Annotated in this window: 92 protein-coding genes and 1 pseudogene (1 of these 93 only partly in view); 32 read left to right on the top strand and 61 right to left on the bottom strand. The window is 73.0% G+C overall.

Annotation, left to right across the window (positions count from 1 at the left end; genetic code table 11):
* Positions 1-1,169: 1,169 nt before the first annotated feature.
* The 3 genes from AB0R04_RS21625 to AB0R04_RS21615 all read right to left on the bottom strand — a co-directional run bounded on the left by AB0R04_RS21625 (position 1,170) and on the right by AB0R04_RS21615 (position 7,079).
* Entirely contained in the window at positions 1,170-3,416 is a 2,247-nt protein-coding gene (locus AB0R04_RS21625; RefSeq protein WP_363373488.1) for a tetratricopeptide repeat protein, read from the bottom strand.
* 138 nt (positions 3,417-3,554) lie between these two features.
* Positions 3,555-5,543, bottom strand: coding sequence for a hypothetical protein (locus AB0R04_RS21620; RefSeq protein ID WP_363373486.1), 1,989 nt, complete (start codon positions 5,541-5,543; stop codon positions 3,555-3,557).
* A gap of 264 nt (positions 5,544-5,807) precedes the next feature.
* The gene (locus tag AB0R04_RS21615; RefSeq protein ID WP_363373483.1) at positions 5,808-7,079 is read right to left on the bottom strand and encodes a hypothetical protein; all 1,272 of its coding nucleotides are present in this window, start codon (positions 7,077-7,079) and stop codon (positions 5,808-5,810) included.
* 333 nt (positions 7,080-7,412) lie between these two features.
* Here AB0R04_RS21615 and AB0R04_RS21610 point away from each other — a divergent pair, with 333 nt between their 5' ends.
* The 7 genes from AB0R04_RS21610 to AB0R04_RS21580 all read left to right on the top strand — a co-directional run bounded on the left by AB0R04_RS21610 (position 7,413) and on the right by AB0R04_RS21580 (position 19,322).
* Positions 7,413-9,149, top strand: a complete 1,737-nt coding sequence (locus tag AB0R04_RS21610) for an acyclic terpene utilization AtuA family protein (RefSeq protein WP_363373482.1) — start codon at positions 7,413-7,415, stop codon at positions 9,147-9,149.
* Positions 9,146-10,744: a carboxyl transferase domain-containing protein gene (locus AB0R04_RS21605; protein ID WP_363373480.1), complete on the top strand. Its 1,599-nt coding sequence runs from the start codon at positions 9,146-9,148 to the stop codon at positions 10,742-10,744. Before AB0R04_RS21610 ends, AB0R04_RS21605 begins: the two co-directional genes overlap by 4 nt.
* A gap of 118 nt (positions 10,745-10,862) precedes the next feature.
* Positions 10,863-12,887: a biotin carboxylase N-terminal domain-containing protein gene (locus AB0R04_RS21600; RefSeq protein ID WP_363373477.1), complete on the top strand. Its 2,025-nt coding sequence runs from the start codon at positions 10,863-10,865 to the stop codon at positions 12,885-12,887.
* A 13-nt stretch (positions 12,888-12,900) separates the two neighbouring features.
* Complete coding sequence (locus AB0R04_RS21595; RefSeq protein ID WP_363373474.1) at positions 12,901-14,073, top strand: acyl-CoA dehydrogenase family protein; 1,173 nt, start codon at positions 12,901-12,903, stop codon at positions 14,071-14,073.
* A 232-nt stretch (positions 14,074-14,305) separates the two neighbouring features.
* Positions 14,306-15,943, top strand: a complete 1,638-nt coding sequence (locus AB0R04_RS21590) for a 4-coumarate--CoA ligase family protein (protein ID WP_363373472.1) — start codon at positions 14,306-14,308, stop codon at positions 15,941-15,943.
* Between the two features lie 143 nt (positions 15,944-16,086).
* The gene (locus AB0R04_RS21585; protein ID WP_363373469.1) at positions 16,087-16,707 is read left to right on the top strand and encodes a TetR/AcrR family transcriptional regulator; all 621 of its coding nucleotides are present in this window, start codon (positions 16,087-16,089) and stop codon (positions 16,705-16,707) included.
* Between the two features lie 146 nt (positions 16,708-16,853).
* The gene (locus tag AB0R04_RS21580; RefSeq protein WP_363373466.1) at positions 16,854-19,322 is read left to right on the top strand and encodes a SpoIIE family protein phosphatase; all 2,469 of its coding nucleotides are present in this window, start codon (positions 16,854-16,856) and stop codon (positions 19,320-19,322) included.
* A gap of 33 nt (positions 19,323-19,355) precedes the next feature.
* Here AB0R04_RS21580 and sph read toward each other — a convergent pair whose 3' ends face one another.
* The 3 genes from sph to AB0R04_RS21565 form a co-directional block, all read right to left on the bottom strand.
* A complete protein-coding gene (gene sph / locus AB0R04_RS21575; RefSeq protein WP_363373463.1) occupies positions 19,356-20,351 on the bottom strand; it encodes a sphingomyelin phosphodiesterase in 996 nt (331 codons plus the stop codon).
* A gap of 188 nt (positions 20,352-20,539) precedes the next feature.
* Positions 20,540-20,752: a DUF397 domain-containing protein gene (locus AB0R04_RS21570; protein WP_363373462.1), complete on the bottom strand. Its 213-nt coding sequence runs from the start codon at positions 20,750-20,752 to the stop codon at positions 20,540-20,542.
* 10 nt (positions 20,753-20,762) lie between these two features.
* Entirely contained in the window at positions 20,763-21,581 is an 819-nt protein-coding gene (locus tag AB0R04_RS21565; RefSeq protein WP_363373460.1) for a helix-turn-helix transcriptional regulator, read from the bottom strand.
* A 134-nt stretch (positions 21,582-21,715) separates the two neighbouring features.
* Here AB0R04_RS21565 and AB0R04_RS21560 point away from each other — a divergent pair, with 134 nt between their 5' ends.
* Together AB0R04_RS21560 and AB0R04_RS21555 are read left to right on the top strand one after the other, a co-directional pair.
* Positions 21,716-21,979, top strand: coding sequence for a hypothetical protein (locus tag AB0R04_RS21560; protein ID WP_063346205.1), 264 nt, complete (start codon positions 21,716-21,718; stop codon positions 21,977-21,979).
* Positions 21,976-22,149 carry a hypothetical protein gene (locus AB0R04_RS21555; protein WP_159398321.1) on the top strand — a complete coding sequence of 58 codons (174 nt, stop codon included), beginning with the start codon at positions 21,976-21,978 and terminating at the stop codon, positions 22,147-22,149. The genes AB0R04_RS21560 and AB0R04_RS21555 overlap by 4 nt, the downstream gene beginning before the upstream one ends.
* 331 nt (positions 22,150-22,480) lie before the next feature.
* Here the strand turns inward: AB0R04_RS21555 and AB0R04_RS21550 are convergent, their stop codons facing one another.
* The 10 genes from AB0R04_RS21550 to AB0R04_RS21505 all read right to left on the bottom strand — a co-directional run bounded on the left by AB0R04_RS21550 (position 22,481) and on the right by AB0R04_RS21505 (position 32,676).
* Positions 22,481-23,185, bottom strand: coding sequence for a thiopeptide-type bacteriocin biosynthesis protein (locus AB0R04_RS21550; protein ID WP_363373458.1), 705 nt, complete (start codon positions 23,183-23,185; stop codon positions 22,481-22,483).
* Positions 23,186-23,208: 23 nt separating this feature from the next.
* Positions 23,209-24,408: a lanthionine synthetase C family protein gene (locus tag AB0R04_RS21545; RefSeq protein ID WP_363373455.1), complete on the bottom strand. Its 1,200-nt coding sequence runs from the start codon at positions 24,406-24,408 to the stop codon at positions 23,209-23,211.
* Positions 24,405-27,473 (bottom strand): lantibiotic dehydratase, encoded by a 3,069-nt coding sequence (locus tag AB0R04_RS21540; RefSeq protein WP_363373453.1) that lies wholly within the window; start codon positions 27,471-27,473, stop codon positions 24,405-24,407. The genes AB0R04_RS21545 and AB0R04_RS21540 overlap by 4 nt, the downstream gene beginning before the upstream one ends.
* Before the next feature lie 82 nt (positions 27,474-27,555).
* Positions 27,556-27,759: an FxLD family lanthipeptide gene (locus AB0R04_RS21535; RefSeq protein ID WP_363373451.1), complete on the bottom strand. Its 204-nt coding sequence runs from the start codon at positions 27,757-27,759 to the stop codon at positions 27,556-27,558.
* A gap of 62 nt (positions 27,760-27,821) precedes the next feature.
* Positions 27,822-29,036 carry a methyltransferase, FxLD system gene (gene fxlM, locus AB0R04_RS21530; RefSeq protein ID WP_363373448.1) on the bottom strand — a complete coding sequence of 405 codons (1,215 nt, stop codon included), beginning with the start codon at positions 29,034-29,036 and terminating at the stop codon, positions 27,822-27,824.
* Between the two features lie 233 nt (positions 29,037-29,269).
* A complete protein-coding gene (locus AB0R04_RS21525; protein ID WP_363373446.1) occupies positions 29,270-30,121 on the bottom strand; it encodes a helix-turn-helix transcriptional regulator in 852 nt (283 codons plus the stop codon).
* A 22-nt stretch (positions 30,122-30,143) separates the two neighbouring features.
* On the bottom strand, positions 30,144-30,650 hold the full coding sequence (locus AB0R04_RS21520; protein ID WP_363373444.1) for a DUF6879 family protein: 507 nt from the start codon (positions 30,648-30,650) through the stop codon (positions 30,144-30,146).
* Positions 30,640-30,897, bottom strand: coding sequence for a hypothetical protein (locus AB0R04_RS21515; protein WP_350879744.1), 258 nt, complete (start codon positions 30,895-30,897; stop codon positions 30,640-30,642). Before AB0R04_RS21515 ends, AB0R04_RS21520 begins: the two co-directional genes overlap by 11 nt.
* A 627-nt stretch (positions 30,898-31,524) precedes the next feature.
* A complete protein-coding gene (locus AB0R04_RS21510) occupies positions 31,525-31,737 on the bottom strand; it encodes a DUF397 domain-containing protein (RefSeq protein WP_363373442.1) in 213 nt (70 codons plus the stop codon).
* 90 nt (positions 31,738-31,827) lie between these two features.
* Positions 31,828-32,676, bottom strand: a complete 849-nt coding sequence (locus tag AB0R04_RS21505; protein WP_363373440.1) for a patatin-like phospholipase family protein — start codon at positions 32,674-32,676, stop codon at positions 31,828-31,830.
* A gap of 84 nt (positions 32,677-32,760) precedes the next feature.
* On the opposite strand from AB0R04_RS21505, the gene AB0R04_RS21500 reads away from it, so the two are divergent.
* Positions 32,761-33,321: a TetR/AcrR family transcriptional regulator gene (locus AB0R04_RS21500; protein ID WP_363373439.1), complete on the top strand. Its 561-nt coding sequence runs from the start codon at positions 32,761-32,763 to the stop codon at positions 33,319-33,321.
* An 80-nt stretch (positions 33,322-33,401) separates the two neighbouring features.
* On the opposite strand, the gene AB0R04_RS21495 is transcribed toward AB0R04_RS21500, so the two are convergent.
* From AB0R04_RS21495 to AB0R04_RS21450, 10 genes are all read right to left on the bottom strand, one after another.
* Entirely contained in the window at positions 33,402-34,646 is a 1,245-nt protein-coding gene (locus AB0R04_RS21495) for an MFS transporter (protein WP_363373438.1), read from the bottom strand.
* Complete coding sequence (locus AB0R04_RS21490; protein WP_363373436.1) at positions 34,643-35,353, bottom strand: FCD domain-containing protein; 711 nt, start codon at positions 35,351-35,353, stop codon at positions 34,643-34,645. Before AB0R04_RS21490 ends, AB0R04_RS21495 begins: the two co-directional genes overlap by 4 nt.
* Before the next feature lie 146 nt (positions 35,354-35,499).
* Positions 35,500-37,080 carry an MFS transporter gene (locus tag AB0R04_RS21485; RefSeq protein WP_363373433.1) on the bottom strand — a complete coding sequence of 527 codons (1,581 nt, stop codon included), beginning with the start codon at positions 37,078-37,080 and terminating at the stop codon, positions 35,500-35,502.
* The gene (locus AB0R04_RS21480; RefSeq protein ID WP_363373430.1) at positions 37,077-37,682 is read right to left on the bottom strand and encodes a helix-turn-helix domain-containing protein; all 606 of its coding nucleotides are present in this window, start codon (positions 37,680-37,682) and stop codon (positions 37,077-37,079) included. The genes AB0R04_RS21485 and AB0R04_RS21480 overlap by 4 nt, the downstream gene beginning before the upstream one ends.
* A 220-nt stretch (positions 37,683-37,902) precedes the next feature.
* Complete coding sequence (locus AB0R04_RS21475; protein WP_063346197.1) at positions 37,903-38,295, bottom strand: cell division protein SepF; 393 nt, start codon at positions 38,293-38,295, stop codon at positions 37,903-37,905.
* Positions 38,296-38,565: 270 nt separating this feature from the next.
* Positions 38,566-39,081 (bottom strand): DinB family protein, encoded by a 516-nt coding sequence (locus tag AB0R04_RS21470; RefSeq protein WP_363373428.1) that lies wholly within the window; start codon positions 39,079-39,081, stop codon positions 38,566-38,568.
* A 137-nt stretch (positions 39,082-39,218) separates the two neighbouring features.
* Positions 39,219-39,947, bottom strand: a complete 729-nt coding sequence (locus tag AB0R04_RS21465; RefSeq protein ID WP_363373426.1) for a VTT domain-containing protein — start codon at positions 39,945-39,947, stop codon at positions 39,219-39,221.
* A gap of 56 nt (positions 39,948-40,003) precedes the next feature.
* On the bottom strand, positions 40,004-40,606 hold the full coding sequence (locus tag AB0R04_RS21460; RefSeq protein WP_363373424.1) for an RICIN domain-containing protein: 603 nt from the start codon (positions 40,604-40,606) through the stop codon (positions 40,004-40,006).
* Positions 40,606-41,403, bottom strand: a complete 798-nt coding sequence (locus tag AB0R04_RS21455) for a dienelactone hydrolase family protein (RefSeq protein WP_363373421.1) — start codon at positions 41,401-41,403, stop codon at positions 40,606-40,608. The genes AB0R04_RS21460 and AB0R04_RS21455 overlap by 1 nt, the downstream gene beginning before the upstream one ends.
* Positions 41,404-41,494: 91 nt before the next feature.
* On the bottom strand, positions 41,495-42,742 hold the full coding sequence (locus AB0R04_RS21450) for an MFS transporter (protein WP_063346193.1): 1,248 nt from the start codon (positions 42,740-42,742) through the stop codon (positions 41,495-41,497).
* A 230-nt stretch (positions 42,743-42,972) separates the two neighbouring features.
* Here AB0R04_RS21450 and AB0R04_RS21445 point away from each other — a divergent pair, with 230 nt between their 5' ends.
* The 5 genes from AB0R04_RS21445 (at position 42,973) to AB0R04_RS21425 (ending at position 47,958) form a co-directional block, all read left to right on the top strand.
* Positions 42,973-44,166, top strand: coding sequence for an ROK family transcriptional regulator (locus AB0R04_RS21445; protein ID WP_363373418.1), 1,194 nt, complete (start codon positions 42,973-42,975; stop codon positions 44,164-44,166).
* Positions 44,167-44,307: 141 nt separating this feature from the next.
* A complete protein-coding gene (locus AB0R04_RS21440; protein WP_363373417.1) occupies positions 44,308-44,724 on the top strand; it encodes a TOBE domain-containing protein in 417 nt (138 codons plus the stop codon).
* 69 nt (positions 44,725-44,793) lie between these two features.
* Positions 44,794-45,555 (top strand): glycerophosphodiester phosphodiesterase, encoded by a 762-nt coding sequence (locus AB0R04_RS21435; RefSeq protein WP_363373414.1) that lies wholly within the window; start codon positions 44,794-44,796, stop codon positions 45,553-45,555.
* Positions 45,556-45,843: 288 nt separating this feature from the next.
* Entirely contained in the window at positions 45,844-46,986 is a 1,143-nt protein-coding gene (locus AB0R04_RS21430; RefSeq protein WP_363373412.1) for an AI-2E family transporter, read from the top strand.
* 78 nt (positions 46,987-47,064) lie between these two features.
* Positions 47,065-47,958: a virginiamycin B lyase gene (locus AB0R04_RS21425; protein ID WP_363373410.1), complete on the top strand. Its 894-nt coding sequence runs from the start codon at positions 47,065-47,067 to the stop codon at positions 47,956-47,958.
* Here AB0R04_RS21425 and AB0R04_RS21420 read toward each other — a convergent pair.
* Genes AB0R04_RS21420 through AB0R04_RS21410 form a run of 3 tightly spaced genes read right to left on the bottom strand, consistent with a single transcriptional unit; the run spans position 47,949 to position 52,526 of the window.
* Complete coding sequence (locus AB0R04_RS21420) at positions 47,949-48,506, bottom strand: GAF domain-containing protein (RefSeq protein ID WP_063346190.1); 558 nt, start codon at positions 48,504-48,506, stop codon at positions 47,949-47,951. The genes AB0R04_RS21425 and AB0R04_RS21420 overlap by 10 nt on opposite strands.
* Positions 48,490-49,419: a S8 family serine peptidase gene (locus tag AB0R04_RS21415; RefSeq protein ID WP_363373407.1), complete on the bottom strand. Its 930-nt coding sequence runs from the start codon at positions 49,417-49,419 to the stop codon at positions 48,490-48,492. Before AB0R04_RS21415 ends, AB0R04_RS21420 begins: the two co-directional genes overlap by 17 nt.
* A complete protein-coding gene (locus AB0R04_RS21410; protein ID WP_363373404.1) occupies positions 49,416-52,526 on the bottom strand; it encodes an adenylate/guanylate cyclase domain-containing protein in 3,111 nt (1,036 codons plus the stop codon). The genes AB0R04_RS21415 and AB0R04_RS21410 overlap by 4 nt, the downstream gene beginning before the upstream one ends.
* 396 nt (positions 52,527-52,922) lie before the next feature.
* Here AB0R04_RS21410 and AB0R04_RS21405 point away from each other — a divergent pair, with 396 nt between their 5' ends.
* From AB0R04_RS21405 to lanKC, 3 genes are all read left to right on the top strand, one after another.
* Complete coding sequence (locus tag AB0R04_RS21405) at positions 52,923-53,096, top strand: hypothetical protein (RefSeq protein ID WP_159398320.1); 174 nt, start codon at positions 52,923-52,925, stop codon at positions 53,094-53,096.
* Between the two features lie 142 nt (positions 53,097-53,238).
* A complete protein-coding gene (locus AB0R04_RS21400) occupies positions 53,239-54,501 on the top strand; it encodes an MFS transporter (protein WP_363373401.1) in 1,263 nt (420 codons plus the stop codon).
* A gap of 90 nt (positions 54,502-54,591) precedes the next feature.
* Positions 54,592-57,252, top strand: coding sequence for a class III lanthionine synthetase LanKC (gene lanKC, locus AB0R04_RS21395; RefSeq protein WP_363373399.1), 2,661 nt, complete (start codon positions 54,592-54,594; stop codon positions 57,250-57,252).
* On the opposite strand, the gene AB0R04_RS21390 is transcribed toward lanKC, so the two are convergent.
* Positions 57,245-59,071, bottom strand: coding sequence for a BTAD domain-containing putative transcriptional regulator (locus AB0R04_RS21390; RefSeq protein ID WP_363373397.1), 1,827 nt, complete (start codon positions 59,069-59,071; stop codon positions 57,245-57,247). The two genes, lanKC and AB0R04_RS21390, sit on opposite strands and share 8 nt — an antisense overlap.
* 648 nt (positions 59,072-59,719) lie before the next feature.
* On the opposite strand from AB0R04_RS21390, the gene ctaD reads away from it, so the two are divergent.
* From ctaD to AB0R04_RS21370, 4 genes are all read left to right on the top strand, one after another.
* A complete protein-coding gene (gene ctaD / locus AB0R04_RS21385; RefSeq protein ID WP_363373394.1) occupies positions 59,720-61,411 on the top strand; it encodes a cytochrome c oxidase subunit I in 1,692 nt (563 codons plus the stop codon).
* Positions 61,412-61,530: 119 nt separating this feature from the next.
* Positions 61,531-62,058, top strand: coding sequence for a hypothetical protein (locus tag AB0R04_RS21380; protein ID WP_363373391.1), 528 nt, complete (start codon positions 61,531-61,533; stop codon positions 62,056-62,058).
* Positions 62,059-62,235: 177 nt separating this feature from the next.
* A complete protein-coding gene (locus tag AB0R04_RS21375; RefSeq protein ID WP_363373390.1) occupies positions 62,236-62,961 on the top strand; it encodes a response regulator transcription factor in 726 nt (241 codons plus the stop codon).
* Positions 62,962-63,040: 79 nt separating this feature from the next.
* Positions 63,041-63,421, top strand: a complete 381-nt coding sequence (locus tag AB0R04_RS21370) for a pyridoxamine 5'-phosphate oxidase family protein (protein ID WP_363373388.1) — start codon at positions 63,041-63,043, stop codon at positions 63,419-63,421.
* A 286-nt stretch (positions 63,422-63,707) separates the two neighbouring features.
* Here AB0R04_RS21370 and AB0R04_RS21365 read toward each other — a convergent pair whose 3' ends face one another.
* The 7 genes from AB0R04_RS21365 to AB0R04_RS21335 form a co-directional block, all read right to left on the bottom strand.
* Positions 63,708-64,673, bottom strand: coding sequence for an MsnO8 family LLM class oxidoreductase (locus AB0R04_RS21365; protein ID WP_363373386.1), 966 nt, complete (start codon positions 64,671-64,673; stop codon positions 63,708-63,710).
* A 35-nt stretch (positions 64,674-64,708) separates the two neighbouring features.
* Complete coding sequence (locus tag AB0R04_RS21360) at positions 64,709-65,473, bottom strand: ABC transporter permease (RefSeq protein ID WP_363373384.1); 765 nt, start codon at positions 65,471-65,473, stop codon at positions 64,709-64,711.
* Positions 65,470-66,177: an ABC transporter ATP-binding protein gene (locus tag AB0R04_RS21355; protein ID WP_363373382.1), complete on the bottom strand. Its 708-nt coding sequence runs from the start codon at positions 66,175-66,177 to the stop codon at positions 65,470-65,472. Before AB0R04_RS21355 ends, AB0R04_RS21360 begins: the two co-directional genes overlap by 4 nt.
* Entirely contained in the window at positions 66,171-67,079 is a 909-nt protein-coding gene (locus AB0R04_RS21350) for a hypothetical protein (protein ID WP_363373381.1), read from the bottom strand. The genes AB0R04_RS21355 and AB0R04_RS21350 overlap by 7 nt, the downstream gene beginning before the upstream one ends.
* 3 nt (positions 67,080-67,082) lie before the next feature.
* Positions 67,083-67,574, bottom strand: a complete 492-nt coding sequence (locus AB0R04_RS21345) for a hypothetical protein (protein WP_363373379.1) — start codon at positions 67,572-67,574, stop codon at positions 67,083-67,085.
* 299 nt (positions 67,575-67,873) lie between these two features.
* Complete coding sequence (locus AB0R04_RS21340; protein WP_363373377.1) at positions 67,874-68,674, bottom strand: SAM-dependent methyltransferase; 801 nt, start codon at positions 68,672-68,674, stop codon at positions 67,874-67,876.
* Positions 68,675-68,768: 94 nt separating this feature from the next.
* Positions 68,769-68,957, bottom strand: coding sequence for a hypothetical protein (locus tag AB0R04_RS21335; RefSeq protein WP_363373374.1), 189 nt, complete (start codon positions 68,955-68,957; stop codon positions 68,769-68,771).
* Between the two features lie 444 nt (positions 68,958-69,401).
* On the opposite strand from AB0R04_RS21335, the pseudogene AB0R04_RS21330 reads away from it, so the two are divergent.
* A pseudogene (locus AB0R04_RS21330) lies at positions 69,402-69,542 on the top strand (IS5/IS1182 family transposase); the annotation flags it as partial.
* Between the two features lie 15 nt (positions 69,543-69,557).
* On the opposite strand, the gene AB0R04_RS21325 reads toward AB0R04_RS21330, so the two are convergent.
* Positions 69,558-70,829: a hypothetical protein gene (locus AB0R04_RS21325; RefSeq protein ID WP_363373371.1), complete on the bottom strand. Its 1,272-nt coding sequence runs from the start codon at positions 70,827-70,829 to the stop codon at positions 69,558-69,560.
* 158 nt (positions 70,830-70,987) lie between these two features.
* Between AB0R04_RS21325 and paaI the strand changes: the two genes are divergently transcribed.
* A complete protein-coding gene (paaI, locus tag AB0R04_RS21320; protein WP_063346181.1) occupies positions 70,988-71,398 on the top strand; it encodes a hydroxyphenylacetyl-CoA thioesterase PaaI in 411 nt (136 codons plus the stop codon).
* A 69-nt stretch (positions 71,399-71,467) separates the two neighbouring features.
* Here the strand turns inward: paaI and AB0R04_RS21315 are convergent, their stop codons facing one another.
* The 11 genes from AB0R04_RS21315 to AB0R04_RS21265 form a co-directional block, all read right to left on the bottom strand.
* Positions 71,468-72,727 (bottom strand): phenylacetate--CoA ligase family protein, encoded by a 1,260-nt coding sequence (locus tag AB0R04_RS21315; protein WP_363373367.1) that lies wholly within the window; start codon positions 72,725-72,727, stop codon positions 71,468-71,470.
* Between the two features lie 18 nt (positions 72,728-72,745).
* Positions 72,746-73,705 (bottom strand): SDR family NAD(P)-dependent oxidoreductase, encoded by a 960-nt coding sequence (locus AB0R04_RS21310; protein WP_363373364.1) that lies wholly within the window; start codon positions 73,703-73,705, stop codon positions 72,746-72,748.
* Positions 73,702-75,036, bottom strand: a complete 1,335-nt coding sequence (locus tag AB0R04_RS21305; protein ID WP_363373361.1) for an MFS transporter — start codon at positions 75,034-75,036, stop codon at positions 73,702-73,704. Before AB0R04_RS21305 ends, AB0R04_RS21310 begins: the two co-directional genes overlap by 4 nt.
* A complete protein-coding gene (locus AB0R04_RS21300; RefSeq protein ID WP_363373359.1) occupies positions 75,033-76,262 on the bottom strand; it encodes an AMP-binding protein in 1,230 nt (409 codons plus the stop codon). The genes AB0R04_RS21305 and AB0R04_RS21300 overlap by 4 nt, the downstream gene beginning before the upstream one ends.
* A complete protein-coding gene (locus AB0R04_RS21295; protein WP_363373357.1) occupies positions 76,259-77,428 on the bottom strand; it encodes a hypothetical protein in 1,170 nt (389 codons plus the stop codon). Before AB0R04_RS21295 ends, AB0R04_RS21300 begins: the two co-directional genes overlap by 4 nt.
* Positions 77,425-78,822 (bottom strand): lysine 2,3-aminomutase, encoded by a 1,398-nt coding sequence (locus tag AB0R04_RS21290; protein WP_363373354.1) that lies wholly within the window; start codon positions 78,820-78,822, stop codon positions 77,425-77,427. Before AB0R04_RS21290 ends, AB0R04_RS21295 begins: the two co-directional genes overlap by 4 nt.
* Positions 78,823-78,828: 6 nt before the next feature.
* Complete coding sequence (locus tag AB0R04_RS21285) at positions 78,829-80,616, bottom strand: class I adenylate-forming enzyme family protein (protein ID WP_363373353.1); 1,788 nt, start codon at positions 80,614-80,616, stop codon at positions 78,829-78,831.
* 106 nt (positions 80,617-80,722) lie between these two features.
* Positions 80,723-82,153: an FAD-dependent oxidoreductase gene (locus AB0R04_RS21280; protein ID WP_363373350.1), complete on the bottom strand. Its 1,431-nt coding sequence runs from the start codon at positions 82,151-82,153 to the stop codon at positions 80,723-80,725.
* A complete protein-coding gene (locus tag AB0R04_RS21275) occupies positions 82,150-82,392 on the bottom strand; it encodes a phosphopantetheine-binding protein (protein ID WP_063346173.1) in 243 nt (80 codons plus the stop codon). Before AB0R04_RS21275 ends, AB0R04_RS21280 begins: the two co-directional genes overlap by 4 nt.
* A complete protein-coding gene (locus AB0R04_RS21270; protein ID WP_363373348.1) occupies positions 82,382-83,995 on the bottom strand; it encodes an amino acid adenylation domain-containing protein in 1,614 nt (537 codons plus the stop codon). Before AB0R04_RS21270 ends, AB0R04_RS21275 begins: the two co-directional genes overlap by 11 nt.
* Positions 83,996-84,218: 223 nt before the next feature.
* Entirely contained in the window at positions 84,219-85,916 is a 1,698-nt protein-coding gene (locus AB0R04_RS21265) for a GAF domain-containing sensor histidine kinase (protein WP_363373498.1), read from the bottom strand.
* A 340-nt stretch (positions 85,917-86,256) separates the two neighbouring features.
* Between AB0R04_RS21265 and AB0R04_RS21260 the strand changes: the two genes are divergently transcribed.
* Complete coding sequence (locus AB0R04_RS21260) at positions 86,257-87,123, top strand: universal stress protein (RefSeq protein ID WP_363373346.1); 867 nt, start codon at positions 86,257-86,259, stop codon at positions 87,121-87,123.
* A gap of 155 nt (positions 87,124-87,278) precedes the next feature.
* Here AB0R04_RS21260 and AB0R04_RS21255 read toward each other — a convergent pair whose 3' ends face one another.
* Both AB0R04_RS21255 and AB0R04_RS21250 read right to left on the bottom strand, forming a co-directional pair.
* Positions 87,279-87,785 (bottom strand): copper chaperone PCu(A)C, encoded by a 507-nt coding sequence (locus tag AB0R04_RS21255; protein WP_363373344.1) that lies wholly within the window; start codon positions 87,783-87,785, stop codon positions 87,279-87,281.
* Between the two features lie 8 nt (positions 87,786-87,793).
* Complete coding sequence (locus AB0R04_RS21250; protein WP_363373342.1) at positions 87,794-90,109, bottom strand: heavy metal translocating P-type ATPase; 2,316 nt, start codon at positions 90,107-90,109, stop codon at positions 87,794-87,796.
* 612 nt (positions 90,110-90,721) lie between these two features.
* Between AB0R04_RS21250 and AB0R04_RS21245 the strand changes: the two genes are divergently transcribed.
* Entirely contained in the window at positions 90,722-91,159 is a 438-nt protein-coding gene (locus AB0R04_RS21245; protein WP_363373341.1) for a hypothetical protein, read from the top strand.
* A gap of 92 nt (positions 91,160-91,251) precedes the next feature.
* Here AB0R04_RS21245 and AB0R04_RS21240 read toward each other — a convergent pair whose 3' ends face one another.
* The 3 genes from AB0R04_RS21240 to AB0R04_RS21230 form a co-directional block, all read right to left on the bottom strand.
* Positions 91,252-91,665, bottom strand: a complete 414-nt coding sequence (locus AB0R04_RS21240; RefSeq protein ID WP_363373496.1) for an NTP pyrophosphohydrolase — start codon at positions 91,663-91,665, stop codon at positions 91,252-91,254.
* 113 nt (positions 91,666-91,778) lie between these two features.
* A complete protein-coding gene (locus AB0R04_RS21235) occupies positions 91,779-92,189 on the bottom strand; it encodes a PPOX class F420-dependent oxidoreductase (protein WP_363373339.1) in 411 nt (136 codons plus the stop codon).
* A gap of 25 nt (positions 92,190-92,214) precedes the next feature.
* The gene (locus AB0R04_RS21230) at positions 92,215-93,459 is read right to left on the bottom strand and encodes a D-alanyl-D-alanine carboxypeptidase (RefSeq protein ID WP_363373494.1); all 1,245 of its coding nucleotides are present in this window, start codon (positions 93,457-93,459) and stop codon (positions 92,215-92,217) included.
* 295 nt (positions 93,460-93,754) lie between these two features.
* Between AB0R04_RS21230 and AB0R04_RS21225 the strand changes: the two genes are divergently transcribed.
* The gene (locus AB0R04_RS21225; RefSeq protein WP_363373336.1) at positions 93,755-93,952 is read left to right on the top strand and encodes a hypothetical protein; all 198 of its coding nucleotides are present in this window, start codon (positions 93,755-93,757) and stop codon (positions 93,950-93,952) included.
* 8 nt (positions 93,953-93,960) lie between these two features.
* Here AB0R04_RS21225 and AB0R04_RS21220 read toward each other — a convergent pair whose 3' ends face one another.
* Positions 93,961-94,776: a TetR/AcrR family transcriptional regulator C-terminal domain-containing protein gene (locus AB0R04_RS21220; protein WP_363373334.1), complete on the bottom strand. Its 816-nt coding sequence runs from the start codon at positions 94,774-94,776 to the stop codon at positions 93,961-93,963.
* Between the two features lie 82 nt (positions 94,777-94,858).
* Here AB0R04_RS21220 and AB0R04_RS21215 point away from each other — a divergent pair, with 82 nt between their 5' ends.
* From AB0R04_RS21215 to AB0R04_RS21205, 3 genes are all read left to right on the top strand, one after another.
* Entirely contained in the window at positions 94,859-95,710 is an 852-nt protein-coding gene (locus AB0R04_RS21215; RefSeq protein ID WP_363373331.1) for a siderophore-interacting protein, read from the top strand.
* Between the two features lie 560 nt (positions 95,711-96,270).
* Positions 96,271-99,651: a S8 family serine peptidase gene (locus AB0R04_RS21210; protein WP_363373329.1), complete on the top strand. Its 3,381-nt coding sequence runs from the start codon at positions 96,271-96,273 to the stop codon at positions 99,649-99,651.
* A 158-nt stretch (positions 99,652-99,809) separates the two neighbouring features.
* Positions 99,810-100,778, top strand: a complete 969-nt coding sequence (locus AB0R04_RS21205) for an alpha/beta hydrolase (RefSeq protein ID WP_363373327.1) — start codon at positions 99,810-99,812, stop codon at positions 100,776-100,778.
* 52 nt (positions 100,779-100,830) lie between these two features.
* Here the strand turns inward: AB0R04_RS21205 and AB0R04_RS21200 are convergent, their stop codons facing one another.
* The 4 genes from AB0R04_RS21200 to AB0R04_RS21185 form a co-directional block, all read right to left on the bottom strand.
* Entirely contained in the window at positions 100,831-101,031 is a 201-nt protein-coding gene (locus AB0R04_RS21200; protein ID WP_063346158.1) for a hypothetical protein, read from the bottom strand.
* Between the two features lie 137 nt (positions 101,032-101,168).
* The gene (locus tag AB0R04_RS21195; RefSeq protein ID WP_363373324.1) at positions 101,169-101,750 is read right to left on the bottom strand and encodes a TetR/AcrR family transcriptional regulator; all 582 of its coding nucleotides are present in this window, start codon (positions 101,748-101,750) and stop codon (positions 101,169-101,171) included.
* 118 nt (positions 101,751-101,868) lie between these two features.
* Positions 101,869-103,260 carry an amidase gene (locus AB0R04_RS21190; protein WP_363373322.1) on the bottom strand — a complete coding sequence of 464 codons (1,392 nt, stop codon included), beginning with the start codon at positions 103,258-103,260 and terminating at the stop codon, positions 101,869-101,871.
* On the bottom strand, positions 103,247-103,504 hold the full coding sequence (locus tag AB0R04_RS21185) for a hypothetical protein (RefSeq protein ID WP_363373320.1): 258 nt from the start codon (positions 103,502-103,504) through the stop codon (positions 103,247-103,249). Before AB0R04_RS21185 ends, AB0R04_RS21190 begins: the two co-directional genes overlap by 14 nt.
* 129 nt (positions 103,505-103,633) lie before the next feature.
* On the opposite strand from AB0R04_RS21185, the gene AB0R04_RS21180 reads away from it, so the two are divergent.
* Both AB0R04_RS21180 and AB0R04_RS21175 read left to right on the top strand, forming a co-directional pair.
* Positions 103,634-104,536, top strand: a complete 903-nt coding sequence (locus tag AB0R04_RS21180; RefSeq protein ID WP_363373317.1) for an MBL fold metallo-hydrolase — start codon at positions 103,634-103,636, stop codon at positions 104,534-104,536.
* 422 nt (positions 104,537-104,958) lie between these two features.
* Positions 104,959-105,648 carry a DUF4328 domain-containing protein gene (locus AB0R04_RS21175; protein ID WP_363373315.1) on the top strand — a complete coding sequence of 230 codons (690 nt, stop codon included), beginning with the start codon at positions 104,959-104,961 and terminating at the stop codon, positions 105,646-105,648.
* A 35-nt stretch (positions 105,649-105,683) separates the two neighbouring features.
* Here AB0R04_RS21175 and AB0R04_RS21170 read toward each other — a convergent pair whose 3' ends face one another.
* Both AB0R04_RS21170 and AB0R04_RS21165 read right to left on the bottom strand, forming a co-directional pair.
* Positions 105,684-107,114, bottom strand: a complete 1,431-nt coding sequence (locus AB0R04_RS21170) for a VWA domain-containing protein (protein WP_363373313.1) — start codon at positions 107,112-107,114, stop codon at positions 105,684-105,686.
* A protein-coding gene (locus AB0R04_RS21165) for a MoxR family ATPase (protein WP_363373310.1) crosses the window boundary here: on the bottom strand, positions 107,111-107,687 show its 3' portion. 302 nt of this gene lie beyond the right edge of the window; only the last 577 of its 879 coding nucleotides appear in the window; its start codon lies beyond the right edge, outside the window; the stop codon is at positions 107,111-107,113. Before AB0R04_RS21165 ends, AB0R04_RS21170 begins: the two co-directional genes overlap by 4 nt.

Below are 107,687 nucleotides of genomic sequence, written 5' to 3'. Positions count from 1 at the left end.
TCAACCACCGACAACAACTAACCAAGACAACCAACGACGCGAGGGTCAGAACTCGACCGGCCAGAGTGGGTCACGGTTCAGCCGTCGCCGACAAGCCGACATGCCCGCCCACCGTCGCCGACCAGTACAGCCCCGGATAGTTCCGCTGCCCCCGGTACGACGGGAACGTCCGTACGGGCCGCGAATCCTCGAACTGAACCCCACGAGCCCGTGCCAGTGGCACACGTCGCTCAATACCGTCCGGATCCACGTAGTTAACCTCGAAGCCTACTGGTTGAGTTGGCTTGCCGTCAGAGGTCATTGGCAGTCTGCTCATCGGATTCCCCGCCAAGGTGCGCGCCGGTCTGGATCACTCTTCGATACCGGGACGGCACGCTATGCCGCAGCTGATTGGCTTAATCTTCGCCATATCGAGTGAGAATTCGCCACGTCCCATCCAGTAACATCCTGAGTCGCAGCGCAATGTGGATGATACTGACGGCTCCTGCGGTGGTCAGGAAGCTCGTGGACTCCTCTCCGCGTTCTGGACTATGCCCTGCGGCGAGCCGCGCCCTCTTCGCGCGTCGGGACGACGACAATCCTGTCGTGCTCCCCGACAGTTCACTCGACTTGCTCCTGCCTCCTCGTCCAAGCAATCAGCCTGCAGATCTCAGTCTCTTCCTGACCCCCGACGAGCTGGCCACGGCGCGGGCCTGCTCACTCCACATCGGCCGCAAACTCACTTCGCAGCTCCGTAAGAGACTTACTCGCCTCACTTGGAGGTTCCCGGACAGGCCCCACCGAGCTGCCCAGGCCAAGCAGTGGCTGGTCGAGCGGCTCAGGCTTTTCGCGGAGCTTTCGGCCTTCGAAGCGGCTGCTCTCGTGATGCCGTCACGTTCGGATAGCGAAATGAACTGGGAGGCCGGCGCCGCGATCATTGACGCGTACCCTGGCGTCATTTCTGATCCGCATGGGCAGTTCGCTAATAAATTGCTGGTTCTGCGTGAAACTGCGATCGAGCGCCGACGACTGGGCGGTTGGACTAAGCGAGAGGCGGCGCCTTTGGCGGACGCTCCATCCGAGGCGGCCAAACACAGACGTGGTCGCCGATATGCGACGAGACCAGTGACCCGCTGTGGCTAGCTCTCTTTCTCGCCGCCCTCGTATTCCACTTCGGGCCGTGCGCGGGTTTAAGCCTGACTGGGTTTGAGTTCCGCATCAAAATCCTGGGCCCGCATAACAACGTCATCGAAGTTGCGATATGAGCCCAGGATGGCAGTAATGCATTCCAGTGCCTCTTTCGGCTTGCCGACCTCTCTTAGATATTCTGCTTTGAGTAGCAAGGCGGACATCTTTTGCTCCACTGCAATATCTCGCGAATCTAGGATTGCTTCGATATCGGCAAAAGCTAGATCTGTCTGCCCGGTTTTCCAGAGCGCCCGGCTGCGGCGATAATGGGCGATGTATCGCCTATTATATGTCGTCTCTTTCAGTGAGAGGACGGAAGATCTATCGGAGATGGCATGAGTGAACTCCTTCTTGCTATCGTGCAGATCGGCACGATTGTTCAAGGAACATGCTCGTGATTCGTCTGAGGCGGCTGCGGAATCGATCACGATCGTGAAGTCCTGGTACGCCCTTGCGGTCTCCCCGAGCTCAGAGTGGACGATGCCGAGATTGTTCAGACTATTAGCGTGCACGGCCCAATCTGGCTTGGCAATCGACAGTGCACGTGAGAATGACTCCTCAGCGCGCTGTAGGTCAGCTTCGTTCAGTAGAAGATTCCCAATTCGAAAATGGGCGGTAGCCAATGCAACCCCAATCCGCAGGGCGCTCATCTCTGATTTTAGCTGAGACAGACCCTGGAGCAGGTATTGGATGAGCGGGTGATCGCTACGGCGGAGATGCGGGATGGTGCTGGCGGCGAGTTCGGCCCATCGCTCTTTCTCCTGTGAATTGGCTAGCTTCAGTTGAAGCAGGCTTCCCAAATGACGGTGTTCCGTGTGATCGGATGCCACTCGCTCGACAAATGCACAATAGGCCTCGGGGTGAGTGCGCCAAGCGGCTTCAATTAGGATCTTGGTGGAAGCTGGCGCTGGCTCTTCTGAATTCAAGCGCTCCAGCACGAAGAGTTCGCCGAGAATGTCCGGTTCAATTCCTGCAAGAAATGCTTCCAGTGGCGCCGCTATTGGGGGATTGAAAGGATCAGGGAGGATTCGTTCTTGAAGATTGCCAAAATCCTGCGCATATGAGTCAAAGGAAATTCCACCGATGCTCGTTGCGTAGCATAGAAGATTCTTTGCCTGTCGCGTGAAGGCAGGTTCGGCGATGGCGTTTGCGAGTTGAGCTTCAGTGCGGACCAGGACCTGTTTTAGTACCTCATCTCTTGTGCCCTGATGTTCAGAGCTGTCCATCCAATCTATCGCAGCGATCACTGCAAACAATGGTCGCCCGTAGCTGTCAATTTTCTTCGAATGCTCCAGAATATCCTCGCGATCGGCCCTGGAGAGGATGCGGCCTCGGCTTCGGGCTACGCCGTCGACTATGCGTTCAATTTCCTCGTCATGTAGTCCGCTCATGGGACGGGCTAGGGCGTACCTGCAGTTCGCAATCTCCAATGATTCCGAATAGCGATGAAGTCGCTGAACATTTTCCCACCAGCTTCCCGAGGCTGCCCGTTCAAGTATCAGAACCCTCACGGGAGGCCCGGCGGGATCCCGTCGAGATAGGCTGAGCAGAGAATCTGAGATCCATTTGCTTCGCTGAGCCGCATAGTCGACAACTATCAATGTTGGCCGAGTGACTCTAGTCTCCAGAAGGTGATCTTGTGACAACTCCCCTAAAAATCCGGCATCCCAATCGCCGGGAACCCTTCTGCAGAGCTCCAGCGCGAGGCGGCTCTTCCCTATGCCGGCTGGTCCGGTCCACAGCCACCAGGAGAAGGTCGCCGGATCTGCGAGGAACTCATTGAGCTCATTAAGTTCGCGTTCCCGACCAATATGATCGATTGTGAGATCTGCGTAGGCAAGCAGTCCACGATCGGCAGCAGTCCCCAAGTTCAATAGACGCCCAAGCGACTGGCTTTCGATGGGTTGGTCTATCGCTCCAGGAATTGCAGTCGCTTCGGACTTGCGTTTCCAGTCGTGAAGCAGTGAAACGGTGAATTGAACGGCATCGGAGTCAATCAACTTGGAACATGTCTGACACAGCCAGATCCCATTTGAGGCAGCGGATCTCTCAGCTGGCAACTGACTTGCGTCGTAGCGTGGCCCGCCGGGTGAGGCTGCAGCGATGTGGGCCGCAACTCCCACATTGACGTACTTCGTGGGATTTTGACTTGGTCCCGAGGTGCGAACTCGACAATTTGGATTGCTGCAGCGCGAGGCAACTCGCAAGTTAAGTGTCCGCTTAACTTCTTCGCTGAAGTCGTCTCTCATGGGAGCATCCGAATGTGTTCGCTAAAGAGGCTGTCGATATGAGGATACTACGAAAGGCCGTCGCATATAAGGATGGAGCTGCATCGGGTGACCGCGGTACGGTCCCTGGATGGAGTTTGAGTTCGGGTGGTGTTGGGTCTAGCGGAGGGTGCTGTTGTAGGTCTGCCACCATGTGGGACCTGTGACAGGCGCGCTGCCCCAAGCTGCGAGTTGAGTCAGCTCTGCTGCTGCGTCGCTGTCGGATCCCAGACGGGTGTATCGAATCGCCCCGGACAGCGTCCAGATCAGCGCGTCGTCTCCGGCGAGCACGGCAAGCTCGCGCAGCATGCGCAACTGTGAGACTGCCATCGCAGGCGTTGTATCCAGAGCCTTGGCGGCTTGCCCGGCCATCCAGCTGCGAACAAGGCTGGTGGGTAGCCATGGAGTTCCGTCGTATGTCCAGCTCAGCTGGGCGCGAAGGAAAGCCACCTGGTGTGCGTCACTGCCCTCCGGTGCGTCCGACAGTTCGCGCCAGGGGGCGACGGGCCCGGCAAGGACGTGGATGCCGTCCGTCTGATGCGCGGTGAGGACCAGCGCTTCCAGGTCTCCCGGCATGGTCGGCTGGAGCATAGCGACCAACATCGGCAAGGGCGTGCCCGAACCTACCTGGGCTTCGATATGCCACTGTTTGCCCCTGGGCGTGATAGTGACGTCCCGGCAGTTCATCGTCCCCAGAACGGTGATGGCTACCTGCTCGGCTGTCAGGCCCAGACTGCGCCACAGGCCGTTGACTGCGAAGCTGGTGAATCCGAGCTCGCCCAGTGCCTGGAGTAGGGCGAGCTGGCAGGCTAGGACGCTCTCGTGCCCCTGGAAGACCCTGTCAAGGACATCGGCCCACGCCACCTGGAGGGTCTTGGACTTGCGCTCGATCACAGCGAAGTCCTGCTCGTAGCGGACCAGGGCATGAGCGCGACCGGTGCGCAGGTCACTGTCCAGGCCGTCGAGGAGTCCCTGCAGGGCGGGTTCCTGTTGGGCTGTACTCACGAGGTCGGTCGCGTTAGCGTGCCGCAGGTTCGCGTACGCGGCCGACTTGCGGCCGCAGGCCAGCAGCAGGACGGTCGCCATGACCTGGCCCGGGCCCTCCACCAGTGCGGCCGCAATACCGAGCAGTGCCCGGCCGGCCTGCCGGGAGTGGACCGCGTTGTCTATGGCGTGGGCAGCTTCCATGGAGCCGTCGAACAGCTCCCAGACCGCCCGCTTGAAGTCCTCCTCGAACGAAGGCGTCGTGGCTAGGGTCCGCAAGACCGTCGGATTGGAGCGGAACACCAGGTAGGCGCGACGCAGAACATCGTGGAACTGGTCGGAGTCGAAGACGCTGCGGGTCTGCAGGTCGTGCACGGCGAACAGGATCCCCGAGCCGGCGACCCCGCGCGAAGACACCAGCTGCTGCAGCGCGTCACGGCCAGCAGTGTCCAAGGCCAGCAGGTCCGGCACTTGGTACGCCTGCAGTGCCCGAGTCAGCAGGTCGGCCTGGATTTGCGCGATATCCCGCTGGCTGGTCATCGCCTCCATCGTGTCTGCGATGGCAGCGGCTCGACCGGCCAGTGCTGCGGTGCGGTCCAGGTGCCGCTGTGCAGCGCGAGCCAGATCCTGGGCCTGCAAGGGAGAGGCCGCGATGAGCGCTGCAAGGTAGGTGTCGACCATCGACTCCAACTCGCCTGCCAGCAAACGCAGGACTGTGACCAGCGCCCGCAACGGGCGCCTATCGTCGGCGCCGAGCACCGTGGCACGCAGCTCGACGAACTCGGACACGCCCTTCTCAAGGTCCTGCGCGCCCTGCATGCTTCCTTCAGCCGTCGCTGCCGCCGCCTGGAGGAAGCCTTCCATCCACGCGCCGAGGCGGGCGAAAATTCCGGCATGCAGGAACTCGACGGCGTCCATACACCCGGAGGTCGGAAGGGAGACGGACCGCGACAGCATCGCCCGCGCCCGGACGGCGGCTTGTCGACGCGCGAGACTGGCCGTGTTCACCTCCCACGGTTCGGGCCGCTGGCCGCAGTCAGCGCACTCGATGCCCCTGATGCGGTTGATGCCGCAGCCCGAGCAGGTGATCTGGGAAAAGGCCAGCCTGAAGGTGTGCACGGTCATGGACTATTTCCGCTCTATCGTTCCTGCAGAGGTGCGCCCGGTCGCGGCTGTGGGGCCGCATGAGCATGGTCCCGCGTAGCGCTGACAACGGGCACCTGGGTTTTGCTCGCCCATAGAGCTCGTAACGGGATCAGCGGGTGGCCTTGTTGAGCCTGCAACAGCAGATGAGTGCAACAGGCGAGCGAGATCAGATCGTCGTGGGAGGTCCAGGTGTCGTTTCCAGCGACTGGCGAGGCGTCTAAGGTGCAGCTCTGGCAGATGAGGTCATTGGGCCGCTCCCGTGCTGGCGGGAGGGGTAAGCCGCTGGCGGGCCCTCTCGTGTAGCCCGGTCGCGAGCGGGTCGGTGCCGAGCGCGTCGAGGCGGGCCCGGGCGGATGCCGTGTCGGGGGCATGGGCGCGGGCGGCTTCCTGGACGTGGGGTTCGCAGTCGTCGAGTCCCTCCTCGGTGAAGCCGTCCGCCACCGCCTCGGGAGCGCAGCCGCGCAGGCCTTCGAGCAGTGCCTCACGGGCATAGGAGTGGATGGTCGACTCCCAGGCGTGCACCAGGGCGTCGGTTGCCCCGGCGACGCGGAGCCGCCCGAGCCCCTTGGCGGGTGACTCGGTCGCGCACCAGGCGCCCTCGGCGGCGGCCGTGGTGAGGGTCTTCAGCAGGTACGGGCCGTCCTCGGCCTCGCCGAACCCGGAGAGGACTTCGACGGCGAGCCATTCGAGGAAGTCATCGCCGCTGCCGGTCCACGCCCGGGCCCGGGGGATGGCCGCGCTGCCCAGGTGCCGCAGGGCCTGGGCGATGCCTGGCGTCCCTCCGGCCGCGTTGCGCAGGCCGGTGTCCTCGGCCATGTCGAGGACACCGAGGTCGCCGCGCCGGCCCAACTCCCGTAGCGCCAGCTGCCTGCCGAGTCCGGGGCGTGCGGCGACTAGCCGGTGCAGGTCTGCGGTGCCGGCGCCGGAGAGGTCGGGGCGGACGGGTGCGGGGCCGCTGTCTGTGTCGCCATCGAGGAAGCGCCGGACTCGTGGCCAAGCTTGGGCCCAGGAAGTCCACGGGGCCGACTTCTCGTCCATCGCGGCCCTGAGTTCGGCGTCGCTGCGCCGCGCGAGGATGTCCGCGTCGAGTCCGGTCCATAGTTTTGGGAGCTGCTCCCAGGCGTCGCTGTACGCGATCGTCTCCAGGCCGTCGGCCCAGTGCAGCCCTTCAACGGCGTAGCGGCGCAGGACCGGTACGGCGTCGAACCGGCCAAGCAGTGGCAGCTCCGTGAGGATCTGGAGGGTCGGCTCGATCCCGTCGGCGTCGTCCCCGTTGTAGTCGAAGACGTACAGCTCGATCGGTTCCAGCGGCAGGTCCAGCCGGTGGATGAGTCGGGCGAGGTAGCCGGAGCGGTGCTCGGTCTGCCGATCCCAGCGGCTGTCGTTGACAGCGCACGCGTACACGAGGTCGGCGGCGACGCCGGGTTCGTCCAGCGCGCGGGCGGCGCCAAGTCCGCGGCCCCGCTGGAGCTGTCCATGGAGGCTGGACGGGTCGGCATAAGTGAAGTCGTTCATCAGCACAGAGCATCCCGTGCTCCTGACCCGGCCAGCAACGGATTTCGCCGGAGGCCGCCCAAGACCCGTGGGCTTCACACGCTCCGGTCAGCTGGACGAGGCGGCAGACGAGCCTTTGCCAGGTCACATGAGAACTCGCCAGATCGGACGCCAGGTCCGCTGAGAACCCGACAGGTCACGCGAGAACGGACACGGGCCGTACGCGACCCTGCCGAGTGCGGGCGCCTTCCTGAAACAAGCAGGCGTGATTGCTTTTTTCTGCGCCCGGTGCCACGCTGCTGCCCGGCGGCGCTCGTGTGGGAGCGTCGCCAACCCGTCGGCAGGGGAGGCGCTTTGGCGCGCGAACGCTCGGTACTGCGGGTCGGCAACGCCTCGGGGTTCTACGGGGACCGCTTCGCGGCGGTGCGGGAGATGCTCACCGGCGGGCCGCTGGATGTGCTCACCGGGGACTACCTGGCGGAGCTGACCATGCTCATCCTGGCCCGGGACCGCCTGAAGGACCCGTCCCTCGGCTACGCCCGGACGTTCCTGCGGCAGATGGAGGAGTGCCTCGGCCTGGCGCAGGAGCGCGGGGTGAGGATCGTGGTGAACGCGGGCGGGCTGAACCCGGCCCGGCTCGCCGCCGAACTGCGGAACCTGGCGCAGCGCCAGGGTCTTGCGGTGGCCGTCGCCCACGTCGAGGGGGACGACCTGCTGCCGCGCCGGAGCGAACTCGGCTTGCCCGAAGGGCTGTTGGCCGCGAACGCCTACCTCGGCGGCTTCGGGGTGGCGGCCTGTCTGGCCGCGGGCGCCGAGGTGGTGGTCACCGGGCGGGTCACGGACGCGGCGCTGGTCGCCGGGCCCGCGATCGCCCACTTCGGCTGGACGGCGGCGGACCTCGACGCCCTCGCCGGGGCGGTGGTCGCCGGGCACGTGCTGGAGTGCGGCGCCCAGGCGACGGGCGGGAACTACGCGTTCTTCCGCGAGCACGACGTGACCCGCCCGGGCTTCCCGATCGCCGAACTGCACGCCGACGGCTCCAGCGTGATCACCAAGCACCCGGGCACCGGCGGCGCCGTCACCGCGGGCACCGTCACCGCCCAACTCCTGTACGAGACGGGCGGAGCGCGCTACCTGGGCCCGGACGTCACCGCCCGGCTGGACACCGTGAGGCTCGCCGAGGAGGGGCCGGACCGGGTCCGGATCGACGGGGTGCGCGGCGAGGCGCCGCCGCCCACGCTGAAGGTGGGCCTGAACCGGCTCGGCGGCCACCGCAACGAGGTGGTGTTCGTCCTCACCGGCCTCGACATCGAGGCCAAGGCCGACCTGGTGCAGCGGCAGTTCCTGGACGCCCTCCCGCCCGCCGCCCGGCCCGCCGAACTGTGCTGGACGCTCGCCCGGACCGACCACCCGGACGCCGGCACCGAGGAGGCCGCCTCCGCCCTGCTCCGGCTCACCGCCCGCGACCCGGACCAGGCCAAGGTCGGGCGCGAACTGGGCAAGGCCGCCGTGGAGTTGGGGTTGGCCGGCTACCCGGGCTTCCACCTCACCGCGCCGCCCGGCCCCGGCGCGCCGTACGGGGTGTTCGCCGCCGCGTACGTCGACGCCAAGGCTGTCGAGCACACCGCCGTACTGCCGGACGGCCGCCGGCTCGCCGTCCCGCCGGCCCCGGTGACGAGCCGGCCGGCCGAGACCTCCGAAGAGCCGACGCTCCCCGACGCACTCCCCGACGCACTCCCCGACGCACCCCCCGCCGGCCCGACCCGCCGCGCCCCGCTCGGCCTGGTGGCCGGCGCCCGCAGCGGCGACAAGGGCGGCGACGCCAACCTCGGCGTCTGGGCCCGCTCCGAGGCGGGCTGGCGCTGGCTCGCCCACACCCTCACCGTCGACAAGCTGCGCGAACTCCTGCCCGAAACCGCCGACTTGCCCGTCACCCGGCACCTGCTCCCGAACCTGCGCGCGGTCAACTTCACCCTCACCGGCCTGCTCGGCGAGGGCGTCGCCGCCCAGCACCGCTTCGACCCGCAGGCCAAGGCGCTCGGGGAGTGGCTGCGCTCCCGCCACCTCGACATCCCGGAGGCCCTGCTGTGACCGTGCTGCCCACCCGCGTCGACCCGGCCGGGCCCGAGTACGCCGAGTACCGGGCCGCGATGCTCGCCAAGCTGGCCGGGCTGGACGCCGAGCACGCCAAGGCGTTGGCCGGTGGCGGCCCCAAGTACGTGGACCGCCACCGGGCCCGCGGCAAGCTGCTGCCGCGCGAGCGGATCGAGCTGCTGGTCGACCCGGACTCGCCGTTCCTGGAGCTGTCGCCGCTGGCCGCCTGGGGCAGCGACTACCCGGTGGGCGCGGCGCTGGTCACCGGCATCGGCGTGATCGAGGGCGTGGAGTGCCTGATCACCGCCAACGACCCGACCGTGCGTGGCGGCGCCAGCAACCCGTGGACGCTGCGCAAGGCCTTGCGCGCCAACGAGATCGCGTTCGACAACCGCCTCCCGGTGGTGAACCTGGTCGAGTCCGGCGGCGCCGACCTGCCCAGCCAGAAGGAGATCTTCATCCCCGGCGGCGCGCTGTTCCGCGACCTCACCCGGCTCTCCGCGGCCGGAATCCCCACCGTGGCCGTGGTGTTCGGCAATTCGACGGCCGGCGGCGCCTACGTGCCCGGCATGTCGGACCACACCGTGCTGGTCAGGGAGCGCGCCAAGGTGTTCCTCGGCGGCCCGCCGCTGGTCAGGATGGCCACCGGTGAGGAGGCCGACGACGAGTCGCTCGGCGGCGCCGAGATGCACGCCCGCACCTCCGGCCTGGCCGACCACTTCGCGGCGGACGAGGCGGACGCGCTGCGGCTGGCCCGCCGGATCGTCGCCCGGCTGGACCACCGCAAGCCGGGCCCGTCGCCGGACCGGCTGGCCGAGCCGCCGAAGTACGACGAGGAGGAGCTGCTGGGCATCGTCCCGGGCGACCTCAAGGTGCCCTTCGACCCGCGCGAGGTGATCGCCCGGATCGTCGACGGCTCCGACTTCGACGAGTTCAAGCCGCTCTACGGCACCAGCCTGGCCACCGGCTGGGCCCGGCTGCACGGCTACCCGGTCGGCGTGCTGGCCAACGCGCAGGGCGTGCTGTTCAGCGCGGAGTCCCAGAAGGCCGCCCAGTTCATCCAGTTGGCGAACCAGCGGGACATCCCGCTGCTGTTCCTGCACAACACCACCGGCTACATGGTCGGCCGGGCGTACGAGCAGGGCGGCATCATCAAGCACGGCGCGATGATGATCAACGCCGTCGCCAACTCCCGGGTGCCGCACCTGTCGGTGCTGATCGGCGCGTCCTACGGCGCCGGCCACTACGGCATGTGCGGGCGGGCGTTCGAGCCGCGCTTCCTGTTCGCCTGGCCGAGCGCCAAGTCCGCGGTGATGGGCCCGCAGCAGCTCGCCGGGGTGCTGTCGATCGTCGCCCGGCAGTCGGCCGCCGCGAAGGGGCAGCCGTACGACGAGGACGCGGACGCGGCGATCCGCGCCATGGTCGAGCAGCAGATCGAGGCCGAGTCGCTGCCGGTCTTCCTGTCCGGGCGGCTGTACGACGACGGCGTGATCGACCCGCGCGACACCCGTACGGTGCTCGGCCTGTGCCTGTCCGCGATCCACAACGCGCCGGTCGAGGGCGCGCGCGGCTACGGCGTCTTCCGGATGTGAGGCCGAGCCGCGAGACCGAGCTGTTCGACGGAGCTGTGAGGCCGAGTTGTGAGACCGAGCTGTGAGACGGAGCTGTGAGACCGAGCTGTTCGACGGAGCTGTGAGGGGCACCCGAGACATGATCACCAACCTGCTGGTCGCCAACCGTGGCGAGATCGCCCGCCGGGTCTTCCGCACCTGCCGGGCCCTGGGCGTCGCGACCACCGCCGTCCACGCCGACCCGGACGCCGGGGCCGCGCACGTCCGTGAGGCCGACGCGGCCGTCCGGCTGCCCGGGGCCGCGCCCGCCGACACCTACCTGCGCGCCGACCTGATCGTCCGCGCCGCGCTGGCGGCGGGCGCGGACGCCGTCCACCCCGGGTACGGATTCCTCTCGGAGGACGCCGAGTTCGCGCAGGCCGTGCTGGACGCCGGGCTGGTCTGGGTCGGCCCGCCGCCGGCCGCGATCGCCGCGATGGGCTCCAAGACGGCCGCCAAGCGGCTGATGGCCGCGGCCGGGGTGCCCGTGCTGGACGCCCTGACCGACCCCACCGAGGCCGACCTGCCGCTCCTGGTCAAGGCGGCGGCGGGCGGCGGCGGACGCGGCATGCGGGTGGTGCGCACGCTCGCGGAGCTCCCCGGCGCACTGGCCGCCGCCCGCGCCGAGGCGGCGAAGGCCTTCGGCTCGGACGAGGTGTTCTGCGAGCGCTACCTGCCCGCCGGGCGGCACGTCGAGGTCCAGCTGCTGGCCGACGCGCACGGCACGGTCTGGGCGGTCGGCGACCGCGACTGCTCGCTCCAGCGCCGGCACCAGAAGGTGATCGAGGAGGCCCCGGCTCCCGGCCTGCCCGAGGCGGTGCGCTCCGGGCTGCACGCGGCGGCCGTCAGCGCCGCCCGGGCGATCGGCTACACCGGTGCCGGTACGGCGGAGTTCATGCTCGGCGAGGACGGCCGGTTCCACTTCCTGGAGATGAACACCCGCCTCCAGGTTGAGCACCCGGTCACCGAGGCGGTCACCGGACTGGACCTGGTGGCGCTCCAACTCGCCGTCGCCGAGGGGGAGCGGCTGCCCGGGCCGGTCCCGCCGCCCGCCACCGGCTGCGCGATCGAGGCCCGGCTGTACGCGGAGGACCCGGCGAAGGACTGGCAGCCCGCCACCGGTACCCTGCACCGCCTCGAACTCACCGTGCCGCACCAGGAGTTCAGCGGGCAGGGCGTCCGGCTGGACTCCGGCGTGGCGGCTGGCGACGAGATCACCCCGCACTACGACGCGATGCTCGCCAAGGTGATCGCCTGGGCGCCGACCCGCGCCGCCGCCGCCCGCCGCCTGGCCGACGCGCTCGCCCGCGCCAGGGTCCACGGGCCCGCCACCAATCGGGAGTTGCTCGTCCGGGCGCTGCGGCACCCGGCCTTCCTGGCCGAACGCCTGCACACCGGCTTCCTGGCCGAGCATGCGGCCGAGCTCACCGTCCCGGACGGCAAGGAGGCCGCGCGCGCCGCCCTGGCCGCCGCCCTCGCCGACGCCGCCGCCCGGCGCGCCGGCCCGCACGGTGCACTGCCGTCGGGCTGGCGCAACCTGCCCTCGCAGCCGCAGTCCAAGCGCTACCGCGCCGACGACGGCGCCGAGTTGGAGGTCCGCTACCGCCTCACCCGGGACGGCCTACGGGCCGACGACCACCCGCAGACGGAGCTCCTGGACGCCTCGCCCGAGCAGGTCACGCTGCGCGAGGGCGCCGTCCGGCGCGGCCACCGCGTCGCGCGCTACGGCGACCGGGTGTACGTCGACACCCCGAACGGGGGCATCGCGCTCACCGCCCTGCCGCGCTTCCCCGACCCCGCCGCCCGGACGGACCCGGGCGCGCTGCTCGCCCCGATGCCCGGCACCGTCGTGCGCACCACCGCCGCCGTCGGCGACACCGTCACCGCCGGTCAGCCGCTGCTCGTCCTGGAGGCGATGAAGATGGAGCACCGCGTCACCGCCCCCGCCGACGGCGTCCTGGTCGAACTCCGCGCCGTCCCCGGCCGGCAGGTCGAGCTCGGCACCCTGCTCGCCGTCGTGCAGCCCGCCCCAGGGCCCGAGGCCGGGCCCGCCGCAGAACCCGAGGCCGGACCCGCCGCCGAGCCCGCCGCAACAGCCGCCGTCCAGCCCGCCGCAGAAGCCTGAGGAAGGACCCCGCATGTCCACCATCGGCAGTCAGCTCATCGAGACCCCCGAACGCCGGGCCCTGCGCCAGGCCGTCGGCGACCTCGGCCGCCGCTACGGCTCCGCCTACTACATGGCCAAGGCCCGGGCCGGCGAGCCCGCCGACGAGCTGTGGGCCGACGCCGGCAAGGCCGGCTACCTCGGCGTGAACCTGCCCGCCGAGTACGGCGGCGGGGGCGGTGGCGTCACCGATCTGTCCATCGTGCTGGAGGAGTTGGGCACGGCCGGCTGCCCCCTGCTGCTGCTCATCGTCTCCCCGGCGATCTGCGGCACCGTGATCGCCCGCTTCGGCACCGAGGAGCAGAAGCAGCGCTGGCTGCCCGGACTCGCCGACGGCAGCCGCAAGATGGCCTTCGGCATCACCGAGCCGGACGCCGGCTCCAACGCGCACCGGATCTCCACCGTCGCCCGCCGGGACGGCGGGGACTGGCTGCTGACCGGCCGCAAGGTGTTCGTCTCCGGCATCGACCACTGCGACGCCGTGCTGTTCGTCGCCCGCACCGAAGACGCCCGCACCGGCAGGCTCAAGCCCTGCCTGTTCATCGTCCCGCGCGACGCCGCCGGCTTCGAGTACCGGGCGATACCGATGGAACTCGTCGCCCCCGAGAAGCAGTTCCAGGTCTTCCTGGACGACGTCCGGCTGCCCGCCGACGCCCTGGTCGGCGACGAGGACGCCGGCCTGCTGCAACTGTTCGCCGGCCTCAACCCCGAGCGCGTGCTGACCGCCGCGTTCTCCCTCGGCCTGGCCCGCCAGGCCCTCGGCAAGGCCGTCGAGTACGCGAAGATCCGCACCGTCTGGTCCACCCCGATCGGCGCCCACCAGGGCCTGGCCCACCCGCTGGCCCAGTGCGCGGTGGAGATCGAGTTGGCCCGGTTGATGACCCAGAAGGCCGGGCTGCTCTACGACGCGGGGGAGGACCTGGCCGCCGGGGAGGCCGCCAACATGGCCAAGTACGCGGCCGGCGAGGCCGCCGCCCGTACCGTCGACCAGGCGGTGCAGACGCTGGGCGGCAACGGCCTCACCCAGGAGTACGGGCTGGGCGCGCTGCTGGCCGCCACCCGGGTCGGCCGGGTCGCCCCGGTCAGCCGCGAGATGGTGCTCAACTACGTCGCCCAGCACACCCTCGGCCTCCCGAAGTCCTATTAGTCCGCAGCGCCGGACGCACCGGACGCACCGGAGGCACCGGAGGCACCGCACCCACCGGGCGCACCGCACCCACCGGACGCACCCGCCGGGCGCGCCCCCGGTGGGTCACCAGAGGGACATCTCGGCGAACTTTGCAGTGGCGGACGTCATGGTCCGTATGCTCCTGTTCGTACCCTCGGTCGACCTTTCGCCGCGCCAGTCGATGCGTCAACTACCTTCCTGGAGGCTTACTTTGGTGTTCCGCAGCGAATTCCCGGACGTGCCGACGGTGGACCTGCCGATCCATGACGCGGTACTCGGCGGCGCGGCGGCGTACGGCGACGGGCCGGCCCTGATCGACGGCGTCACCGGGGAGCGCGTCAGCTACGCGCGGCTCGCCGCCGGCGTCGAGCGGGTGGCCGCCGGGCTGGCCACGGCCGGGGTGCGCCAGGGCGATGTGGTGGCCCTGTTCAGCCCCAACACGCTCGGCTACCCGACGGCCTTCTACGGCGCCACCCGGGCCGGCGCCACCGTGACCACGGTGTCCTCGATGGCCACGCCCGCCGACCTGGCCGGGCAGCTCGGCGACAGCGGCGCCCGCTGGCTGGTGACCGTCTCCCCACTCCTGCCGACCGCCCGCACGGCCGCCGCCCTGCTCGCCGAGCAGGGCGGCCCACTGGCCGAGATCCTCGTCCTGGACGGCGCCGAGGGCCACCGCTCGCTCGCCGACCTGCTGGCCACCACCGGCCCCGCCCCCGGGATCGCCATCGACCCAGGCCGGGACGTCGCCGTGCTGCCCTACTCCAGCGGCACCACCGGACTGCCCAAGGGGGTGATGCTCACCCACCGCTCGATCGCCACCAACCTCGCCCAGTGCGACGCCCTCTACCGGCCCGCCGTGGGCGAACGGGTGCTCGCCGTGCTGCCCTTCTTCCACATCTACGGCCTGACCGCGCTGCTCAACCAGCCGCTGCGCTGCGGCGCCACCGTGGTGGTGCTGCCCCGGTTCGACCTGGAGCAGTTCTGCCGCACCATCGAGGAGCAGCGGGTGCAGGCGCTGGTGGTGGCCCCGCCGATCGCGCTCGCCCTGGCCAGGCACCCGGTCGTGGACCGCTTCGACCTCTCCTCCGTCGAGTACCTGCTGTGCGCGGCCGCCCCGCTGGATCCGGAGCTCGCCGCCGCCTGCGCCCGCCGCCTGGGCCTGCCGCACCTGCTCCAGGGCTACGGCATGACCGAGCTGTCCCCGGTCACCCACGTGGTCTCCCCGCTGGAGCGCGACCCCTCGCCCGGCTCGGTGGGGCGGCTGATCCCGTCCACCGAGCTGCGGGTCGCCGCCCTGGACGGCGCCGGCGAGGACCTCGGGCCCGGCGAGCCGGGCGAGCTGCTGATCCGCGGCCCGCAGGTGATGAAGGGCTACTTCGGCCGCCCCTCCGACACCGCCGCGGTGGTCGACGCCGAGGGCTGGCTGCACACCGGCGACGTCGGCTTCGTCGACGACCGGGGGTACCTGTACATCGTCGACCGGGTGAAGGAGCTGATCAAGTACAAGGGCTACCAGGTGGCCCCGGCCGAGCTGGAGGCCGTGCTGCTCGGCCACCCGCAGATCGTCGACGCCGCCGTGATCGGCGTTCCGGACGCCGACGGCACCGAGTGCCCCAAGGCCTTCGTGGTCCGTGCGCCGGGCAGCGGCCTGAGCGCGGAGGAGGTCACCGGCTTCGTGGCCGGGCTGGTGGCCCCGTACAAGAAGGTCCGCGCGGTGGAGTTCGTCGAGGCCGTCCCCAAGTCCGCGGCCGGCAAGATCCTCCGGCGCGAGCTACGGGCCCGCGAGGCCTCGCGCCGTGCGTCGGCCTCCGTCTCTACTTCCGCCACCGCCCCCGAGGCCTCCCGCTGAGCGGCCGGGCCCCCGGCGGCCGAAGACCGGAGCCCGTCTGTGAGGATCGACCCGCCGAGCACGGCGGGCCCGCCGAGAGCGACGGGCCCGTCGGGCACGACCGGCCCGCCGAGCCCCCACCGGAACAGGACCCGCCGCCAGCCATGACCAGCCACCCCGCCGCCCGCGCCCCCCAGCAGGACCGCAGCCGCGCCACCCGGGCCCGGCTGCTCGCGGCGGCCGTGGACTGCCTGGCCGAGCTCGGCTGGCACGGCTCCACCGTCACCGTGGTCGCCGAGCGCGCCGGAGTGTCCCGGGGCGCAGCCCAGCACCACTTCCCGACCCGCGAGGACCTGTTCACCGCGGCCGTCGAGCACGTCACCGCCGAGCGGCTGGCCGCCGTCCGCGCCCACACGGGCGAGCTGCCGGCCGCCGGCCCCGACCGCACCCGGGCCGTCGTCGACATGATCGTGCGCCTCTACACCGGCCCGCTGTTCCGCGCCGCCCTGCACCTGTGGACGGCCGCCGCCACCGAGGAGCCGCTGCGCGAGCGGATCATCGCCCTGGAGGGGCACGTCGGCCGGGAGGCCCACCGGGCCGCCGTCGAGTTCCTGGACGCCGACGAGACCCGCCCCGGCGTGCGCGAGTCCGTGCAGGCCACCCTCGACCTCGCCCGCGGGCTGGGCCTGGCCAACCTGCTCACCGACGACAGCGTCCGACGATCCGGGGTGATCCGGCAGTGGACCGGCGTTCTGGAGAGTACGCTGCGGCCGGTACGCCCATGACTCCCGTACTACCGGAACGGCCGGACGACCCCTGACCAAGGGGTCGCCGGGCGGCCGATGTCCGTGCAGTCTGGAGAAGAATCCCGGCCGGCACGGACCGTGAGGCCCCCGGCCGGGCACGAGCCGAACCGGGGTGCTGCCTGATCATGCACGGAAACGAGTGGGACGTGACCTCCGCCGCCGGCCCCGCACCGGGCGCCACCCCCGTACGCCCCGAAGGCCACCGACTCGTCCCGCTCGCGACGGCCCTGCTCCAGGGCGACGGCCTGATCCTGCACTGGAGCGAGGACGCCGAGGAGCTGCTCGGCTACTCCGCCGAGGAGGCCGTCGGCAGCTACGCCGCCCAGCTGCTCACCGACGGCACCGACCGCCCCGAGGTGCTGTCCCTGTTCGCCCACATCATGGGCGGCTCCGCCGGCTGGTCCGGCGTCTTCCCGGTCCGCCACCGCGACGGCCACAAGGTCGACCTGGAGTTCCGCACCTACCCGATCGCCGGCCCGGCCGGCACCCTGCTGCTGCTCGCCACCGCCTCCGACATCCGCGCCCTCCAGGCGGTCGAGGCCGACCTCGCCGTCCTGGACGGCGTCTTCGACCGCTCACCGATCGGCATGGCCGTCTACGACACCGAGCTGCGCTACGTCCGGCTCAACGAGGCGCTCGCCCGGATGAACGGCGTCCCCATCGCCGCCCACCTCGGCCGCCGGATACCCGCGGTGCTGCCCGGCATCAACAGCGTCGAGATCGAGCAGACCATGCGGCAGGTGCTCAGGAGCGGCAAGCCCGTGGTGGACGCCCGCTCCCACGGCCGGGTGCCAGGGGACCCGAAGCGCGACCGCGCCTGGTCCGCCTCCTACTTCCGGCTGGAGGACTCCACCGGCCGGGTCTTCGGCGTCTGTTCCTCGATCATCGACGTCACCGAGCGCTTCCAGGCCGAGGCCCGCGCCGCCCGCGCCCAGGAGCGGCTCGCCACCATCGCCGAGGCAACGGCCCGGATCGGCACCACCCTCGACCTCCAGCGCACCGCCGAGGAGCTGATCGAGGCCGTCGTCCCCCGGTTCGCCGACTTCGCCACCGTCGACCTGCTGGAACCGGTGCTGCGCGGCGCCGAACCCACCCCCATCCCCTCCGACCGGACGGTCACCCTGCGTGCCGTCGCAGTCGGCGAGTCGTACGAGTCGGGCCTCGCGCACGCCGTGGACACCGTCGGCGAGACCTCCGAGTACGCCCCCGACCGCAGCTACACCCAGTGCCTGCGCAGCGGCCGCCCCCTGCTGCGCGCCCACGTGGACGCCGAGGTGCTGCGCGGCCTGGTCTCCAGCGAGGACCGGGTCGAGCCCGGCATCGCGGCGGGCATCCACTCGTACCTGATGGTGCCGCTCACCGCCCGGGGCATGGTGCTCGGCGGCTCCGAGTTCATCCGGATGCGCAACTCCGAGCCGTTCAGCGACGCCGACGTGGCGCTCGCCGAGGAACTGGTCGCCCGCACCGCGCTGGCCATCGACAACGCCCGGCTCTACCGGCGCGAGCGGGAAACGGCGCTCACCCTCCAGCGCAGCCTGCTGCCGCAGGAGATCCACCGCACCCTGGGCCTGGAGATCGCCTACCGCTACCTGCCCAGCAGCGTGGTCAGCGAGGTCGGCGGCGACTGGTTCGACGTCGTGCCGCTGTCCTGCGGCCGGGTCGCCCTGGTGGTCGGCGACGTGATGGGCCACGGCATCCGGGCCGCCGCCACCATGGGCCAGCTGCGCACCGTCGCCCGGACGCTCGCCACCCTCGACATGCCGCCCGAGCAGGTCCTCACACGCTTGGACGAGACCGCCTCGGGCATCGGCGAGGGCCAGTTCGCCACCTGCATCTGCGCCGTCTACGACCCGCTGGAGCGCACCGTCCAGATCGCCTCGGCCGGCCACCTGCCGCCGATCTCGGTCGCCCCCGACGGCACCGCCAGCAGGGTCGAGGTGCCGCCTGGCGTGCCGCTGGGCGTCGGCGGGGTGGCCTTCGAGTCGATCGAGTTCACCCTGCCCGAGGGCGGCATGGTCACCCTCTACACCGACGGCCTGGTCGAGCGGCGCGGCCAGGACCTCGACGACGGCATCGACCTGCTGGCCGACACCCTCGCCGGGCCAGGCCGGACCCTGGAGGAGAACTGCGACGCCGTCCTCGGCGCACTGGTCACCGACGGCACCGAGGACGACATCGCGATGATCATGGCGCGGGTGCTGCCGCTGCCCGCCGACCGGATCGCCACCCTCCCGCTCACCGGCGGCGGCCGGCTGCCCGGCAAGGCCCGCCGCTTCACCCGCGCCACCCTCGACGCCTGGGGCCTGACCGCCCTCTCCGACTACGCCGAACTGCTGGTCAGCGAACTGGTCACGAACGCCCTGCTGCACGCCGGGGCCCCGCGGCGGCTGCGGCTGTTCCGCGACCGGGTGCTCACCCTGGAGGTCTCCGACGCCGGCGGGGCGGCCCCGCAGCTGCGCCCCTTCGCCGAACAGGACGAGGGCGGGCGCGGCATGTTCCTGGTCAGCGAGCTGGCCCAGCGCTGGGGCAGCCGGATGACCAGGGACGGCAAGGTGGTCTGGGCGGAGCTGGAACTGCCCTTCGGGGCGGTGTAGTTCCCCGCGGGTCGGTCCCTGGTCAGTCCCTGGTCAGTGCGCGGCGAGCGGGTAGTGGTCGGAGAGGTCGGTGTAGGTGTAGCTCTTGCCCCAACTGCTCACCGTCCACGGCGCGCTGTGCGTGCGCAGGACCTGGTTGGTGTACTGCTGCGGGCGGGCGTGGTCGGCCCGGTAGAGCACGTAGTCCAGGTCCTCCTTGGGCTCGCCCGGGTAGCGGTAGGCGGCGATGGAGTTGTCGGCGGTGTCGAAGGAGTACGGCCAGCCGGTGCGGGCGGAGGCCGGCGCCAGGTTGGCGTTGTCCAGCAGGGCCTGGTACTCGGAGCCGTACGAGTCGATGTTGAGGTCGCCGGCGAGCAGGATCGGCTCGTTCGCCGGGATCTGCTTGGAGTCCAGGAAGCCGCGCATGGCCGTGAGCTGCTTGGCCCGGATGGCGGCCGGCTGGCCGCTGGAGCAGCCCGAGTCGGTGGACTGCAGGTGGGTGCCGACCACGTGGGTGCGCTGGCCGTTCACGTTCAGCACGGCGTAGACGAAGCCCTTGTTGGAGAAGTAGTCCGAGCCGCAGGCGTCCTTGTAGACGTACTGCTCCTTGCGCAGGATCGGCCACTTGCTGAGCAGCGTCACGCCGCCGTCCTCGGGGGCGGCGGCGCTGTAGCTGCCGGAGGTCGCGTCCCAGCCGCTGGTGGAGCGGCCGACGACCGGGGTGTGGTACGGGTAGGCGGCCGAGGCCTTGGCGGTCAGGGCGTCGGAGGCCGCGTTGTCGAAGGTCTCCTCCAGGACCACCACGTCGTGACCCTGGAAGAAGTCCGCCGAGGCGATCGCCTGGGCCCGGTACGCCTGGCCCCAGTTGGGGTAGAGGGTCGTGCTCATCAGGAACGTGTTGTACGTGAGGACGTCCAGCGCGGGCGCGGTGACCGGGGCGCTCTCGGTCGTGGCACCGGTGGCGGCCGTGGCCGGGGCGGCGGCGAGCGTGCCGAGCACGGCGGCGGCAGCGCAGGCGGCGGCGGCCTTGCGGAGGGACGACAGCGGCATTGGGGCTCCGTGAGGGTATGACGTGAACGCGACGGTCAGCGGATGGTGTACATCCAACGTCGCCGCCCGCACGGTGCACAAGACCGCGCACGAGCATTCGGTGAACGCAGTTGAAACACTGTCACCGCCCAGAACGCGCGAGCCCCACCACCCGCCGTGGGCAGTGGGGCTCGCGAGAGTTGTGCGCGTCAGACCTCGCCGAACTCGCCGGCCTGGACAGCGGCGACGAACGACGACCAGGCGTCGGCGGGGAAGACGAGAGCAGGACCCTCGGGGTCCTTGGAGTCACGAACGGGCGTCAGGCCAGGGAAGCCAGGAGCTACCTCAACGCAAGTGCCACCGTTGTTGCTGTAGCTGGACTTGAACCATGTGGCGCCGGATAGGTCTACAGGGGCGATCATGATGTTCCTCTCACGCCTTGCACTTTCGGATCAGCTCCAGTGACGCAGCCTTCGAGAGCGCTTCCACATGGAGCTGGTGGCAGTCCCGCTCCCAAGTTTGAGCAGTCTCGGCGTCCCGCGAGAGGAAGCCGCGCAGCTGGCACTCCGAGTATGCCAGGAGTTTGCGATCCGCCAGGGTCAGCAACGTCACAACCATGGTGAACGGCAGCTCTTCTGCAAGAGAGAACGGTGCCACTTGGATCGTGATGTTCGGACGAGTGGCGAGGTCTTCAAGGTGCGCAAGCTGCCGAGCCATGACCTTGCGCCCGCCCACCGGTCGTAGAAGGGCGCCCTCGTCCAGGACGAAGTGGAGTCGGGGCGCAGGCTGCCGGTCAAGTAGCTTCTGACGCGTGGCAAGGAAGTCGAGCCGATCCGCAGCCTGCTCCTCGGTGACGCTGCCGCGCCGCACGGCGGCGGAGGCGAAGGCCGCGGCGTACTCCATTGTCTGCGCCAGACCAGGCACGATGCCCAGTTCGAAGTGGTTGATGCTCAGGGCCTTCGCTTCTTGCTGGGCGTACTCGGGAAACCCTTCCAGCAACGATGAGCCACTGAGACTCCAGTACGTCAGTTCTAGTGTTCCACCGGCATCCAGGGCCCGGTCGGCTTGTACGACCCAGTCGAGTGTGGGACTGCGTGTCCCTCGTTCGAGGTTGGAGATCTGACTGTCGCTCAAGTTCGTCAGTGCCCCGAGGTCGGTCTGTGTGAGCCCCGCCGCCTTGCGCAACCTGCGGAGTTGTGCGCCGAAGGCCTTGAGCGGTGATGCAGACGGGTCCAGCTCGGTCTCGCGCATGATCAGACCTCCGGTGCCTTCCGTGTCCCACAAGGGATTTCGTCAAGTGGAGAACCCTTCCGATCGTAGGGGATGCCGCGCCACCATGGCTACACCAAGTGACACGCCGAGAGCGAAGCGCTACGGAGACTCCCATGCCCGAAAACCCGAAATCCGCGCTGCCCGACTTCGTCCGCAACGAGGTGGTGCGGGACCTGAAGCACCGAGACGACGACGGCAAGCCGAAGGAGGGGGTCTTCATGGAGATCCTCTGCGGGGCGGCCTTCCTGAGGCCGCTCGGCGGGGGGTGCGAGTGGACGACCAGGCCCGACCAGCTGCGACGGTGCGACCCCAGGGAGATCGCGCCGGGCACGGGGAGCAACTCCCAGCGTCGGCCGATGTTTCCGGAGCCGGCGTGACCTCGGGGGAGATGCTGCTCGCCGGGCTGCACCTCAGCTCGTTGGCGGCCGGCGGCTTCACCGCTGTGGCGGGGACGACGCAACGAAACGCGGTCGAGGCGGGTGACGAGCCGACCACCGAGCCGCCGGTTCAACGCCCGTGCAGATGCGGCACGTTCGTGCCGGACTGACAACACGCTCCCGCCATCGCGCCGCGAGTGCTCATCCCGCGCGGTGGTGGGGTTCAACGCCCGTCCGTGAAGGACAGTCACGGACGGGCGCCGGCAGGCCTACCTCCCCTGCCGGCCGGCTCCGAGGGCACGTTGGCGCCAGACCCTCGCCGAGCCACGCCGCTCCCCGCCGAAATCGCCGCTCCGGCGGGGAGCGGCCGCCCCTCGATCACCGGTCGGTGGAGTCGAGATCACGTTCCTAGAACAACGTCTTTGGCTGCCAGAGCCAGAACGCTCTGGGCTGAGTAAGGGAGCCCGATGCGATTCCAGTGGAATATCACGTGATGGGTAATCACCGCGCGCAGACCTCGGATAAGTCGGCCCGCGGACCACAGTAGGTACAGCGCGTGGCCCGCCTCTTCGGCGGCGTCCAACCAGGTCGTGCTGAGGTCTGCAACTCGTCGGAGGCCGAGATGAGTCCCGACCGGGGATCGGCAACGAGCAACTGGCGCACGGCGTCCCGGAGCTTGCGCATTTGGTCTTCGGTCGCGCCGCCGGTGTTCGGCCGGTTCTCTGCCACGCGGGCCCAGACGTCGCCTTGCTCGTACCAGTCGAGGCCGGCGCCGCGCATCAGCGCCGCGCACAGCAGCACCGACAGCTCCCGGCGGCGGTCGGGGCCGGGGAGCCGTAGGTAGTCCAGGATATGTTGGCTGTCCTGGTGGAAGAACTGGTGGGCGGTGTTCACCGCCTGCCGGCCGCCGAAGGCGTGGACTTCGGGCTCATAGACCTTCACCACCCAGCCTTCGACGGCACCGTGCTCCCGCATGGTTGCCAATGCGCCCATCACCAGTGCCTTGGCTGCGGCGGTGGCGGCCTGGTTCGTGGAGTTGTACCGCAGCCGCCACTCGCCCTTGCGGATGAAGAACCAGGACTCCACCGGCCCGGTGCCCGTCACCCGCAGTGCATCCCCGAGGTGGTCGGCCGCCGCCTGCTCGGCGCGGTGGCGGTCCGCGAACCGGATGTCCACCTGTTGCCACAGCTCGTGTCCGTCGTCCATCGCCATCCCCTTTCGCCGGTCTGTCAGTTGAGCAGGAGACAGCTGTCCCAGCCGGTGGCCGGAGCGGTTCCCGTCGCGGTGTGCAGGGCCAGCGCGAGCCCGGCCGCACCGTCCAGGAACCCAGAGTGGGGGACCTGCGGGCCGTCGACCAGGTACGGCAGCAGAGCGGCCAACCGCTCGGTGATCTCGGGGCCGTCCGCGGCGTCGGCGACGCGGACGGCGGCCTGGAACAGCCCGGCCCAGCCGTGACACAGACCGCTGTCGGTGATCCGTGCCAGCTGGGCCGGGTCGGCGAGGCAGTCGAGCAGTGCGGTCTCGGCGAGCCGCTGGCGGGCAGGGTCGTCGGTGGCCTGTCCGGCGAGCTGTTGGGCCCGGGCCAGCCCCGGGGTGCCGTAGCACCAGGACGGCCGCATGGGTGCCTGTTGGTGGACGACGCCGATTCGATGCTCGTCCAGGGTGATCCACTCCGGCCACCATGCCCCCGTGGTGGTGCGCTGCTGCCACTGGTCGAGCCAGTCGCAGATCCGGCCGATCGCCTGGGCGTGGCCGTCCACCGTGATCCCGCGCTTCATGGCCAGGCTCAGCAACGCGAGGGGCCCGGCGATGCCGTGGGCCATGCCCTGGTTCGCGTGGCCGTCAGGGAACTGCGGCGAGAGTTCGCCGGAGGGAGCCAGGTCGGTCCACCAGCCGGGCAAGCCGTACGGGGGCACATCGATCGGTTCGGTCAGGCGCACCAGATAGGCGAGCACATCGCGGAGCACCTGGCCGTGCGGATCTCGGCGAAGGTGATGGGCTCCGAGCCCGGTCAGGCCGTAGATCAGATCGAACTCGGCGAGGGCGGGCCGCTTGCGGCGGTCGATGCGGGCGTGAGCCGCTTTCAGTCGCTCCCGGGTCACGGCGGTGGTGGCGGAGTCCAGCACCGTGAGCGCCCGGTCGTAGCGACTGGGGTGAGCTGCGCCGTGGAAGGTGAAGGCGAGGGCTGGGGCGCCGTAGAAGAGCGTGGCGTGCTCGCCGGTCTCCGCACCTTCGCGGATCGAGGCGGCAAGCCAGCGGTGCGCGGTATCCCAGCTGCCCCGCCCGGCGGTGGCGCGCTCGACGGCCAGCAACGCGATGGCGGCGGTGCCGCGGATCAGCGACTGCGGATCGAGATCGTCGCCGACGTCGGGGTGCACCACCTCCTCGGCAAGGCGGTCGGCCGCGACTTCGGAGACGCTCGCGGTCACCGTTGACTCCTTCCGATCCGGTTTGTCCAGGAGAGCGCGGCTGCTCGGGCGAGGCGGTTGGCCGCGCGTTCGCCGTCGCGGTCCAGGCCGTGGGTGCGGATGTGGTGCAGGTGCAGCAGGGTCGGCAGTACGTCGCCGGCCTCAAGGCCACCGGTGGCCGCCAGACGGTCGCGGTAGGCCGCGAGCGCCAACTGGCGCTCCTCCCAAAGCTGGAGAAGTCCGGGATCGAGCAGGGTGACGCGGGTGTCCGGGGCGGCCAGCTGGACGGCCTCGGCGAGTACCGCCCGGTCCAGCGGTTCCTTGTGGCCGGTGCTGATGTGGTTGACGAGCCAGTTCATCCCGGCCGGGGCGTCGCCCAGGAAGGCGGTCGCCAGGTCTATGAAGCTTGCGGCCGTCAGCGCGCCGGGGTCGGTGTGGCCGTTCGTGGCGGTGAGCTGGGAGACGGCGGCGGCGGAGTCGGCGACGAACACCCTCTCGGCCGCCGCCATCGCCTCGTTGCCGCCGAAGCGGCCGGACTCCGGAACGTAGGTGTCGAACTGGAGGCGTCCGACCAGGCCCAGCCCGCGTAGGCGCACGGCCCAGGCGCCAACCCGGGCGGCGACGGGCCCGAAGTCCTCGGGGCCGCCGAGTCGCAGCCGCAGCCGCAGGTGGTGCTCGGGGTCGGCGTAGCGCAGGAACCACCATTGGGGCCGCTCGTTGAAGTCGTCCAGCAGCTCGGGCAGATGGGCGGTGAGGATCTGCGCCTGGCGGGCAGGGTGGCTGTACACCTTGGCGTACAGCCACGTTGAGTGGCCGGGCAGGTGACCTCGGACGGTCCCGGCCGCCTGCCGGTGGACGCGCCGCGGGCGACCGGGCGGGGTGGTGGCGCTCAGCGGAAGGACGATCTCGTGCGTCCGGCCGTCCAGCCAGCCGTCGTCGTCCGGCCCGCCGGCCTCGGTCAGCACGGCTGTTCCTCGTTGGTCGAGGTGGGCGCGCAGCAACGCGAGGTGGGCGGGCTCGTCAAGATCCAGCCGCAGCTGGAGGCCGTTGTCGTCCAACTGCACGAGGTCGGGCACGCGCAGCCGCGCTCGCCAGCCATCCACCGCAGCGGCCCAACGCGGCCACGCTTCGCAGTGAACTGGCAGATCGGCAGAGGTGAGGGTCCAGCGAGCGGGGGACAGCACGGTCCGGCCGTACCGGATTCGGGGCAGGAACGGCAGCTCGTCGCCCGCACCCCAGTAGAACGCCTGGAAGGTGGCGGTGTGAGAGCGGACCAATTCGCACAGGAACCGGGCGATGGGCTGAGTGTGGTGGAGGAAGTCCACCGCGTTCATCACGGTGGGCTCGACCGAGCGGCCGGTCGAGAGGGAGGCGAGCCGCAGACGGGAGCCGTCGCTGGTGACCGCCAGGTCGTCCAAGGGGATTGTCCGATCACCCGCTGGGGCGTGCTCGGCGAGCGGGATCACGGTGGGCAGCACGGCGGGGGAGCGATGGACGTTGCCGGTGCGCACGTACATCGGCGGACCGGACACCTGGGCCAGCACCGCGCCCTCGTCCATAGTCGCCAACCGCGCGTAGGCGGCGGCCATGCGGTCCCGGTCCGCCGGGTCGAACAGATGGAGGAAGCGGCCGGCGGTCGCCCCAGCGGCCCGCATCGCGCCGAGCACGACCAGCCGGAACGCTCCGCTGTCCAGAGCCGCTTGTGAGGCAGCCTGAAGACGGAACGACAGCTCGACGTGAGGCGTCGGTTGGGCGTTCCCTTTGTCGGCGGCGAGTTCGGCCACCGCCCGATCGTCCAGTTCCACTTCGCCCCGGCCGTCGATCGCGGCACGCTGCGCCAGGGCCAGGAGCCGGCGGTCACGCCGGGACACATCCGATGCGGGCTTCTTGAGGAGCGAGCCGCGGTAGGTCGCAGGGAAGCCGAGCCCCGTGTCGGCGTGGACCAGGTCGGTTACCGGGATCAGTGCACCGGGCCCGTAGCGCTCCACGAACTGTTGGTGGTAGGCCCCCCACACCGAGCTGCCGAACGGGTACGGCGTCAGCCGGGCCAGTACCCCGGCTGCGGCTGCGGCCTCACGGGCGACTTCCTCCGGTAGCGTGATCGCGCAGTCCAGCCGAAGGTCCGTCATCAACGGCTGAGCCACCGAGCTGCACGAGGCCCGCATGCGGTCGACGGCATGCCGACCGATGCGGCGCCGGTCGGCGCCGGTTGCGGTGTTGTGCGCAGCCAGGGCCTCGCTGATCCCGCGGAGTTCGCCCAGCAGGATCTGCGCCTGGGGCAGATCCTTGGCGCCGGCGCGCTCCAGCTGCTCCACGAGGTGGCTGAGTGGATCGGTGACGGTGGCCGGTGCGTGCAGGGCGGTGATCAGGAACCGCTGCTGGATGAGGCCGGCCAGTACACCGGTGATCGCGGCGGTCGGCGCGTCGGGGAATCCGGCAGCCAGCAGCTCGCCGAGTTCGCGCACCGCCAGCGGGGTGCGGGCAGCGGCCATCACCGATTGGACGGGCCGACTGTGGCGGACGGCGACCTCCGACGGGCTGATGTCGTCGCTGCCATCGGTGCTGGGCTGGAGTGGCAGTACCAGACGCTCGTCTCGGACGAAGCACAGGTTATTCGCCACCACCGGTAACTGCTCGCGCAGTTCGGGTATCGCCTCCAGATGCCGGATCATCTCATCCAGCCACGCCGCGTCCGGCCTCGCCGAGGCGCGGTGCTCACCGCCCCAGCGGGTGGCGCTGTGCGACCCGAGGCCGACGGGTGCCACCCCGGCGAACAGACCGAACGGGGTGGCACGGCCGGTGAGCCTGAGCAGATACCGGACGGTGGACAGTACGGTCCGCCGAAGGTGCCGCTCAGACAGAGGACGACCGTCGCAGACCTGCCCGATGTGCTCGGCCAACCCGGGGCTGGCCACCTCGATAGCCTCGGCGACCGTGGGAAGCTCCCGGACCTGGCACAGCCAGTCCCGCCAGCGCTCGGCCTGGCCGGGCGTCCGGTCCTCGCCCAGATGCGGCCACGACGGCAGCCGCAGACCGGCGGGGTGGGAGACAGCCCGGATCAGGGCCGCATCGACGTGCTCGTACAACGTGCCACCTCGTGATTCTCCGCAGCCCCGGCCCGGTGCTCCAGGCGCACCGGGCCGGACGTGACCACTTGATGCAGGTGGATCAGGCGAGGATCAGACCGCCCTCGCCGCCACCGCCCTCGCCGCCGCCACCACCGCCGCCGTTGCCGCCCCCACCGCCGGCACCGCTGGCGCACGCCGGGCAGGTGCTGCCACAGCCGTCGTCGGTGCTGCGCATGATCGCCGACAGGACGTTGGTGTTGCGGACGATCGACACGTCGAGGTCGAACTCGGTCGTGCTGTCCATGACCTTGTTGGCCACTGTTGATCCCCTCTTTGCGTTAGTGGTGATCAGGAGCACCTGGTCCCTCAGCAGGGCCAGGAGACGGTGAACCGGGTGTGTTTCTTGTCGATGACCAGGCTCCCGGGAAGCTGGTCGTCGAGAGTGCCGACCGGGTAGGCGCTGATGACCGGGGCCGCGCCGTTGCGGTGGCGGCTGTTCCAGGTGTTGATCTGCTCGACCACCCTGGCGGCCAGGCCCTCGGCGTCGGCGCCGTGCCCGTACACGCCGAACTCGTGGCGGTCCGGGCCCAGCTGCCGCAGCACGACGTAGGCGAAGGTGCCGTCGCAGAACACCGCCGAGCTTCCCCAGGGACGGGCTTGGACGATCCCCTCCGCCACGGCAGAGTCGTGTGCCACCAGCAGGCAGAAGCCGGGCAGGGTGGTCGCCAGGAAGATGTCCAGGTCATCGAAGGGTTCCTGGTCGCCGACGGTGACCCCGGTCCACGATTCCACCCGTGGCTGCTTCAGCGCGGCGGCCAGAAGAGCCCAGTTGGCCTGCTGCCCGTCGTCCACCCGGAGAGCCACCGTGTCGTCGTGCAGGTAGACCACCTCTTCACCGAAGGCGCCGGCTCCCTGCATCGCGACGAATCCGGCCCGCTCAATCGACCGGCTGACCAGGTGACCGCCGTCCAGCTGGAAGGCCACCGAGCGGTTGAGGCTGCGGATTCGGATCGGCACGACGATCCGGCCGCCCGGGGCCAGCTGCTCCCACCACGCGGCCGGGATGTCCCACGCTCCGACGGTGACCACGATGCGGTCGAACGGTGCGTGCTTCGGGGCGCCGAACTCGCCGTCGGCGAGCACCACGTTCACTCGCCCGTACCCGGCCTCCGGCAAGAACCGCTTGGCACGGTCGATGACGAACGGGTCGATGTCCATCGTGGTGACCTCGCCGGCCTCGCCGACCAGCTCCGCGATGTACGCGGCGTTCACCCCTCCCGAACCGATCTCCAGAACGCGCATGCCCGGCTGGATGTCGGCCTGCTCCAGCATGAACGCCTGGATGCGGGGCGCGGAGACCGTGCTGATGGCAAGGCCGCGCTCATCGCGCTTGGTCACGATGGGCTGGTTCGAGTAGACCTCCTCCACGGGAGCCTCGGGGGCGAAGACGTGGCGGGGGACGGCTCGAAAAGCGTCCGCCACCCGATCGGTGCGGATCGCGTTGAGGTCGCGCAGCTGGTCGATGAGAGCCGCACTCAGCGACCCGAAGGGAGTGACGATCTTGTCACTGTCGGTGGTCATGCTGGAGAGCTTAGGCACTGCGGTTCCTTCGGTTGGACACGTGCGAGAAATCTCCTGCGATGCAAAGCGCTTGAGGCGTGGCACGGTGCGAGACTGGGCGCCCGCGAGGTCGGCGCGAGCCGATGCGCCTCGTGTGTCGAGTCCTCCACCCAAGTGACCGTGGCCCGAGTGGCACCAACGACGGTAGGGAGTAACCAGTTGACCACTCAACGCACTTGCATCTGATTGCAGATTTAGTCGAGAGAGTCCAGCGCGTTCGTGATCAACTGCCGGGCTTTCGCTCCGTGGACCGCGAGTTCACCAAGTCCCGCGAAGGCGCGGCCGTACATCGCGATCTCGCTGGGCTGGGTAACGGTGAGGTAGCCGGAAACCAGCTCGACGCTGACTTGTGCGGTGTCGTAGATCCAGAACCCTTCGACAGGCCAGGCCCTTTCGCGATCCGACCGGAAGGGGATCACGCCGAGGCTGACCGTCGGGAGCCGGCCGATCGTCAGCAGGTGTCGGAGCTGGAGCGCCATCACCTCGGGCCCGCCGAGTCCGCTCCGAAGCACGCTCTCCTCGATCAGCAGCACGAAGCGATGGTTGCCGTCGTGGAGGACATGCTGCCGGGCCATGCGCTCTTCCACCGCAGCGGGTACGTCGTCCACCAGGCCGCGGCGGTCGCGGATCGCGGACAGGATGGCGGTGGTGTAGCCACGGGTCTGTACAAGTCCTGGAAGAATCCACGGGGCGTAGGCGCGGAAGCGCTGGGTCCGCTCGTAGAGGGGGCGTACCGATTCCTGGGCGGCTCGAAGCCCGGTGCGCTCCATGCGCCGCCACTCCAGGAACATGGAGTCCGCCGCGCGGCTCTTGGCGATCAGATCGGCGGCTTGGTCCTCGGCACCGCAGGCGGCGCACCACGCCCTGATATCGGAGTCGGACGGCGCCGTCTTCGCATTGATGATGCGACTGGTCTTGGCGGCGTTCCAGCCGCACAGGGCCGCCAGCTCTTGCCCTTGAAGCCCAGCGTCCAGCATCAGTTCACGGAGGCGGTCCGCGACAGCCTTCTGGGCGGCCTGAGCGCTGGAGGACGGAGATGTGGGCATTGGCTGACGGCCTGGCGTTAGATCAGATCTCGTACTGCTCGTGGTCGATGGCGCGGCTCCAAACCGAATCGAAGGCGGAGCTGCACAGCTTCACCACAGCGGGATCGGTGGTCGTCTCCATGTCCGGACCGGCCCACTGGCCGTTGCCCGTGAAGTGGTTGAACAGGGCCACTTGGTCATCGAACAGCCAGAAATCCACGCCGGGCAGTGCGAGGTCCGTGGTGTTCCGGCGGGGCAGCCAACGAACCTGCTCGCCGGCAACGATGTTCGGGAACGTCACGTCGTACTCGTACCGGATGTAGTCGTGCACCGGCTCCGAGACGACACGTGCGCGGCGGAACTCCACACCGCGGGCGGCAGCGGTGGCGACGGTGTCACACCACGGGCGCCACCACGAAGCCCGGTCCTCCCGATTGATGCGGTAGCCCTGCTGCCAGCGGATGAACTCGGGGTCGTCCAGCATGTAGGAGTCGCGGAGTTCGAGGTGCAGCGCGGAGCGCCGGGCGCCTGCCAGGGCCTCAAGAAACATCGGGGTCCTCGTCGTCGGGCCGGGGGATGAACTGGATCATGTTCTGTGGAAGGCGAAATACGCCCTCGTGGGGCGGGACATCAGTGGTGTGTCCGGGGATGGAACCCACCTCCTGGGCCCTCTTGATGGTCGCCTCGTCAGCGAACCAGGACTGGATGATCAGGTCCCCCGTCTCCTCCTCCAACCAGATGGTCGGCGAGCCGTTGTCGGGGGTGTTCGGCCAGATCCCCAGAAACCTTAGAGCCACGGTGCCCTCCCGTACCAAGTCGGTTGCGCGTTCTTGCAAGCCAGGTAACCAGTCTGGTTGCCGTCGAAACTCCGGGCGGCAGAACGGCCTGAAGCGGTCGTCCCCGTTCTGGGCTCCAGGTTCGCCCCTGGTCGCACTGAACGCCAGAGGCTTCGAAGCCGCCGGCGACGAGGGTCATCGACAGGTCGGCCAACTTGACCAGGTCTTCGCCGCCAAGGAGGACGCCGTAGACGATGAGCTGGCTATCGGGGTTTGCGTACGTGCCCGGAGAACTTGTCGACATCGGACACCGGCACTCCGCAGACTCGCGGGGCCGTCTTCGTTGAGGGCATTGAGGAGGAGCGTCTTCTTGTCCCAGAGGGCGGGGCCGCAGGCGTCGCCCACCCAGGCGTACGAAACGTGGGCGGCCCGGTCTCTCTACCGTCGGGAGGTCGACCAACTGCGGAAACAGCCCACCGGGGGCGCAGAGTTGGCGTGACAGCAGGGTGTGGGGCACTCATCGATGACGACCGCATACCTATCCCGCGCCAACCGGGGCCCGGCTCAGCCGGACGGGCCTATGCGTCGACCCGATGTGCGAGCCCCACTACCCGCAGCGGGTAGTGGGGCTCGCGCGGTGTGCGTGCGTCAGGCCTCGCCGAGCTCGCCGGTTCGGATCACGGCGATGAACGACGACCAGGCGTCGGCGGGGAAGACGAGGGCAGGGCCCTCGGGGTCCTTGGAGTCGCGGACGGGAGCGAGGTTGGGGAAGTCGGTGGCGACCTCCACGCAGTCACCACCATTGTTGGAATGCGAGGACTTGATCCAGGAAGCGCCGGACAGGTCTGCGCGGTCACTCATGACTGGAATTCCTTTCGGGCCCGATGGTGAACTGTCAGGTGTAGTAGGGCTACCCCGGCGGTAAGACGGACAGGCGTTGGTGATCAGCGGTCAGCCCGCGTCTACTTCCGCCCTCCACATGGTGCGGAGTTGCGCGTCGACGTCGCCGGCCTGGCGAACACCCGCCTGGTAGGCCGGTTCCCAGGCCGTCAGGTCGCCAGCGTCCGAGCCGAAGGCGCGCACCGAGGCCGGGTCGGGGCCGATGGTCACCACGGTGTCCGCCCCCACTGCCGCCAGCTGCTGGTTGAGCGGCTCCCGGGGGAACAGGTGGGCCATCGGCTCGACCACGACCAACGTGCGGGCTCCGGCGGCGAGATCGGCGTTGGGGCCCGCACGCAGGGCGCCGTCCATGTACCGCCGGCCGTCGATGGCGACGGGCGGCGCGGCTCCGGGGAAGGCGCTGCTCGCCGCCACCGCGTGCACCAGCGGTACGCCGCTGTCGCGGTCCCACACCACGGGCTCACCGGTGGTGGCGCAGACGGCGGTGATCAGCAGTCGTCGCTCCGGCCACGTGTCCGCACCGATCAGGGCGGCGCGCCCCGCGATCAGCGCTTCCTCGGCTTGGGGGTTGGCGCCGTCGAGCGCGAGGCGGCCGACGCGGCGCCTCGCCTCGCCGGGTTCCAGGCTGCGGTCGCCGAGTACGGCGAACACCGCGCCCATCCGCTCAGGGTCGGGCTTGACCCGGTGGGCGGCCTGGCGAGCCGAGGAAGCGAGCCGCCCCGGGTCCTGCCCGGTGGCGAGCAGCGCTCCGACGATCGAGCCGGCTGACGTGCCGACGATCAGGTCGGCCTCACTCAGGTCCACGCCGTTGCGGCGCAATCCGTAGGTCAGTCCGGCTGTCCAGGCCGTGCCGACGTGACTTCCGGGGCCCAGGACGAGTGCTCGGTCGAAGGTGTGCATGTGGTCTCCCCTCGTTATTGAAACAGTCGTACCATATACTCGCTAATGCCGTCTCAACTCCGATGCGCCGAAGGGAGATCCACCGTGGGGCGACCCCCTGACCCCGCCCGTCGCGAGCGCACGCTGGCTCGGGCGACCGACTACGTGCTGGCGCACGGCCTGGCCGGACTGAGCCTGCGACCACTGGCCGTGGCCCTCGACACCAGTCCACGGATGCTGCTCTACGACTTCGGCAGCAAGCAGGAGTTGGTCGCGGCGGTCCTCGCCGAGGCCCGCCGCCGAGGCGCGGTGCGTCTGGCCGGGCACCCCGCGCCGATGAAGGGCTCCGTGCAGGAGCGGCTGCGTGGCATTTGGGGGTGGATGAGCGCGGACGAACGTGCGCCGTTCGTCCGGCTGTTCTTCGAGGTGCACGCCGACGGCCTGGTCCACCCCGAGAACTACCCCGACCAGGCCGAGGCGATCACGGACTGGTTCGACACTCTCGGTGCCACCTTCCGGGACGTCTCCACCGGCCCTGACGACACCGTCACGCCCACGTTGGTGATGGCCGTTGTCCGGGGGCTGCTGTTCGATCTCACGACCACCGGCGACCGCCGGCGCACCGATCTCGCGCTGGACCGCTTCGCCGAACTCCTGGGGCGGTGAACGCGCGACAGCGGTGAACGCGCGAGAGGCGTGACGCGCGAGAGGCGTGACGGACGGGGCCGCGTGCGGTGATGGTGGCGTCAGCGAGGCCGAGGAAGGCGCACGTGGCGGTCCTGCCCCGCGCCGTATCCGGCCGCCGCCATGGCGATGCCGAGGACGGCCAGGACGATGAGCGGAAGCGTCCAACTGCCCGTGGCGTCGTGCAGGATGCCGAGGAGGAGCGGGCCGGCCGCCGCCACGAGGTAGCCGATGGACTGCGCCATGCCGGCCAGTGCGGCGGCTTCGCCGGAGCTGCCGGCGCGTTCGCTCTGGAAGGTCAGCGCGAGGACGAGGCACGCGCCGCCGCCCAGCCCGAGCAGGGTGCACGCCACGACGGACAGCGCGGGGGCGGACACCAGCACGGTGAAGCCACCGGCCACGATGACCGAGGCCCCGGCCGCAGTCCACCGCTGGTCGTGACGGCCCCGGGTGAGCAGGGGCAGCAGGCCGCTGGTCGCCAGGGAGATCAGCTGGTAGTAGAAGAGCATCCATCCGGCGGTGGTGCTGCTCGTGCCGTGGTGGATCAGGATGCTGGGCAGCCACGCGACGGCGGTGTAGAAGGCCAGGGACTGCAGGCCCATGAACATGCTGACCTGCCAGGCCAGTCCCGACCGCCAGGGGGCCGGACTGCGGGTCGCGCCGGTGGAGGCCCGGGCCCCGTCGCCCCGCATCCGGGGCAGCCAGACGAGGAGTGCCGCGATGGTGAAGGCGATGCCCCAGGCGAGAGCGGTGTGCCAGGAGCCCGGCAGGGAGTGGGAGAGCGGGGCGGAGATCCCGGAGGAGACGGCGGCCGTGACGCCCATGACGGTGACGTAGAGAGCGCTGACGCCCTGGATGCGGTGTGCGGGCACGCTGCGCCTGATCATGGCGGGCAGCAGCACATTGCCGAACGCGATGGCGGCGGAGAGGATCACCGTCCCGGCGAACAGGCAGATCACGGAGGGCAGCGACCGGACCACCGTTCCGACGGCCAGCGCGCCGAGGGCCGCCACCAGCAGGCGTGCGCTGCCGAACCGGTGGGAGGCCCGGGCCACCAGGGGTGACGTCGCGGCGAACGTCAGCAGGGGGAGGGTGCTCAGCAGCCCGCCCCAGCTCGCTGTCAGGCCGCTGCCCTGCTCGATCGCCGGCAGCAGCGTGCCGACGCCGGTGAGGCTGGTCCGCAGGTTGGCCGCCACGAGGCAGATCGCGAGGACGAGCCCGATCGACACGGCGGGCCGCGTGCTGTCGGTGGCCGCCGGCCCGGAGACGGAGTGCTGACGGGGCGTCGAGGACAGTTGTGGACTCATTGCTCCTCCGTCGCCGGTGGTGCCTGGACCCCGTGGTCGTGGGTGAGCCGGACGATCGCCGCCGCCGCGGTGCGGGCGCCGCTCTCGTCCTGGGCCTCGATCGCGTCGACGAGTCGCCGGTGCAGGTCGGCGTGCTTCTCGGCGGCGGTGGCGTCCCAGGGCAGGCCTCCCAGGGCGGAGGTGAGGGCCGTGCCGAGGTAGTCGTAGACCTCGATCAGGAGGTCGTTCCCGCTCGCCCGGACGACGGCCCGGTGGAACAGCGCGTCGACACTCATGGCCGCGGACCTGTCCTCGCCGGCGCAGGCCGCGTCGGCGTCGGCCAGCAGCTCCCTCAGCTGGTGCAGCTGGTCCTCGCTGCGCCGCAGGGCGGCGGCCCCCGAGGCGTACTCCTCAAGGACGGTGCGCAGTTCGAGGACGTTGTCCCGCCGCGCGGAACTCGCCCGCCGCACCATGACCGACTGGAGCTCACTCGACGCGCGGACGTAGGTGCCGTCCCCGGCCCGGGGTTCCAGCAGGCCGAGGTGCACGAGCGCGCCGATCGCCTCCCGCAGCGTGCTGCGTCCGACCCCGAGCTCCTCGACGAGGACCTGCTCCGGCGGGATCCGCGTCCCCACCGGCCAGCCGCCCGCCTCGATGTGCGAGCGGAGGCTGTCCACGAGCTGTGCGGACAGGCTTGCCGTCCTGCGCGGTGTACTGATGCGTTTCATGGAGGCAGCCTATACAAACATCAGACATTTGAACATCACATGTTTCTGGGCCTGAGCCGCCCCGGTTCCCACCGCCCGGCACGCGATACGCCACCGGCGGGAACGGCCGTGGCCGTTCCCGCCGGTGGCAGGGGAGTCGGGTGTGCCTACGCGTCGACCTTCTCCGGCTGCTCCGGCCGCTCCGGAGCGGGTACCTCGGACACGGCAGCCGCGCTGGTCGGGGTGTCCAGGCCTCGCAGCAGCCGCCAGGCCATCGCGGCCGCGCCGATCAACAGGACGGCGGCGAGCAGGCCGGCGCTGTTCATGCCGTGCGTGAAGGACTCCCGGGCGCTCGCCAGCAGCGGCTCCGCGACGCCCTGCGGCAGTGCGTGCGCCGTCTCGACCGCCGCGCCCAGCGACTCACCGGCCCGCGCCGCGGCCGCCGGGTCCGTCCCGGCCGGGACGACGAGCCCGCCGGCGTAGATCGAACCGACCACCGAGCCGACCAGCGCGATACCGAGCGCGGTGCCCAGCTCGTACGCGGTCTCCGAGACCGCCGAGGCCGCACCGGCCTTGTCGGCGGGCGAGGCGCTCAGCACCAGGTCGGCGCCGAGCGTGTAGACCACGCCCTCGGCCGTCCCGACCAGCAGGAAGGAGGCGGCCAGCAGCAGGTAGGTGGTGTCCTGCTGGAGCCAGCCGAGCACGCCCACGCCGAGGCCCATGGTCAGCAGGCAGCCGGTCAGCGCCGCCCGGGCGCCGGTGCGGCGCACCAGCCGGGCCGTCAGCAGGCCGCCGACGACGGCGCCGACGAAGGCCGGCAGCTCGGCCAGGCCGGCCCGCAGGGGCTCGTAGCCGCGGACCAGCTGGAGGTACTGCGAGGTCACGAAGACCACCCCGGACAGGCCGATCAGGGCGATCAGCGAGGCCAGCACGGCGGCGGTGAACCGCCGGTCGCGGAACAGCCGCACATCCAGCAGCGGGGTCTCCAGCCGCAGCTGGCGGCGGACGAAGACGGTCAGCGCGGTGACGCCCAGCACGAAGGCGACCGGGACGTCCCAGCGCGCCAGGCCGTGCGCGGCGGCCTCCTTGATCGCGTAGACCGTGCCGATCACCCCGGCCATCGACAGGGCGACGCTCAGCACGTCCCAGCGGCCCGGCTTCGGGTCCTTGGACTCCGGCAGCAGCCAGGCGCCGAGCACCAGCAGCAGGAGCAGGATCGGGATGTTCAGCAGGAACACCGAACCCCACCAGAAGTGCTCCAGCAGCACCCCGCCGACCACCGGCCCGAGCGCGGCGCCGGCGGTGGCGGCTGCGCCCCAGATGCCGATCGCGGTCGCCCGCTCCCGGTCGTCCGGGAAGAGGCCGCGGATCAGCGACAGGGTCGAGGGCATGATCGTCGCCCCGGCGACGCCGAGCAGCGCGCGGGCCAGGATCAGCCAGCCGGCGCTGGGCGCGTAGGCGGCGAGCAGCGAGGCCGCGCCGAAGGCGGCCGAGCCGATCAGCAGCAGCTTCTTGCGGCCGATCCGGTCGCTGAGCGAGCCCATGCTGACCAGCAGGCCGGCCAGGACGAAGGAGTAGGAGTCGCCGATCCAGAGCAGCTGGGTGCCGCTGGGCTCCAGCGTCTCGCTGATGGAGGGGATGGCGAGGGAGAGGACGGTCGCGTCGAGGGCGACCACGGTGACGGCCAGGACGAGGACGGCGAGGCCGGTCCAGCGCTGGCGGGGGCTGGCAAGGACGGTACTGCTCATGGGGTATCGGTTTCCGGTGTGCGGGCCGAAGGTGCTGTGGGCGGGGGAGTGGCGGCGTCGGGTCTGCGCAGCGCGCCGCCGAGGAACAGCTCGGCGAGCGAGAAGGCGGCGTCGCGCGGGGCGAGGCGGCCGTCCTGGATGGCCCAGCCGACGCCGGCCACCAGGTCGAAGAAGGCCTCGCTCAGCCAGGCGGCGCTCAGCTCGATGCGGAACGTGCCCTGCTGTTGGCCGCGCAGGAAGAGCGCGTGCAGTCGAACGATCTGGAGCTCCCAGAGGTCGTTGACGCTGTCGTCGTCGTAGAGCTGGTTCTCGCCGGCCAGGAAGGCACAGAGCGTGGCGTCCGGGACGGCGGCGTCGACCAGGCGGCGCAGCGCGGCCTCGGCGTCGCCGTCCTCGACGGCGGCGGTGTCCAGGGCGGCGGCGAACCGGCGCAGGCCGAGCAGGCCGACCTCGCGGATCAGGGCCTCGCGCCCGGGGAAGAGCCGGTGCAGGGTGGCGCGGCTGATCCCGGCGGCGCGCGCGATCTCGTCCAGGTGGGCGGTCGGGCGGCGGGAGAGCACGCCGACAGCGGCTTCCAGGACGGTGTCGCGATCGGTGGCCATGAATCGAGTGTAGGCCACATGAGACATAGATGTCTCAAAATTATAGCTGGCGTCTCGGATGAGGCGTTGACCGCCACGGTCGGGGCGGCAAAAAACCGGGGACGGCGGGTGCCGTCCCCGGTCGGGGTGCCGCTGTCGTGCGGCCGGTTCAGCTCGGCCGGTTCAGCTCGGCTGGTTCAGTTCGGTCGGTTCGGCCCGGTCGGGCCGTGCGCCGCCCGGATCAGCTCTGGTTGTAGAACCCGGTCTCGTCGAGCGGGCGGTCGATCACCATGACCTCGACGTCGGCCGGGGTGAGCAGGAACACCCGGCGGGCGATCCGCTCGATGCCGCCCTGGGTGCCGAAGATCAGCCCGGAGGCGAAGTCCACCATCCGCTTGGCCTCGGCTTCGTTCATCTCGGTGAGGTCCATGACCACCGGGATGCTCGCCCGGATGTGCTCGCCCACCGTGCGGGCCGCCTCGAAACCGGTCGGCCGCAGGGAGACGATCTTCGCGGGCGCGGGGACGGCCGGCATCGTCTCCTGATCGACCCACTCGTCCTCGTACACCGCGGCCGGGTAGTTCCCGGAGGGCATCAGCCACCCGTTGTGGTGCTCGTCGCGAAGTGCTCCCATGCCGCGCCTCCCTGCCTCGTCCCGTCCTGGTCCCCCGGGGCCGCGTGCCCTTTTTGACACGTCATCCACTCGTCGGAACTGTCCGAGTATCGCACTGTTCACCGGTCCCGTGCCCGCTCGCGGCCCCCGTACGAGTCGCGCCGCGACGGAAACCCGGGCGAACCCGGGCAACATCAGCGACGCGGCGGTGAGCCGTACGGTTGCGCGCGTAGACCATATCGGTCGGGGTCACCGCGCAATTGACCATCTGTCAACAATGAGGAAACGATTTCACTCGCCGGTGGTGCCGTCCACCAGTTCGCGCAGAAGATCGGCGTGGCCGTTGTGCCGCGCGTACTCCTCGACCATGTGGACCAGGATCCAGCGCAGCGTCACCTCCTCGCCGCGGCGCAGCCGCTTGCCGACGGTGTCCAGCGACAGGCCGGCGCTCGCGCGGCGGGCGGCCTCGACCTCGGCGCGCCAGGTGGCGAAGTCGGCCGCGACGTCGGCGGTGTCGACGTTGTTGAAGTCGCCGTCCTCGTCGGCCGCGGTCCAGTAGTGGTTCTCGGTGTACTCGTCGCCGCGAAGGACGGCCTGGAACCAGTACTGCTCCACCTCGGCCATGTGCCGGACGAGGCCGAGCAGCGAGAGGGCGGACGGCGGGGCGGAGCGCAGCCGCAGCTGGTCGTCGGTCAGGCCCTCGCATTTGAGCGCGAGGGTGCTGCGGTGGTAGTCGAGCCAGGCGGTGAGCATGGCGGTCTCGTCGGCCGCCATCGGCGGGTCGACCCGCGGGGAGAGTTCGGTCATGCGGGACATCCTGGTGCCCACCGACCGGCGGGCGCGAGCGAATTGTCGAGCGCCCCCCGAGTGCCTCGGAATCTCGGCCGGTCAGGTGGTCAGGTGGTCAGGTGGTCAGGCGCTCAGGCGCTCAGGCGCTCAGGCGCTCAGGCGGCCGGTGCGCGGCGGCGGGCGGCCACGGCCCGCCACAGTCCGACCACGCTGCCCAGCACGAGCAGCGCGATCACCCCGGCCGACACCAGGAAGGCCGCCGAGCCCGGCTCGCCCGCGCTGGCCGCCGCCGTCACGTACACCGCGGTGGTCGGCACCACGCCGATCGCGGTGGCGAACAGGAAGGGCGCGAAGCGCACCCCGGAGAAGGCCGCGCCGTAGTTGGCCGCCTGGAACGGCATGCCCGGCAGCAGCCGCAGTACCAGCACGCTGCGGAAGCCCTGCTCGGTGAAGCGCCGGTCCAGCGTGCCGAGTACCCGCCCGCGCAGGTACGGCTGCAGCGCCTCGCGCCCGAGGCCCCGGCCGAGTCCGAAGGCCATGGCCGCGCCCAGCGTGGTGCCGAGTACCGACAGCAGCACGCCCTGCTGGATGCCCAGCAGCAGCCCGGCGGCGGCGTTCAGCGCGGGCCGGGGGACGAAGGCGAGCGTGCCGACCGCGTACACGGTGGCGAACAGCGGCGCGAACCAGTACCCGGGCATCCGGTCGGCGAGGCCGCCGTTCAGCAGCGCCGTCGGGCTCCACAGCAGCAGCGATCCGGCCGCGGCGCCGAGCAGCACCACCAGCAGCGCGAACCGCCACCACGGCGAACGCGGCGCGGGGCCGGACGGCGGCTGCTCGACGGCGGGTGGGGTTGTTGCGGGCGCAGGCGGCGCGGGTGCGGGCACCGGCCGAGCCTAACCGGTGCCCGGGCGCGACCGTCGAGGGCGGTCGCGGTCAGCGGTCAGCTGTACGGGGGCTTTTCCGGGTTGTAGTGCCAGAACTGGTTGTCGCCGCTGTGGAACTCCCACTGGATCACCGGGGTGCCGTCGGTCAGGGCGCCGCCCGAGACGTCCAGGACGAGGCCGCTGTAGCCGTTCACGATCCGGCGGGGCGTGCCGGGGTGGCTGGCCGGGGGGTCGCTCCAGCTCTGGTTGGCGCCGCCGTCGCAGGTCCACTGGTCGGCCTGGGTGCCCCAGGTGGTGCTGAAGGCCGGGATGTCCAGGCACTTGCCGCTGTTCAAGTTCACCCAGCCGCGGGCGCTCTGGGTCCACTGCTGGTTGGCGCCGCCGGTACAGGTCCAGATCCGGACCGGGGCGCCGTCGTCGGTGCGCCAGTCGGCGACCTCCAGGCACAGGTCGTCCGGGCCCGCGTACATGCCGGTGCGGATCTCGGCGGGCCCGAAGTCGGCGGCGGCCGCGGGGGTGGCCGCGGGGGCGGGCGGGGCGGTGAGCGCCACCGCGGCGGTGGCGAGGGCGGCCGTGGCGGCGGCGAGCCGCGCACGACGGGACGGGCGAGGCAGGCGGGGCAGGCGGGGCAGGCGGGGTAGGCGGGGCAGGCGGGACATCAGGGCGTCCTCCGGGGGGTCGCGGATGCGGAGCGGTCGGCGAGGAATCCCAGCAGACGTCGCCAGGAGTCCTGGGCCGCGTCCGAGTATTCGATGGCGGAGAGCTCGAAGAAGTTGTGCGGCGCGCCCGGGTAGGTGACGAACTCGTGCGGGTTGCCGGCGGCGGTCAGGGCCGCGTCGAAGGCGTCGACGGTGGCGGGCGGGATGTGCTCGTCCGCGCCGCCCCAGAAGGCGAGGATCGGCGCGCTGAGGCCGGCTGCGAGCTGGGTGGGCCCCGGGGAGCCGTTGATCGCGTCGGGGTATCCGTAGAAGCCGACGGCGCCGGCCAGCCCGAACCGGGGCGCGGCGGCGCGGAAGGCCTGCCGGCCGCCGAAGCAGAAGCCGAGCGCGACCACCTCGGCCGGCCCGCTTGCGCGCAGCCGGGAGAGGCCGGCGGCCAGGTCGGCGTCCAGGCCTTCGGGGGTGAGGGCGAGCAGGTGGCGGAGCAGGCCGGGCAGGTCGCCGAATTCCTCCGGGCGGCTTTCCGGATCGGCTCCGGCGGTGCGGCCGTAATAGTCGACGACGAGCGCGGGGTGGCCCTGTTCGGCGAGCCGGGCGGCGGTCTGCCGGTAGAAGCCGGAAAGGCCCTTGTTGTCCGGCAGGACGAGGACGCCGACCCCGGTGGCCACCTCGGGGCGGGCCAGGAAGGCGGCGAACTCGGTGCCGTCCGCCGAGGTCAGGGTGAGCGCTGCCGCCTCGGCCAGGGGCCAGAGTGCGGGGGTGACGGCGGGCGGGGCGGCGTCGGGGTCGTAGCACACGGGGTCCACCTCACGGATCGCGAAACCGCCGGGCGCGGAATGCGCCCGGCGGTCGGTGATATTAGCGAGGAATTCCCTGGAATTTCCTAGATCATATCGCAGAGAGATCTTTTTTCGAAGTGCTTTCCGGTGACGTTGCGGTCACATTCTCGGCGCCGGATCCGGGGGAATTCCGTTCGGCCCGGCGCAGCGCTCCGGCGCTCAGCAGCAGCGCGAAGGCGAGCGCGGTGACCAGGCCGAAGGAGACGGTGAGCGAGGTCGCCTGGGCGAGGGCGCCGATGATCGCGGGCGCGACCAGGCCGGAGGTGTAGGTGACGGTGGCGACGCCCGCGATGGCCTGGCTGGGGTTGCTGCCGATCCGCCCGGCCGCCGCGAAGGCCAGCGGGACGGTGACCGCGATGCCGATGCCGATCAGGGCGAAGCCCGGGATGGCGAGCGCCGGGCTGTCGGCGGCCACCACCAGCAGGCCGCCGACGGTGGCGACGGCGCCGCCGAGACGGGTGGTGCGCACGGCGCCGAGCCGGCGGACCACCGCGTCGCCGCAGAGGCGGCTGACGGCCATGGTGAGCGAGAAGGCGGTGTAGGAGGCGGCCGCGACGGTGGCCGAGGCGCCGGTGACGTCCCGCAGGTAGACGCCGCTCCAGTCCATCGAGGCGCCTTCGGCGAAGACGGCGCAGAAGCCGACCAGTCCGATCACCAGCGAGCTGCGCGGCGGCAGTGCGAACCGCGGCGGCTCCTCCGCCCCCTCCGGCGCCCGCAGGTCGGGCAGGTTGCGGCAGACGGGCTGCGCGAGGGCGAGCAGCACGAGCGCGGTGACGGCCAGCTGGAGCCGGGCGTCGAGGTCGAGGTGGGCGGCCAGGATGCCGAAGCCGGAGGCCAGCAGCCCGCCGGCGCTCCACATCCCGTGCAGTCCGGACATGATCGAGCGGCCGAGCCGCTGTTCGATCTCCACGCCCTGCGCGTTCATCGCGACGTCCGCCATCCCGGCCGAGGCGCCGTACGCGAGCAGCGCCACGCACAGCACCGGCAGCGAGGGGGCGAGCGCGGGCAGGGCGAGGGCCAGGCACCAGAGCGAGATCAGTCCGCGGACGGCCGCCCGCCCGCCGTAGCGGTGGACGAACCGGCCGGCCAGCGGCATCGCGAGGGAGGAGCCGATGGCGGGCATCACCAGGGCCAGGCCGAGCTGGCCGGGGGAGAGGTCGAGGCGGTCCTGGATCCAGGGGATGCGGGTGACGAAGCTGCCGCTGACGGCGCCGTGCACGCCGAAGACCAGGGCGATGCCCGCCCTGGCCCGGCGTGGGGAGGCCAGTGGCTCCAGTGAGTGTGCGGTCGTGCTCATCCGGCGTTCCCTCCCGGGTCGCGCAGGTGGGGCGGCGCGACGGTGCCCTGTGTGGGTGGTTGACGTGCTGGTGGGTGGTCTGACGTGCCCGGCGGTGGTTCTGACGTGCCTGAGGGTGGTCTACGTGCAGGCCGTTCGGTCCGCGCGGCGGCGACGGCCGTCCGGCGGATGGTCCGATAAAATTATCAGGAAGGGACCCTGATAGAAACACTCTGGAAGGATGAGCCGCCATGACCACCGCGCGCACGGCCACGCCGAGCACCGCCCGGGCGATCAACGACCGGCTGGCCCTCAACCTGCTCCTCGAACAGGGCCCCCTGACCGCGACGGAGCTGCGCGACCTCACCGGCCTCTCCCGGCCGACCGTCGCCGACCTGCTCGACCGCCTCCAGCGCACCGGCCTGGTCGCCGTCGTCGGCGAACGGGGCGAGCAGCGGCGCGGCCCCAACGCCCGGCTCTACGCGCTGGTCGCCTCCCGCGCCCACCTCGCCGCCTTCGACGTACGCTCCGGCGGCGTCAGCCTGGTCGTCGCCGACCTCGCCGGGCGCACCCTCGCCAGCGCCGAGGTCCCGGTGCACGGCGACGGGACGCCCGACACCGCCCAGCACCTGGTGCGCACCCTGCTGGACACCGCGCGCGGCGTCGGCGTCGAACGGCTGCACACCGTCGCCGTCGGCGCCCCCGGACTGGTCGACCCCGCCACCGGGCGCCTCAACAGCACCGGGAAACTCCCCGCCTGGCACGCCGAACTGCTCGCCGAACTGCGCGGGCTGCCCGGCACCGAGGTGATCCTGGAGAACGAGGTCAACCTGGCCGGCCGGGCCGAGTACCGGATCGGCGCCGCCCGCGACCGCGACACCTTCGTGCTGCTCTGGCTCGGCCACGGCGTCGGCGCCGCCGTCGTCCTGGACGGCCGGCTGCGCCGGGGCTTCTCCGGCGGCACCGGCGAGATCGGCTTCCTGCCCGTCCCCGGCACCGGCGGCCTGCCCAGCGCCACCGGCTGCGACGGCGGCTTCCACAGCCTGGCCGGCAGCGCCGCCGTCTGCGAGCTCGCCCGCGCCCACGGACTGCCCGCCGGCGCCGCCGGGGACGCCCCCGCCGCCGAGGCGGCCGTCCGCGCCGCGCTGGACTCCCTCGGCCCGGACGGGCCCGGCGGGCCGTTCCTGGACGAGCTGGCCGCGCGGATCGCCGTCGGCGCCGCCAGCATCTGCGTCGTCCTCGACCCGGGCTGCGTGGTGCTCGGCGGCGAGCTCGGCCGGGCCGGCGGCGCCGAGCTGGCCGGCCGGGTCGAACGGCGGCTGGCCGAGCTGTCCCCGCTGCGTACCGAGGTCCGGCCCGGCACGGCGGGCGGCGGCGCGGTGCTGGCCGGGGCCGTCCTCACCGCCGGGGACGCGGTGCGCCGCGACCTCTTCGGCGAGCCCTGACCCGCCTCGCTTGGCGGCCCCGGCCGCCGGTACGGCAGGATGACGGCGACGGCCCGCCGCGCGTGCGGCGTCCCCGTTCCCGTCCCACGTTCCCCGGGCCAGTCCCCGGGGCAGTTCCCGAGTCAGTGTCAGGAGTCGCACATGGGCCAGTCCGAGGCGCCGGTCAACCCGTACCGCATCGGTGAAGCCGCGGCGCTGCTCGGGGTCAGTGCCGACACCATGCGGCGCTGGGTGGACGCGGGGCGGGTCGCGGCCAAGCGGGACGAGCACGGCCACCGGATCATCCCCGGCGTCGACCTCGCCGCCTTCGCCCGTGAGCTGGCCCGCCCGGAGAACGCCGAGGCCGAGGGCCGTCCGTCCTCGGCCCGCAACCGCTTCCCCGGGATCGTCACCCATGTGGTGCTCGGCGACGTCGCGGCCCAGGTGGAGGTCCAGGCGGGGCCCTTCCGGGTGGTGTCGCTGATCAGCCGGGAGTCGGCGGAGGAGCTGAACCTCGTGCCCGGCGCCCCCGCCACCGCGGTCATCAAGTCCACCAATGTGATGATCGAGCGTCGTTAGCCGCGCGCCGCGCGCCGACGGCGCGTCGAGCCCCGTCCGTACCGGTTCCGAACGAGAGGCCCGCCCGGGATGTCCCACCCGCATCTGCCGACCACCCAGAGCGCCGTCCGCGCGGTCGGGGAACCGGCTGCCGACCGCCGCCGGGTGCTCGCCGTCGCACACCGCGGCGACCCGTACCGCCACCGCGAGAACACCCTGCCCTCCGTCGAGTCCGCGCTCGCCGCCGGCGCCGACGCCGTCGAGGTGGACGTCCAGCTCACCCGCGACCGGGTGCCCGTCCTGCTGCACGACCGCACCCTGGAACGCCTCTGGGGCGACCCGCGGTCGATCGGCCGGGTCACCACCGCGCAGCTCGACGAACTGCGCCAAGGGCCGCTCGCCGTCCCGACCCTCGCCGAGACGGTCAAGGTCGTCGCGGCCGCCGGAGGCCCCCGGCTGCTCATCGACCTCGACGACCCCGGCCCCGTCGCCGCCACCTGGTCCGTCGTCACCGACCTCGGCGCCGAAGGGCTGGTCTCCTTCTGCGGCCCCGCCACCGCCATGCTCGCCGTCCGCGCGCTGGCGCCCGAGGCCGAGATCGCCCTCACCTGGAAGGAGCCCCGGCTGCCCGTCCGCGCCCTGCTCGACGACCTGCGCCCGCGCTACCTCAACCCGCCGTTCGGCCTGGTCACCCCCGAGTTCACCGCCGCCGCCGCGGACGCCGGGCTCGCCGTCTCCACCTGGACCGCCGACCTGCGCCGCACCATGCGCCGGCTGCGCGACACCGGGGTCGCCTCCATCACCAGCAACCGGATCGGCGTGCTGCGCGCCGTCCTGGACGGCCGCCGCTGAGCGTGCCGCCTGCTGGACGGGGCCGCTCCGGGTGGACGGGGGCGTTCCGGGGCGAACTGAGGTCCGGCGCTCGAACGCGTCCGCCAGGGCGCTTCGTCCGATGAGGTGAGCTCCACCGGCTGCTCTGTACGCGACGGACGGGGGGCGGATTGAATCGGCTCCACCCTTGATCGGCCGGACGGCGGCGTGCCGTTGTCGCCGGGGAGCCGGCCGGAAGCGGGCACGCTGACGGATCGTCCGTCGAGACGGGGTGATTCGGACTCGTCGACGAGCCAGGCGGAGGTGGCCGTGCCCGAGGAGCACCCGGCTGGGGAGGGTCCGGCGGTGGAGCCCCGGTTCATCGGCGGGGCCGCGCCGGACCCCCGCAGGCCGTACCTGATGCTGCCGCCGGTGGTCCGGCAGGCGGCCGCCTGGGCCGCGGCGGTGATCCTGCTGCTCGCCCTCGCCTCGCTGCTGGTCTTCGCGCTGGTCGAGCTGCGGGCCGCGACCGTGCCGGTGGTGCTGGCGCTGCTGGGGGCCTCGCTGCTCTACCCGGCGGTGCCGTGGATGGTCCGGCGGGGCGTGAACCGGGGGCTGGCCGCCGGACTCACCTGCGTGCTGCTGGTCGCGGCCGTCTGCGGGGTGATCGCGCTGCTGGTCAACGCGCTGGCGCACAGCGCCCCGCAGATCGCCGAGTCCCTCCAGCAGGCGGGCAACCAGCTCGCCGCGTGGCTCGGCCCGACCGGGGAGAAGATCCGGCACGCGCTGGACAACGCCAAGGGGGAGACCAACTCGCTGGTCTCGACCGTCACCAACGGCGTGCTGTCCGGGCTGGGCCTGGCCACCCAGCTGATCGCCGGCGGCGTGCTGGCGCTCGCCCTGGTGTTCTTCTTCCTCCGGGACGGCCACCGCACCGGCGACACGATCCGCTCCTACCTGCCCGAGCGCAGCGCCGAGACCGTGATCGCCTGTGCCGAGCGGGCCTTCGACGCGATGGCCGGCTTCATGCGCGGCACCTCGCTGATCGCGCTGATCGACGCCACCTTCATCACCATCGGCCTGGTGGCGCTCGGCGTGCCCGGCGCGCCGGGGCTGGGCGCGCTGGTGTTCATGGGCGCCTACATCCCGTTCGTCGGGGCCTTCCTGTCCGGGGCGGTGTCCGTGCTGGTCGCGCTCGCCGACGGCGGGATCGGGACGGCGCTGTGGGCGCTCGGCGTGGTGATGGCGGTCCAGCTGTTCGAGGGCAACGTGCTCCAACCTCTCATCCAGAGCCGGACGGTGGAGTTGCACCCGGCCACCATCATGGTCGCGGTGGTGGCCGGCTCCGGGATCGCCGGCATCCTCGGGGCGCTGCTCGCCGTCCCGGTGTGCGCCGCCGGCGTGGGCATCGTCTCCGTCCTGCGCGGTGTCCCCGCCCCGCGGGCCGCCCGCCGCGCGGGGAACGGGGAGTAACCCGGTTGCCGGGGGCGGGGCGGGCATGCGAGCATCGCTAATGCGATAATAGTCGCGATAGTGAGGGTGGGGGTTCGCATGGCACGGATCGCGGAGCTGATCGAGGTCGCCGAGGAGGGGGCCGGACCGTACGGGGTCGCCGTGGGGCCGGACGGGGGCGTGTGGTTCACGCTGGTGCACGCCGGGGAGATCGGACGGCTGGCAGCGGACGGCACGGTCGAGCGCTACGGCCTCGGGGCGCCGGAGTGCGGGCCCGCGGTGCTCACCGTCGGCCCGGACGGCGCGCTCTGGTTCACCCGGATGCGCGACCACCGGATCGGACGGATCGACACCGACGGGAAGACGATCTCCTTCGCCGTCCCGACGGTGGGCGCCGGGCCCTACGGGATCGCGGCGGGGCCCGACGGGGCGCTCTGGTTCACCGAGCTGAACGCCGACCGGATCGGGCGGATCACCGTCGAGGGCGAGGTGACGGAGTACCCGCTGCCGCGGGCCGGGGCCTTCCCGTCGTTCATCACGGCCGGCCCGGACGGCGCGCTCTGGTGCACGCTCAACCAGGCGGACGCCGTCGCCCGGATCACCGTCGGGGGCGAGGTGGCCGTCCACCCGCTGCCCACCGGGGGCACCGCCCCCGTCGGGATCACCGCCGGGGCGGACGGCGCGCTCTGGTACGTCGGCATCGGCGGCGGGCTGGTCGGCCGGATCACGGTGGACGGCGAGGTCACCGAGTACCCGCTGGGCGACCGGGCGGCCCGGCCGCACGCGATCACCTGCGGCCCGGACGGCCGGCTCTGGTTCACCGAGTGGGGCGCCGGCCGGATCGGGGTGCTCGGCCCGGACGGGCAGCTCGACGGCCACCGGCTGCCCGGCCCGGCCGCCGAGCCGCACGGCATCGCCGTCGGCCCGGACGGCGCGGTGTACGCGGCGCTGGAGCGCGGATCGATCGCGCGCTTGGCGCCGCGTCAGGGCTGACGGCGCAGCAGCTCCTCCAGGTCGGCCAGCAGGTCGAGGGCGGCGGCGCGGTCGGGTACCGCCGCCGGGGCCGGGGAGCGCTCGGCGATGACCCGCAGGGCGGCGGCGGCCTGGCGGGCGAACAGGGCGAGCAGATCCAGCTCGGGCAGGCTGGACCGGGCCTGCGGGGCCGGGTCCAGCACCTCCAGGACGCCCAGCACCCTGCTGCCGTGCGTCAGCGGCGCCGCCATCAGCGCGTTCGGAACGTACGCGGTGGACTCGGCGAAGGCCCGGTCGAAGGTGCGGCTCGCGCCCAGGTCGTCGACCACCATCGGCTCGCCCGAGGCGGCGACCCAGCCCGCGATGCCGCTGCCCGCCGGGAAGCGGCGGCCCACCAGGGACTCCTCGCCGCGCCCCGAGACGGCCTGGAACACCAGCTCCCCGGCCGCCTCGTCGAGCAGGCAGACCGAACCGGCCTCGGCACCGAAGATCGCTCGGGCCACGTCCACCACGGACTGCAGCAGCTCGCGGGCCAGCGGGTCGACGGCGGGATCAGTGCTGAGGGTCATCGGGCGCCTCCGTGATGGGGGTGGACGGGGTGGGCTCGGTCGTCGAACTCCCGCCTGGGGGACGGTGAGGACCGGCCCCGGTGCCGACCTGGACGTTGGCTGCGGTGAGGTAGAGCGCGCTCTTCAGCTGGAAGGTCGTCAGCCTCGGGTGGCCGGACAGGATGCGGGCGCACAGCCCGGCGACGTACGGGGTGGCGAAGCTGTTGCCGGTGGTGCGGATGGTGGAGCCGCCGAGCCAGGGGACCCGGACGTTCTGGCCGGGGGCGAAGAACTCGACCGGCGGCGCTGGGTTGTACAGGTGCAGGGCCGGGTCGTCCTCCTGGTGGCTGCCGACCGAGATGACCGAGGAGAACCGCCAGGGGTAGCTCTCCACCGGGGTGTTGTGGGCGGAGGCGACGATCGCGGTGCGGGCGAAGAAGGCGTCGTCGGCGATCGCGTGCAGCTCCTCCAGGAAGCGGGTCCGGGTGGTGGAGAGGCTGAGGTTGACGACGTCGAAGCCCTGCTCGACGGCCCAGCGCAGCCCGGTGATCAGCATGTCGCCGGTGCCGGTGAAGCGTTCGCCGAGCACCCGGACGCTGTACAGCTCGCAGTCCGGGGCGGTGCGGCGGATGATGCCCGCGCAGGCGGTGCCGTGGCCGCAGGTGTCGCCGGTGCGGTCGGGGCGGACCACCAGCTCCCGGGTCGTCGGGTCCTTGACCACCACCCAGGAGCCGTTCAGCGGGCCGACCAGCGGGTGGTCCGGCTCGATGCCGGAGTCCACGACGCACACCCGCACGCCCTTGCCGGTGCCCCCGCCGCCGGTGCCCCCGCCGTCGGGACCGGTGGTGTCGTGCGCGGTGGTGTCGGCGAGCACCGGCAGGTCCGCGGCGGCCCGGCCGCGCAGGCTCCAGGTGAGGCCGGCCGGGCCGCTCACCGGGCGCCCCCGAGCCGCTCGGCCCGGCGCACGCCCGGCAGGTGGCCCTTGGCGGCGAACCGGTCCCGGGCGGTGGCGGCCGCCACGGCGGCCTCGGCGCGCCGGTCGAGCAGCAGCAGCGCGTGGGCGCGGTCCAGCGCGGTGAGCGCCTGGAGCAGCAACGACTCGGTGGCCTCGGCGGCCTGTACGGCGGCCGCGGTCAGCTCCAACGCCGGGTCGGCCTCACCCCGGGAGGCGGCGAGCCGGCCGCGCAGCGCGTCCAGCTCGATCGCCAGCACCGGCGGCAGCGCGGCCGTGGCGTCGACGCCGTCCAGGTGGCGGGCGGCCGGGCCCGGGCGGTCGGTGTCCAGCAGAGCGCGGGCGGTGGTGAGGGCGAGCCGGGGCAGCGGGGCGGCGTTGCCCAGCCGGCGGGCGACCTCGGCGGCGTCGGCGAGCAGGTCCAGCGCCTGCCCGGTCTGGCCGGTGGCCGCCGCGGCCTGGGCGGTCAGGGCCGGCAGCGAGACCATCGCGTCGGCCAGCGACAGCTCGCCCGCCAGGCCGTTGGCCTCGGCCAGCAGCAGTTCGGCCTCGCCGGGCCGGTCGCGCAGGGCGAGCAGGACGGCCAGCGGGCCGTTGAGCGCGACCCGCACCGTCCGGTGGCCGGCGCCGTGCCCGGCCAGCAGGGCCCGCAGCCGGAAGACGGCGTTCGGGACGGGCTCGGGGCCCGCCAGCAGGGAGGCGGCCAGCGCGGCCAGCACGGCGGCCCGGTCCAGCTCGGCGTCGGTGCGGGCGGCGTGGTCGAGGGCGTCGTCCAGCAGCCGCTCCGCCTCGGTGTGCCGGCCCGCCAGCAGGTGTTCCTCGGCCAGGCGCAGCCCGGCCCGGGCCTGGCCCAGGTCGTCCCGCAGGTCGATGAAGAGCGGGAGGACGGCGCGGGCGGTGGCGGCGGGCTGCTCCGGGCCGGGCGGCAGGCCGCGGGCGGCCAGCGTGAGCCGGGCGTGCGCGGCGTCCAGCGGGTCGGCGGCCGAGTCGCGGACCTGCGCCAGGACGGGCAGGGCCTCGTCGGCCCGGCCGAGCGCCAGCCGGGCCTCGCCGAGGCGGCGCAGCGTCGGGCCGGCGGTGCGCTCGTTCGGGTAGTGCAGCCGGACGGCGCGCTCCAGCAGGTCGGTGGCGGCGGGCAGGTCGGCGTGGGCGAGGGCATGGGCGCCGGCCACGCCGAGGGCGGCCGCCGCGCGGGTGCGCAGGGCGTCCGTCCGGGCGTCCAGCAGGCCGAGTTCGAGCCGGTAGCGGTGGGCGCGCTCCAAGTGGCCGCCGACGGCGGCGTCCCCGGCGGCGCGGACGGCCGGCAGGTCGGCGGCGCGTTCGTGGCGCTCGGCGCGGGCCCGCTTGGACATCGACTGGTAGACCGACTCCTGGACCAGGCCGCTGCTGAACCGGAAGCTGGTGCCGGCCGGTTCGACCAGGCGGCGCTCGGCCAGCCGGGCCAGCGCGGCGTGCAGCCGCGGCGGGGTGTCGTCGCCCGCGGGCAGGCCGGGGAGGCCGTCGAACGGACCGGTGAAGACGTCGTCCTCCGGGTCGGCGAAGGCGTCCTGGTCGGCGCCGCCGCGGGCGAGCTGGGCGAGTTCGGCGGCGGTGAAGGCGCGACCGAGCACGGCGGCCAGGTCCAGGGTGGTGCGCTCGTCGCGCTCCAGGTCGTCGATCCGCGCGCTGAGCAGCGCCCGGCCGGTGGGCGGGAGTTCGTCGGCGAGGGCGGGGCCGTCCGCCTCGGTGAGGGCGGCCAGCAGCTCCTCCAGGTGCAGCGGGTTGCCCTCGGCGCGCTCCAGCAGCCGGGTCGGCACCGCGTCCTGGTGGGCGCTCAGCTCCGTCAACTGGGCGGCCAGCAGCGCCGATTCGTCCCAGGACAGGCCGCCGACCGGCAGCGCCGGCAGCTCCGGGCGGGAGGCCGGCAGCTCCGGCCGGGCCAGGCACAGCAGCAGCACCGGGGCCTGGCCGAGGGCGGCGACCAGCCGCTCGGCGGCGTCCAGCAGCACCGGGCCGGCCCACTGGCAGTCGTCCAGGACCAGCACGGCCGGGCGCTCGACGGTCCGCCCGTGCAGGACCGCGGCCAGCCGGTCCAGGGACTGTTCGGCGCTTACCCCGGGCGCGGTGGCCTGCGCCAGCCGGTCCAGCGCCTCGGCGGGCGCGGGCGTCCCCGGGCCGCCGAGCAGGGCCCCGACGGCCTCCGCGAGCGGGGTCAGGACGCCCTGCTCGCCGTAGCTGCGGCAGCGGCCGGTGCCGCAGCGCGCGGTGTGTCGACCCGTCCGCTCCTGCCACTCGCGCACCAGCCGGGTCTTGCCGATCCCGGCCTCGCCGACGACCAGCAGCAGTTCGGCGCCCTGGCCGCCGGCCACCCGGGCCAGCGCGGCGTCCAGCTGGGCGAGTTCACGCTCCCGCCCGACCAGCGGGACGTCGAAGCGGCGCAGCAGCTCGGGGTCGTCCTCGTCCAGCCCGACCAGGCGGTACGCGGTGACCGGCTCGGTCTTGCCCTTGAGCCGCAGCGGGCCGACCTCGTGCACCTGGGCGGCCGGCCCCGCCGCGCGCAGGGTCTGCGGGCCGATCAGCACCTGGCCGGGGGCGGCCTGGGTCTGCAGCCGGGCGGCGATGTTCACGGTCTCGCCGGAGATCAGGGCCTGGCGCGCCGAGGCGTCCGAACCCGCCACCACCTGGCCGGTGTTGACACCGATCCGGACGTCCAGGCGGACCCCGAGGGTGGCGTCCAGCTCGGTGTTGAGGTCCTCCAGGTCCTCCAGCATGGCGAGCGCGGCGGCCAGCGCCCGGTGGGCGTCGTCCTCGCGGATCACCGGGACGCCGAAAACCGCCATCACCGCGTCCCCGATGAACTTCTCCAAGGTGCCGCCGTGTGCCTCGATCTGACGGTGCATCCGTTCGAAGTAGCGCAGGATCACCTCGCGCAGCGTCTCCGGGTCGAGCGCGCCGGACAGGGCGGTGGAGTCGACCAGGTCGCAGAAGACCACCGTCACCAGCTTGCGCTCCTCGGCGGCCAGGTCGAGGGCGGCGGCCCGAGGGGTGCCGCAGGCGGGGCAGAACTGGTCGTTCGTGCTGGCGAGTTGGGCGCAGAGCGGGCAGGGCATGGTGGCAGTCCTTCGCTAGTCCTTCGCGGTGCGGGGAGTGCATCAGGGAGTACATGAGGTTGGGTGGTGCGCGGGGGCGGGGGTGCGCACGGAGCCGGGGTGGGCGTGGTCGGAGCCGGGCGTGCGGGCGTGCCGGGCCAGGCTCCCCGGCCCGGCTTCGGGCCCGGTTCGCGGCCGCCTTGCCGGTGGTATGGCCGCAGCCCGGAGCGGGTGCGCGGGCCCGGCGGACGGGCGCGGCAGGCCGGACGGCGCCGCCGCCGGCGCCCCGACCTGCGGCCATACCGGTGCCGTACCGGTTCGCAGGCCGTGCGCAGCCCCGCCTGCCTACCGTCTTCACCACGGCGGGCCACCACCCGTCGAACCCCCACCGATCAACCCAGCGAGAGGAGTTCAGCCATGGCCGAGAACATCGACCCGATCGTCGGCGAGGACAGCGAGGAGACCCCGGAGGTCGAGGCGCACGCCGCCAACGTCCTGGACCTCCAGGCGATGAAGGTCCTCCAGGAGGCCTCCGACGGCAGCTGCTTCAGCCTGATCAGCTACGTCAGCTCCGCCGAGACCTCCGCCTGACCAGCGGCAGGTCAGCGGTGTCCGGCGCGGGGGCGGGCGCACCACCGCCCCCGGCCGCCGGGCAGTGATTGGCTTCCGGGGCGGTCCCGCCGGTGCGGGACCGCCCCGGCCCGATTCCACCCCCCCACCCCGGAGGACGGCCATGGAGCCCACCTCGCTCTCCCGCAACCGGGACTTCCGGCTGCTCTGGGTCGGCGGCCTGATGGCCTCGCTCGGCTCCCAACTCGCCTCGATCGCCCTGCCGTTGCTCGTCTTGCGGGAGACCGGATCGGCCGCCCAGGCGGGCGCCATCGGCACCGTCTCGATCGGCGCGCTGCTGCTCACCATGCTGCCCGGCGGCGTCATCGCCGACCGGATCGAGCGGCGCCGGCTGATGCGGGTGTGCGACGTCGGCAGCCTGCTCGCCGTCACCGCGCTGGTGATCGCCGTCCTGCGCGGCCACACCCCGCTGCCGCTGGTGCTGCTGGTGGCCGCCGCCGGGGCGCTCATCACCAGCGCCTACGGGCCCGCCGCCGGCGGCCTGCTGCGCGCGGTGGTGCCGCGCGAGCAGGTCCGCGCGGCCTCGTCCCGGATGCAGGCGCGCGGCGCCGCCGCCCGGCTGGTCGGGCCGATCGCCGGCGGCGCGCTGTTCGCCTGGCACCCGGTGCTGCCGTTCCTCGCGGAGGGCGTCGGGCTGCTGCTCTCCACCGTCTGCGTCGCGCTGATGCGGACCCGCTCGGTGCCCGCCGCCAGGAGCGGCGCGGCGTTCAGCCGCGGCGAACTGACCGCCGGGCTCAGCTTCATCTGGCGCCAGCCCTACCTGCGCACCCTGCTGCTGATCTTCGGGCTCGGGATGAACTTCGCGTTCAGCGCGCTGATGTTCACCACCCTGGCCGTGGCCTCCGACGGCGGCCGCTCCGGGATCGGCGGCGGCACCGTGGTCTCCTGCACCGCGGCCGGCGCCCTGGCCGGCGCGCTGCTCGCCCCGAGGCTGGAGGCCCGGACCGGGGCCAGAGCGCGCCCTGGGGCGAGTGACGGCAGGCTGGTGGCGCTCAGCTGCTGGGCGGCCGCCGCCACCGCCGGGGTGCTGGTGCTCACCCGGATCCCGCTGCTGATCGGGCTGCTCTGCGCGGTGTGCATGTGCCTGTCCACGGTCGCCAGCATCGGCTTCGTCTCCGGCATGCTGCTCGCCGCGCCGCCCGACCGGATCGGCCGGGTGCAGAGCGCCGCCGGTTTCCTGTCCACCCTGGTCCAGCCGTTCGGCCCGCTGGTGGGCGGCGCGCTGCTCGGCGCCCTGGGCGGCACCCGGACCTTCGCCCTGCTGGCCCTCGCCATCTCGCTCTGCGCGGCCGTGGTCACCTGGGCGCCGCCGGTCCGGCGCGGCCCGGCGCCGGCCCCGGCACCGCTACCCGCACCCGCAGGCTGAACCGTTCGGCGGCCCGGGAGACGAGCGACCCGGGAGAGCTTGGAAGAGCCCGGAAGAGCTTGGAAGACGACCCGGAAGAGGAGGCGCGCCATGGCCGGCGCCCAGGAGACCCAGCTGTACTGCCTCGCCGATCCGACGTACTACGACACCCCAGGCCGCCTCCGCGACCGGGCCGGCCGGTACCCGCTGGGGCTCGGCGCACCGCCCGCCGGGTGGCGGCGCGAACGGCGCGGGCTGTGGACGGCGCTGCGGCCGGACGGCGCCCGGCTGCCGGAGCAGGGCTGGAAGATCCACGTCTCGACCGTGCCGGAGGAGGCCGAGGCGACTCTGCGGGCCGTCGCGCGGGTCTGCACGGCGCGCCGCACGACGTTCAAGTTCCTGCGCAGCGACGAGGCGCTGCGGGTCGCGAACGGCAAGTACATGGGGCGCGGCAGCAGCGGCAAGTTCGTCACCGTCTACCCGGGGTCGGAGGAGGAGTTCCTGGCCGTCGCGGCAGAGTTGGCCGAGGTGCTGGCGGGCCGCCGGGGGCCGTACGTGCTCACCGACCTGCGGATCGGGACGGCGCCGGTGTACGTGCGCTACGGCGCGTTCGTCGAGCTGTGGTGCCAGGACGAGGACGGGCGGCCCGTGCCCGCGCTGCGCGACCCGTCCGGCGAGCTGGTCCCCGACCGGCGCGACCCGGTGTTCCAGCTGCCCGCCTGGGTCGAACCGCCCGAGGAGCTGAGCCCGCACCTGGCCGCCCGGGAGGCGGCCGGCGGTGACCTGCCGTACCGGATCGTCGAGGTGCTGCAGTTCTCCAACGCCGGCGGGATCTACCTCGCCGAGCACCGGACCACCGGGGAGCGGGTGGTGCTGCGCGAGGCCCGCCCGCACGCCGGGCTGGACGCCGCCGGGGACGACGCCGTCACCCGGCTGCGGCGCGAGCAGTGGGCGCTGGAACGGCTCGCCGGCCTGGACTGCGTGCCCCGGCTGCACGAGGTCCGGACGGTCTGGGAGCACACCTTCCTGGTCCAGGAGCACATCGAGGGCGTCCAGCTGTTCGCCGAGGCGATCCGCCGTTACCCGCTGGTGCACCAGGACTGCACCGCCGGACAGCGCGCCGAGTACGCGCACTGGGTGGCCGGGATCGTGGCCGGGCTGGAGAAGGCGCTCGGCGCCCTGCACGAGCGGGGCGTCCGGTTCGGCGACCTGCACCCGGCCAATGTGATCGTCCGTCCGGACGGTTCGGTGGTGCTCGTCGACTTCGAGTACGCGGAGGAGCTCACCGGCCGCCGTGTCCCGCTCGCCGGCGCGGGCGGGTTGCAGCCCCCGCCCGGGCTCGACGGGGCCGACGCCGACCGCCACATGCTCTGGGCCACCTGGCTGATGCTGCTGATGCCCGTGATGGAGCTGGCCGAACGCGATCCCGGCAAGCTGCCCGCGCTGGAACGGCGGGCACGGCGCTGGTTCGGCCTCGGGCCGGAGGAGGGACCGGTGCGGCCGGGCGCCGTGGCGCCGGTGGAACCGGTCGGCGAACGGCGGGTCCGCGAACTCCTCGCCGGGCCCACCCTCGACGCCGCCAGGAACGAACTCGTCGCCGGCATCCACGCCGGGGCCACCCCCGACCGGCCGGACCGGCTCTTCCCCGGCGACCCGGCCGGATTCGCCGACGGCGGCACCGGCGTCGCCCACGGCGCCGCCGGCGTCCTGTACGCGCTGCACCGGGCCGGGGCGCCCTGCCCCGACGAGTACGCGGACTGGCTGATCGCGGCGATGCGGCGGCGCGGCCCGAGACCGGGCGCCGGCGGGCTCTTCGACGGGCCGCTCGGCGTGGCGGCCGTGCTCGCCCGGGTCGGCCGCGGCGACGAGGCCGCCGAACTGGCCGCGCAGGCCCGGCAGGCCCGGCCCGCGCCCACCGTCGCCCTCCACGGCGGCCGGGCCGGCGCCGCGCTCGCCCGGCTGCGGCTCGCCGACGCCCTCGGCAGCCGGCGCGAACTCGCGGACGCCCTCGCCGATGCGCGGGCGCTCGACGCGGTGCTGCGCGGGCAGACCGTCCCGGGGCTCGGCGCGCCGACGGCGGCCGGACTGCTGTACGGCCTCGCCGGGATCGCCCTCGTCCAGCTGCGGCTGTACCAGCGGACCGGCGAGGACTGGCTGCTGGCCTCCGGGCGCGAGGCGCTGGGGCGGGCCGTGGCGCAGTGCGTACGGGTGCCCGACGGGTCGGTGCAGGTCCTCGACTGGGGGCGGCGGCTCGCCTACCTCGACCGCGGCAGCAGCGGGATCGCGCTCGTCGCCCAGGAGTACCAGGCGCTCGGCGGCAGCGGGTCCGAGGAGTTCGGCAGGTCCGGGGAGTTCAGCCGGTCTGAGGAGTTCGGCGGGTTCGGGGAGTTCGGCGGGTTCGGGGAGTTCGGCGGGTTCGGGGAGTTCCTCGCCGACGTGCGGCGGGTCTGCGCCCCCGGATTCGTCCGCGAACCCGGGCTGTTCCGGGGCCGCGCCGGGCTGCTGCTGGCGCTGGACCGGCTGGGCGGGCCGGCGGCCCGGGACGCCGTCCGCGAGCAGGTCCGCAAGCTCCAGTGGCACCTGGTCGCGCGGCCGGAGGGGCTGCTCGTCCCCGGGATGCGGCTGCGGCGGTTCTCGGCGGACCTGCACACCGGGGCGGCGGGCGTCCTGCTCGCCCTGCACGCTGCCGAACAGGGCTTGGAGGGCAGGGAGTTGCTGGACATGCTGACGCTCGGCCCAAGGGGCGCCGGCCGGCGCGGCGGGCTCAGCTGAGGTTGTCGGCCAGTACGGTGCTGTGCTCGCGGGCGTGCAGGTGGGTGAGGCGGGGGAGGGCGTAGAGGGCGGCGTGGGCGGTGACCTCGCCGGTGGGGGAGGTGACGGCGCCGGTGTCGGTGAGGGCCTCCAGGGTGCGCAGGGCGAGCCGTTCGGGGCGGCCGAGGGCGGTGGCGGCCTCGGGGAGGGTGAACAGCAGGGAGAGCGGGAGGGCGGCGAGCCGGCCGAGGGCGAGGCGGCCCTGGTCGGAGAGGTCGCGCCAGCCGGAGTCGAGGCGGGCGCGGACGGTGACGTCCCCGGCGACGAGTTCGTCCAGGGCGCCGGCCGGGTCGGCGAGGCGGGCCGCGTACTCGGCGAGCGGCAGGTGGCGCAGGACGGCGAGCCGGGTGCCGGCGACCCGCACGGCGAGCGGCAGCAGCCCGCAGGCCTCGACGATCCGGGCGGCGGCCGCGCGGTCGGTGCCGGTCCGGCCAGTACCGACGATCCGGCCGAGCAGGTCGAGCGCCTCGGCGGGGGCGAAGGGCGGCACGGTGACCCGGTGCACCGAGGCCAGTCCGGCGAGTTGGCTGCGCGAGGTGACGAGGGTGGCGCTCGGGCCGAAGCCCGGCAGCAGTTCGCGGACCACGGCCTCGCCGGGGGCGTCGTCGAGGATCAGCAGCATCCGGCGTCCGGCCAGGGAGGCGCGCCAGAGGGCGGCGGCCTGGGCCGGGTCGCCCGGTCTGGGGCCGGATCGGCCGGTGAGGGCGGCGAGTTCGGCGAGGATGTCGGCGAGCGGGCGCGGGGTGCCGTCCTCGGTGCGCAGCCGGAGCAGCAGCCGGCCGTCGGGGAAGCGGTCGGCGAGCAGGTGTCCGGCGTGCACGGCGAGGGCGGTCTTGCCGATGCCGGCCGGGCCGGAGAGGACCGCGACGCGCTCGCCGCCCTCCGCCAACGCGTCGATCAGGTCGCGTAGTTCGTGGCTTCGGCCGGTGAAGTCGGTGGCGTCGGCGGGCAGCAGTGCGCCGTTCGGGCCGGGGTGCGGCGCCGGCCGGGCGGTGGCGGGGCGGGCCGGGCCGTGGGCGATCAGCTGCCGGTAGCGGGCGGTCAGGGCGGGGCTGGGTTCGAGGCCCAACTCGCGGGCGAGCAGCTGGCGGTGGGTGTCGTAGACGGCGAGCGCCTCGGGCTGGCGGCCGGACAGGTGCAGGGCGTTCATCCGGGCGGCCTGGAGGCGTTCGCGCAGCGGGTGGCGCTCGGCCAGGTCGGCGAGTTCCTCGGCGACGGCGGTGGCGTTGCCGAGCTCCAACTCGGTCTCAGCCCAGTCCTCGTGGACGCCGAGGCAGCGGGCCTCCAGCCGGTCGGCCTCGGCCTGGACGGCGGGCGAGCAGCGCAGGTCGGCGAGCGGAGGGCCCTGCCACAGGTCGAGGGCCTGGCGCAGCAGCCGGGCGGCGGGGGCGAGCGCGCCGCTGTCGGCGGCGGCCCGGCCGGCCCGGGCGAGGGCGCGGAACTGGAGGACGTCGAGCTCGGGTTCGGCGACCCGCAGCAGGTAGCCGCCGGCGGTGTGGACCAGCCGCTCGGGCCCGGCATCGCGGCCGAGCAGGGTGCGCAGGGTGCAGATGTAGACCTGGAGGTTCTTGCGGGCGGTGCGCGGCGGCTCCTCGGGCCAGACCGCGTCGGTGAGCAGGTCGACCGGGACGGCCGTGTTGGCGCGGCTCAGCAGGACGGCCAGCACCAGCCGCTGCTTCAGCGGGCCGAGGGCGAGCGGGCGGCCGTCCGCTTCGCCGGTCAGCGGGCCGAGGACGGAGAAGCGCGGCCGGGTGGGGGCGGCGGGCTGGGCCAGGGGCATCGGTGTACCTCCGGGGCGTGGGTGGGGGCCAGGGCGTGTCCGAGCGGGGGCGTGACCGGTGCGGTGCGGGTGTGGCCGCAGGCTACTTGACGGCCGATCCGATCTGTAGGGCACGGAATCGTCCTGTTTCGCTCACGCGACCCTCACACTTCGGGCACCTGGGGGAGGGGGCACCCGGGGGAGGGGGAGGCCGGGTGTGGTGGCGGCCGGCGGGTGCGGTGTCGTGGCCGGTGGGGCGGGGTGGGAGGGGCCGGCGGGGCGCGGCGGAGGGTCGGGGCCGGGGGTGCGGGCCCCGGGGCGGACGGGGCCGGGCGGAGGCGCTCCGGGGCGCGGGCGCCGGGGCGGTTCCGGCGTTCCTCCAGCGGTGCTCGTCGGCGCGGTGAGCGCCGCCCGAGGGGCCGGGGAGGGACCGACGGCCACCGGAGGTCCCGGTCCGGGCGCCGGAACGCGGGCCGTGCGGCCCCGGGGGCGCGGGCCGAACGGCCCTAGGGGGCGGGGGCGGTGCGTTCGGATCATGGATCGCCAGCCATTCGCACGACGTTCCTAAGGAGTGCGTCCTTGAGCGCCACCCCGGCACAGGGCGACCCCACGCCACCGCCAACCTCCGTACCGCAGCCGTCGGTTCGGCCGAAACGGCCCGGTTCGGCCGTGGTCAGACTGCTGACCACCACCGACCACAAGACGATCGGCTCCATGTACCTGGTGTCGGCGTTCGGGTTCTTCCTGATCGGCGGTGTCCTGGCGCTGGTCATGCGCGCCGAACTCGCCCGGCCCGGAACGCAGATCCTCTCCAACGAGCAGTTCAACCAGGCCTTCACCATGCACGGCTCGGTGATGCTGCTGCTCTTCGCGATGCCGCTGTTCACCGGCTTCGCCAACTGGATCATGCCGCTGCAGATCGGCGCCCCGGACGTCGCCTTCCCGCGCCTGAACATGCTGTCCTTCTGGCTGTTCATGTTCGGCTCGCTGATCGCCGCCGCCGGCTTCGCGACCCCGCAGGGCGCCGCCGACTTCGGCTGGTTCCTCTACGCGCCGCTGTCCGACGCCGTCCACTCGCCCAGCGTCGGCGCCGACATGTGGATCATGGGCGTGACGCTCTCCGGCTTCGGCAGCATCCTCGGTGCGGTCAACTTCATCACCACGATCATCTGCATGCGCGCCCCCGGCATGACCATGTTCCGGATGTCCATCTTCTGCTGGAACGTGCTGCTCACCTCGGTGCTGGTGCTGCTGGTCTTCCCCGTCCTCGCCGCCGCCCTGCTCGCCCTCGAATGCGACCGCAAGTTCGGCTCGCACGTCTTCGACCCGGCCAACGGCGGGGCGATGCTGTGGCAACACCTGTTCTGGTTCTTCGGCCATCCCGAGGTGTACATCCTGGCGCTGCCGTTCTTCGGGATCATCTCCGAGATCATCCCGGTCTTCAGCCGCAAGCCGATGTTCGGCTACGCCGGGCTGATCGCCGCCACCGTCGCCATCGCCGGCCTGTCGGTGACGGTGTGGGCGCACCACATGTACGTCACCGGGCAGGTGCTGCTGCCGTTCTTCTCCTTCATGACCTTCCTCATCGCCGTCCCGACCGGGGTCAAGTTCTTCAACTGGGTCGGCACCATGTGGAAGGGCTCGCTCAGCTTCGAGACACCGATGCTGTGGACGGTCGGCTTCCTGGTCACCTTCCTGTTCGGCGGCCTCACCGGCGTGCTGCTCGCCGCCCCGCCGATCGACTTCCACGTCTCCGACTCGTACTTCGTCGTCGCCCACTTCCACTACACGCTGTTCGGCACCGTGGTCTACGCGATGTTCGCCGGCTTCCACTTCTGGTGGCCCAAGATGACCGGCAAGAAGCTCGACGAGCGGCTCGGCCGGATCACCTTCTGGACGCTCACCGTCGGCTTCCACGGCACCTTCCTGGTCCAGCACTGGCTCGGCGCCGAGGGCATGCCGCGCCGCTACGCCGACTACCTCGCCTCGGACGGCTTCACCACGCTCAACACCCTGTCCACCATCTTCTCCTTCCTGCTCGGACTGTCGATCCTGCCGTTCCTCTACAACATCTGGAAGACGGCCAAGTACGGCGAGAAGGTCGAGGCCGACGACCCCTGGGGCTACGGCCGCTCGCTGGAGTGGGCCACCTCCTGCCCGCCGCCCCGGCACAACTTCGTCCGGCTGCCGAGGATCCGCTCCGAATCCCCGGCCTTCGACCTCCACCACCCCGACATCGCGGCCCTGGACGTCCTGGAGAACACCGGCAAGCCCGCCACCCACCTGGGCGACGTGACCCCGGCCAAGTACGACCTGCCGCAGACCAGGGCGGAGCGCGAGCGGTCCGCCGTGGACAGCTGACCCGAGGCCGGGCGCGCCCCGGCCACCCGCTCCGAACACCCACCGACCGCCGTCCCCGCCCACGCCCCCGTCACGGGCGGGGACGGCTCCCCCCCCTCGCGACCTGGAAGGCCGGCCCCATGACCCACACCGTCCTCGCCATCGGCACCGCCGCGCTCACCGCGAGCGGCTGCGTCTGGTACCTGCCCGCCATCGCCGACCTCCAGGCCGGCGCCGACCGGCCCCGCTCCACCCGCACGGCCGCGGCGGCCTGCGTCCTGTGGTGGGCCGCCCTCGCCATGGCCGGCGGGCTGCTGCTCGCCCTGCCCGACTGGCGGCCCGCCGCGCAGATCGCCCTCGCCGGGCTGGTCGGCGGCGCGGCGCTGCGGGTCCGCGCCCGGTGGGACCGGCGCGGGGAGCAGCGCGAGACCGCCGCCCGCTGGGCCGCCCTGGGCGCCCGGCCGGCGCCGCGCTCCGGCCGCCCCGCCGCCGTCACCCTCGCGGGGTGGCTGGTCGTCGGCGCCGCCGTCGCCTCGCTGGGGGCGGTGGCGATCCTGCTGTCGGACGAGGGCGCCGTCGGCTCCCGGGTGGTGCTCGCGGCGGTCAGCGGGGCCGGGGTGGCGCTGGCCTTCCTGCTGGCGGGCCTCGGCAGCGCGCGGCGGCGCTGACGGCCCATCCCCTCGGCCGGACAGGGCCTACGGGCGGCGCGGCTCCTTCGGGGGCCGCGCCGCCCGCGCGCTCGCCCGAATGGGGTCGTTGGGCCCTGGGCCCTGCGGCGGCCGGTGGGCGATGATGCGCTGGGCCCTGCCGGGAGTGTGCAGGGGTGACGAAGGTGGAGCCGCGTGATGGCGACCAAGACGGCGGGCGCCGGGGCACCGGCGCCGGTGCGGGTGCGGGTGTTCCTGCTGGACGACCACGAGGTGGTGCGCCGCGGGGTGCACGACCTGCTGGACGGCGAGCCCGATCTGGAGGTGGTCGGCGAGGCCGCCACCGCCGAGCAGGCGCTCGTCCGGGTGCCCGCGCTGCGGCCCGACGTGGCGGTGCTGGACGTCCGGCTGGGCGACGGCGACGGGGTGTCGGTCTGCCGTGAACTGCGCTCCCGGATGCCCGGCCTGGCCTGCCTGATGCTGACCTCCTTCGACGACGAGGAGGCGCTGCTGGACGCCGTCATGGCGGGCGCCGCCGGGTACGTGCTCAAGCAGATCAGCGGCACCGACCTGGTGGCCGCCGTGCGGACCGTCGCCTCCGGCCGCTCGATGCTGGACCCGGGCGCCGCCACCCGGCTGCTCAACCGCCTGCGCAGCGACGCCGAGCCCGCGCAGCCCGTCACCACCGGACCCGCGCTGACCGTGCGCGAGCAGGAGGTGCTGGCGCTGATCGGGGAGGGCCTGACCAACCGGCAGATCGGCGAACGGCTCTACCTCGCCGAGAAGACGGTGAAGAACCACGTCTCGCGGCTGCTCGCCAAGCTGGGCGTGGAGCGGCGGGTGCAGGCCGCGCTGATCTCCACCGAGCTGCGCCAGGCGGCCGCCGCGGCGCAGCCGGGGCACCTGCGCTCCCTCCGGGGCTGACGCGACGTCCGGGCCCGGGACCCCCGGCGGGACCATCGGCCCTCGCGGCGCCGCCACCGCCGGGGCGAGCATCGAGGGCATGAACGGTGATCACGACCTGCTCGAACTGGACCGGGAGCGGGCGCTGGAACTGCTGGCCAGGGCCGCGGTCGGCCGGGTGGTCTACACCATCCGCGCCCTCCCGGCGGTGCTGCCGGTGTCCTTCCGGCTCGACCTGTCGGACGGCGGCGGAGTGCTGCTCTCGGCCCCGGCCGGCTCCGAACTCGCCCGGGCCGTGGACGACGCCGTGATCGCCTTCGAGGCCGACGAAGTGGACGGCGTGGACGGCTCCGGCTGGTACGTCACCGTCCTCGGCCGCGCCCAAGTGGGCCCCGCCGTAGGCCGCACCCCCGGGGCCGTCCGGATCCGCATCCGCCCCGAACTCGTCGTCGGCCGCCGCCTCCCCCCGCGCACCAACTAGGGCGGCCACCTCCGCGCGCAGCTCGGCCTGGACACGCTGCCAAGAGCGGCGCGGGCGCTACTCGCGGATGATGCCGTCCACGAGGTCGAGGCGGATCGTCCGCCCGTCCGGGGCCCGCCACCCGCCGGTGTTCTGGTCGTGGGGGATCAGGGCGATGTCGCGTAGCGCGGGTATGTCCTGCCACGGGGCCGGTGGGAGCGTCTCGGCCGGACCGCCGCGCTCTGTGGATCGGTGCCAGGCATGCTCGTCGTGTCGGCTCAGGTACCTCCGGTACTGCGCTGGGCGTTCAGACCGAGCAGGCGGCGGCCGCCAGCAGTCGGTAGGAGTGGGCTCGCTCGTCGGGGTCGGCGATGCTGGTGACCGCGCAGATCTCGGTCGCCGCGAGCTCGGTCGCCAGATCGCACAGACGCGCCACCGCGGTCTGCTGGTCGCCGACCAGCCAGTCCGTGAGCCGGCGGTGCAGCAGTTCCTGCTCTGGCCCGGTCGGTTGCATCTCGGCGGCCTGCGGCACCGTGGGCAGGGGCGAGGGGCGTCCCTGCCGGGCGTGCAGGAGCGCGGTGGCCGGGACGCGGGCCAATGCGGCGGCCCGGCCCGGGTCGTCGGCCAGGTAGACACCGAGGCTGAGCAGCAGGTCGGGTTCGGGGTGTCCGGGTGAAGGCCGGTAGTGCCGGTGGTAGGTATCGGCCGCCTGTCGTGCCCCGCGCAGGCTCAGGTGTCCGGCGAAACCGTAGGGCAGCCCTAGTTCGGCTGCCAGCTGCGCCACGGGCTGGCTCGATCCCAGGACGCGGACCGGGATCGGGGCCTCGGCGGCGGCGGACAGGTCGTCGAGGTGGCCGACCAGTTCGGCGATCTGACGGCGGAACCGCTCCGGTTCGGCTGACGGTGTGGTGCCGCGCAGCGCCAGGCTGAGCGCCGGCCGACCGGCCAGCGCACGCACGACGCCGAGTTCGATCCGTGGCCCGTGGAGGCGAGCCAGTGCGCGGAAGCTCTCGGCGACTCGGAAGGGCGCGTGGTTGGGCAGCATGATGCCGCCGGCACCGACTCGCAGGGTGGAGGTCTCGTTGGCGATCGCCGAGATCAGCACTTCGGGGGCGGTGGCTGCAGAGGCCGGGTTGGCGTGGTGCTCGGCCACCAGGTACCTGGCCGCACCGAACTCCTCGGCCTTCCCGGCCAGCTCGATGGAGCCCCGGAGGGCAGCGGCCGGGCCCTGGCGCTCGAAGACCGGGCACAGGTCGAGTATGGAGATCTTCATCGACGGACCGTTTCGGTTTCGTGGGGCAGGGGGTTTCAGCGCTCGGTCGTCAGGTGGTCGGCTGCGCGAAGGGCGAGCACGGCCAGTGCCCCGGTACCCAGTGTCCAGAGCGCGGCCCAGAGCAGGTCCGCGGCGGAGCCCGCCCAGGTCGAGCGCAGCCAGTCGACCTGGTACGTGAGCGGGTCCAGGCGGGCCACGAAACGCAGATAGCCGGGCGCCGTGTCGAGCGGGTAGAACAGTGGCGCGGCCAGTACCACCGGAAGGGCGGTCAGGGTCACCACGAAGTCCCGCGTTGCGTACGATTGGATCCAGGCAGCCACGGCGGCTCCGGCCAGCACCCAGCCGGCGTCCACCAGCAGCGAGCCTGCCACGGTGAGCAGGAGTCCTCGGCCGGACAGGCCCGACAGCGCACCGAGCGGTGCGGCAAGGCCGATCACCACCAACAGTTGGAGCAGGAAGACGCCGCCGAGCACGATCAGCACGCTCAGCAGGTAGCCCGTGGTGCCGCCGCCGTACATCCGGTAGAAGGCGAAGACTCCCCATTTGCGGTCGTTCGACACGTCCGAGACGGCGGCGGTGCCCGATCGGAAGGCCAGCATGGCCAGCATGCCCGGCAGGACGAATGCCAGGTAGTGGTGGGCCGTGCCGCTGCCCGAAGCGCCTACCGCGCCGCTGACGCCTGCGGCCAGGAAGAGTAGGTAGGCGACCGGTTCGATGATGCGGCCGTAGTAGACCTGGCGCCAGTTCCACAGTGAGGCGAGATGGAACCGCACCGCGATCAGTGGGCGGGCGCGGGTCATGAGGTCTCCGTCTCGGTCAGTGCCTGGTAGGCGGTCCACAGGTCCTCGGATCCCGGTGCGGCGCGTAGGAAGGCGGCGGTGGGCCGGTCTGCGAGGACCCGGCCGCGGTGAATGGCGATCACCCGGGTGCAGTAGCCGGAGAACCGCGAGGTCTCGTGGGTGCTCACGAGCACGGCTCCGCCGGCCCGGGCACTGTCCTGGAGGTAGTCGAAGACCTGTCGCACGGCGTCGGGGTCGAGACCGGTGGTGGGCTCGTCGAGCAGCATGAGGCGCGGGCGTCCGGCGATGGCCCGGGCGATCTGGCAGCGCCTGAGCTCGCCGCCGGACAGGGTCTGCGCCTGGCGGTGCAGTACCGGCCCCAGGTTCAGGACCTCGGCGATCTCGGTTGCCGCTCGTCGCACGCCGCGCAAGGTGCCGCGGCGAAGTGCCACACCGAGCTCAATGTTCTGGCTGACCGTCAAGGACCAGTCGATCACTTCGCGTTGCGGGCACCAGCCGAACTCGGCGACCGGGACGGCCCGGCGCACGGTTCCCGAGTCGGGCCGGCGCAGACCGGCGACGATGTCGAAGAGCGTTGACTTCCCTGCTCCGTTGTGGCCGATGAGTGCGACCAGCTCGCCGGCTTCGAGGTCCAGTGAGGCCTTCTCCAGGGCCGGCGTGGGATTGCCCGGGTACTGCTTGGAGACCCGGTCCACGCTCAGCACGCCGGGTCCAGTGCCTCGGCGGCCGCGAGCCGTGCCTCGATCAGGTCGGCGACTTGTTCCGGCCCGGCTCCGTCAGGTATGCCCACCACGAGCGTGCGCTCGGGCAATTGCTCGGAGATCCGGCGGCGGCTCGCTCCGGAGAACCAGACAGCGGGGTCGGTCCGCCGATCGGTCGGCCCCGTCGAGGCCTGTTCCGAAGGGACCAGCCGTACCAGGTGCCTCACGTTGGTCTGGCCGAGGTTGGGCAGCCCGAGGAACTGTGCAGCGCGGGCCAGCAGCACCAGACCGGTGTCCGGGGAGACCGTCTCGCGGTGCTCGCCGTCCAGGATCCGGGCCAGATGGTGGCGCCGCCCCTCGCGGCGGAAGCCCAGCGGGCTGTCGTGGCGCAGGAACCTGCCGCTGTCCACGTCGAGCACGGCGAGGCTGTCGCTGACCAGTCGGGCACCCCGCGAACAGAGCACGAGTGCGGCCGAGGTCTTGCCGATGTAGTTGTCCCCGGTCAGCAGCACCCCGGTGCCGTCAGCCAGTTCCAGACAGGTGCCCGGGCCGACGGCCAGGCGCTCCCAGAGGCGCGAGTACCGGAACGGCGGAAGCGGGGAGGGGAGTTCGGACCAGTCGGTGAACGTGTGGTCGACTTCACGGCGCCAGCCGTCCTCGGTCCTTCGGTCCACCTCGATCCGCTTGGTCAGGCCGTCCTTCCGCAGCAGGCTGGTGAAGAATCCGCGCTCGGGCCATTCCGGGCAGCTCAATGTCACCACGACCTCGGTCCGCTCCGGCGCAGCGGGTTCGACTCGCTGTCCACCGAAGTAGAACAGCGCCTCGGTGGTATCGGCGGGGTGGCAGCGCAGCCGGGTGATCACGTCGTAGAAGTCGAAGTAGAGGTCCGTCAAGGGAAGATCCATGTCTCAGGTCCCGGTGCTTGCGGTCAGGGTGGTGGAGAGCTCCGCCACCGCCTGTCGGGCGTGGCGGGCCGGGTCGAAGGCGAGCCGCCAGCTGTGCTCGCCGATGCGGTGGAGTTCGAACTCGGCCGCGTGGCTGAGCACGACGGTCCAGGACCATTCGGTCCGCTCCGGAGCCCGTCGAACCGGCAGAGCGGCGGGGTGCACCGCCCAGGTGGTTCCGGTCGGTGTCCGAAAGGAGGGCGCCGCGGCCAGGAAGGGACGCAACCACGGGTGGACGTCCAGGGTGCGCTCCCGCACTCCGATGGGCCGGCGGTAGGAGAGCAGTCGCCGTTCCCGCTCGATCGGCACGGTGTCGTCGCTGACGAAGCCCCAGCCGGCCCGGAGCAGTTCCAGCAGCAGTACCGACTTGCCCGCCAGGGACGGCCCGTGCAGCAGCACCGCCTGGTCCGGAGCCCACGGTGCACTTGCCGCACTGGCGTGCACGGTGCGGACCATGCTGCTCAGCGGCGGGAACGAGAACGGTGGGAGCGGGCTCGGCTTTCTCGCCGCCCCGCGGTATTTCTCGTAACAGGACCAGTCGAATTCTGGAGTGCGTAGAAATATGCTTCGCAGGGTATCCGCGGAACCGTCCGTAAAGGTCTCCGACTCTGCCGTGAAAGCGATCTCAAAATCTGCGCGACTATGCGTTTCCGTGCGCCGGTGGTCCTGGAAGTAGTAACTGAAATGAGCCAGGTCCGCAGAACTCTGCAGCAGTGCGTCGACCGTCGTTCCCCAGAAGTCCAGCCGCAGCCGGCTCAGTCGTTCCAGTGCGTGCGGGGCAACGTCCACGGCTCGCTCCCCCCGATGTACAGCGTCATCCCGCTGTGGCTGCTGGACACCAGGCTGTCGAGCTCACCGACGGTGGCGTGGCTGATCTGCGGGGCCATGTCGGAGCGCCAGGCCGACAGCACGGCGGCAACCGCACGATCCGCCGGGTACAGATCGCGAAGCCGCGCCGTGAGCGGCGACAGCCGACCGTACAGGTCCTCGCGGTCGCGGAGCCGGTCGGTGCCGAAGGAACCGAACTGGGAGAGGACGAGGGGGAAACGGGTGTCCGGCACGACCGAGTGCAGGTAGAAGGCGTTGGCGTCGTACGCCTGGACGGCATAGTCGAAGCGGGCTCCCACATCGATCAGCAAGGTGTCCAGGAAGGACGTCGCGGGCACGGCCTTGACCGTCAGTCCGTGGCGCTGGGCCGCCTCCTGCAGCAGCCAGCCGGTGTCGACCAGGAAGAGGGGATGACCGTAGGTCAGAAAGCTGACCGGCCCGTGACCGCGCCCCTCGGCAGCGGCCTCCAGCACCCGGGCGGCCATCGCGTGGTAGACCTGGCCCGGATTGGGATCGGCGGCGTAGACCTGCTCCAGGTCGGTCACCTCACCGTCGTAGCGCAGCCGCAGGTCGGAGTCGTAGGCGGTGAGATGGAGGATCCTGCGGGAGTCACGCAGGATCTGATCGGCTTCGACACTCCGGCGGTCGAAGCCCCCGATGCCCAAGCCGACCAGGTACAGGTCGGCTTGAGCATCGGGGACGCGCAGGTCAGCACGCTTCAGGCGCACCCGATGGGCCTTTCAATCGAGGACTTCACCGATCCCGGTCGTGGCACCGGCGCCGAAGTCGGCACCGCACTCGCCAGCCAGGTCGGAATCCGACTCAGAAGCAGTTGGAATCCGCGACGACACTCGCGCAGGTCCCCTGGCAGTGGGCGCCACTCGCCTTGATCGTCTCCTCGATGGTCGGGATGTAGGACGGCACCACGACCTCCCGGTGCGCCGGGTGGCTGTCCTGGCCGGCTACGGAGCCGACAACTTGCTGCGCAATATCAACGGTTGCCACGGACATGAGGCTCTCTCCATTCTCTGTGAAATGTCACCCGATTCTCGGGCGAACAAGATCAAGCTATCGACCATGGCATCGCGGCTCCATGGTTCGAGTGCGCTCGCAATGGGATATTCACCCAGCGAAACATTTCGATCACTTTCACTCTCGTCAAAATCGCATGCGTTCGGGCGCTAACGCCACATTCCGGCGGGTTCTTCGTCCGCCGGACAGCGCGCCAACCTTCCCGGGGTGGCGTCGGAGGTGCGGGCCGATGAGCAGCACGGTGAGGACCGCGCCCTGGTTGTGGAGCTGTCGGCAGACGGTGGTGTTCGACCCCAGGTGCCCTGGGGCGTTTGTTTCCGATCATCGGATCGTTGGTCTGGTCGTGCCGTTGACTGACGCGCAGTGGGCGCGGATAGAGCCGTTGTTGCCGGACCGGATGCCGAAGCGGGGCGGGCGGTGGCCTACAAGCAGCGCAACACCGTCGAGCGCTGCATCAACCGCCTGAAGCACTGGCGCGGCCTGGCCGCCCGCTACGAGAAGACCGCCACCGTCTTCAAGGCCGGACTCCACATCGCGGGCATCTTCATCTGGTCCGCCCGCTGATCCAAAAGAAACGCCCTAGTGCGGATCGCCCTCGATGCGGCCCGCCAAGGCCCGGACGGTGGGCGGGAGTTGGCGCAGGCGCACGGCGAGGAGCGGGACGGCCAGGGCGAGGTAGACCCAGCTCAGCGTGACCCGGGCGGACTCGCCGGGGAGGGCGAACTGGACGGCGAACAAGGCGAACAGCAGCCCGGCCTTCCAGGGCAGGAACCGCAGGTCGAGCAGGAGCACTACGGCCAGGACGGTCTGCGCGGCGGTCAGCAGCACCTCGTCCACCTGGCGCTCGACCAGCGGGAGGGAGGCCGCGCCGCCTCCGGCCAGGTAGGCGAACGGGAGACAGCCGATCAGCAGGGTCCACTGGTTGACCTTGCTGGAGAGCAGCGCGCCGAGGCCGTCGTCCCCGCGCAGCCGCCAGGCGAAGACGACCGCGACGATCAACTCGGGCGCCTCGGAGGCGAGCGGGGCCAGCCACTGCACCAGCAGGAAGCGGTCGATGCCGAGCGAGGCGCCGGCGTCGACCAGCGAGGTGGCGAAGGGCTCGGCGCAGGCGAAGATCACCCCGGCCGCGACCGCGAAGACCAGGACGGTGGTCGCCCGGCGGCGCTGCTGCGGGAGGGCGGCCAACCGGGCCGGGACGCCGATGAGTTCCTCCTCGTCGTCCTCGCCGCAGCGGCTGACCCGGAAGAGGTAGTAGCCGTACCAGGCGATCAGGACGACCGCGAGCACCCAGGAGATCTGTCGGGTCAGCGGCATCACGAAGGCCACCAGGGCGGCGGCGCCGAGGAAGCCGGTGTCGATCCGCCGGTGCTCCCGCAGGGTGATCCCGGGGGCGGCGCCGCGGCGCCGGGCGGCGAAGTAGGAGGCGAGGGCGACCAGCGGCCAGCCGACGCCGACCAGTAGCCGGTTGGCGCCGGTCATGTTGGCGGCCGCGTAGGCGGCGTACTCGGGCCGGGTGCCGGCCGCGTACGCGAAGTAGAGGTCGACGGCGTACTCGGGCAGGACGGCGATGAACGCCAGCAGGGCCAGGGCGAGCGGGCCGGAGATGTCGGCCCGGGCGGTCTCCGCCGCCCACATCAGCAGGAGCGCCGCCGCCAGGACCCCGAGGCCGAAGACCACCATGCCCGGCACGGGCGCCAGGTGCACCCCGGCCAGCCGCAGCACCACGGAGGGCAGCGCGCCGGCCACGGCGGCTCCGATCCGCAGGGCCGTTACGGATCCGCTGGGCGGCTGCGCCGACGGGATCTCGCCGGCGCCCGGTGGGGTGGCGGTCGCGGGTGACTTCTGGGCCATCAGCCGTCCTTGCGCTCGGGGAACCTGAGCAGGCTAGGTGTGGCGGGTGACGGGGCGGGCCGAACGGCGGGGCGGCGCGGCCGAGTTCCCCCGGACGGCGGCCGGGCGCCGTGCTCTACGCTGGCCCCGGACGCCGTCGACGGAGGGAACAGGACGCCATGCTCGACCCCGGGACCGCCGCCCTCTACGCGCGGGACGAGACCTGCCGGCTGCTGGGCATCGCGCTGGACGAGGTGTCCGCCGGCCGCGCGGTGACGCGGATGACGGTGGCCGCGACGATGGTGAACGGCCACGGGACGGCGCACGGCGGCTTCCTGTTCCTGCTCGCCGACGCCGCGTTCGCGTTCGCCTGCAACAGCCACGGCCCGGTGACGGTCGCGCAGGCGGCGCAGGTCGTCTTCCTGGCCCCGGCGGCGGTCGGGGACGAACTGGTGGCGGAGGCGGTGGAGCGGTCGCGCGCCGGGCGCAGCGGGGTCTACGACGTGACGGTCCGGCGGGCGGACGGGAAGGTCATCGCCGAGTTCCGCGGGCAGAGCGTGGTGATCGGGGGCCGGCCGCAGACCGGCTGAGCGCCCGGCCTCCCCCCTGCCGCTGCCCGGCCCCCGCCGTAACCGCCGGCCCCCGCCGTCACCGTCCGGTCAGGACTGCGGACGCTCGTCCAGTACCTGCTGGAGCTTGCCGGTGCGCGGGTTGGTGACCAGTTCGGAGCGCGGCACCCACTCGACCGCGAGGTCGTGGATGCTGCCCAGCGCGACCTCGTCGGGGTAGAGCGGCCGGGCCGTGTACACGGCCTCGACGAGCCGGTCGGCGAGCTCGGGGCCCGGCCGCTGCCCGGTGTAGCCGAGGCGCAGGATCAGGCCGTCGCGCCCGGCCCAGCGGCGCTGCACGAGCTGCATGCCGGTGATGTGGCGCTCCGGGTCGGCGGCGAGCAGGACGGCCCGGATCTCCTCGGTGGGCATGGCGACGGTTCCGACCCGGGCGCCCTCGGTGGAGCGGCCGAGCAGGCGGAAGCGGCGGCAGCGGGCGTCGGTCCACTCGGCGCGGTCGCCGGTCGGGTAGCGCAGGATCGGCATCAGGGTGCGGAACAGGTTGGTGACGACGACCCGGCCGGGAGTGCTGGGCGTGGTGATCGTCTTGCCGGTGACGTCGTCGACGAGCTCCACCACCGTGCGGTGCGCGAAGGCCTCGTGCACCCGGACGTCGTCGCCGGGGACGGGCGAGCCGACCAGCCCGGCGTCGTTGGAGGCGTAGCCGACGGAGGCGACGGCGGCGTGGGGGAAGGCCCGGGCGAGGATCGGCCGCAGGTCGGCGAAGAGCAGATCGCCGCCGAACAGCAGCAGTTCGACCCCGTCGGCCGTCTCCCCGCGCTGGACCAGGCACTCGGCGACGGCGCTGAGCTTCATCGGCTCGCCGGCCAGCACGTGCACGCCGAAGCCGGTGATGAGGTCGGCGATGTACGGGTCGGGGGCGGCGCCGCCGACGCCCAGGCGGACGTTGTCCACGGGTGCGTGGTGCAGGGCGCCCTCGATGTAGAGGAAGCCGCCGTAGAGTTCGCCGGCCGTGAACAGGTTGGCGACCCGGTGTCCGGGCCGCAGGCCGGCCCGGACGAGCCCGGCGCCGAAGGCGGTGACCGAGTCGGCGTGCTCGGTGCGGGTCCAGGGCGAGAACTTGGGGACGCCGGTGGTGCCGCCGGTCTTGTAGATGCCGGCGTCGCTGAGCGGGCCGGTCAGGACGCGGTTGTCGGGCCAGGTGTTGGCGGCCCAGAAGGCGGCCTGGTCGATGACGGGGAGCTGGTCGAGGCGCTCGGCCGCGGGGGGAAGGTCGCGGTACAGCTCGGCGTAGAACGGCGAGTTGGCGCGGGCGAAGGCGATCAGCTCGGCCAGGGGCTTGGCGGGCATGGTGGTCGGGTCCCTTGCTCAGGAGGAGGGTGCTGCGGGGGGTGCTTCGACTCGTGCTTCGGCTCGTGCTTCGCGGCGTGCGTCGGGCTGCCCGAGCCAGGTCCGGGCGAGGGACTGGACGGTGGAGCCGTCCGGGTCGGCGAGTTTGGCGGCCAGGTAGTCGGCGGCCCACTGGTTGGCGGGCACCCGGAAGGGCGGCCGGTCGGCGAGCAGGGTCCGTACGACGACCTCGGCGACCTCCCGGGCGGGCTGGCCGGCCGACTCCCAGCCCTGGCCGCCGACCCAGTCCAGGTAGCCGGCGAAGGTGGGCGCGTACGGGCCGGAGGCGGCCTGGATGGTGCCGCGGTCGATGTCCGGGAAGACCCCGAACCGGGTGTCCGGGACGTAGCCGGGGACGACCACCGAGACCTGGACGCCGTGCGCCGCCGCGACCGGGGCGAGCGCCTCCAGGAACCCCTCGACGGCGAACTTGGCGGCGCAGTACGCCTCGTTGAACGGCTGGCCGACCACGCCGTGCACGCTGCCGACGGCGACCAGGCGGCCTGCGGCGGCCCGCAGCAGCGGCAGCGCGGCCCGGCTGACGGCGGCCACCCCGAAGAAGTTGACCTCCAGGTTGGCCCGCAGCGCCGCGTCGGTGGACATCTCCAGGGTCGGGTCGGAGTTGGAGACGCCCGCGTTGTTGACCACGGCGTCCAGCCGCCCGTACGTCCGGGCCACGCCGTCCAGGCAGGCGGCGATCGAGCCGGGGTCGGTGACGTCGAGGCGGCGGACGTCCACGGTGACGCCGGCGGCCTCGGCGGCCCGCCGGAGCTCCCCGGCGCGGCCGGGTTCGCGCAGGGTGGCCACCGTGCGGTACCCGGCCCGGGCCGCTGCGACGGCGGTGGCCAGGCCGATGCCGGAGGACGTCCCGGTGATCAGCAGGACCTTGCCGTCGGCTCTCCCGGCGTTCACATTGCTCACGGCGTTCGCGGCGCTCACGACGCGCTCTCCGCGAGCTCCCCGGGGGCGGCGGCCTCGCGCCCGGCGGCGTCCAGCAGCGGCTGGAGGCCGAGGGCGGGGAGGAAGGAGCAGGCGGCCAGCAGGGTGCCGCCCGCCATCACCGCCCGGGCCGCGTCCAGGATGCCCAGCGGGCCGGTGAGCAGGGTGACGGCCAGGCCGCCGACCAGCGCGGCGAGCGGGATCACGCCCCAGGTGACGGTCCGGAAGGCGGCGTGCATGACGCCCTGGTTGCGGGCGGTCATCCGGGCCTGCCGGGTGGGCGCGCTGCACACGTTGATGCAGGACATGAAGAACCCGTAGCAGCCCATGGTCACCGCGATCACCGGCCCGGGCGGCAGCGCGGGCGCGGCGAGCAGGCCGAGGCCGGCCAGGCAGTGCAGCAGCAGCGACCAGGCCATCGTCCGCCCCAGGCCGAACCGCCGGCTGAGCCGCGGGGCGACGAGGGCACCGATCAGCGCGCCGAGCGCGGCCACCGACATGGCCGCGCCGAAGGCGCCGACCGTCACGCCCAGGCCCCGGTAGGCGAGGACGGGCAGGACGGTGACGAAGACCGGCCCGCCGCAGTTGAGCGTGACGGCCGCCAGCACCACCCGGCGCAGCACCGGGTCGGCCCAGTTGAGCCGGAAGCCGAGGGTCAGCCGCTCCCGGATCGAGCCGTCCTCGACCGTCCGCTCGCCCCAGGGGCTCATGTACCGGAAGCAGACGGCCGAGACCAGGTAGCTGGCCGCGTCGACCAGCAGGGCGGCCACCCCGAGCGCGCTGTACAGGGCGGCGGCGATGGAGGGGCCGGCGACCTCGGCGACCGAGCCGCTGCCCTCCAGCCGGGAGTACGCGCGGACCATGCCGTCCTCGGGCACCACGGCGGGGACGGCGACCAGGTAGCCGACGTTGAAGAAGATCGTCGCGCCGCTGATCACCGCCACGCAGCCGAACAGCAGCGGGGTGGACAGCACGTCGAGCCAGTACGCGAGCGGGATCGCCGCCACCGCCGCCAGCCGGACGAGGTCGCAGCCGAGCATGGTGCGGCGCTTGTCCCAGCGGTCGACCAGCACTCCGGCGACCGGCCCGAGCAGCGGGATGCCGAGGTACTGGGCCATCGCCACCACGCCGACCTGGAGGGCGGAGGCGTGCAGGACGAAGATCATCAGGGTCGGGACGACGAACACGGTGACCTTGTCGCCGACCAGGCTGACGGTCTGCCCGGCCCAGAACAGGTCGAAGCCCCGGCCCAGCGGCGCCGGCCGGATGGGTGCCGTCCCGCCTCCCGCCGGGTCGGACGTCACCCCGCCTCCCGCCGGGTCGGACTTCACGCGCCCTCCCGCAGGACCAGCCCGGCGGTCTTGCCGGTGCGGCCGTTGCTGATCAGCTCCTCGACCGGCCGCACCCGGAAGGACTCCGGGTCGTGCTGGAAGGCGGTGCTGAGCGTGAAGGTGGCGGTGAACAGTTCCTTGCGCAGCCGCTCGGCGTCGGGCGCGGCGCCCGGGCCGCCGGTGAGCAGCAGGACCTCCACCCCGGTGGCCCGGCCGCGCTGTTCGGTCAGCACCACCTGGGCCCGGGCCACGCCCGGTTCGCGCTCGGCCCGGGCGATCAGCTCGGCCACGTCCAGCCCGAGGCCGCGGACCTGGACGACGCTGTCGCGCCGGCCCAGCACCCGCATCGCCGGGCCCGGCCTCCCGCACGGGCAGTCGGTCAACTCGCCCGCGTCGCCGGTGCGGTAGCGCAGCACGGGGTTGAGCATCTCGGGGTTGAGGGTGGTGAAGTCGAGCAGGCCGTCGGCGTCGGCGTGGACCAGCTGGTCGGGCAGCGGGTGGAAGGTGTCGGCCGGGCAGTCGGGGGTGTTGGTGGCCACCACCCAGGTCTCGGTGCTGCCGAACATGCCCCAGCGCTGCGCCTCGGGCGCCACCACGGCCAAGTCCTCGGCGAGTTGGGGCTGCCAGGCCTCGCCGAGCCACAACACCTTGCGCAGGAAGGGGAGTCGGATGCCGGCGGCGCGGGCGTGTGCGAACCAGAGCCGCAGCACGCTGGGCGTCCCGCCGATGGCCGTCACCCGGCGCGCGGCCAGGAAGGCCAGCCAGTCGCCGTACTCCTCGGCGGCGACCGAGCCGAGCGCGATGATCCGGCAGCCGGAGAGGTCGGCGAGCGCGGCGGCGAGGAAGTGCGCGCCCCACATCCGGCCGGCGCCCCAGGCGTTGACGAAGACGTCCGTCCGGTCGAGCGGCTGCCAGTGGGCGTGCACGCCGGCCATGTAGAAGCCGGTGGGGGCGTAGCCGACCTGGGGGGCGCCGGTGCTGCCGCCGCTCTGGAACAGCCAGGTGGCGGCCTGGTCGGCGGCGGGCTCCAGGTGGGCGAGGGCGGTGTTGAGGTCGTCCTTGGCCAGGGGCGGGAGCGTGGCGAGCCGGTCGAGGGTGTGGATGTTGACGTGGCTGGCGTAGCGCGGGGCCAGGGCGGGGACGCTGCGCAGCCGCTCCAGGGTGCGCCGGGCCACGTGCAGGCGGGGCACGGCGGTCTCGGGGGGCAGGGAGAAGGAGGCGGTCATCGGGAGTCCGTCCGGGGGTCGAGGGTTTGGGTGTGGGAGGGGCTTCGGGTGGGGCTGTGGGCGGGGCTGTGGGCGGGGCTTCGGGCGGGGTCGAGGGTGAGCGGGCGGGCGCCGTCCGCGAGCCACTTGGCGTGGCCGTCGCGGTAGGCGGCGAAGCGGGCGCGGGTGACGTCCCGTTGGAGGGTGCGGTCCGGGTCGGTGAGGTCGGGGGCGATCACGCCGTCCGGTTCCAGTTCGGAGAACCAGTACCGCTCGCCGTCGTACAGGAAGTCGACGCAGAAGAACGGGATCGGCAGCCGCTCGGCGAACCAGGCGGTGGCGGCGGCGAGTTCGGGCGGCACCGGGGGGAACTCCATGGCGCCGCCCCGGCTGGCGTTGGCGACCGGGGAGCCGGGCTCCGGGGTCCGCTTCATCACCGCGTACGGCTCGCCGTCGACGACGTACACCCGGTAGTCGATCGTGCCGTCGCCCAGGTAGGGCTGGACCACGAGCGTGGTGTCGCCGCCCTGGGCGAGGCTGGCCAGGCCCCGGACGTCCTCGGGGCCGCGGGCCAGGTTGATCCCGCCGCCGCCGCACCAGCCGGCGGGTTTGACGATCGCGGGGTAGGTCATGTTCCGCAGGCCCACCTCGTAGCCGTGCTTGCTGATGTCCCGGCCGGTGCCGATCCGCACCGTCGGGATGGTCGGCACCGGGGAGCCGCCCAGGAACAGCAGGGTGGCCAGCTTGTCGTTGCCGATCAGCGAGACCTGCGGGGGGAACGGCAGGTAGAACCCGGCCTGTTCGAGCACCGCGTACAGCGCGTACTGGTTGAAGACGTCCATCGACTGGTACGGCAGCGAGTAGAGCGCGGTGATGAACAGGGTGTCCTCGGGGGTGACCGGCTCGTCGTCCACGTAGACCCGGGGGCGGCCGGGCCCGGTGGCGTCCACCGTGACGGCCTCCGGGGCGTGCCTGGTCCAGCGCAGGCCGAGGTCGGCGGCGCTCTCGGCGTAGAGGTCCCAGAAGAAGCCGTGCCACATCGCGGCCATCCGGGAGGACTCCCGGTCGGGGAAGATCCAGCACAGGCGGCGCAGTTCGCCGTCCCGGGGAGGGGCGGGGCTCGCGGCGGGGCTCCGGCCGGGGTTCGGGCTGGGGCTCGGGTCGGGGCTCGGGTCGGGGGTGCTCATCGCGCTCCTCGTGCGGTGGGCGGCCCGGACCACCAGCGGCGGCCGGTCTCCGGGAGGGTGTCCACCGGGTCGTAGTAGGGGTGGCGCCGGTCGAGCGGGGCGTCCTGGCCGCCGTCGCCGCTCTCCAGGCCGGTGCGGTAGTTCTTGGTCCAGTACGAGATGCCGAGCTCGCGGTCGTAGGCCACCGCCTGGTGCACCCAGCGCTTGCCGACGTGCGGGACGTCGCAGACCAGGCGCGGGGTCGCGTAGCCGGGCAGGTAGCCCATGATCGCCTCCTGGAGGCGCTGCGCCTGGTGCAGCGGCGTCCGCCAGTGCTCGGCGCCCGGGATCACGTCGCAGAGGTAGAAGTAGTACGGCAGGATGTTCGCCTCGCCCTGGAGGGCGAAGCAGAGGTCGAGCAGGTCCTCGGGGGTGTCGTTGACGCCCCGCATCAGCACGCCCTGGTTGCGGACGTCCCGCACGCCCGCGTCCAGCAGGGCCCGGGCCGCCTCGGCGACCAACGGGGTGATCGAGCGCACGTGGTTGGCGTGGGTGTGCACGGCCAGGTTGACCGCGCGGCGGGCGGCCAGTTCGGCGACCCGGGCCAGGCCGTCCAGCAGCTGTGGTTGCAGCCAGTGCTGGGGCAGGCCGACCACGGCCTTGCTGGCCAGCCGGATGTCCCGGACGGTGCCGAGGTCCAGCAGCCGCAGCAGGAAGGACTCCAGCCGGGGCCAGGGGACGTTGGCGAGGTCGCCGCCGGACAGCACCACGTCGCGTACGGCGGGGGTGCGCTTGAGGTAGTCGAGCATCTGCTCCTGCCGGTCGGCCGGGCGCAGCAGCAGCCGGGTCTTGGCCACCTGGGGCGTCGAGGTGCCGACCAGGTCCATCCGGGTGCACTGGCCGCAGTACTGCGGGCAGGTGGCCGTCAACTCGGCCAGCACCTTGGTGGGGTAACGGTGCGTCAGACCCTCGACGGCCCACATGTCCGCCTCGTGCAGCGAGTCCCGTTCGGCCCGGGGGTGGCTGGGCCAGTGCGGGTGCCGGTCGGTGCGCACCGGCAGCATGTAGCGGCGCACCGGGTCGGCCAGGAACGCCTCGGTGAAGGCCTGCGGGTCGGCCGGGGCGTCCGGGGCGTCCGGGGCCATGGTGTTCAGCAGCTGCGGCGGCAGCAGCATCGGCATGGTGGCGAACCCGGCCTGGTCGGCGGCGAGTTCCTGGTAGAAGTGGTCGGAGAGCCGGTCGCCGACGACGGCCCGCAGCTGCCGGGCGGTCTTCACCGAGTGGGCCCGCTGCCACTGGGCGTCGCGCCACTGCGCCTCGGTGACGTGGCGCCAGCCCGGCAGCCGCCGCCAGTCCGGCTCGACCAGCGCCGTCCGCGCGTACGTGTACGGCTGGCGGATCACGGGGTGGTCCATGGCCGGCTACTGGCCGGCGGAGGGGCCGGTTTGCGGGTCGGCTTGTGGGGCGGCCTGCGGGTCGGTTCGGGACGCGGTTCGCGGGTCGGTGAAGAGGCCGGCGAAGCGGGTGCGCAGCTCGCGCTTGAGCACCTTGCCGGTCGGCCCGAGCGGGAAGTCCTGCGGCGTGCGGGCGATCCGGACGGCGGCGAGCGCGGCCAGCCCGGCCGCGGCCAGCGCCTTGTTCGCCGCGTCCTGCACCTCCTCGGCGCCGGCCCCGGTGTCCCCTCCGGCCCCGGCCTGCAACCGGACGACGGCGACCGGGCGTTGGCCCTCTCCGGCCGCCCCGGGCACGCCGACCACCGAGCAGTCCTGCACCAGGTCGGCGCAGTCGGCGAGCAGCACCTCCTCGATCGGCAGGCTGTAGACCGGGCCGTCGGCGGTGTCGATGACGTCCACCGTGCGGTCGAGGTGGTAGAACCGGCCGTCGGGCGAGCGGCGGGCAACGTCGCCGGTGAGCCAGTAACCGGCCAGCTCGAAGCTCTCGGTCAGCCGCCGGTCGTGCCAGTAGCCCGGGGTTCGGGAGGGGCTGACCACGCCGAGCAACCCGACCGTGCCGTCCGGGAGTTCGGTGCCGTCCTGGTCGAGCACGGCGGCCTTCAGGACCACCTCCAGCGGCCTGCCGACGCAGCGGTCGTCGCGGGCGCTCTCCGGGGTGGTCACCTGGCCGAAGAGCGCCATGCCCATCTCGGAGGAGCCCAGGCCGTCGACGAACTGCGAACCGGGCAGCACGGGTTGGTCGGCGAGGTCCTGCGGCAGCAGCCAGGGGCGGATCAGCCCGGCCGGCCGCTCGCCGAGCGTCACGAGGCGGCGGATGTGCCCGTGGTGCGCGCTGTCGCCGGTGTTGAACCAGGAGTGCACCCGGGCCGCGCCGCGGACCGGGAGGTCGCCGGTGGCCAGCTCGACGAAGGTCCGGGGGAAGGAGGCGACCATGGTCGGCTGGAAGGCCTCCATCACCGGCTCGACGACGGCGCGCCGCCAGTCGGACATCACCACGGTGGGCAGGCCGAGCAGGGTCGCGGTGAGGAAGTAGCTGAGCCCGCCGGCGTGGGTGTGCGGCATCAGCGACATCAGCCGGTCGTACGGCTCGGCGGGGAAGCGCTCCATGCGCGGCTGCTTGCCGTCCCAGAACTGGCGGTGCGCCAGCATCGTGGACTTGGGGGTGCCGGTGGTGCCGGAGGAGTGGATCAGCGCCACCACGTCGTCCGGGGCGTGCCGGTACGGGTGGTCGGCGGGCAGCTCGACGGCGTCGGCGTCGAAGGCCTGCACCTCGGCGGCCAGGGCGAGGAAGCGCGGGCGGCGGCCCGGGTCCTCGCGGTAGGCGGCGGCCAGCCGGGTGGGGTCGTCGGCGACCACGCCGACCACGCCGACGTGGTCCAGGTAGCGGACCAGCACGTCGTGCCGCATCGCGTCGTTGACCAGCGCGGGGACGGCGCCCAGCGAGGTCAGCGCGAGGAAGTGCAGCAGCGGTTCCAGGCCCTCGCCGACCACGACGCCCACCGGCTCGCCGGGGCGCACCCCGTTGGCGTGGTACCAGGCGGCGTAGCGGTCGCGCAGCGCGGCCAGGTCGAGCAGGCTGTGGCCGCGCAGCACGACCTCGCCGCGGTGGTCGGTGCGGTGGGTGAAGACGGAGGGGACGGCGCGGTGCGGGTTGGCCGCGAGGGCGTGGTCGAGGAAGTTGCCCGCGCCCAGAGCGGGTTCGGTCATCAGCCGCTGTCTGACGGCGAGGGGCGCGATGGAACTGCGGTCGCTCATGGGGGGTCTCCCGAGGGGGGTGCCGGGCGCGGGTTCTCGTGGAACCGGCGCCGGGGAGGGGGAAAGGCGGGGGGAAAGCGTCGGGTGCGGGCGTCGGGCGCTGGTTTCAGGCGCGGGCGAGGACGTCGGCGACGACCCGGTGGCCGGAGCGGATCGCGCCCTCCATCAGCCCGAAGTACGCGGTGCTGGTCTCGGTGCCGGCCCAGTGCACCCGGTGGTGCGGCGCGGTCAGCGCCGGGCCGAGCCGCGGCCAGTCGCCGGGCCCCAGCAGGGCGGCGTAACAGCCCTGGCTGTACGGGTCGTTGAGCCAGTCGGTGACGTGGCAGGCGGTCGACTCGGGGAGCATCGGGAAGAGCTGCGCGGCCTGCCCGACGGCCGCCGCGCGTTGCTGCCGCGGGGTGAGGGCGGCGAAGCGGTGCGCCTCGGCGCCGGTGACGAAGCCGGTCAGGACGCCGATGCCGGCCTCGGCGGGGGAGTCGTCCACGGTGGAGAGCAGCGGCCCCCGGGCGTTGACCGACCAGCCGGACAGGCCGTGGTCGCGCCACAGCGGCGCCGGGTAGACCAGGTGGACCTTGACCGCGCAGCCGCGCGCGGTGCGCTCGCCGGCCCGGCGCACCGGCAGGCCGGGCCGGTAGTCGATCGCGTCGGCGAGCAGCGGCGGCAGCGCCATGACGGCGACGTCCGCGCGGTGTTCGCCGCGGTCGGTGTGCACGGTGACGGCGTCGGCGCCCTGGTGGACGGCCCGGACCGGCTCGCCCAGCCGTACCCGGCGGCCCAGGCGCTCGGCCAGCCGCTCGCACACCTGGTGGGCGCCGCCGGCGATCCGGTCCTGCTGGGCGCCGCCGGCGAAGGCGTTGAGGTAGCGCAGGCCGCCGCCGGAGCGCAGGTAGAAGGCGAGGTGGAGGACGGAGATGTCGGCCGGGTCGGCGGCCGTCATCTCGCCCAGGAACAGCGGGAAGAACAGCCGGGCGTCGGGGTGGGTGAGGTGCTGCTCGGCCCACTCGGCGGCGGTCAGGGCGTCCAGGCGTTCGGCGTCCGGGGTGAGCCAGGGCGCCTCCGGCCGTACGGCGGCGGTGAGTTCGGACAGCCGGTCGAACAGGTCGCCGAGCGCGACGCCGTCGAGCGGCGGGAACCGGCCGTCGCGGGTCGCGGCGTCGGTGCCGGTACCGGGTTCGGTGCCGCTGTCGCTGCCGAGCGCGAACCGGCTGGCACCGGACATCGTGGTGGGGGTGGTCTTGAGACCCAACTCGTCCATCGCAGCGCGGAGTTCGGTGTGCCGGTCGCCCAGGTAGGCGGCGCCGGCGTCGACCAGGACGCCGGGGGCGGCCTCGATGCCGTGGGTGCGCCCGCCGACCCGGTCCCGGGCCTCCAGGACGGTCACGTCGAAGCCGTGCGCTGCCAGCCCGGTGGCGGCGGTGAGCCCGGCCAGTCCGGCGCCGACCACGACGGCGGTGCCTGCGGGCTGATGGTCGTTGAACTGCCGGCCGTTGAACTGCTGGCCGTTGAACGGGTCGTCGTCGGACGGGTGGTCGTTCATCTCGCGGCCGTGATTCTGCGCGCGAGCGCGGTGGGGGTGGGCGCGAGCAGGAACTCGTCGAAGGTGAGCTCGACGGCGTAGCCGCGCGCGACGGCGCTCAGCACCCGGGTGGCGATCAGCGAGTCGCCGCCGAGGTCGAAGAAGTCGGAGTCGGGCGCCACGTCGTCGCGTTCCAGCACGCGCCGGAAGACGGCCACCAGGTCCTGCGGGGTGGCGGGGGTGGTGAGGTCAGTGCTCAACGGAGGTCTCCTTCGACCTGTCGTGGGCGCCGTAGCGCAGGTGGCAGCCGGCCCGGTCGACCTTGCCGCTGGGGGTGTGCACGAGCCGGGGGACGACGGTGATCCGTCCGGGCACGAGGTGGCCGGGCACCCGGGCCCGCAGGTACGACAGCAACTCGCCGGCCAGGTCCGGCGGGGAGGTGTGCCGGCGTGCCACGACGTACGCGAGCAGCGTGGTGCGGCCGGCCAGGGTGGCACCGGTGACGGCGGCCGCGGTCACCTCGGGGTGGCCGGTGAGGTGCGCCTCGACCTCTGCCGGGTCCACCCGGACGCCGCGCACCTTCAATTCGCCGTCCAGGCGGCCCTGGTGGGTGAGCAGGCCGTCCGGGCCGCGGCTCACCCGGTCGCCGGTGCGGAAGTACCGCTCGCCGTCGACGGTGGTGAACCGGGCCGCCGTCGCCTCGGGCAGGCCGGGGTAGCCGAGCGCGAGGCCGGGCCCGCCGATCAGCAACTCGCCCTGCTCGCCGAGGCGTTCGATGACGTGCGGCAGGGCGTGGCCGATCGGTGCGGGGCGGATCGGTGCGGGGCGGATCGGTGCGTGGCCGATCGGCGCGCGGGCGGCCGGTGCGCGGTGGGCGCCGGGCCCGACCGGTTCGCGGGCGAGCGGTCCGGACAGGTCGACGGCGTGGGTGATCTGGGTGGTCTCGGTGCAGCCGTAGGTGTTCAGCAGCCGGATCCGTCCGGTGTCCAGCCGGGCCCAGTCGTCCAGCCGGGCCGGTTGGACGGCCTCCCCGCCGATCACCAGGAGCCGGACGCAGGGCGGCAGTTCGGCCCGGTCGTCGACCAGGTGGTGGACGAGCTCGTGCCAGAAGGCGGTCGGCAGGTCCAGGACGGTGATCCGCTCGCGCTCGACCATCCGCAGGAAGCGCGGGAACGATCCGCAGTGCGCGTCGGGGTCGAGGACGAGGGTGGCGCCCGCGGTGAGTGCCGGGAGGATCTCCTCGAAGCAGGTGTCCCAGTTGAGCGAGGCGAACTGGAGCACCCGGTCCTGGGGGGTGAGGTGGAAGAGCTCGCGCAGTGCGTGGGCCGTGGCCGCGACGGCCCGGCGGGGAGTGGCGACGGGTTTCGGCTGCCCGGTCGAACCCGACGTGAAGAGAATGTAGGCCGGATGTTCCGGGCCGCTTGCGGCGCGGTCCGCCGGAAGGGTTCCGGGCGGTTCTCCGGGGAATTCCGAGAGGGCGGGTAACTCCACTAATCGAGTGCCGAGTTGGTGGTCCGCGACGGCTTCGCCGAGTATCGCCGTGCGGCAGTTCGCGGCCGTCGCCATGGCGTGTCGACGGGCCTCCGGGAATGCCGGATCGATCGGGCAGTACGTACCTCCGGCGGTCAGCACGCCGAGAAGTGCGACCACCGTTTCGGCCGTGTGGACGGCCGGCACGCAGACCGTGCCGGGGTCCGGTCCCAGGCGCCTGGCCAGGGTGTTCGCCAGCTCTGCGAGCCGGCCGTAGTCGAGGGTGCGCCCCCGCTGGACGATCGCGGGGTGTCGGGGATTGCGGCGTGCCATTTTTGTGAACGCGTGGATCAGGTCGGGAGCGACCTGGAGGGTGTCCTGATTAATTGACATGGCCGCCCCAAATGATGCTGTCGAATGCTCATCCGTGCTCGGCGAACGGCGACTCTACCGTCGAACATGCGTGGCGACAATGGATGTTGAGAGCGTTCTTCGAGGGGGGCGTGCTCGACGTGTGAACCCGCCCGAGGGCGTTCGGTCGTTCGAGTAGGGACGGCGCACGCAAGGGCGCGGAGCGGCGTGGGCGAAGGCCCGGCGACAGCCCGGTGACGGCACGTCAGGAGCCGAGCGGGGCCTCCCAGGAGAGCCGGGTGCCGCCGCCCTCGGCGGGCTCGACCGTGAAGGTGCCGCCCACCCGCTCGGCCCGCTCGGCGAGGTTGCGCAGCCCGCTGCGCCGGCCGCCCTCGGGCACGCCCACCCCGTCGTCGGCCACCACCAGGGCCACCCGCCCGGCGAGCGCCCGCAGCGTCACCTCCACCCGGCCCGCCCGCGCGTGCCGGGCGGCGTTGCTGAGCGCCTCGCCGAGGACGGCCACCGCGTGGTCGGCCAGTTCCTGCGGCACGTCGGTGTCCAGCAGGCCCTCCATGCTCAGCCGGGGCGCGAAGCCGAGCGTCCCCTGCGCCTCGGCGACGACGCGGGTGGCGCGGGCGCGCAGGCCCCGGTCGGGCTCGCTGTGGGCGCGCAGCCCGAAGATCGTCGACCGGATGATCTTGATGGTCTCGTCCAGGTCCGCCACCGCGCGGGCGACCCGGTCGGCGGCGGCCGGGCTGTCGATCAGCCGGCCCGCGCTCTGCAACGTCATCCCGGTCGCGAACAGCCGCTGGATCGCCAGGTCGTGCAGGTCCCGGGCGATCCGGTCACGGTCCTCCAGCAGCGTCAGGTGCTCGGCGTCACGCCGCCGCTCGGCCAGCTCCAGGGCCAGCGCCGCCTGGTCCGCGAAGCCCAGCAGCGGCCCGGTCTCGTCCGGCCCGAAGGCCGGCTGCCCGGCCGCGCGGGCCAGCAGCAGCACGCCCCGCCCGTACCCCGCCCCGGTGCCCAGCGGCACCGCGACCGCCGGGCCCAGCCCGTCGAAGCGCCCCGCCGGGCCCGCCGGGTAGCGGGCGTCGCAGGCCAGGTCGTCGCTGGTCACCGGCGAACCGGAGGCGTACGCGGCGCCCGACAGCGTGCCGTCCACCGGCACCGTCACCCCCAGCCGCGCGGCCGGCGCGCCGCCCAGCGCGACCTCCACCGTCAGCTCCTCCGCCCGCTCCTGCGGACCGTCCAGCGCCACCGAGACGTCGGCCAGCTCGGCGCCGGCGATCTCCCCGGCCCGGCGGGCGATCAGCTCCACCACCTCCAGCCGGGGCGCGCCCGACAGCAGGCTGCGGCTGATCTCCGCGCTGGCCCGGAGCCAGCGCTGGCGCAGCTGCGCCTCCTCGTACAGCCGGGCGTTGTCGATCGCCACCCCGGCCGCGACCGCCAGGGTGGAGATCACCGCCTCGTCGTCGGTGTCGAAGTCCAGCCCGCCGCGCTTGTCGGTGAGGTACAGGTTCCCGAACACCTCGCCGTGCACCCGCACCGGCACCCCGAGGAAGGTGTGCATCGGCGGATGGTTCGGCGGGAAGCCCGCCGAGGCCGGGTGCTCGGACAGCACCGGGCAGCGCAGCGGCTGCGGGTCGCGGATCAACTCGCCGAGGATGCCCCGGCCGGACGGCGGCGGGCCGATCTCGGCGATCTCCTCCTCGGACATCCCCACCGTCAGGAACTGCGACAACGAGTGCCCGTCCGGGCCGATCACCCCGAGCGCGGCGTAACGGGCGTCCACCAGGTCGGCGGCGGCCTCGACGATCCGGTGCAGCGCCTGGGCGAGGTCCAGCTCCCGGCCGACCGCGAGCACCGCCTCCAACAGGCTGTGCACCCGGTTCTGGGTGCCGCGCGCCGCGTCGATCCGCCACTGGAGCTCCTCCAGCAGCTCGTCCAGGCGCAGCCGGGGCATCCGCGCGCCGCCACCCGCCGCGCTGCCGTCCGCTCCGCCCACCGCTGTCCTCCTCGTACTCGCCCTGGCCCGTCCTCACACCCGCCGCCGGAGGGCGCCAGGTGCCGCCCGATCAGGGCGATTGCCGGATTCACGGTAGTGCCCGGGTGTCGGCACCCCGCACGCCGGGGTGCGCCGTACGCTCCCACGGGCGGGCCTTTCGTCCCGTCGCAGAGGGGCCTGCGGCCTCTGTCGCGAGGCCCTGGCGGACCGCCAGGGTGGGGGAGGAGCGGACGGGCCGTCAGTGCGCACACCGTCCCCGCGCCGCCCCGCCAAGCGCCGACACAGTGGAGGAACCCTCATGACGCCATCCGTCCTGGCCGGGGTCGACGGCTCGCCGGAGAGCACCACCGCCGCCCTCTGGGCCGCCGACGAGGCGGTGCTCCGGGGCACCCCGCTGCGCCTGGTGCACGCCTGGCCGTGGCTGACCGACGGCGTGGCCACCTTCGCCGAGCCCGACGACCTGCCGGCCGCCGCGCAGCGGGTCCTGTCCTCGGCCGCCGACGCGATCCGCGAGCGCCACCCCGACCTGGCGGTGCACACCGACGCCGTCCTGGACGCGCCGGTGGACGGCCTGGTCGCCGCGGCCGCGGACGCCGCCCTCCTGGTGCTCGGCTCGCGCGGCCTCGGCGGCTTCACCGGGCTGCTGCTCGGCTCGGTCGGCATGGCCGCGGCCGCCCGCAGCACGGTGCCGGTGGTCGTGGTGCGCGAGCCGGGCGCGCCCGACGGCGCCGGCGACGGCGTGCCCGAGGTACTGGTCGGCGTCGACGCGCACGCCCCGGAGGAGGAGGTGCTCGCCTTCGCCTTCCAGGAGGCCGCCCTGCGCGGCGCCCGGGTGCGGGCCGTGCACGGCTGGGACCTCCCGCCGGTCTTCGGCTACGCCGGCGGGGCCGTGCCGCCCACCGAGATCGCCCAACTGGAGGCGCTGGAGGCCAAACTGCTCTCCCTCGCCCTGGCCGGCCAGCGCGAGCGGCACCCGGACACCGCGGTGATCGAGGACGTCCGGCTCGGCGCCGCCCGCGGCCTGGTCGAAGCCTCCGCCGGCGCCGCCCTCCTGGTCGTCGGCCGCCGCCACCGCTCCCTCGACTTCGGCCCCCGCCTCGGCCGCGTCGCCCACGCCGCCCTCCACCACGCCCAGTCCCCAGTCGCCGTCATCCCCCACCCCTGACCAACGCCCCGGCAGCGCCCACCCGGAAAGCGGGCCAAGGCAACCCCTCACGAGTCCGAACCTCGCACCCTCCGCCGACAGATGGCCCGAACCGCACAGCGGTCCGGGCCATCCGTTGGGACCGGATCACGTCCCGACGGGGGCCGGGGGGAGTGTCAGGTTGCCGGGGGTTCGGCCGGGCGGGGGCGGGTGCCCGGGGGGAGGACTTGGGCCTTGAGGTGGAGGTCCGGGCTGTGGCGGAAGCCGAGGGTGAAGTCGACCCACTGGCCGGCCCGGAGGGGTGGGGGGTCGGCGATCATCAGGTCGGCGTCCTCCGGGGCCATTGCCAGCTCGCCGCGGCCCGGGATCGGGAGGGCGGTCACCGGCTCCCAGCGGCCTGCGGCGCCCTGGTGGAGGTGTCGCTTGATTGTGATCCTGCCGCCGAACTCCCAGCTGGCGGACGTCAGTTCGTCCGGTACGTCGCCCGGGTTGCGGATCGTGAAGAACGCCGCCGTGGCCGGGGCCGCGCCTGCCGTCGGCAGCAGCAGCCAGCCCGGGCCGGCCTCCACCGGCCGGGGCCGCCCGGCCCCGCCGACCGCCGTCCACCCGGTCAGCAGCACCAGCGTCAGCGCCGCCGCGCCCACCGGCGGGCCGACCACCCGCAGCCGTCCGAGCGCGCTCATCGCCCCGCTCATCGCCGTGCCCCCTTCCGGGCCGCCGAGGTGCCGCGCCCGGGCTGCCAGGTGCGCAGCCGCAGGCTGTTGCCGACCACCAGCAGCGAGCTGAGCGACATCGCCACCGCCGCCAGCATCGGGTTGAGCAGGCCGACGGCCGCCAGCGGGATCAGCACCACGTTGTAGCCGAAGGCCCACAGCAGGTTGGCCCGGATCGTGCCGAGGGTCCGTCGGGCCAGCCGGACGGCGTCGACCACCGCCTCGATGTCGCCGCGCACCAGGGTCAGTCCGGCCGCGCCGATCGCGGCGTCGCTGCCCGAGGCCAGCGCCACCCCGAGGTCCGCCGAGGCCAGCGCCACCGCGTCGTTGACGCCGTCGCCGACCACCGCGACCGTCCGCCCGGCGCCCCGCAGCTCGGCCACCACCGCGGCCTTGCCCTCCGGCGAGGCCGAGGCGTGCACCCGTTCGATGCCCAGCTCGCGCGCCACCGCCCGGGCCGCGCCCGGGCCGTCGCCGGTCAACAGGACGGTCTCCAGCCCCATCCCGCGCAGTCGGTGGAGCGCCCGCCAGCTGCCCGAGCGCAGCGTGTCGCCGACGGTGAGCACGGCCGCGGCCCGCCCGTCCAGCTCGACCACCACGGCCGTGCGGCCGGTGTCCGAGGCGGCGGTGACCGCGTCCGCGAGGTCGGCGGGCAGCGGCTGCGCCGTGCCGTCCGGGCGGACCACCCGTATGCTCCGGCCCTCGACCACCCCGGACACCCCGACCCCGGTGGCGGCCGCGAAGCCGTCCACCGCGGGCAGCGGACCGCAGCGCTCCCGCGCGGCCGCCGCCACGGCCCGCCCGATCGGGTGCTCCGAGCGGTGTTCCACCGCGCCGGCCAGCCGCAGCACCGCACTCTCGTCGAGTCCCGAGTCGGGCCCTTCGTCGAGCTCCGAGTCGAGCCCCGAGTCGAGGCCCTGGGCGACCGTCACCGTCGCCAGTTCCATCCGCCCGGTGGTCAGCGTCCCGGTCTTGTCCAGCACCACGGTGTCCACCCGGCGCAGGCTCTCCAGCACCTCCGGGCCGCGCACCAGCACGCCCAGCTCCGCGCCCCGCCCGGTCGCCGCCAGCAGTGCCGTCGGGGTGGCCAGGCCCAGGGCGCACGGGCAGGCGACCACCAGCACCGCGACCGCCGCCGTCACCGCCGCCTGCGGGGCCGCGCCCGCGCCGAGCCAGAAGCCCAGCACGCACACCGCGCCCGCCAGCACGCACGGCACGAACACCCCGGCCACCGCGTCGGCGAGGCGCTGCGCCCGGGCCTTGCCGGCCTGGGCGTCCGCCACCAGTGCGGTGATCCGGGCGAGTTGGGTGTCGGCGCCGACGGCCGTCGCCCGTACCACCAGCGCGCCGCCGACGTTGACGGTCGCGCCGGCCACCGCGTCCCCGGGGCCGACCTCCACCGGCACGCTCTCCCCGGTCAGCAGGCTCAGGTCGAGCGCCGAACCGCCCTCGACCACCACCCCGTCGGTGGCCACCCGTTCGCCCGGCCGCACCACGAACTCCTGTCCGGGCAGCAGCAGTTCGATCGGTACCAGGCGCTCTTCGCCGGTCCCGCCGTCCCGGACGCACACCTGCTTCGCGCCGAGTTCGGCCAGCGCCCGCAGCGCGGAACCGCTGCGCCGCCGTACCCGGCCCTCCAGCAGTCGCCCGGCCAGCACGAACAGCGGCACCCCGACCGCCGCCTCCAGGTAGACGTGCGCCGCGCCGCCGCCGTCCGCGGTCAGCGAGAACGGCATCCGCATGCCGACCTCCCCGGCGCCGCCGAACACCAGCGCGTACGCGGACCAGCCGAAGGACGCCACCACCCCCAGGCTGACCAGGGTGTCCATGGTGGCCGCCGCGTGCCGCAGCCCTTGCCAGGCCCGGCGGTGGAACCCGGCCGACCCCCAGGTGACCACTGGCACGGCCAGCGCGAAGCAGACCCACTGCCAGGCGGGGAACTGCAGTGACGGCACCATCGACAGCACCACCACCGGGACGGCCAGCAGCACCGTCGCCAGCAGCCGCCGGCGCTCCGCCGGCTCCTCGTCCGGCAGTCCGACGCCCGCCCCTGCGGGCGCCAACTCGGCGGTGTAGCCCGCCCGTTCGACGGCTGCCACCAGCTCTGCGACCGGCACCCCGGCGGGGTGCAGCACCCGGGCCCGACCGGTCGCCAGGTTCACCCCGGCCGTCACTCCGTCGATCCGGGCCAGCCGCTTCTCGACCCGGCCCACGCAGGCCGCGCAGGTCATCCCGCCGACCGCCAGATCGGTGCTCACCAGGGCCCCGGCGTCGGCCCCCGCGACCGGGCTCATCGCATCCCGCCCATGTCGTGCCCGCCCATCCCGGGCGCCCCGGGCGACGCGCCGCCCCCGGGCGTCAGCCCGGGAGACACCGGGCCCGCCTGCCGTCCCACCGCATACGCCACCACGAACACCACCACCAGCAGCAGGGCGAACCCCGCCAGCACACTCAAGGGCCGGACACCCGGCGACTTCGCACTCACCCCCCAGCAGTCGGACGGCGGGCGCGGTTGGTTCCCGTACGGTCCGAACCGGTGGGGCGCGCCCTGGCGCGGCGGGCCCGGCGAGACCCGTACGGCAGGCTCCGGGCCCGGATTAATTCGGATGACGCACCCGATGTGACCAGGTAACGTCCGGGACGGCGCCTCCCGATGCGCTGGGTCCCGGCTACTACCCGTCAACTAGGTGCCGGTGCCCGTGGTCGGTTCCGGGAGGCGCCCATACGCGCTCGGCCCCGGGGCCGTTCCAGCCCGTGACCCGGGTCATGGCCCGGGGTCCGGGCGAATCCGCCCCCTGTTGAAATCTGATCGTCATAAGATCCCTTCGTGTGCCGAAGAGCGGCACCCGGCCCGGCCGCGCGAGCTCGTGCGGCCGGACGGATGGTCAACGCAGCGGGGAGTAGCGATGACACGTACGGGGAAGCGGATGCTGGCCGCCAGCGCGGCCGCGCTGGCGGGGGTACTGGCGGTCGCCGGGACGGCCTCGGCGCAGCCGGGCCCGGCTGCGGTCCAGAGCGGTATGGGGACGGGGGAGATCCTGCCGTACCCGGGGGAGACGGGCCTGATCTGGATCCCGGACTGGATCGGCGACGGCGGCGCGGTGACGGCCTCCGTCAACCCCTCGCAGCCCTTCACCGTGACGGTGGGCTGCCAGGGCGGCGGCTCGGTCAAGGTCCACGTCGCCGGCCTGGCGCCGGCCGACTTCACGGTCCAGTGCCCGGTCGGCGCGACCGGCACCGACTCGGTGGAGATCCCCGCCCGGCCCGGTCGGGACCTCCTGTTCACGGTGACCGCCTCCGACCAGGCGATCCACTGGGGCATGTACGCCACTCAGGCGGACTGACCCCGCCGCGCGTCCCGGAACGGGTCCCGTTCGGTCCTGCCGCGCGCGCGACGGGACTGAACGGGACCGAACGGAACTGAACGGGACCGGCTCTAACGCCGCACGCTGCGCGGCCCGGTGACCGCCGCGCCCAGCGCGCCGACCCGGGCCCGCAGTTCGCGGTCGGCGGTGACGACCAGGCAGTCCCGGTCCGGCTGTTCGGCTCTGGCCGCCCGGACCAGCTCGACGATCCGGTCGTCACCGCTGCCAGCCGCCGCGACCACCCGCACCTCGGGCAGTCCGCCCACACCCCGGGCCGCGCCCTCCACGACCAGCACCACCTCCAGCGGCCCGGGCCGTTCCGGCAGGCCCTGCCCGGCGACGGCGACCAGCGCGTCCCGCAGCCGCTCGGCGGCGCCCCGTCGATCCCGCCACCACCCGTCGGGCACCGACCCGACCACGTTGGCCCCGTCCACCACCAGCAGCGGCAGCCCGCCCCGGGTCCCATCCGCGTCCTTGTCCTCCATGGCCTCTCCCACGCCCTTCCTCGTCACGCCTTTCCCAGGGCCGGCCCGGCGAGTGACCGGGCCGGCGGGGCCGCCGGGCGAACCCACCGGGGCCCCGTCAGCCGGGTGGTGCGTCAGGTGAGGGTGATCCGGATGCCGACGGTGCCGCGCTCGCCGCGGCGCAGGCGGCTGCCGAGCAGGGTGAGCACACCGAGCAGGCCGTACTTCTGGCGCAGCAGGGTGCGGTAGGCGGCGGTGCGTTCGGGGCCGAGGATCTCGGCGGTGGCGGGGTAGTGCTCGCCGGTCGGCCGGCCCTTGACGTCGCAGGGGCCCACCAGGACGTCCGCGCGGTTGCGGATCCGCTTGACCTTCCAGGAGTCGGCGACGGTCCAGACGCCGAGCGCCTCGCCGTCGCGCACCACCCACACGGGGGTCGGCACGGTGGTGCCGTCCTTCTTGTAGGTGGTGACGAGCAGGTAGCTCCCGGAGGAGAGGCTGACGATCCGGGCGAGCCGGTCGGAGGGAACGGGGTCGGGCGTGGTCATGGCCGGAAGTCTAGGGCGTGCCTGATCATTCCCGCCGGGCGCGCGGCAGGGCGTGCCTGACCAGGGCCCGGGCCCGGCGGGCCAGCCCGTGGTGGCGGTGCCTGCCGAGGGCGGTGGCGCCCGGGTCGGGGAGTGCGGCCGGGTCGGCGGCGAGTGCGGAGCGGCGGCGGGCGGCGGTGCGCGCGGCGGCCCACAGGGCGAGGACGGCGCCGAGGGCGATGGCCGTCCAGGCGGCCGGGGCGAGGCCGGGGTCGTTGCCCCGGACGGCCTGCGGGTGCGCCTGGCCGGCGATGGCGGCGGGGGCGGCGGACGAGGCGGCGCCGGCCCGGCCGGTGATGGTGGCCGGGTGGGCGGCCGCGGTGTCCTCCACCAGTTGCCCGACCGGCTGGACCTTGCCGGCCGCCGCGAAGCCCCAGTCGAGCAGCTCGGCCGCCTCGTCGTAGACCCGGGTCTGGGTGTCCGGGTGCATCACCGTCACCAGCAGGGTGCGCCCGCCGCGCTGGGCGGCGCCGGTGAAGGTGGCGCCCGCGTTGGTGGTGTAGCCGTTCTTGACGCCGATCAGGCCCTGGTACTTGCCGAGCAGCCGGTCGGTGTTGGCGATGTCGAAGCTGGTGCGCTGCCCGGTGAGCTTGTCGAGTCCGCCGGGGAAGTGCGCGGTGCGGGTGGAGCAGTAGGAGCGGAAGTCGGCGTTGCGCAGCCCGGCGCGGGCGAAGAGGGTGAGGTCGTAGGCGGAGGAGACCTGGCCGTCCATGTCGTAGCCGTCGGGGGAGACCACCTTGGTGTCGCGGGCTTGCAGGGCCTGGGCGCGGGCCTGCATCTCGGTGACGGTCTGCTGGAGGCCGCCGTTCATGTGCGCGAGGACGTGGACGGCGTCGTTGCCGGAGCTGAGGAAGACGCCCCGCCAGAGGTCTTCGACGCGGTACGGCAGGTCCTCCTTGACGCCGACGAGGCTGCTGCCGGCGCCGACGTTGGCCAGTTCGGCCGTGGTGACCTTGTGCTCCGTCGTGCGGTCGAACTTGGGCAGCACGGTGTCCGCGAAGAGCATCTTCAGGGTGCTGGCCGGGGGGAGCTGGAGGTGGGCGTTGTGGGCCGCGAGGACCTCGCCGGTGCCGGCGTCGGCGATGAGCCAGGACCGCCCGGTCAACGTGGGCGGCAGCGCGGGCGCCCCGGCCAGCGGAGCGACCTGGACGGTGGACTGGCCGAGCCGTTCGCCGCCGATCGCACCGGCGGCGTCCTGCCCGGGGGCGGTCGGGGCGCCGGCGGCGAGCATCAGGGTGGACACCGCGGCGGCCGCCGCCACTCTGCTGACATGCTGTGGCATCTGCTGCACACGGCGAACGTACCCGGGGCGCCGCCGGGCCGCCGCGCCTGCTGCTCCGTCCGGATCCCGGGCGGTACGGCGGTCCGGATCCCGGGTGGTACGGATCCCGGGTGGTACGGCGGTCCGGACCCCGGGCGGGACGGCGCCGGGACGGCCGGGGGAAGGCGACGGGACGACTTTGGTCATCCCCGGGTCGCGCCGAAAGTCGGATTCCCGGGCGCCGGGAGCTGCCTAGGCTCGGGGTATGAAGACGCTGCTCGGCTATCTCGGTTTCGTGCTGATCCTCGGCGGCGGGTCCGGCCTGGCGGCGGACTGGCTGGGGGGCTTCCGGCTGTTCGGCTTCGTCCGTTTCCTGGTTCCGGACGGCCATGAGACCGCCGGGTACGCCACTCTGCTGGTGCTCGGCATCCTGCTGGCGATCCCGGCGGCCCGCCGGGGCTGATCAGCGGCTCAGCCCAAGGCCTGATCCGCGTCCCGATCGGAGCCCTGTTCGGAGCCCTGATCAGCCCCCGCCCCCGAGGCCGCCACGCCGTCGAGCAGGACGGCGAGCCCGGTGCGGAAGGCCGCCCGGTCGCGGTCCTGCGGCGTGCCGTCGCCGGCGCCCTGGAGGGCGGTGAGCAGGGGGAAGCGGTCGGTGAAGTCCGGTGCCAGTTCGGCGAGTCGGGCGGACCGGGCGGTCCACCAGTCCTCGTCGGCGATGCCGGTCGCGGCGGCGGCGCCGCGCGATTCGGCGGCCACGGCGGCCGTGCCGCGGACGAACTGCCAGAGCGCCGCGACGACGCCGTGCAGCCGCGCGGGTGCGAGGGCGGCCGGTTGCAGGGCGCGCAACAGGCCTTCCATGGCGGCGAGTTCGGCCGGTCCGAGCACCGGGCGGGCCTGCGAGACCTGGAGGATCCAGGGGTGGCGCAGGTAGCAGGCGTACAGTTCCTCGGCCCAGGCGGTGACGGCGGGGCGCCAGCCGTCCAAGTCCGCGACGTCCAGCCGTAGTTCGCCGAGTGCCCGGTCGTGCATCAGGTCGAGGAGTTCGGCCTTGCCCGGGACGTAGGTGTAGAGGGCCATGGCGGTGCGGCCGAGCCGTTCGCCGACGGCGCGCATCGAGAGCGCGGCCATGCCGTCCGCGTCGGCGACCGCGATGCCGGCGGAGACGATCGCGTCGACGCTGAGGCCCGGTTTGGGGCCGCTGCGCCCGGTGTGCGGTTGCGGTGGTGTGCCCCAGAGCAGGGACAGGGACCGGTGGGCGTCGCCCTGTCCGGCGTAGACGACCATGCAGCAACTCCTTATGGCGTAAAGTATCCTCGGCCGCGACAACTCTTTATGCCGTAAGGTTATCAACCGAAGGGGTTATTCGATGACACTGCCCGTCACCTTCGTCGACGTCGTCGAGGTCCGCCGGATCACGCCGCGCACCGCCCGGGTCACCTTCGAGGCCGAGGCCCTGGCGGACTCCGTGGGCGCGGCGCCCGACCAGCAGGTGAAGCTGTGCTTCCCCCGCCCCGGCCAGGCGGTGCCCGAACTGCCCGCGCAGAGCGACGACCCGATGAGCTGGTACCAGGCGTACCTGGCGATCCCCGAGGCCGGGCGCCCGCTGCTGCGCAGCTTCACCCTCCGGCGTCGCCGGCCCGGCACCCGGCTGGTCGAGATCGACTTCGTGCTGCACGGCGACACCGGCCCGGCCGCCGCCTGGGCGGAGCGCGCGGAGCCCGGGCAGCGACTCGGGATGGTCGGCCCCTCGGCGCTGTACGCCCCGCCGGTCCCGCTCGCCGAGGCCGCCGCCGCTGCTGACTGGGTGCTGCTGGCCGGGGACGAGTCGGCACTGCCGGCGATTGCGACGCTGGTCGAGGCGCTGCCCGCCGGGGTGCGGGCCCTCGCGTTCGTCGAGGTCGCGGACGAGGCCGAGCGGCAGCCGCTGGAGGGCCGCGCCGAGCTGGCCGTGCACTGGCTGGTCCGGGGCGGGGCGGCCCCCGGGGTCGTGCTGGCCGGGGCCGTGCGGTCCGCCGAGCTGCCGGCCGGCGCGCCGTTCGCCTGGCTCGCGGGGGAGGCGGGCGCGGTGCGGGCGCTGCGCCGCCACCTGGTGGCGGAGCGCGGTGTGCCGAAGCGGTCGATCGACTTCACCGGGTACTGGCGCCACCGGCTGACCCAGGACGACGCGCCCACCGCCGAGGATCTGGCGGACGCCCAGGAGCGGTTGGCCGCCGGCTGATCGGGTGCTGATCGCTCCGGTGGCCGGGGGATTCCGGCCACCGGAGTGCCGGTGCACCCGTGCGCCCGTTCTGTCATGTCCGGTTTCAGAGTGGGTCCGATGGGAAGGCTGTGTGGCGGCGCTGACGGTGTGTCCCAGGTGGCGGTGGTCCGCCACTGTCCAGAGTTCGCCACCGATTTTTTCCGACCGGGATCGGACAGTTCCGACCGGGTCTGGTCAGCGAAAAGGGGCGGACATGGCCCGATTTCTGCCGTGAATTTTACTTTCTGATGGTCTTTTTTACTTTCTAATGGGGATTTCCCCCCTTGTCGTGGTCGTGTCGGATGCGCTGGAATTCGACCGCTGTCGGGACGCGCGGTCCGGAGCAACCACGCGTCCGACCTGGATCCGCGTACGCTGGGCCGCGCAACCTGACGTCTCATCAGACGAAAGGATGTCCATTGATCGGCTGGCGGAAATCCCAGCTAGCGGCTGCCGTCACGGTCACCGCCGCGTCCATGGTCCTGACCTTCGGGTCCAGTGCCAACGCAGCTCCGCTCCCGGACCCGCAGAACGCCCCCGTGGCGTCCGCGGACGGGACCCCGGTGCCGGTGATCGTGATTCTCAAGGACCAGATAGCGGACGCCCCGGCCGACAGCGGCCACCTCGGCGCCCGTCAGCAGAAGGCCGCGAACGCCCAGGCGCCGCTGCTGGACAAGGTCAAGGCCAACGGCGGCACCAACATCAAGAGCTTCGTGGTCGGGAACGCGTTCTCGGCCACGGTGAGCCCCGCGCTGCGTGCCGCGCTGCTGGCCGACCCGGCCGTCGCCTCGGTCGTCGCGGACGAGCAGGTCACCGTCACGCCGCCGGCCGCCGGCAAGGCCGCGGCCGCGAAGGACGCCGCGGACACCAAGGCCGGCGCCAAGTCGGCCAAGGCCGCCGCCCCGCAGGCCGTTTCGGGCAGCAACGGCCAGGGCGCCGAGCAGAACGCGACCAACACGATCTGCCCGTCCGACCCGTCCCAGCCGCTGCTGGAGCCGGAGGGCCTCTACTCGACGCACGCCGTCGGCGCCGACGGCAAGCCCGGCGCGGCCGACCTGGCCACCGGCAAGGGCGTCAAGGTCGCCTACATCGCGGACGGCCTCGACCCGAACAACCCGGACTTCATCCGGGCCGACGGCTCGCACGCGGTCGTCGACTACCAGGACTTCGCGGGCGACGGCGTGAACGCGCCGACCGGTGGCGCGGAGGCCTTCGGCGACGCCTCGGCGGTCATCGCCCAGGGCCGCCAGGTCTACGACGTCTCGAAGTTCGTGAACGCCTCGCGCGGTCTGCCGGCCGGCTGCAACATCCGCATCCGCGGCCTCGCCCCGGACGCCTCGCTGGTCGCCCTGCGGGCCGGCGGCGAGATCATGTCGAACTCGTCGATCCTGCAGTCCATCGACTACGCGGTCTCGGTCGCCAAGGTCGACGTGCTGAACGAGTCCTTCGGCGGCAACGTCACCCCGGACAGCGGCGCGCACGACACCATCTCGCTGTTCAACGACCAGGCCGTCAAGGCCGGTGTCACCGTCTCCGTCTCCACCGGCGACGCGGGCATCAGCGGCACCATCGGCACCCCGGCCACCGACCCGAACGTGATCGCGGTCGGCGCCTCGACGGACAACCAGAACTACCAGCAGACCGGCTACGCGGCCGCCCAGTTCTCCAACAAGACCTGGAGCAACAACCGCATCTCCGCGCTCTCCTCGGGCGGCTTCACCCAGGCCGGCCGCACGGTCGACCTGGTCGCGCCGGGCGAGTCGGACTGGGCGCTCTGCTCGCCCGACACCAGCAAGTACACCGACTGCACCGGCTTCAGCGGCCAGGGTTCGCCGATCCAGTCGTTCGGCGGCACCAGCCAGGCCGCGCCGTTCGTCACCGGCGCCGCGGCCCTGGTCATCCAGGCCTACCGCGACACCCACAACGGCCAGTCGCCCGCCCCGGCGCTGGTGAAGAAGTTCATCACCGGCACCGCCCAGGACCTCGGCGTCCCGGCCGAGGAGCAGGGCGCCGGCCTGCTGAACGTCCGCGCCGCCGTCGAGGCCGCCCGCGGCTACCACGCCGGCTCCGGCGCGTCGGACAGCAAGACCGTCGTCGTCACCACCGGTCAGGTCGACATCGCCGGCAACCCCGGCTCGACCCACACCGCCGACGTGACCGTCACCAACACCAGCTCCGCCCCGCAGACGGTCAGCGGCGCGACCCGCACCTTCGTGCCGCAGTCGAGCAACCAGCAGACCGTCCAGCTGGACACGGCCTCCACCGACACCTTCAAGTACGCCACCAACGGCGCCACCTGGGTGCAGAAGCAGGTCAAGTTCACCGTCCCGGCCGGCGCCGACCGCCTCGCGGCGTCGATCGCCTGGCAGGGTGCGGCCAGCCCGGTCACCAACGGCTCCGTGGTCCGCATGACGCTGCTCGACCCGTCGGGCCGCTTCGAGACCAACACCCGTCCGCAGGGCGGCGCCACCCCGGCCGACTTCGGCCTGGTGGACGTCCCGCACCCGGTGGCCGGCGAGTGGACCGCCGTCCTGTACACCCCGGCGGGCAAGGCCGGCTACAACGGCGCGGTCCAGCTGGGCACCGCCACCCAGCGCGCGGTGCCGGCCGGCGCCGTCAGCCCGAGCGTCGCGGACCTGAAGCCGGGTGAGACCAAGACCCTCAAGGTCCAGCTCACCACCCCGGGCACCAGTGGCGACTCCAGCCAGGCGATCACCGTCGCCAGCTCCAACGGCACCGCCACCAGCGTTCCGGTCGTGCTGCGCAGCCTCGTCCCGGTCAACCAGGGCAAGGGCACCTTCACCGGCACCATCACCGGTGGCAACGGCCGCAACGCCTCGCCGACGCAGAGCTTCGCGTACGCCTTCGACGTCCCGAAGGGCCAGAAGGACCTGCGGGTCGGCCTCACCGTCGCCAAGGACCCGAAGCTGCTCATGCAGGGCGCGCTGATCAGCCCGAACGGTACCCCGATCGACATCGAGGGCAACGGCCTGCTCGACGCGCAGGGCAACCTGACCGGCACCACCGCCGGCGTCTCGGCCACCACCGTCAACCCGGCCGCCGGCCGCTGGCGGTTCGTCCTGAACGTGCTCGGCCCGGTCAGCGGCCAGGAGCTCGCCCAGGACTTCACCGGCACCGTCGCGTTCAACCAGAACGTCGCCACCGCCGCCGGCCTGCCGAACGACCCGCACGCCAAGCTGGCGGCCGGCAAGCCGGTCACCGTCCAGGTGAACTACACCAACAACACCGTCGCCACCCAGAAGATCTCGGCCGACGGCCGCCTGGACCGCCGCACCGACCTCCCGCTGGTGCCGCAGGGCGCCTCCGCGACGGTCACCCTGCCGCTGAGCCTCACCTCCGCGGTGCCGTCCTTCCTCGTCCCGCCGGGCACCGACCAGCTGAAGGCGGTGGCGGCCTCCTCGACGCCGGCCCACCTGGAGCTGTCCGGCACCACCGGCTCGCCGGACCTCTTCGGCGACCTGAAGAAGGCCCAGGACGGTTCGACCATCTCGGTCGTGACCGACAACGGCAGCGCGTCGCAGCCGGTCCTCCCCGGCGTGTGGGGCACCTTCCTGCAGCAGGTCGGCCCGTTCGGCACCGCCGGCGCCCCGGCCGGCACCGCCACCATCACCGCGACCGCGCACACCCAGGCGTTCGACCCGGCGCTGACCTCCAGCACCGGTGACCCGTACGCCCTGGCGGTCAACGCCTCGGCCCCGGCCGCCAACCCGGTGACCGTCCCGTCGGGCGGCAAGGGCTCGCTCCAGGTGACCGTCACTCCGACCGGTCCGAAGGGCAGCACCGTCCACGGTGTGCTGTACCTGGTGTCCGCCCCCAGCTCGGTGGCGACCGCCAACAACACCCTGGGCACCACCGGTTCGGTGCTCGCGGCGATCCCGTACAGCTACACGGTGAACTGACCTTCCATCACCGCGCCGAGGCCGTCCCGGAGTTCCGGGGCGGCCTCGGTCGTTTCCCCGGGGCAGGCGGGAATACCCCGCGCTCCCGGCGGTGTTGTGCCGGGCAGGACCGGGGCGAAGCGGATGCGCCGGCCCTTCCACCGGACCGGGAGCGGGACTTGAACGACGCGATCAAGCACAGCCACGTCGAGGTGAACGGCGTCCGTCTGCACGTCGCGGAACAGGGCGAGGGCCCGCTGGTCCTGCTGCTGCACGGCTTCCCGGAGAGCTGGCACTCCTGGCGCCACCAGTTCGCCCCGCTCGCCGCGGCCGGCTACCGGGTCGTCGCCCCCGACCAGCGCGGCTACGCCCGCAGCGAGCAGCCCGAGCGGGTGGACGCGTACTCCCTGCTGCACCTGGTCGGCGACGTCACGGCGCTGATCGGCGCGCTCGGCGAGGAGCGGGCCGTCGTGGTCGGGCACGACTGGGGCGCGCCGGTCGCCTGGGCCACCGCCGCGCTGCGGCCGGACCTGGTGCGCGGGGTCGCCGGGCTGAGCGTGCCGCCGCTGCCCAGCGGGCCGCGGCCGCTGCGGGAGGCCCGGGAGAACTTCGGCGAGGGCTTCTACCAGATCTACTTCCAGGAGCCGGGCCGCGCCGACGCCGAACTCGCGGCCGACGTGAAGTCCAGCTTCCGCCGCATCCTGGGCGGTGGCCTGCGCCGCGAGGGGAAGCCGCAGCCGTGGGTCGTCCCCGAGGGCAAGGCCCTGCTGGACACCATCCCGGAGCCGGCGCAGCTGCCGGCCTGGCTCACCGAGGCGGACATCGACGCCCTCGCGGCCGACTACGCCCTGCACGGCGAGCACGCCTTCACCGGCGGGCTCAACTGGTACCGGAATATCGACCGCAACGCCGAACTGATGGCCGCCTTCGACGGCGTGACGATCGACGTGCCCGCGCTGTACGTGGCCGGCGAACAGGACATGGTGAACGCGCTCGTCCCGCCGGCGGTGCTGGCCCACCTGCTGAGCCGGGTGCCCAAGCTGCACCGCCACGTCCGGCTGCCGGACACGGGGCACTGGACGCAGCAGGAGCGCCCGGCGGAGGTCAACGAGGCGCTGCTCGACTTCCTCAAGCACCTGGACGCCTGACGCCCGCCCGGCTCCGGCCCGGGTGTCGGGTCGGAGCTGTGCGGCGGTGTGATCAGTGGTGGTGGTGGCTGCCCATGGGGTGGTCGCAGGCGCGGCACCTCCGGATGAAGAGGAGGCTCAGGCCGACGGTGACCACCGCACCGAGCGCCACCCCGGTACCCCGCACCGTCTTGCGGGCCGCGTTGCCGCCGATCGAGCCGGTGCACCGCGAGCAGTTCTGGCATCCGGTCCGGACCGGGATCTTCTTCCCCACGACGCTTCCTCCCAGGCGAGGTCCCGACCAGCGGCCGGGCTCGTGAACGTCCCGCAGCAGCTTATAACTTGAGCTGCCCGTTCATGACTTGAGCTGCCCGTCCTCGCCCGGCGAACGATCATCCGCCCGGCGAACGATCATCCGCTCGACGGACCGGCCCCGTACGGGTCGAGGAGTCCGGCCACGAGCCGGCGTGCGTACGCGGGGTCGAGGCAGGCCGGGCGGAAGAGGATGCGGTACATCAGGGGGGCGACGACGCCGTCCATGACCGCCTCGACGGCGGGGGTGTCCTCCCCGCGGCCGCCCGCCCGGCTCAGCACGGCGCCGACCTGTTCGGCCGCGTAGTCCGAGCACTGGCCGGCGTTGCCGCCGTCCGGGTCGCCGAGCAGGGCGTCGCGGATGTAGGCGCGGCCCGAGGGGGAGGCCATCTCGTCGAGGAACTGCTCGGCCCAGGCCGTCAGGTCGGACCGCAGGTCGCCGAGGTCCTCCGGTGCCGCGTCGGGCCGCAGGCGCTCCACGGCGACGTCGGACAGCAGTTCCTGGAGGTCGCCCCAGCGGCGGTAGACCGTCGACGGGGTGACGCCCGCGCGCTGGGCGACCAGCGGCACCGTCAGCGCGTCGCGGCCCACCTCGGCGAGGAGTTCACGCACAGCGGTGTGCACCGATGCCTGGACCCGGGCGCTGCGCCCGCCGGGGCGCACCATCTGTTTGCGACTCATGATTAACACCTTAAAGCACAATCCTTGCGTTTACGGGTGCCGGGGTGCCGGGGCGCCGGGGCGCCCGCCCCGCGCGCCGACCGGGCCGGCGCCGTACGGCCCGGCCCGCCTGCTGTTCTCAGACCGCCGGCGCGAGCGCCCGCGCGGGCTGCGCCCGCTCGTAGGCGTGGCCGACCCGCAGCAGCGTGCGCTCCCCGAGCGGCCGGCCGAGCAGCTGCATGCCGATCGGCAGGCCCGCCGCGTCCCGGCCGACCGGGACGGACAGGGCGGGCACCCCGGTGATGTTGGCGGGGGCGGACAGGCGCACATAGGCGTCGGGGACGCCCTCGACCATGCCGTCGGGCCAGCTGACGGTCTCCTGGCCGGCCCGTACCGCGGTGACCGGGACGGTCGGGGCGGCGATCACGTCGACCTCCTCCAGCATCCGGGCCCACTCCTGCCGCATGAGCGTCCGGGAGCGTTGGGCGCGCAGGTAGTCCCCGGCGGTCATCAGCTCGCCGGCCTCCAGCAGGACGCGGACGTCCGCCTGGTACAGCTCGGGCACCGCCCGCAGGGAGTGCTCGTGGTAGGCGGCGGCCTCCGGCGCCACCAGCCCCCACAGGGTCGCCTGGAGGTAGCGGGTCATCGGGATGTCGACGTCGACGAGCCGTGCGCCGAGCGCCTCCAGGTGTCCGATGGAGCGCCGGACGGCGGCCTCCACCTCCGCGTCGACGTGGTCGAAGTAGTAGCTGCGCGGCACGCCGACGCGCAGCCCCGCCAGGTCCGTGCCCGCGCCCGGCCGGTGGTCCACGGCGGGGGCGGCCAGCGAGGCGGGGTCGCGCGGGTCGTGTCCGGCGAGGGCGTCCAGGACGAGGGCCGTGTCCTCGACGGTCCGGGCGATCGGGCCGACGTGGTCCAGCGACCAGGACAGGGACGTGACGCCGTGGCGGGGGACGAGGCCGTAGGTCGGCTTGAGGCCGACGACCCCGTTGAGCGCGGCGGGCACCCGGATCGAGCCGCCGGTGTCGGTGCCCAGCGCGAAGGTCGCGGCGCCCGCGGCGACGGCGACGGCGGATCCGCCGCTGGAGCCGCCGGCGACTCGCTCGCGGTCCCAGGCGTTGCCGGTCTGCGGGGTGGTCAGGCCGTACGCGAACTCGTGGGTGTGCGTCTTGCCGACCAGGATCGCGCCGGCCGCGGCCAGGCGGGCGGCGACCGTGCTGTCGGTCTGCGCGCGGTGGTCGGCGCGGACCCGGGAACTGGCTGTGGTGGCCAGCCCGGCGACGTCGATCAGGTCCTTGAGCCCCATCGGCACGCCGTGCAGCGGCCCCCGGTGCAGGCCGCGCGCCGCTTCCTGCTCGGCCTCGCGGGCCGCCCGGCGCGCCCGCTCCGCGGTGACCGCGACGTAGGCGCCGAGGTGCGGTTCGACCTGCTCGATGCGGTCGAGGACCGAGTCCACCAGTTCGACGGGGGACAGTCGCCGGGCCCGGATCTCCTCCGCGGCGGCGGCGAGGGAGAGTTCATACGGCTGCATCGTGCTCCTCCTCTTCCGTGTCGTGGGCGCTTTCCGCGCGGTAGGCGCTCGCGGGCGGGGTGTCCCCGAAGTCCAGTTCCCGCAGGACCGCGACGACGGAGAGCAGCTGGTTGGCGGTGGCCGCGACCGCGTCGTGGCGGTCGGTGGGCAGGGGGAGCCCGGCCCGGGCGGCCCAGCGGGCGGCCTCGGGCGGCGTGAGGTCGGTGGTGGGTGGTTCGCCTGAGGGGCGTTCGGCGGAGGACATGGGCGTTCTCTCCTGATCGGGGCTGGCGCGAGATGGCGCCTGCAGCAAAAGCTAACCGTTTGCGTTAGTCGGACTGTAGGTCCTACGATGACTTAACGCAAACGGATTGCGTTTACGGGAGGAGCCCCCATGTCCAGCGCCACGTCCGACGCCCCCGCCCCCGCCTGGACGGTGGGCGGCGTCACCGTCCACCGCATCGACGAGACCCTCCTGCCGCCCGCGACCGGGCCGTGGCTGCTGCCCGAGGCGACCCCCGAGGTGGTGACCGGCCACGACTGGCTGCACCCCCACTTCGCCGACCGCGAGGGCGTCCTACACCTCGACAGCCACAGCTTCGCGTTCGTCGTGGGCGGGCTGCGCGTCCTCGTCGACACCGGCATAGGCAACGGCAAGGAGCGGGCCAACCCGGCCTGGCACCAGCTGCGGACCGACTACCTGGAGCGCCTTGCCGCCGCCGGCTTCCCCCCGGACTCCGTAGACCTGGTGATCCTCACCCACCTGCACGCCGACCACGTCGGCTGGAACACCCGGGAGGTGAACGGCGAGTGGATCCCCACCTTCCCCCACGCCCGCTACCTCACCTCCCGCGTCGAGCGGGAGTTCTGGGCCGGGTACGACCTGGAGGAGGCGCGCAGGCAGATGTTCCTCGACTCCGTGATCCCGGTCGAGCGGGCCGGGTTGCTGGACCTCGTCGACGTCCCGGCCGAGGGCGTCGAGATCGCCCCGGGCCTGCGCCTGATCCCCACCCCCGGTCACACCCCCGGCCACGTCGCCGTCGAACTGACCAGCCGGGGCGAGGCGGCGCTGATCACCGGTGACTGCATCCACCACCCGGTCCAGCTCGCCCACCCCGCCATCGGCGCCTGCGTCGACATCGACCCGCGGCAGTCCGAGGCCTCGCGCCGCAAGCTCCTCGGCTCCCTCGCCGACACGGACACCCTCCTGCTCGGCACCCACTTCGCGCCGCCCACCGCCGGCCGCGTGCTCACGGACGGGGACGCCTACCGGCTGCTGCCCGTCCCCTCGGCCTGACGCCGCGTTCGACCTCCCCAGGACGCTCGTACCCCTTCACCGGTCCTGCGCTCGGGGTCCGTCGACCGCACACTCGTCTGGATCGGGACGGGCGCGCGGGGTGGGGGTGGTGAGCCGGAGTCGGTTCCCCGGGGTTCGATTCCCGCGCGATCTGTCGTTTATCTGGCGATACCGCCTCTGAGCTGCGAAATCCTGCTGGCAGCAGACGTCGGTGATCCCCTAGAGTCGGCGCGCCCGCCCCGGTCGGGGCGCTGGCGGCACCGGCGTGCGAGTCCGAGCACGCGGCGATTCCAGGAGTTGACGATCTGATGGTGTGTGTGGCGTGTGGGGCGCGTCCCGCGGGGACCGAGAGCCGACGCTGCTTCGGCTGCGCGGAGGCGGCCCCGGGCTGGGCTGCGCTCCGACCGGCGAACGGCCTTGCCGTGGCGGTCTACGTCCTGCTGGGGTTGAACGCGGTGTTGGCGGCGGCGGCGGTCGTGGCCGGCCTCTGGTCCGATGCCCTGTTGGGCCAGTTGGCGGACGGGTCGGCTGACCTCGACGACTTCGATGCCGTGGACTCCCTGGTGAACGGGCTGAACGGGGCCTTCCTCCCGCTGGCGCTGGCCACCGCCGTGGTGTTCATCATCTGGTTCTACCGCATCCGCCAGAATGCCGACCTGCTGCTGCCGCACGGGCACCGCCGCGGACGCGGCTGGACCATCGGGGCCTGGGTCACCCCGGTCGTCCTGCTCTGGTTCCCCTGGCAGCTGATGGTGGACTGCTGGCGGGCGAGCGCTCCGCTGGACGCGGAGGGACGGCGCCGCGCGGTGTCGGAGAAGGTCCTGGTCCTGTGGTGGTCCACCTGGATCGGCGCGCTGGTCGTCAACCGGATCGCCAGCTCGATGATGAAGCACGTGAACCTGACGGTGCTCGCCAGCCTGGAGGACCTGCGCGAGACCATCCGGGTGGAGGCCGCCGGCTCGGCGCTGCGCCTGGTCGCGGCCGTCGCGGCGATTCTGGTGGTCCAGCGGCTGACGGCCATGCAGTCGGCGCGCCGGGCCGACATCAACCCGATCGCTGCCAGGGCCGCCCAGGTGGCGGCCGAGGAGGCCCGGGCGCAGGCGCAGGCGTAGGCTTCGGCCGCTGTGGCGGCGGACTCGGAAGCTCCCTAGACCGGCAGCAGGCGGGCGATCAGTTCGCCGAGGCGGCGGGCGTTGCGGCAGGAGTGCATCTGCACGACGCCCGCGTAGTCGGCTGCGGCGGAGTCGCCGGTCGGCCAGAGGGCGGGCTGCTCGGGGTTGAGCCAGTGGACCCGTCGGGCCCGGCCGGCGATCCGGCGCAGCGCGTCCAGGTTCGGGTCGCGGTGGTTGTTGCGGGCGTCGCCGAGGATCAGCACGCTGGTGCGCGGGCCGACCGCGTCCAGGTGCCGTTCGGCGAACTCGCCCAGGGCGGAGCCGTAGTCGCTGTTGCCGTGGTGGCCCATCACCTTGGCCTCGGTGAGGATCCGGGCGGCGAGCCGGGCCGGGTCGGCGTCGCCGCGCGCCAGCAGGGCGGTGACCTCGGCGGTGCGGTTCACGAAGGCGAACACCCGTACCTTGCTGAACTGTTCGCTCATCGCCTGCACCAGCAGCATGGTGAAGTCGGCGAATCCGGCCACCGAGCCGGAGACGTCGCACAGCAGCACCAGTTCCGGCCGGGCCGGGCGGCGCAGCCGGTAGGCCGGGCGCAGCGGCACCCCGCCGGTGGACAGCGAGCGGCGCAGGGTGCGGCGCAGGTCGATCTGTCCGCGTGCGGCGCGGCGGCGCCGGGCGGCCAGCCGGGTGGCCAGCTTGCGGGCCAACGGGTGGACGGTGCGGCGCAGTTCGGCGAGCTGGTCGCGGCCGGCGGCGAGGAAGTCGATCCGGTCGGCGGTGGGTGCGACGGCGCGTTCGGCGATCCGCTCGGCGCCGCGCAGTTCGGCGACCCGGCGGCGGGCCTCGGTGGCGACCAGGGCGCGGAAGTCCTGGATGCGGCGGCGGATCTCGTCGGCGAGGACGCGGTCGGACAGGTCCGGGGCGGTGGCCTGCTCGCGCAGGGCGGCGAGGATCCGGGCGAGCAGCGTCTCGGGGGCGAGCCGGCCGAGCGCCTGGTGGGCCGACCAGCCGTCCGAGGCCGGCGTGGCTCCGGCGCCGTACCGGCCCAGGGCCTCCACCACCTCGCCGGCCAGCCGGGCCTGGGCGGCCCGGTCGTCGGCGGCCAGGGCGGCGGCGAGGCGCTCGCGGAGGTCGTCGCGCAGCGGGTCGGGCCGGCCGGGGCGCGGCGGCCGGGGGTCGTCCGGGAGTGCGGGCGGGTCGGCGCGGACGGCCTCGGGGGTGCCGACGCCGAGCGGGAAGAACAGGTCGAACGTGGCGTCGAAGACGGCCCGTTGGGTGTCCGAGCGCAGCAGCGCGGCGGCCAGGCCGGCCCGCATCTGCTCGCGGTCGGCGAGCCCGAGGACGTCGAGGACGGCGGCCGCGTCGACCGTCTCGGCGGGGCCGATCCGCAGGCCGTGCCCGCGCAGCGCGCGGACCAGGCCGGTGAGCCGGGCGGCGGTGTCGGCCGGCGGTGGGGCGGTGGTCATGCGACGGTGAGCTTCCGTGCGGCCTTCCGGATGTCGTCCTGGTGCTTGAGGATCACCCCGAGGGTCTCTTGGACGACCGCCTCGTCGAGGGTGTCCGCGCCGAGCGCCAGCAGGGTGCGGGCCCAGTCGATGGTCTCGGCGACGGACGGCGCCTTGCGCAGGTCCATCGCGCGCAGCGCGCCGACCACCCGGACCAGCGAGGCGGCCAGTGTGTCGTCCAGGCCGGGCACCTTGAGCCGGACGATCTGCCGCTCCAACTCGGCGTCCGGGTAGTCGAGGTGGAGGAAGAGACAGCGTCGGCGCAGCGCCTCGGACAGTTCGCGGGTGGCGTTGGAGGTGAGCAGCACGAAGGGGCGGCGGCTCGCGGCGATGGTGCCGAGTTCGGGCACCGTGACCTGGAAGTCGCTGAGCACCTCCAGCAGCAGCGCCTCCACCTCGACGTCGGCCTTGTCCATCTCGTCGATCAGCAGCACGGTGGGCTCGTCGCCGCGGATGGCGGTGAGCAGCGGGCGGGTGAGCAGGAACTCCTCGCCGAAGATGTCGGTGCGGGCCTCGTCCCAGCCCTCGTCGCGG

Source organism: Kitasatospora sp. NPDC056731 (assembly GCF_040687675.1).
Lineage (GTDB): Bacteria > Actinomycetota > Actinomycetes > Streptomycetales > Streptomycetaceae > Kitasatospora.
This window is presented reverse-complemented; position numbering and strand designations above follow the sequence as displayed.

Excerpts from the sequence above, each read along its gene's own strand:
- AB0R04_RS21625 (WP_363373488.1), bottom strand. The coding sequence starts at position 3,416 with ATGAGAGACGACTTCAGCGAAGAAGTTAAGCGGACACTTAACTTGCGA.
- AB0R04_RS21620 (WP_363373486.1), bottom strand. The coding sequence starts at position 5,543 with ATGACCGTGCACACCTTCAGGCTGGCCTTTTCCCAGATCACCTGCTCG.
- AB0R04_RS21615 (WP_363373483.1), bottom strand. The coding sequence starts at position 7,079 with ATGAACGACTTCACTTATGCCGACCCGTCCAGCCTCCATGGACAGCTC.
- AB0R04_RS21600 (WP_363373477.1), top strand. The coding sequence starts at position 10,863 with ATGATCACCAACCTGCTGGTCGCCAACCGTGGCGAGATCGCCCGCCGG.
- AB0R04_RS21595 (WP_363373474.1), top strand. The coding sequence starts at position 12,901 with ATGTCCACCATCGGCAGTCAGCTCATCGAGACCCCCGAACGCCGGGCC.
- AB0R04_RS21585 (WP_363373469.1), top strand. The coding sequence starts at position 16,087 with ATGACCAGCCACCCCGCCGCCCGCGCCCCCCAGCAGGACCGCAGCCGC.
- AB0R04_RS21580 (WP_363373466.1), top strand. The coding sequence starts at position 16,854 with ATGCACGGAAACGAGTGGGACGTGACCTCCGCCGCCGGCCCCGCACCG.
- sph (WP_363373463.1), bottom strand. The coding sequence starts at position 20,351 with ATGCCGCTGTCGTCCCTCCGCAAGGCCGCCGCCGCCTGCGCTGCCGCC.
- AB0R04_RS21570 (WP_363373462.1), bottom strand. The coding sequence starts at position 20,752 with ATGATCGCCCCTGTAGACCTATCCGGCGCCACATGGTTCAAGTCCAGC.
- AB0R04_RS21565 (WP_363373460.1), bottom strand. The coding sequence starts at position 21,581 with ATGCGCGAGACCGAGCTGGACCCGTCTGCATCACCGCTCAAGGCCTTC.
- AB0R04_RS21560 (WP_063346205.1), top strand. The coding sequence starts at position 21,716 with ATGCCCGAAAACCCGAAATCCGCGCTGCCCGACTTCGTCCGCAACGAG.
- AB0R04_RS21550 (WP_363373458.1), bottom strand. The coding sequence starts at position 23,185 with ATGGACGACGGACACGAGCTGTGGCAACAGGTGGACATCCGGTTCGCG.
- AB0R04_RS21535 (WP_363373451.1), bottom strand. The coding sequence starts at position 27,759 with ATGGACAGCACGACCGAGTTCGACCTCGACGTGTCGATCGTCCGCAAC.
- fxlM (WP_363373448.1), bottom strand. The coding sequence starts at position 29,036 with ATGACCACCGACAGTGACAAGATCGTCACTCCCTTCGGGTCGCTGAGT.
- AB0R04_RS21525 (WP_363373446.1), bottom strand. The coding sequence starts at position 30,121 with ATGCCCACATCTCCGTCCTCCAGCGCTCAGGCCGCCCAGAAGGCTGTC.
- AB0R04_RS21520 (WP_363373444.1), bottom strand. The coding sequence starts at position 30,650 with ATGTTTCTTGAGGCCCTGGCAGGCGCCCGGCGCTCCGCGCTGCACCTC.
- AB0R04_RS21510 (WP_363373442.1), bottom strand. The coding sequence starts at position 31,737 with ATGAGTGACCGCGCAGACCTGTCCGGCGCTTCCTGGATCAAGTCCTCG.
- AB0R04_RS21505 (WP_363373440.1), bottom strand. The coding sequence starts at position 32,676 with ATGCACACCTTCGACCGAGCACTCGTCCTGGGCCCCGGAAGTCACGTC.
- AB0R04_RS21495 (WP_363373438.1), bottom strand. The coding sequence starts at position 34,646 with ATGAGTCCACAACTGTCCTCGACGCCCCGTCAGCACTCCGTCTCCGGG.
- AB0R04_RS21490 (WP_363373436.1), bottom strand. The coding sequence starts at position 35,353 with ATGAAACGCATCAGTACACCGCGCAGGACGGCAAGCCTGTCCGCACAG.
- AB0R04_RS21485 (WP_363373433.1), bottom strand. The coding sequence starts at position 37,080 with ATGAGCAGTACCGTCCTTGCCAGCCCCCGCCAGCGCTGGACCGGCCTC.
- AB0R04_RS21480 (WP_363373430.1), bottom strand. The coding sequence starts at position 37,682 with ATGGCCACCGATCGCGACACCGTCCTGGAAGCCGCTGTCGGCGTGCTC.
- AB0R04_RS21475 (WP_063346197.1), bottom strand. The coding sequence starts at position 38,295 with ATGGGAGCACTTCGCGACGAGCACCACAACGGGTGGCTGATGCCCTCC.
- AB0R04_RS21470 (WP_363373428.1), bottom strand. The coding sequence starts at position 39,081 with ATGACCGAACTCTCCCCGCGGGTCGACCCGCCGATGGCGGCCGACGAG.
- AB0R04_RS21460 (WP_363373424.1), bottom strand. The coding sequence starts at position 40,606 with ATGTCCCGCCTGCCCCGCCTACCCCGCCTGCCCCGCCTGCCCCGCCTG.
- AB0R04_RS21450 (WP_063346193.1), bottom strand. The coding sequence starts at position 42,742 with ATGAGCACGACCGCACACTCACTGGAGCCACTGGCCTCCCCACGCCGG.
- AB0R04_RS21445 (WP_363373418.1), top strand. The coding sequence starts at position 42,973 with ATGACCACCGCGCGCACGGCCACGCCGAGCACCGCCCGGGCGATCAAC.
- AB0R04_RS21440 (WP_363373417.1), top strand. The coding sequence starts at position 44,308 with ATGGGCCAGTCCGAGGCGCCGGTCAACCCGTACCGCATCGGTGAAGCC.
- AB0R04_RS21435 (WP_363373414.1), top strand. The coding sequence starts at position 44,794 with ATGTCCCACCCGCATCTGCCGACCACCCAGAGCGCCGTCCGCGCGGTC.
- AB0R04_RS21425 (WP_363373410.1), top strand. The coding sequence starts at position 47,065 with ATGGCACGGATCGCGGAGCTGATCGAGGTCGCCGAGGAGGGGGCCGGA.
- AB0R04_RS21420 (WP_063346190.1), bottom strand. The coding sequence starts at position 48,506 with ATGACCCTCAGCACTGATCCCGCCGTCGACCCGCTGGCCCGCGAGCTG.
- AB0R04_RS21410 (WP_363373404.1), bottom strand. The coding sequence starts at position 52,526 with ATGCCCTGCCCGCTCTGCGCCCAACTCGCCAGCACGAACGACCAGTTC.
- AB0R04_RS21405 (WP_159398320.1), top strand. The coding sequence starts at position 52,923 with ATGGCCGAGAACATCGACCCGATCGTCGGCGAGGACAGCGAGGAGACC.
- AB0R04_RS21400 (WP_363373401.1), top strand. The coding sequence starts at position 53,239 with ATGGAGCCCACCTCGCTCTCCCGCAACCGGGACTTCCGGCTGCTCTGG.
- lanKC (WP_363373399.1), top strand. The coding sequence starts at position 54,592 with ATGGCCGGCGCCCAGGAGACCCAGCTGTACTGCCTCGCCGATCCGACG.
- AB0R04_RS21390 (WP_363373397.1), bottom strand. The coding sequence starts at position 59,071 with ATGCCCCTGGCCCAGCCCGCCGCCCCCACCCGGCCGCGCTTCTCCGTC.
- AB0R04_RS21380 (WP_363373391.1), top strand. The coding sequence starts at position 61,531 with ATGACCCACACCGTCCTCGCCATCGGCACCGCCGCGCTCACCGCGAGC.
- AB0R04_RS21375 (WP_363373390.1), top strand. The coding sequence starts at position 62,236 with ATGGCGACCAAGACGGCGGGCGCCGGGGCACCGGCGCCGGTGCGGGTG.
- AB0R04_RS21370 (WP_363373388.1), top strand. The coding sequence starts at position 63,041 with ATGAACGGTGATCACGACCTGCTCGAACTGGACCGGGAGCGGGCGCTG.
- AB0R04_RS21365 (WP_363373386.1), bottom strand. The coding sequence starts at position 64,673 with ATGAAGATCTCCATACTCGACCTGTGCCCGGTCTTCGAGCGCCAGGGC.
- AB0R04_RS21360 (WP_363373384.1), bottom strand. The coding sequence starts at position 65,473 with ATGACCCGCGCCCGCCCACTGATCGCGGTGCGGTTCCATCTCGCCTCA.
- AB0R04_RS21350 (WP_363373381.1), bottom strand. The coding sequence starts at position 67,079 with ATGGATCTTCCCTTGACGGACCTCTACTTCGACTTCTACGACGTGATC.
- AB0R04_RS21345 (WP_363373379.1), bottom strand. The coding sequence starts at position 67,574 with ATGGTCCGCACCGTGCACGCCAGTGCGGCAAGTGCACCGTGGGCTCCG.
- AB0R04_RS21335 (WP_363373374.1), bottom strand. The coding sequence starts at position 68,957 with ATGTCCGTGGCAACCGTTGATATTGCGCAGCAAGTTGTCGGCTCCGTA.
- AB0R04_RS21325 (WP_363373371.1), bottom strand. The coding sequence starts at position 70,829 with ATGGCCCAGAAGTCACCCGCGACCGCCACCCCACCGGGCGCCGGCGAG.
- paaI (WP_063346181.1), top strand. The coding sequence starts at position 70,988 with ATGCTCGACCCCGGGACCGCCGCCCTCTACGCGCGGGACGAGACCTGC.
- AB0R04_RS21315 (WP_363373367.1), bottom strand. The coding sequence starts at position 72,727 with ATGCCCGCCAAGCCCCTGGCCGAGCTGATCGCCTTCGCCCGCGCCAAC.
- AB0R04_RS21300 (WP_363373359.1), bottom strand. The coding sequence starts at position 76,262 with ATGACCGCCTCCTTCTCCCTGCCCCCCGAGACCGCCGTGCCCCGCCTG.
- AB0R04_RS21295 (WP_363373357.1), bottom strand. The coding sequence starts at position 77,428 with ATGAGCACCCCCGACCCGAGCCCCGACCCGAGCCCCAGCCCGAACCCC.
- AB0R04_RS21290 (WP_363373354.1), bottom strand. The coding sequence starts at position 78,822 with ATGGACCACCCCGTGATCCGCCAGCCGTACACGTACGCGCGGACGGCG.
- AB0R04_RS21285 (WP_363373353.1), bottom strand. The coding sequence starts at position 80,616 with ATGAGCGACCGCAGTTCCATCGCGCCCCTCGCCGTCAGACAGCGGCTG.
- AB0R04_RS21280 (WP_363373350.1), bottom strand. The coding sequence starts at position 82,153 with ATGAACGACCACCCGTCCGACGACGACCCGTTCAACGGCCAGCAGTTC.
- AB0R04_RS21270 (WP_363373348.1), bottom strand. The coding sequence starts at position 83,995 with ATGTCAATTAATCAGGACACCCTCCAGGTCGCTCCCGACCTGATCCAC.
- AB0R04_RS21265 (WP_363373498.1), bottom strand. The coding sequence starts at position 85,916 with ATGCCCCGGCTGCGCCTGGACGAGCTGCTGGAGGAGCTCCAGTGGCGG.
- AB0R04_RS21260 (WP_363373346.1), top strand. The coding sequence starts at position 86,257 with ATGACGCCATCCGTCCTGGCCGGGGTCGACGGCTCGCCGGAGAGCACC.
- AB0R04_RS21255 (WP_363373344.1), bottom strand. The coding sequence starts at position 87,785 with ATGAGCGCGCTCGGACGGCTGCGGGTGGTCGGCCCGCCGGTGGGCGCG.
- AB0R04_RS21250 (WP_363373342.1), bottom strand. The coding sequence starts at position 90,109 with ATGAGCCCGGTCGCGGGGGCCGACGCCGGGGCCCTGGTGAGCACCGAT.
- AB0R04_RS21245 (WP_363373341.1), top strand. The coding sequence starts at position 90,722 with ATGACACGTACGGGGAAGCGGATGCTGGCCGCCAGCGCGGCCGCGCTG.
- AB0R04_RS21240 (WP_363373496.1), bottom strand. The coding sequence starts at position 91,665 with ATGGAGGACAAGGACGCGGATGGGACCCGGGGCGGGCTGCCGCTGCTG.
- AB0R04_RS21235 (WP_363373339.1), bottom strand. The coding sequence starts at position 92,189 with ATGACCACGCCCGACCCCGTTCCCTCCGACCGGCTCGCCCGGATCGTC.
- AB0R04_RS21230 (WP_363373494.1), bottom strand. The coding sequence starts at position 93,459 with ATGCTCGCCGCCGGCGCCCCGACCGCCCCCGGGCAGGACGCCGCCGGT.
- AB0R04_RS21225 (WP_363373336.1), top strand. The coding sequence starts at position 93,755 with ATGAAGACGCTGCTCGGCTATCTCGGTTTCGTGCTGATCCTCGGCGGC.
- AB0R04_RS21220 (WP_363373334.1), bottom strand. The coding sequence starts at position 94,776 with ATGGTCGTCTACGCCGGACAGGGCGACGCCCACCGGTCCCTGTCCCTG.
- AB0R04_RS21215 (WP_363373331.1), top strand. The coding sequence starts at position 94,859 with ATGACACTGCCCGTCACCTTCGTCGACGTCGTCGAGGTCCGCCGGATC.
- AB0R04_RS21195 (WP_363373324.1), bottom strand. The coding sequence starts at position 101,750 with ATGAGTCGCAAACAGATGGTGCGCCCCGGCGGGCGCAGCGCCCGGGTC.
- AB0R04_RS21190 (WP_363373322.1), bottom strand. The coding sequence starts at position 103,260 with ATGCAGCCGTATGAACTCTCCCTCGCCGCCGCCGCGGAGGAGATCCGG.
- AB0R04_RS21185 (WP_363373320.1), bottom strand. The coding sequence starts at position 103,504 with ATGTCCTCCGCCGAACGCCCCTCAGGCGAACCACCCACCACCGACCTC.
- AB0R04_RS21180 (WP_363373317.1), top strand. The coding sequence starts at position 103,634 with ATGTCCAGCGCCACGTCCGACGCCCCCGCCCCCGCCTGGACGGTGGGC.
- AB0R04_RS21170 (WP_363373313.1), bottom strand. The coding sequence starts at position 107,114 with ATGACCACCGCCCCACCGCCGGCCGACACCGCCGCCCGGCTCACCGGC.